Annotated in this window: 81 protein-coding genes and 11 pseudogenes (2 of these 92 running past the window's edge); 52 read left to right on the forward strand and 40 right to left on the reverse strand. The window is 59.5% G+C overall.

Features of this window, described 5'->3' with window-relative positions; all coding sequences use genetic code 11:
- The 3 genes in view from sctP to sctU are tightly spaced (at most 44 nt apart) and all read right to left on the reverse strand, a layout consistent with a single transcriptional unit that may run on beyond the window.
- Nucleotides 1–328, reverse strand: the 5' portion of a protein-coding gene (gene sctP, locus KQH60_RS10195) for a type III secretion system protein SctP (protein WP_237576340.1). 293 nt of this gene lie to the left of the window's left edge; 328 of the gene's 621 nt are visible here — the first part of the coding sequence; the start codon lies at nucleotides 326–328; its stop codon lies beyond the left edge, outside the window.
- A 9-nt stretch (nucleotides 329–337) separates the two neighbouring features.
- Entirely contained in the window at nucleotides 338–2,422 is a 2,085-nt protein-coding gene (gene sctV / locus KQH60_RS10200; protein ID WP_237576341.1) for a type III secretion system export apparatus subunit SctV, read from the reverse strand.
- A gap of 44 nt (nucleotides 2,423–2,466) precedes the next feature.
- The gene (gene sctU, locus KQH60_RS10205; protein ID WP_237576342.1) at nucleotides 2,467–3,522 is read right to left on the reverse strand and encodes a type III secretion system export apparatus subunit SctU; all 1,056 of its coding nucleotides are present in this window, start codon (nucleotides 3,520–3,522) and stop codon (nucleotides 2,467–2,469) included.
- A 303-nt stretch (nucleotides 3,523–3,825) separates the two neighbouring features.
- Here sctU and KQH60_RS10210 point away from each other — a divergent pair, with 303 nt between their 5' ends.
- The 9 genes and pseudogenes from KQH60_RS10210 to KQH60_RS10250 form a co-directional block, all read left to right on the forward strand.
- Complete coding sequence (locus KQH60_RS10210; RefSeq protein WP_237576343.1) at nucleotides 3,826–4,365, forward strand: HrpB1 family type III secretion system apparatus protein; 540 nt, start codon at nucleotides 3,826–3,828, stop codon at nucleotides 4,363–4,365.
- Nucleotides 4,366–4,390: 25 nt separating this feature from the next.
- A complete protein-coding gene (locus KQH60_RS10215; RefSeq protein WP_237576344.1) occupies nucleotides 4,391–4,777 on the forward strand; it encodes a hypothetical protein in 387 nt (128 codons plus the stop codon).
- A 3-nt stretch (nucleotides 4,778–4,780) separates the two neighbouring features.
- A complete protein-coding gene (gene sctJ / locus KQH60_RS10220; protein ID WP_237576345.1) occupies nucleotides 4,781–5,578 on the forward strand; it encodes a type III secretion system inner membrane ring lipoprotein SctJ in 798 nt (265 codons plus the stop codon).
- Nucleotides 5,579–5,593: 15 nt separating this feature from the next.
- Complete coding sequence (locus KQH60_RS10225; protein ID WP_237576346.1) at nucleotides 5,594–6,289, forward strand: type III secretion protein HrpB4; 696 nt, start codon at nucleotides 5,594–5,596, stop codon at nucleotides 6,287–6,289.
- On the forward strand, nucleotides 6,274–7,494 hold the full coding sequence (gene sctL / locus KQH60_RS10230) for a type III secretion system stator protein SctL (protein ID WP_237576347.1): 1,221 nt from the start codon (nucleotides 6,274–6,276) through the stop codon (nucleotides 7,492–7,494). The genes KQH60_RS10225 and sctL overlap by 16 nt, the downstream gene beginning before the upstream one ends.
- A 23-nt stretch (nucleotides 7,495–7,517) precedes the next feature.
- A complete protein-coding gene (gene sctN / locus KQH60_RS10235) occupies nucleotides 7,518–8,873 on the forward strand; it encodes a type III secretion system ATPase SctN (RefSeq protein ID WP_237576435.1) in 1,356 nt (451 codons plus the stop codon).
- Between the two features lie 10 nt (nucleotides 8,874–8,883).
- The gene (locus KQH60_RS10240) at nucleotides 8,884–9,402 is read left to right on the forward strand and encodes a type III secretion protein SctO (protein WP_237576348.1); all 519 of its coding nucleotides are present in this window, start codon (nucleotides 8,884–8,886) and stop codon (nucleotides 9,400–9,402) included.
- The gene (sctT, locus tag KQH60_RS10245) at nucleotides 9,399–10,214 is read left to right on the forward strand and encodes a type III secretion system export apparatus subunit SctT (RefSeq protein ID WP_237576349.1); all 816 of its coding nucleotides are present in this window, start codon (nucleotides 9,399–9,401) and stop codon (nucleotides 10,212–10,214) included. Before KQH60_RS10240 ends, sctT begins: the two co-directional genes overlap by 4 nt.
- An 84-nt stretch (nucleotides 10,215–10,298) precedes the next feature.
- Nucleotides 10,299–11,193 (forward strand): annotated as a pseudogene (locus KQH60_RS10250) (ISL3 family transposase); the annotation flags it as partial.
- A 279-nt stretch (nucleotides 11,194–11,472) separates the two neighbouring features.
- Here the strand turns inward: KQH60_RS10250 and KQH60_RS10255 are convergent.
- The gene (locus KQH60_RS10255; protein WP_237576350.1) at nucleotides 11,473–12,078 is read right to left on the reverse strand and encodes a DUF3455 domain-containing protein; all 606 of its coding nucleotides are present in this window, start codon (nucleotides 12,076–12,078) and stop codon (nucleotides 11,473–11,475) included.
- Nucleotides 12,079–12,529: 451 nt separating this feature from the next.
- Between KQH60_RS10255 and KQH60_RS10260 the strand changes: the two genes are divergently transcribed.
- Nucleotides 12,530–13,984: a helix-turn-helix transcriptional regulator gene (locus KQH60_RS10260; RefSeq protein WP_237576351.1), complete on the forward strand. Its 1,455-nt coding sequence runs from the start codon at nucleotides 12,530–12,532 to the stop codon at nucleotides 13,982–13,984.
- A gap of 134 nt (nucleotides 13,985–14,118) precedes the next feature.
- Nucleotides 14,119–15,978 (forward strand): type III secretion system outer membrane ring subunit SctC, encoded by a 1,860-nt coding sequence (gene sctC, locus KQH60_RS10265; RefSeq protein WP_237576352.1) that lies wholly within the window; start codon nucleotides 14,119–14,121, stop codon nucleotides 15,976–15,978.
- Here the strand turns inward: sctC and KQH60_RS10270 are convergent.
- The 3 genes from KQH60_RS10270 to KQH60_RS10280 all read right to left on the reverse strand — a co-directional run bounded on the left by KQH60_RS10270 (nucleotide 15,955) and on the right by KQH60_RS10280 (nucleotide 18,739).
- Entirely contained in the window at nucleotides 15,955–16,845 is an 891-nt protein-coding gene (locus KQH60_RS10270; RefSeq protein WP_237576353.1) for a response regulator transcription factor, read from the reverse strand. The two genes, sctC and KQH60_RS10270, sit on opposite strands and share 24 nt — an antisense overlap.
- 1,277 nt (nucleotides 16,846–18,122) lie before the next feature.
- On the reverse strand, nucleotides 18,123–18,263 hold the full coding sequence (locus tag KQH60_RS10275) for a hypothetical protein (protein ID WP_237576354.1): 141 nt from the start codon (nucleotides 18,261–18,263) through the stop codon (nucleotides 18,123–18,125).
- On the reverse strand, nucleotides 18,251–18,739 hold the full coding sequence (locus KQH60_RS10280) for an HrpB1 family type III secretion system apparatus protein (protein WP_237576355.1): 489 nt from the start codon (nucleotides 18,737–18,739) through the stop codon (nucleotides 18,251–18,253). The genes KQH60_RS10275 and KQH60_RS10280 overlap by 13 nt, the downstream gene beginning before the upstream one ends.
- A 1,152-nt stretch (nucleotides 18,740–19,891) precedes the next feature.
- Here KQH60_RS10280 and KQH60_RS10285 point away from each other — a divergent pair.
- The 5 genes from KQH60_RS10285 to KQH60_RS10305 all read left to right on the forward strand — a co-directional run bounded on the left by KQH60_RS10285 (nucleotide 19,892) and on the right by KQH60_RS10305 (nucleotide 27,000).
- Nucleotides 19,892–21,289, forward strand: a complete 1,398-nt coding sequence (locus tag KQH60_RS10285) for a YadA family autotransporter adhesin (RefSeq protein ID WP_237576356.1) — start codon at nucleotides 19,892–19,894, stop codon at nucleotides 21,287–21,289.
- Nucleotides 21,290–21,692: 403 nt separating this feature from the next.
- Nucleotides 21,693–22,616, forward strand: coding sequence for a helix-turn-helix domain-containing protein (locus KQH60_RS10290; RefSeq protein WP_237576357.1), 924 nt, complete (start codon nucleotides 21,693–21,695; stop codon nucleotides 22,614–22,616).
- Nucleotides 22,617–22,731: 115 nt separating this feature from the next.
- The gene (locus tag KQH60_RS10295; RefSeq protein WP_237576358.1) at nucleotides 22,732–23,559 is read left to right on the forward strand and encodes an EAL domain-containing protein; all 828 of its coding nucleotides are present in this window, start codon (nucleotides 22,732–22,734) and stop codon (nucleotides 23,557–23,559) included.
- A 22-nt stretch (nucleotides 23,560–23,581) separates the two neighbouring features.
- On the forward strand, nucleotides 23,582–25,636 hold the full coding sequence (locus KQH60_RS10300; RefSeq protein WP_237576359.1) for an LTA synthase family protein: 2,055 nt from the start codon (nucleotides 23,582–23,584) through the stop codon (nucleotides 25,634–25,636).
- Nucleotides 25,637–26,181: 545 nt separating this feature from the next.
- Nucleotides 26,182–27,000 carry a helix-turn-helix domain-containing protein gene (locus KQH60_RS10305; RefSeq protein WP_237576360.1) on the forward strand — a complete coding sequence of 273 codons (819 nt, stop codon included), beginning with the start codon at nucleotides 26,182–26,184 and terminating at the stop codon, nucleotides 26,998–27,000.
- 442 nt (nucleotides 27,001–27,442) lie between these two features.
- Here KQH60_RS10305 and KQH60_RS10310 read toward each other — a convergent pair whose 3' ends face one another.
- Nucleotides 27,443–27,649: a hypothetical protein gene (locus KQH60_RS10310; protein WP_237576361.1), complete on the reverse strand. Its 207-nt coding sequence runs from the start codon at nucleotides 27,647–27,649 to the stop codon at nucleotides 27,443–27,445.
- Nucleotides 27,650–28,381: 732 nt separating this feature from the next.
- Nucleotides 28,382–28,690: pseudogene (locus tag KQH60_RS10315) on the reverse strand (transposase); the annotation flags it as partial.
- A gap of 495 nt (nucleotides 28,691–29,185) precedes the next feature.
- On the opposite strand from KQH60_RS10315, the pseudogene KQH60_RS10320 reads away from it, so the two are divergent.
- Nucleotides 29,186–29,647 (forward strand): annotated as a pseudogene (locus KQH60_RS10320) (GNA1162 family protein); the annotation flags it as partial.
- Nucleotides 29,648–30,804: 1,157 nt separating this feature from the next.
- On the opposite strand, the pseudogene KQH60_RS10325 reads toward KQH60_RS10320, so the two are convergent.
- The 7 genes and pseudogenes from KQH60_RS10325 to KQH60_RS10355 form a co-directional block, all read right to left on the reverse strand.
- Nucleotides 30,805–31,258, reverse strand: a pseudogene (locus KQH60_RS10325) (transposase); the annotation flags it as partial.
- Nucleotides 31,259–31,554: 296 nt separating this feature from the next.
- A complete protein-coding gene (locus KQH60_RS10330; protein ID WP_237576362.1) occupies nucleotides 31,555–33,405 on the reverse strand; it encodes an alpha/beta hydrolase in 1,851 nt (616 codons plus the stop codon).
- A complete protein-coding gene (locus KQH60_RS10335) occupies nucleotides 33,402–35,912 on the reverse strand; it encodes a glycoside hydrolase family 2 protein (protein WP_237576363.1) in 2,511 nt (836 codons plus the stop codon). The genes KQH60_RS10330 and KQH60_RS10335 overlap by 4 nt, the downstream gene beginning before the upstream one ends.
- Before the next feature lie 71 nt (nucleotides 35,913–35,983).
- Nucleotides 35,984–37,087 carry a DUF1839 family protein gene (locus tag KQH60_RS10340; RefSeq protein WP_237576364.1) on the reverse strand — a complete coding sequence of 368 codons (1,104 nt, stop codon included), beginning with the start codon at nucleotides 37,085–37,087 and terminating at the stop codon, nucleotides 35,984–35,986.
- Nucleotides 37,087–38,052 carry an amino acid--[acyl-carrier-protein] ligase gene (locus KQH60_RS10345; RefSeq protein ID WP_237576365.1) on the reverse strand — a complete coding sequence of 322 codons (966 nt, stop codon included), beginning with the start codon at nucleotides 38,050–38,052 and terminating at the stop codon, nucleotides 37,087–37,089. The genes KQH60_RS10340 and KQH60_RS10345 overlap by 1 nt, the downstream gene beginning before the upstream one ends.
- On the reverse strand, nucleotides 38,052–39,305 hold the full coding sequence (locus KQH60_RS10350; RefSeq protein WP_237576366.1) for an acyl-CoA dehydrogenase family protein: 1,254 nt from the start codon (nucleotides 39,303–39,305) through the stop codon (nucleotides 38,052–38,054). The genes KQH60_RS10345 and KQH60_RS10350 overlap by 1 nt, the downstream gene beginning before the upstream one ends.
- Nucleotides 39,302–39,553 carry an acyl carrier protein gene (locus KQH60_RS10355; RefSeq protein ID WP_041754897.1) on the reverse strand — a complete coding sequence of 84 codons (252 nt, stop codon included), beginning with the start codon at nucleotides 39,551–39,553 and terminating at the stop codon, nucleotides 39,302–39,304. The genes KQH60_RS10350 and KQH60_RS10355 overlap by 4 nt, the downstream gene beginning before the upstream one ends.
- A 154-nt stretch (nucleotides 39,554–39,707) precedes the next feature.
- Here KQH60_RS10355 and KQH60_RS10360 point away from each other — a divergent pair, with 154 nt between their 5' ends.
- Nucleotides 39,708–39,869 (forward strand): hypothetical protein, encoded by a 162-nt coding sequence (locus KQH60_RS10360; RefSeq protein ID WP_237576367.1) that lies wholly within the window; start codon nucleotides 39,708–39,710, stop codon nucleotides 39,867–39,869.
- Between the two features lie 380 nt (nucleotides 39,870–40,249).
- On the opposite strand, the gene KQH60_RS10365 is transcribed toward KQH60_RS10360, so the two are convergent.
- Both KQH60_RS10365 and KQH60_RS10370 read right to left on the reverse strand, forming a co-directional pair.
- The gene (locus KQH60_RS10365; RefSeq protein ID WP_237576368.1) at nucleotides 40,250–40,429 is read right to left on the reverse strand and encodes a hypothetical protein; all 180 of its coding nucleotides are present in this window, start codon (nucleotides 40,427–40,429) and stop codon (nucleotides 40,250–40,252) included.
- 188 nt (nucleotides 40,430–40,617) lie between these two features.
- The gene (locus KQH60_RS10370; protein WP_237576369.1) at nucleotides 40,618–42,372 is read right to left on the reverse strand and encodes a hydrogenase maturation protein; all 1,755 of its coding nucleotides are present in this window, start codon (nucleotides 42,370–42,372) and stop codon (nucleotides 40,618–40,620) included.
- Nucleotides 42,373–43,099: 727 nt separating this feature from the next.
- Here KQH60_RS10370 and KQH60_RS10375 point away from each other — a divergent pair.
- The gene (locus KQH60_RS10375) at nucleotides 43,100–44,893 is read left to right on the forward strand and encodes an acetoin dehydrogenase E1 component beta-subunit (protein ID WP_237576370.1); all 1,794 of its coding nucleotides are present in this window, start codon (nucleotides 43,100–43,102) and stop codon (nucleotides 44,891–44,893) included.
- 234 nt (nucleotides 44,894–45,127) lie between these two features.
- Here the strand turns inward: KQH60_RS10375 and KQH60_RS10380 are convergent, their stop codons facing one another.
- Nucleotides 45,128–45,421: a hypothetical protein gene (locus KQH60_RS10380; RefSeq protein WP_237576371.1), complete on the reverse strand. Its 294-nt coding sequence runs from the start codon at nucleotides 45,419–45,421 to the stop codon at nucleotides 45,128–45,130.
- 66 nt (nucleotides 45,422–45,487) lie between these two features.
- Nucleotides 45,488–47,461: a glycosyltransferase family 39 protein gene (locus KQH60_RS10385; protein ID WP_237576372.1), complete on the reverse strand. Its 1,974-nt coding sequence runs from the start codon at nucleotides 47,459–47,461 to the stop codon at nucleotides 45,488–45,490.
- 50 nt (nucleotides 47,462–47,511) lie between these two features.
- Here KQH60_RS10385 and KQH60_RS10390 point away from each other — a divergent pair, with 50 nt between their 5' ends.
- The 3 genes and pseudogenes from KQH60_RS10390 to KQH60_RS10400 all read left to right on the forward strand — a co-directional run.
- The gene (locus KQH60_RS10390) at nucleotides 47,512–47,856 is read left to right on the forward strand and encodes a superinfection immunity protein (RefSeq protein WP_237576373.1); all 345 of its coding nucleotides are present in this window, start codon (nucleotides 47,512–47,514) and stop codon (nucleotides 47,854–47,856) included.
- Between the two features lie 5 nt (nucleotides 47,857–47,861).
- On the forward strand, nucleotides 47,862–48,113 hold the full coding sequence (locus KQH60_RS10395; protein ID WP_237576374.1) for a hypothetical protein: 252 nt from the start codon (nucleotides 47,862–47,864) through the stop codon (nucleotides 48,111–48,113).
- Nucleotides 48,114–48,383: 270 nt separating this feature from the next.
- Nucleotides 48,384–48,531: pseudogene (locus tag KQH60_RS10400) on the forward strand (chromate transporter); the annotation flags it as partial.
- 156 nt (nucleotides 48,532–48,687) lie between these two features.
- Here the strand turns inward: KQH60_RS10400 and KQH60_RS10405 are convergent.
- Entirely contained in the window at nucleotides 48,688–48,921 is a 234-nt protein-coding gene (locus KQH60_RS10405) for a hypothetical protein (protein WP_237576375.1), read from the reverse strand.
- A gap of 67 nt (nucleotides 48,922–48,988) precedes the next feature.
- On the opposite strand from KQH60_RS10405, the gene KQH60_RS10410 reads away from it, so the two are divergent.
- Complete coding sequence (locus KQH60_RS10410) at nucleotides 48,989–49,603, forward strand: alpha-ketoglutarate-dependent dioxygenase AlkB (protein WP_237576376.1); 615 nt, start codon at nucleotides 48,989–48,991, stop codon at nucleotides 49,601–49,603.
- Between the two features lie 257 nt (nucleotides 49,604–49,860).
- Here the strand turns inward: KQH60_RS10410 and KQH60_RS10415 are convergent, their stop codons facing one another.
- Nucleotides 49,861–51,255, reverse strand: coding sequence for a GntP family permease (locus KQH60_RS10415; RefSeq protein WP_237576377.1), 1,395 nt, complete (start codon nucleotides 51,253–51,255; stop codon nucleotides 49,861–49,863).
- 458 nt (nucleotides 51,256–51,713) lie between these two features.
- Between KQH60_RS10415 and KQH60_RS10420 the strand changes: the two genes are divergently transcribed.
- Nucleotides 51,714–52,211: a hypothetical protein gene (locus KQH60_RS10420; protein WP_237576378.1), complete on the forward strand. Its 498-nt coding sequence runs from the start codon at nucleotides 51,714–51,716 to the stop codon at nucleotides 52,209–52,211.
- 107 nt (nucleotides 52,212–52,318) lie between these two features.
- On the opposite strand, the gene KQH60_RS10425 is transcribed toward KQH60_RS10420, so the two are convergent.
- Nucleotides 52,319–53,167, reverse strand: a complete 849-nt coding sequence (locus tag KQH60_RS10425; protein ID WP_237576379.1) for a hypothetical protein — start codon at nucleotides 53,165–53,167, stop codon at nucleotides 52,319–52,321.
- A gap of 78 nt (nucleotides 53,168–53,245) precedes the next feature.
- On the opposite strand from KQH60_RS10425, the gene KQH60_RS10430 reads away from it, so the two are divergent.
- Nucleotides 53,246–53,431 carry a portal protein gene (locus KQH60_RS10430; RefSeq protein ID WP_237576380.1) on the forward strand — a complete coding sequence of 62 codons (186 nt, stop codon included), beginning with the start codon at nucleotides 53,246–53,248 and terminating at the stop codon, nucleotides 53,429–53,431.
- On the opposite strand, the gene KQH60_RS10435 is transcribed toward KQH60_RS10430, so the two are convergent.
- The 6 genes from KQH60_RS10435 to KQH60_RS10460 form a co-directional block, all read right to left on the reverse strand.
- Nucleotides 53,428–53,733, reverse strand: a complete 306-nt coding sequence (locus KQH60_RS10435; RefSeq protein ID WP_237576381.1) for a BrnA antitoxin family protein — start codon at nucleotides 53,731–53,733, stop codon at nucleotides 53,428–53,430. The genes KQH60_RS10430 and KQH60_RS10435 overlap by 4 nt on opposite strands.
- A 46-nt stretch (nucleotides 53,734–53,779) precedes the next feature.
- A complete protein-coding gene (locus tag KQH60_RS10440) occupies nucleotides 53,780–53,965 on the reverse strand; it encodes a BrnT family toxin (protein ID WP_368669338.1) in 186 nt (61 codons plus the stop codon).
- A 639-nt stretch (nucleotides 53,966–54,604) separates the two neighbouring features.
- Nucleotides 54,605–55,396 carry a hypothetical protein gene (locus KQH60_RS10445; protein ID WP_237576382.1) on the reverse strand — a complete coding sequence of 264 codons (792 nt, stop codon included), beginning with the start codon at nucleotides 55,394–55,396 and terminating at the stop codon, nucleotides 54,605–54,607.
- Between the two features lie 227 nt (nucleotides 55,397–55,623).
- Nucleotides 55,624–56,655 (reverse strand): hypothetical protein, encoded by a 1,032-nt coding sequence (locus tag KQH60_RS10450; protein ID WP_368669339.1) that lies wholly within the window; start codon nucleotides 56,653–56,655, stop codon nucleotides 55,624–55,626.
- A gap of 566 nt (nucleotides 56,656–57,221) precedes the next feature.
- A complete protein-coding gene (epsC, locus tag KQH60_RS10455) occupies nucleotides 57,222–58,181 on the reverse strand; it encodes a serine O-acetyltransferase EpsC (protein WP_237576384.1) in 960 nt (319 codons plus the stop codon).
- Nucleotides 58,182–58,219: 38 nt separating this feature from the next.
- Nucleotides 58,220–58,453: a hypothetical protein gene (locus KQH60_RS10460; protein ID WP_237576385.1), complete on the reverse strand. Its 234-nt coding sequence runs from the start codon at nucleotides 58,451–58,453 to the stop codon at nucleotides 58,220–58,222.
- Between the two features lie 498 nt (nucleotides 58,454–58,951).
- Here KQH60_RS10460 and KQH60_RS10465 point away from each other — a divergent pair, with 498 nt between their 5' ends.
- From KQH60_RS10465 to KQH60_RS10490, 6 genes are all read left to right on the forward strand, one after another.
- Nucleotides 58,952–60,133: an isovaleryl-CoA dehydrogenase gene (locus tag KQH60_RS10465; RefSeq protein ID WP_237576386.1), complete on the forward strand. Its 1,182-nt coding sequence runs from the start codon at nucleotides 58,952–58,954 to the stop codon at nucleotides 60,131–60,133.
- A gap of 11 nt (nucleotides 60,134–60,144) precedes the next feature.
- The gene (locus KQH60_RS10470) at nucleotides 60,145–61,752 is read left to right on the forward strand and encodes a carboxyl transferase domain-containing protein (protein ID WP_237576387.1); all 1,608 of its coding nucleotides are present in this window, start codon (nucleotides 60,145–60,147) and stop codon (nucleotides 61,750–61,752) included.
- A gap of 44 nt (nucleotides 61,753–61,796) precedes the next feature.
- Complete coding sequence (locus KQH60_RS10475; protein WP_237576388.1) at nucleotides 61,797–62,582, forward strand: enoyl-CoA hydratase/isomerase family protein; 786 nt, start codon at nucleotides 61,797–61,799, stop codon at nucleotides 62,580–62,582.
- A 72-nt stretch (nucleotides 62,583–62,654) separates the two neighbouring features.
- Nucleotides 62,655–64,673, forward strand: coding sequence for an acetyl/propionyl/methylcrotonyl-CoA carboxylase subunit alpha (locus KQH60_RS10480; protein WP_237576389.1), 2,019 nt, complete (start codon nucleotides 62,655–62,657; stop codon nucleotides 64,671–64,673).
- Nucleotides 64,670–65,623, forward strand: a complete 954-nt coding sequence (locus tag KQH60_RS10485; protein WP_237576390.1) for a hydroxymethylglutaryl-CoA lyase — start codon at nucleotides 64,670–64,672, stop codon at nucleotides 65,621–65,623. The genes KQH60_RS10480 and KQH60_RS10485 overlap by 4 nt, the downstream gene beginning before the upstream one ends.
- 174 nt (nucleotides 65,624–65,797) lie before the next feature.
- Nucleotides 65,798–66,556, forward strand: a complete 759-nt coding sequence (locus KQH60_RS10490; protein WP_237576391.1) for a 4'-phosphopantetheinyl transferase superfamily protein — start codon at nucleotides 65,798–65,800, stop codon at nucleotides 66,554–66,556.
- 17 nt (nucleotides 66,557–66,573) lie between these two features.
- Here KQH60_RS10490 and KQH60_RS10495 read toward each other — a convergent pair whose 3' ends face one another.
- Nucleotides 66,574–66,726 carry a hypothetical protein gene (locus KQH60_RS10495; protein WP_237576392.1) on the reverse strand — a complete coding sequence of 51 codons (153 nt, stop codon included), beginning with the start codon at nucleotides 66,724–66,726 and terminating at the stop codon, nucleotides 66,574–66,576.
- A gap of 83 nt (nucleotides 66,727–66,809) precedes the next feature.
- Here KQH60_RS10495 and KQH60_RS10500 point away from each other — a divergent pair, with 83 nt between their 5' ends.
- On the forward strand, nucleotides 66,810–67,517 hold the full coding sequence (locus tag KQH60_RS10500; protein WP_237576393.1) for a succinate dehydrogenase/fumarate reductase iron-sulfur subunit: 708 nt from the start codon (nucleotides 66,810–66,812) through the stop codon (nucleotides 67,515–67,517).
- 191 nt (nucleotides 67,518–67,708) lie between these two features.
- Here the strand turns inward: KQH60_RS10500 and KQH60_RS10505 are convergent, their stop codons facing one another.
- Together KQH60_RS10505 and KQH60_RS10510 are read right to left on the reverse strand one after the other, a co-directional pair.
- Nucleotides 67,709–68,533, reverse strand: coding sequence for an endonuclease/exonuclease/phosphatase family protein (locus KQH60_RS10505; protein ID WP_237576394.1), 825 nt, complete (start codon nucleotides 68,531–68,533; stop codon nucleotides 67,709–67,711).
- A gap of 5 nt (nucleotides 68,534–68,538) precedes the next feature.
- Nucleotides 68,539–70,665 (reverse strand): VTT domain-containing protein, encoded by a 2,127-nt coding sequence (locus KQH60_RS10510; RefSeq protein WP_237576395.1) that lies wholly within the window; start codon nucleotides 70,663–70,665, stop codon nucleotides 68,539–68,541.
- Between the two features lie 160 nt (nucleotides 70,666–70,825).
- Between KQH60_RS10510 and KQH60_RS10515 the strand changes: the two are divergent.
- From KQH60_RS10515 to KQH60_RS10525, 3 genes and pseudogenes are all read left to right on the forward strand, one after another.
- Nucleotides 70,826–71,138: pseudogene (locus KQH60_RS10515) on the forward strand (IS3 family transposase); the annotation flags it as partial.
- A gap of 731 nt (nucleotides 71,139–71,869) precedes the next feature.
- The gene (locus tag KQH60_RS10520) at nucleotides 71,870–94,240 is read left to right on the forward strand and encodes a non-ribosomal peptide synthase/polyketide synthase (protein WP_237576396.1); all 22,371 of its coding nucleotides are present in this window, start codon (nucleotides 71,870–71,872) and stop codon (nucleotides 94,238–94,240) included.
- A gap of 121 nt (nucleotides 94,241–94,361) precedes the next feature.
- Nucleotides 94,362–95,951 carry a phenylalanine aminomutase (D-beta-phenylalanine forming) gene (locus KQH60_RS10525; RefSeq protein WP_237576397.1) on the forward strand — a complete coding sequence of 530 codons (1,590 nt, stop codon included), beginning with the start codon at nucleotides 94,362–94,364 and terminating at the stop codon, nucleotides 95,949–95,951.
- Between the two features lie 203 nt (nucleotides 95,952–96,154).
- On the opposite strand, the pseudogene KQH60_RS15070 reads toward KQH60_RS10525, so the two are convergent.
- Nucleotides 96,155–96,251 (reverse strand): annotated as a pseudogene (locus KQH60_RS15070) (transposase); the annotation flags it as partial.
- A 139-nt stretch (nucleotides 96,252–96,390) separates the two neighbouring features.
- Here KQH60_RS15070 and KQH60_RS10530 point away from each other — a divergent pair.
- The 5 genes and pseudogenes from KQH60_RS10530 to KQH60_RS10550 all read left to right on the forward strand — a co-directional run.
- Nucleotides 96,391–96,456, forward strand: coding sequence for a hypothetical protein (locus KQH60_RS10530; RefSeq protein ID WP_237576436.1), 66 nt, complete (start codon nucleotides 96,391–96,393; stop codon nucleotides 96,454–96,456).
- 376 nt (nucleotides 96,457–96,832) lie between these two features.
- Nucleotides 96,833–97,084, forward strand: coding sequence for a type II toxin-antitoxin system Phd/YefM family antitoxin (locus KQH60_RS10535; protein WP_235090419.1), 252 nt, complete (start codon nucleotides 96,833–96,835; stop codon nucleotides 97,082–97,084).
- On the forward strand, nucleotides 97,081–97,467 hold the full coding sequence (locus tag KQH60_RS10540; RefSeq protein WP_237576398.1) for a type II toxin-antitoxin system VapC family toxin: 387 nt from the start codon (nucleotides 97,081–97,083) through the stop codon (nucleotides 97,465–97,467). The genes KQH60_RS10535 and KQH60_RS10540 overlap by 4 nt, the downstream gene beginning before the upstream one ends.
- Before the next feature lie 22 nt (nucleotides 97,468–97,489).
- Nucleotides 97,490–97,873, forward strand: a pseudogene (locus KQH60_RS10545) (transposase); the annotation flags it as partial.
- A 109-nt stretch (nucleotides 97,874–97,982) separates the two neighbouring features.
- Nucleotides 97,983–98,425 (forward strand): annotated as a pseudogene (locus tag KQH60_RS10550) (integrase core domain-containing protein); the annotation flags it as partial.
- A gap of 121 nt (nucleotides 98,426–98,546) precedes the next feature.
- Here KQH60_RS10550 and KQH60_RS10555 read toward each other — a convergent pair.
- Nucleotides 98,547–98,654 (reverse strand): annotated as a pseudogene (locus KQH60_RS10555) (IS6 family transposase); the annotation flags it as partial.
- Nucleotides 98,655–98,744: 90 nt separating this feature from the next.
- Between KQH60_RS10555 and KQH60_RS10560 the strand changes: the two are divergent.
- Together KQH60_RS10560 and KQH60_RS10565 are read left to right on the forward strand one after the other, a co-directional pair.
- A pseudogene (locus KQH60_RS10560) lies at nucleotides 98,745–98,858 on the forward strand (ATP-binding protein); the annotation flags it as partial.
- A 171-nt stretch (nucleotides 98,859–99,029) separates the two neighbouring features.
- A complete protein-coding gene (locus tag KQH60_RS10565) occupies nucleotides 99,030–100,820 on the forward strand; it encodes a cholesterol oxidase substrate-binding domain-containing protein (protein WP_237576399.1) in 1,791 nt (596 codons plus the stop codon).
- Nucleotides 100,821–100,917: 97 nt separating this feature from the next.
- Here the strand turns inward: KQH60_RS10565 and KQH60_RS10570 are convergent, their stop codons facing one another.
- Complete coding sequence (locus KQH60_RS10570; RefSeq protein ID WP_237576400.1) at nucleotides 100,918–101,568, reverse strand: UdgX family uracil-DNA binding protein; 651 nt, start codon at nucleotides 101,566–101,568, stop codon at nucleotides 100,918–100,920.
- A gap of 229 nt (nucleotides 101,569–101,797) precedes the next feature.
- Between KQH60_RS10570 and KQH60_RS10575 the strand changes: the two genes are divergently transcribed.
- Nucleotides 101,798–102,229, forward strand: a complete 432-nt coding sequence (locus KQH60_RS10575; RefSeq protein ID WP_237576401.1) for a CBS domain-containing protein — start codon at nucleotides 101,798–101,800, stop codon at nucleotides 102,227–102,229.
- A 114-nt stretch (nucleotides 102,230–102,343) separates the two neighbouring features.
- Here the strand turns inward: KQH60_RS10575 and KQH60_RS10580 are convergent, their stop codons facing one another.
- Entirely contained in the window at nucleotides 102,344–102,535 is a 192-nt protein-coding gene (locus KQH60_RS10580) for a hypothetical protein (RefSeq protein WP_237576402.1), read from the reverse strand.
- A gap of 197 nt (nucleotides 102,536–102,732) precedes the next feature.
- Entirely contained in the window at nucleotides 102,733–102,978 is a 246-nt protein-coding gene (locus tag KQH60_RS10585; RefSeq protein WP_237576403.1) for a hypothetical protein, read from the reverse strand.
- A 217-nt stretch (nucleotides 102,979–103,195) separates the two neighbouring features.
- On the opposite strand from KQH60_RS10585, the gene KQH60_RS10590 reads away from it, so the two are divergent.
- The 9 genes from KQH60_RS10590 (at nucleotide 103,196) to KQH60_RS10630 (ending at nucleotide 113,423) form a co-directional block, all read left to right on the forward strand.
- The gene (locus tag KQH60_RS10590; protein WP_237576404.1) at nucleotides 103,196–103,387 is read left to right on the forward strand and encodes a hypothetical protein; all 192 of its coding nucleotides are present in this window, start codon (nucleotides 103,196–103,198) and stop codon (nucleotides 103,385–103,387) included.
- Between the two features lie 404 nt (nucleotides 103,388–103,791).
- On the forward strand, nucleotides 103,792–103,896 hold the full coding sequence (locus KQH60_RS10595; RefSeq protein WP_237576405.1) for a potassium ABC transporter ATPase: 105 nt from the start codon (nucleotides 103,792–103,794) through the stop codon (nucleotides 103,894–103,896).
- A complete protein-coding gene (locus KQH60_RS10600; protein WP_237576406.1) occupies nucleotides 103,896–103,988 on the forward strand; it encodes a potassium-transporting ATPase subunit F in 93 nt (30 codons plus the stop codon). Before KQH60_RS10595 ends, KQH60_RS10600 begins: the two co-directional genes overlap by 1 nt.
- Complete coding sequence (gene kdpA, locus KQH60_RS10605; protein ID WP_237576407.1) at nucleotides 103,985–105,793, forward strand: potassium-transporting ATPase subunit KdpA; 1,809 nt, start codon at nucleotides 103,985–103,987, stop codon at nucleotides 105,791–105,793. The genes KQH60_RS10600 and kdpA overlap by 4 nt, the downstream gene beginning before the upstream one ends.
- An 85-nt stretch (nucleotides 105,794–105,878) precedes the next feature.
- Nucleotides 105,879–107,945, forward strand: a complete 2,067-nt coding sequence (kdpB, locus tag KQH60_RS10610; RefSeq protein ID WP_237576437.1) for a potassium-transporting ATPase subunit KdpB — start codon at nucleotides 105,879–105,881, stop codon at nucleotides 107,943–107,945.
- A gap of 100 nt (nucleotides 107,946–108,045) precedes the next feature.
- The gene (kdpC, locus tag KQH60_RS10615; RefSeq protein ID WP_237576408.1) at nucleotides 108,046–108,627 is read left to right on the forward strand and encodes a potassium-transporting ATPase subunit KdpC; all 582 of its coding nucleotides are present in this window, start codon (nucleotides 108,046–108,048) and stop codon (nucleotides 108,625–108,627) included.
- Nucleotides 108,628–108,994: 367 nt separating this feature from the next.
- Nucleotides 108,995–110,161 carry a porin gene (locus KQH60_RS10620; RefSeq protein WP_237576409.1) on the forward strand — a complete coding sequence of 389 codons (1,167 nt, stop codon included), beginning with the start codon at nucleotides 108,995–108,997 and terminating at the stop codon, nucleotides 110,159–110,161.
- Between the two features lie 488 nt (nucleotides 110,162–110,649).
- On the forward strand, nucleotides 110,650–112,908 hold the full coding sequence (locus tag KQH60_RS10625) for an amylo-alpha-1,6-glucosidase (RefSeq protein WP_237576410.1): 2,259 nt from the start codon (nucleotides 110,650–110,652) through the stop codon (nucleotides 112,906–112,908).
- A 53-nt stretch (nucleotides 112,909–112,961) separates the two neighbouring features.
- On the forward strand, nucleotides 112,962–113,423 hold the full coding sequence (locus KQH60_RS10630; protein WP_237576411.1) for an NUDIX hydrolase: 462 nt from the start codon (nucleotides 112,962–112,964) through the stop codon (nucleotides 113,421–113,423).
- A gap of 6 nt (nucleotides 113,424–113,429) precedes the next feature.
- On the opposite strand, the gene KQH60_RS10635 is transcribed toward KQH60_RS10630, so the two are convergent.
- The 3 genes from KQH60_RS10635 to KQH60_RS10645 all read right to left on the reverse strand — a co-directional run.
- The gene (locus KQH60_RS10635; protein ID WP_237576412.1) at nucleotides 113,430–113,729 is read right to left on the reverse strand and encodes an H-NS family nucleoid-associated regulatory protein; all 300 of its coding nucleotides are present in this window, start codon (nucleotides 113,727–113,729) and stop codon (nucleotides 113,430–113,432) included.
- Between the two features lie 208 nt (nucleotides 113,730–113,937).
- Nucleotides 113,938–114,156, reverse strand: coding sequence for a hypothetical protein (locus KQH60_RS10640; protein WP_237576413.1), 219 nt, complete (start codon nucleotides 114,154–114,156; stop codon nucleotides 113,938–113,940).
- A 746-nt stretch (nucleotides 114,157–114,902) separates the two neighbouring features.
- Nucleotides 114,903–115,343: the end of an ABC transporter ATP-binding protein gene (locus KQH60_RS10645; RefSeq protein ID WP_237576414.1), read on the reverse strand. 708 nt of this gene lie beyond the right edge of the window; only the last 441 of its 1,149 coding nucleotides appear in the window; the start codon falls outside the window, past its right edge; the stop codon is at nucleotides 114,903–114,905.

The following is a 115,343-nucleotide window of genomic DNA, read 5'->3' on the forward strand; positions in this document are numbered from 1 at the left end:
AACCTTGTTCGAGCAGTATTTTTTCTACAACGGGCTGAACCGCTGAACGGAGCCGCCGGCGCACTGCGCGCGACGCCCGGTCGGCATTTTCATCGGACGGCGATTCGTCGTCACTATCTGCATCCGGGTCAATCGCAAGGACGAATCCAGAGGCAATGCGATTCGGGTTGTATTTATCAACTGGCGGTTTGGTGTTTGGTAGTGGCTTGGCGCGGCGCGCGAGTGACGCATAGTCGAGCCGCAGCCGGCGATTATGTACCGGGGAGTTGTCGTGCCTGTCATGATGGCGGGGAATGATCCGCACTGGACGATTGCGAATGGACGTCATGGATAGAGGTTATGCTGTTACGCGGCCCAGCGGGCGTAGCTCGACGTGCTCCCCGAGCTCCTGGTAGGAGTAAACCGGGAGCCAGCCTAGTCGTCCCTCGATGATTCGACGCACATATCGACGAATATCCATTGAGGTAACGAGAGCGACACCTTCCCGTGGTTCGGTGCCGGCAAAGGATTTAACTTTTTCAACCAAGAAGTTGACCTCGTCGGGCGGAAGTGCCAGGTAGTTTCCTGTTGGCGTCTGCTTGATTGCCTGTCGAATATGCTGCTCGACAGGCAGATCGAGCAGCACGGCGTCGAGTTGACGTGCGCCGCCGGTGGCCCGATGTGCGAGAAATCGTGCCAGGTCGCCGCGTACGTATTCGGTGAGCATCAGCATGTCTTTCTCCTTCGTACCCCAAGCAAGCAGGCTCTCGAGAATGGTGCGCATGTTGCGGATCGGCACCTGCTCTTCAAGTAACCGCCTGAGTACATCCGCGATGCGTTGCGGCGGAACGGCCTTCTGGACCTCGGCAACAAGCCCTGGATAGTCTGTGCCCTGCTGCTCAAGGATCCACTGTACTTCCTGGATACCGAGAAACGATGACGCATGACGCCGCAACAACATGATCGTCGTGCGGGCGATGATCTCTTCCGCTTTCCAGGCGGAGGCTTTGGGCGGCAGCGCCTTTTCGTCGATCCACCACGTTGGGCCGGGTCCACCGTCCAGTCCGCCGCGGGGTTCGGCGCGTGCGCGCAGTACGTTGACCCCAGAATCGGGCGCATCGGCGCCAGATGTGGACGATTCCAGTGGCAGCATCACTTTACCGGGCGGCAGTTCGAGCGCGATATAGGGCACGTCATGTATCAGTACTTCGAAGCTGGCGCTGGCGGTTGTGTCGCTAGCCCACATCGTAATGCCAGGAAACGGCAACCCGAGCTCCTCCTGCAGCGCGTAGCGCTCTTTTGCAAATGACTTGTCCAGCGCGGGCGCCGATAAACGTGGCATCAAATCAGTGGCGATCCGGACGCCGACCGGCGGTGTAAACTGAGGCGCGCGCGGGAGAATTCCACCGGCTTCGCCTTTGCCGCCCGCTCGCTGCATCGAACTGACCGCCTCACTGCGTTGATCACCCGAAGATGGGCGCTTCTGGCCCAGCCTATAGCCGCAAAATGCTAGCGTGGCTGACAGCAGAAAGAACAGGGGCGCCGGGAATCCGGGGACAGCCGAAAACCCGATCAACAGCACGGCCGCGAAATACAGTGCGCGCGTGCTGGAACTGAGTTGTCGGCCCATTTCGCTACCGAGCGATTGGGGGTTTGCATCACGCTCGTCCGCGACTCTTGTAATCATGACGCCGGCCGCGACGGAAAGGAGCAGTGAAGGAATCTGTGAAACCATTGCATCGCCGACCGACAGGATCGCAAATCGGTTGGCCGCGTCCGCTGCGCTCATCCCATGATACGCAACGCCAACTGCGATGCCTGCAATGATATTGATCCCTGTGATGATCAGCCCGGCGATTGCGTCGCCTTTGACGAACTTCATTGCGCCGTCCATCCCGCCGTGCAGCTGGCTTTCAACAGCCAACGTCGCACGTTTGCGGCGTGCTTCGTCTGCGGTCAACAAATTGGCGCGCAAGTCGGCGTCGATACTCATCTGTTTGCCAGGGAGCGCGTCCAGCGTGAATCGGGCCCCGACTTCTGCGACTCGTTCCGAGCCTTTGGCGATGACGATGAATTGAACGGTCGTGATGATAATGAAGACGACGAGTCCGACCACCAGATTGCCGCCGACGACAAGCTGACCGAATGCTTCGATGATATGACCGGCATCGGCGTGCAATAAAATGGATTTTGTTGACGCGATATTGAGCGACAGGCGGTATAGCGTGGTAAAGAGAAGCAGGGACGGAAAGACAGACAACGCGACGATGTCGGGCACATACATCGTGATCATCAGCAATGTGACACTGATTGCGATATTGCAGGCCAGCAGCACGTCAATCAAAAGCGTCGGCAGCGGCAGAATCATCAGCGAAATAATCGCAACGACCACGAGCGCAACGCCAATCTCACCGGCTGCAGGCAATTTGAGGGCTTTCGACATGATAGTTCTTTATTCGCGATTCAATACGGTAATGCGGCAGTCAACTATGATGTGCTTTTAGGCCCGAGAGAATCGACCCACCGGAGAATGGCCACCACGGCTTCAAACAACTCTTCCGGGATGGGTTCATCGATCTCGACGCGGTGTAATGCACGTGCAACTGGAGGGTTACCAATGATCGGTACGCGTGCCTGCACGGCCGCACGCCGGAGTTCGGCAGCGCTTTCGTCCTGGCCCTTTGCAATGACGAGCGGCAGTGGGTACTCGGACGGTGCGTATCGTATCGCGACTGCATAGTGTGTCGGATTGACGATCAGCGCGTTGGCGAGTCCAACACGCAGGCGAGGCGGCGCTTCCTGTGCCCACTGACGTGCGATGCGTTTGCGTTCGCCTTTGAGTTGTGGATCGCCCTCCTGCTGTTTATATTCTCGCTTGATTTCGTCCTTGCTCATTCGCATCTGCCGGATAAACAACATATGTTGCAACCTGAAGTCGAACGCACCGATGATGACAAAAACGAGCGCGGCGACAGCCAGCAGTTTGAGAAAGACCGACCACAGCAGCCGGCATAACTCCGGCAAAGGCTGATACAACGATGTGGCGATCAGCGGGATCAACCCGCGAATCGTGACCCACATCACGCACATGACCAGCGTCGCTTTTAACAGCGACTTGCCAAGGTCGACCAACGTCCGAAGGGAGAATATTCGCTTGAGTCCGCTGGCGGGACTAACAGCCATCGGATTGGGGGTGACAGGCTTTGTACTGATTTGGAAGCCAACTTGGCCAAACAGCGCGGCGAACGCGGACAGTGCCGCAGCGAAGACGCATGGCACGATAACGATCAACGATTCCTGGCCAAGTTTGACCAGCCAGGCGACGAGCGTATCCAACGAACGGTCAGTCGTGACAAAATCCAGTGCCGTATGAATCAAACTGCGGAACGCGTCGGAAAATGTGGTTGCGGCTGCAACGACCGTCGCAATAACCGAACATAAAACCACAGCGTCTGTCAAGTCAGTGCTTTTCGCTACTTGGCCGTCACGCCGGGCGTCTCGAAGCCGCTTCTCAGTGGGTTGTTCGGTTTTTTCATCGCTCATCGGCATTCTCCGTCGATCTACGGCGGGCAGTGGCGCGAGAGCCTCTGGCGCCAGGTCACGATACCGTTCATGCGCGAATCGGTTTGCATACGCGCGAAGCGCAGGCGCCTAATCCGAACTCAGTTAAATCTTCGCGTATGTGGTGCACGCTTCGCTGCTGCGCCTTCCCGTCTTTTAGGTAACGCTATTGTTTGATAGACGACTCGGTTTGCGAATATACCGATCCGGACAAGCATGCAACGGGAGAAGTCCGTTGCGATATATCAGGAGCTTTGCGTAATGACTATCTCGTCTCAGCAATATATGAAGATCGACAAGCTTGTTATCGGCGGCTTAATCGAAGTCGTATCGCTTTCCCAGCAAGGCGATTTTAAGTCTGGCACAATCGACTTTGACGACGTGGAGATGGTAATCAATGCATTACGCGTGGTGTGTCCCAAGGCGCAAGAAATCGATGCGCTTGAGGGCATGCTCTGGATGTCTCGCGGTAAATGGGACGAGGCAATATTGACACTACAGTCGCTAGTCGACAAAAAACCGGACTTTTCTTACGCCAAAGGGCTGCTTGCGCTGGCCTTATTTTCAAAGGGGGATATGTCATGGCGCCAAACCGCGGCTGACCTCGAAGCGTCCAATCCAACGGAAGATACAAAAAGGCTGATTCGTTCGATTGAGGCCCGTGCGGACCTACGCGACGCCATAAAAACATATGAAAAAACCGGGCAATTTGTTCTTCCCGAATCATGTGAGGAACAGATGCGTGAATTTGAGCAAGCCAAGCAGACGGAGCAACCTGGTGCGAACCTCTCCTTTGCCGAGCACGCAAATCTCATTCGCTTATGACGCGATTGTAACCTGGAGCAGCGATATGACACAGGCACTTAACTTAATGGTCATGCCAATGGCGCCCGATACTGGATTGGAAGGCGGTAAGGCCGCGCCGTCCGCAGAGACAATCGGAAAATTTCAGGCGTTAATGGAACGAGCCGATATGGTAGAGCCGTCCAGCGGTGCAGATAATGGGCCATCGACGTTGGGCCGCATACTTGGCGCCCAAGATGTGCAAATGCAGCAGTTATTCAATGATATGAACGCGCTGCCGCAGCAGGCAATGAGCATGTCTATGCCGGAGATGACGATGGCAACGTGCCGGATACTGTCCGAATCGACCATGGTGCATGCGAATATCTCTATGAGTCAGGCGATAACCATGGCGCCGAAAAATTCAATAGATACGTTACTTAAAAACCAATAAATTATGCTTGCCCAACGACGCGACACCGCGCACCGGGCCGGGCGGCTCGCCATAATGCTCGTCCTTTGCATCTCGCTGTGGGGATGCCAGAAGGAACTATACAATAATCTTTCCGAGCAAGACGCCAATGAAATGATGGTTGCACTGCTCGAGCATGGCGTCAACGCGTCCAAGACCACGGCGGACAATGGCAAAACGTGGTCGCTGGATGTTGAGGAAGCAGAAATAGTACGCGCGATGGAGGTGCTGCGCTCCCGCGGGCTGCCTCATACAAAATACGACGACCTCGGTAATCTGTTTAAGAAAGATGGGCTGGTTTCCACGCCGACCGAGGAACGAGTACGCTTTATATACGGGTTGTCGCAGGAGTTGTCGGATACGCTATCTAAAATAGATGGTGTTGTCGTTGCGCGGGTGCAAATCGTATTGCCGAACAACGACCCTCTGGCGTCGCAAACAAAGCCATCGTCGGCATCCGTGTTTATCAAATATCGACCCGATTCGGACGCGGCCGCACTGGTTCCGCAAATTAAGACGCTTGTCATGCACAGTGTCGAGGGCCTGACGTACGACGCGGTGAGTGTCACGGCGGTACCGGCAGATCCACTGGATTTGTCTCGCATGCAAAACAGGCAATCCTATACACTTCCGTTAATTGCAGTGCTCCTGTGTGCGATATTGATTCCATTGGCGTGGTGGCTGGGCCGGAACGGAGCGAGAAACGGCCGAACACTGGTCGCTCAACTGGCTAAGCGGATCGGTATTCGACCCAAGCAGGATAGTTCGGCTTCGGCATCGTAACCTACGGGAGCCGAAATGACACCATTCGAGCGTGCCGCCGCAGCGTTGCGCGCGTATGAGCGCAACGCGCGCAATGCGATCGAATGGGCGGATGCATCGTGGCTTGCCGCTGCGCTCGGCACCACCACGGCAGTGGTTCAAAGCTTGCAGGTTGCGTGGCGTAACGCCCAGCGCATCCAAATGGATTTGGCCTCTTACGCGCTGCTAAGTATGAACAGCGTAACGGCGCCGACGGTAAAATCGCTGATTGCCGGCCATGCCGCGATGTTCGATATGCTGCCTGTCGATCAAGGCCTGCGCATGCTACGGGTACGCGCGTTGTTGTTCCGTGGCGCGCAGGTGCGACGCGTCATTGACAATGCGAGCCGCAGGCGGCTTACCGATTGGGTTGGCGTTTCGTTGGATCTCATCAGTCAGGCCGCGACTGGCGCGCCTGACATTGCCGCGCTGCCAATGGCGCCCCTCATGACGCCACTTGACGAGATCGACGCGCAGACGCTAGCGCAAGAAGGCTACTGGCTGATAGTTCGAGACGAGCGTGATGCCGCGCGTTCGATACCGTGCACGCTGTTGCGCCTTGCGTTGCCGCGAGAAGCAAATCCGCCTCGGTGGCTGAACGCCAAAGTCAGCCACCTTGATAAAGACGGCACGCAAAACCTTGTTAATCATATACCTGCCTGGCTGCCGGAGTGGAAATGGCTATTTGGCTGAAGTCGCCATATCAAATCCCGCACACGGACGGCGTACACGTTGGCGCGAGCCGTGACGTGATCCCGGCCGCGGAGTTTGGAGCGCTATTGACGATTGAACAGGCGTACGAACAACTCGAAGCTGACAGGCAGGAGACACTCGAGCGCGCACGCAACGAGTCCAACAAAATAGTCGAGGCCGCACGTCAGTCCGCGCAGCAGATACTCGACGATGCGACGCGCGAATACGAGACGGCCGCGGAGCGCGGCTATCGCGATGGCGAGCAGCGCGCGCTGTCCAATTGGATGGAACGGCTGGCGGAGCTTGCCGACAGCGAACGGCGAATGCAGGTACGTATGCGGGAGCGGCTTGCTCAGATCGTCACGACTGGGGTCGAGCAAATCGTGCATGTGCAGCACACCGACGCGCTCTTTGAGCGTGCGCTGAATGTTGTTGACCGGATTGTCGAGGGCGCGGCATATGTCCGAATTTTCGTAAGCGAGTCCGATCATGATCACGCATGTGTGGCTTTTGAACGTCTGGCGGCGCGGTGGCGCGAGATGGGACGTCCATTTCCACTGACTGTTATCGCTGATAAGAAGCTGCCTCCCGGAAGCTGTATTTGCGAGTCGGATTTTGGTTCGGTTGACGCGAGTCTTGCCACTCAGCTAAGGGCGATGCGCACTGCAATCACGCGTGCACTCAAGCACTCGTTGATCGAATGCGATAACTGCGAACAATTGCATGACGATGGCAGGCATGAATCTCCGTCCCACGCGGTCGATGACGAAAGCGATCCAACAGATGCTCCGATAAATGAACATGGCATCAACGACGCTAACGATGACGATAGCGACGACGAGGACATGATGGATGGCGATTTTTGGGACGACGATGAACTGGATGCGACGGCTGATGAGGAAGCGCTTGACGATATTGCATCCGATGATGAAGCTTTCGGCATGGAAGAGTTTGATCAGGGGGAACTCGATGAAAACGAGTTTAACGACGACGAATTCCTCAGTGAGGGAGATGACGAGAGCGTTAACGACGAAGACCTAGTTGACGAAGTTTCGGGCGATAAAGTTTTTGGAGAAGAGCGTTCTGACCTTGCGCAGCGCAATGAGGTTCAGAACGACGAAGCTCGCGAAGCGCCGCTCGATCTCGATGCTTTCGATCGTGAGCAACCGCACGATTCCGGCAGCGCGAAACGGGATCGCACTTAATGAATCGTACGGACGGGGTTGAGATGCACAGCGACGACGATTGTCCATCCGCGCTGGAGTGCGATGCATTGCGCGTTACCGACGTAATCGAGCGCGCCATCCTATCTACCTCTGGTATTGCGCATCACGGCAAGGTGCTCGAGGTCATTGGCACGCTGGTCAAGGTCAGCGGGCTTGACGTTTCTCTTGGCGAGCTGTGCGAACTGAGGGCTCCGGATGGCGCCGTGCTGCAGCACGCGGAGGTGATAGGATTTACGCGTGACGTCGCGCTGTTGTCGCCATTCTCGCGATTAGAGAACGTGTCGAGGTCGACGCGCGTGGTTGGACTGGGCCGGCCGCTGTCGGTGCCGGTTGGAGATGTCTTGCTGGGGCGGGTGATTGATAGCCTAGGGCAGCCGATCGATGGCTTGGGTCCCATCGATACCGAGGAATTGCGCCCGATTTTTGCTTCGCCTCCGGACCCAATGAGCCGGAAAATGATTGAGTATCCGCTGCCCACTGGCGTGCGCGTCGTCGATAGCATGATGACACTGGCCGAGGGGCAACGGATGGGGATTTTTGCTCCAGCGGGCGTCGGCAAAAGTACGTTACTGGGCATGTTCGCACGTGGTGCGCAATGTGATGTCACAGTGATTGCGCTAATCGGCGAGCGGGGACGTGAGGTGCGCGAGTTCATCGAGCTCATCCTTGGCGAGGAGGGAATGGCGCGATCCGTGGTGGTTTGCGCGACATCGGATCGATCGTCCATTGAAAGGGCGAAGGCTGCATATGTCGCGACGACCATCGCTGAATATTTTCGGGATCGTGGGCAGCGTGTGCTGCTGATGATGGACTCGTTGACGCGCTTTGCACGCGCGCAACGCGAAATTGGCCTGGCCGCCGGCGAGCCGCCGGCACGACGTGGCTTTCCTCCGTCAATTTTTGCCGAATTGCCACGGCTTCTGGAACGTGCCGGCATGGGCGCCACGGGCTCGATCACTGCACTGTACACTGTGCTTGCGGAAGACGAGAGCGGCAGCGACCCAATCGCCGAAGAAGTCCGGGGTATTCTGGATGGCCATATGATCCTGTCTCGCGAGATTGCGGCGAAGAACCAGTACCCGGCCATCGACGTGCTTGGCAGCTTGTCTCGCGTAATGTCGCAGGTCATGCCCCGCGAGTATGTAGACGCGGCCGCCCGTGTGCGCGAATTGATGGCGAAGCATCGGGAAGTGGAGATGCTGCTGCAGATCGGCGAGTATCAGCCGGGCGGCAATCCATTGGCGGACGAGGCTATCGACAAAATTGATGCTATTCGGGCGTTTCTGAGCCAGCGTACCGACGAGCGCGCAGACCCGGACGATACCCAGGCGCGTCTGTTTGAACTGGCTCACGGCTAATGGGTGCGTAATGGCGGTATCGGATCGCAGGATCGTCGCGTTGCGCAGAGCGGTGGCGCGCCGCTCGCGCATGGAAGATGAACTGCGCGCGGTGCTCTCAAAGCAGCGAACGGAGCAGGCCGACCTCAGGGAAAAGTGCGACAATAAAAAAGCTCAGATCGATCAGGAGCGCAGTGTATTGGAAGCCAGCGAAGTCCGCATTACGGAGATGATGACCGGCAGCAGCTGCTTTTCCATTGTCGAAATGCAGGGCACAATGCGCTATATGGATGTGGTGATGGACCGCATCCGTGTACTTGAAAGAGAGCTTGATAAGTTAGAGCAGCAATATCGGTCAAAGACCGATGAAATATCGCGCACCGCGCAAGCGATCGCAAGAAATCGCGGGCGTATCGAAGCATGCGACAACCGTATCGGCACGCTGATGCGCAAGCTTGACGAAGCGGAAAGCGACATTGCCGACGACGAAGCTGAAGAAGCGGCGTTGGCACGTATCAGATCCCGCGGTTGTCAGAGGCTGACCCGATGATAATTGAGCTACTCAAAGTCTTCGGCGAATGGCACGAAGCGATTGGCGGGTATGTTGCGATGTTGGGGCTGTGCTCGGCACGTGCCTTTATCCTGTTTCTCATGTTTCCCCCTACTGCCGATGGAGTGCTGCAGGGGATCGCCCGTAACGGCGTGGTGCTGCTGTTCAGTTCGTTCATTGCATATGGCCAGCCGGTATCGTTCTTCGAGTCCATGACGGGCGTGATGCTGGTTGAGATTTGCATTCGCGAGGCACTTATCGGACTGACGCTCGGTTTCGCAGCGTCGACGGTATTTTGGGTTGCGGAAAGCGCCGGTACCTACATTGACGACTTGACTGGCTATAACAACATACAGATTACCAATCCGGTCCGCTCCGAGCAAAACACGCCTACCGGCACGCTGTTGCTGCAAATCGCGACAGTGGCATTCTGGACGCTTGGCGGCATGCCCATTCTGCTGGGCGTGCTATATGATTCGTACAACTGGTGGCCGATCACTTCCCGCACTCCAGTTGTGGAGAATATTCTGGAAAGCTTTGTATTGCACCAGACTGACACGTTGATGCAAATGACGGCAAAGCTTGCTGCACCAATCATGTTCATGCTGCTGCTGGTCGATTTGGCGGTCGGCTTTGCCGCGAAATCGGCACAAAAGCTGGAGCTGACGCAACTGAGCCAACCCGTCAAAGGTGCATTGACCGTCCTGATCCTCGCGCTATTCGTCGGTATCTTTGTCGAGCAAGTCCGGGGTCAACTCGTGCTAGCAGGACTGTCGGACTATATGCGGGAGCTGGCGCACGGACCGCGGTAAAAAAGGTTCTTCGTAGGAAACCGTGAAGCGATTTTTGCCGATTGCGTAACCTGGCGGCTGAGTTTAAAGACGTTGTTGGACAAAGTGCTCGATCTCAAGACACTGCAGGCGCTGGGTTGCTGGAAGGGCTATCAGCTTGACCGTCTGTAGTGGCCGCAGGGCGAAAACCGCACGCTGTCGCTGTGTCTAAAGCCTGTGAGCGAGGTGATGCTTTCCGAGCAATGCGGCACGCGTTGCTCGCAGCTTCATGAAACTACTGTTAGAAGGGTGCGCGATCTGCCGCTGTTTGAGTACCGGGTGGTGCTGCCTGTGCCTCGCCGGCGGCTCTGGTGCGGGCGCTGCGGTGGGCCGCGACTGGAGAAGCTCGACTGGCTGGACCGTTACCAGAGGGTGACTGATCGCTTTGCCAAGGCCTGCGAGAAGCTGCTGCAGGCGGCCAGTGTGTAGGTGGTCGCCGCCTTTTATGACCTGGGGTGGCATACGGTCAAATCAATCGACAAGATGCGCTTGCGCACACGCGTGCTCGAGCCGAACTGCTCGAACATCCGCTACCTTGCGATGGATGAGTTTGCGCTCCATAAGGGCCATCGCTACGCTACTGTAGTGGTCGATCCGATCGGCCGGCAGGTGCTGTGGATCGAGCCGAAACGCTCGCGCGGGACGGCCCGGGCTTTCTTCGAGCAGCTTCCTGAGGGGGGCGCATCGAGGTAGTCGCGATCGACATGACAACGGCCTATGAGTTGGAGATCAACGTCCATTGCCCGCAGGCCGAGATTGTCTACGATCTTTTCCACGTTGTCGCCAAATACGGACGCGAGGTAATTGATCGTGTACGTGTCGATCAGGCCAACCAGCTTTGCTATGACAGGCCAGCGCGCACGGTTCGAAGTCTAGCCGCTGGCTGCTACTGCGCAACCGCCAGAATCTGAAGCCCGACCAGTCGGTGAACTTGAAGGAACTGCTGGCCGCCAACCAGAACCCTCTCAGCGGCAGCATCGCAAAACCCGCCGAATGAGCAATGCTATTGAAGGATTAAGCTGCATGGATCGAACGTGCCGTTACAATGGCAAGCCAGCACCGGCATTGATCCTGGCATTGATCCTACTGCCGGCGTGCGGCGATTAGCACCACCATCGCATCGCCATCGTGCACAGTGCGACAGCGACATGGATACGCATACGTACTGTGCATTTTAACGACAAAGCCAGCCGGCGGCCCATCATGGTCGAAGCAAGGGCACGCGCGGCCCAGCGGCGAACTATTTCACCTCACACGCAGGCATCTCGGACTTGCAATTCGCCTCGACTGCCTGCTGCGTGACATCGATCGTGGCGCCATCCGGCGTGAAGGGCTGGCCACGCCGATAAAACAAATAGGTTGCCGAGTACGGGACATAAAGCGCCGTGCGTTCAACCGTGCAGACGGGATCGGGAGGCAACCCGCCGGACGTTTGCACGCGCTGTATCGACGTGATGTTGGCAAACCTGCCGGCTTCTCCAGGTTCCGCAGAAGAATGGACGGCGGTCAGCCGTTGCCACGGCAGTGTCGATGCGCTGATTATCTCTTGCGCAAGCAACCTGGTCACGACGTAGCTGCCGTCGGTTGCTATGAAATATCCGCCCGGTGATATAACTCCCGCGCTGTGGCGCGACGCATCGACCAATGTCGCCAACGTTCCGGTGGCATGCCAACTCAATTGGTTACCGTTGCGTTGGCATACATACGTTTCATTCCCGTGTACGCGGAACACTTCCTGCAATACCTCGACTGGCTTGGCTTGGAGCGAGGCGGGCAGCGTGCTGTTCGACGGCGGCACATCGGGCGTCGCACAAGCTGCCAGCCCTAGCGCGCAAGCGCCCGACACCACTATGGCGGCGCGTTGGCCATGCGCGGCCGGCCAGCGCGCTGGACGCCTGTCGTTACCGCCTGGCAGGGCTCGATGTGCCCGCGCCCAGTTTAAAAGACATGTAAGAGGATTCACCGTGCGGCATCCGTCAAGATCGGCTGGTCAAAACCGAAGTACAACCCTATCGGGCCACGGCCGATGAACGCCAAGCGAAACGATGAATGACTAGGCGTAGTAACGGACTGCTGTCTACATCCCGCTGGCGACGGTTCCGATATGCTCTGTGCCAGTGTCGCGCTCCTGATTGCGCGGAAGAATTTCAACAGTCCTCAAAATATAGCAGTTTGGTCAGATTTGTTGAAAATGTCGCAGGATGGTTCGATTAGATTCCGATATGTCAGACCCGCAAGGGCGCTTGTAATGACGTCGTGCGTCAGGCCATGAGGCGCGCGCATATTGGAGTCTCACGATGCTCATAACACCGTATTTCCCGTTGGCTGCAGCCCTGTCGTTGAAAAACGTGCCAGCCGAGTTCATGAACAAGTTGATCGAAGCAAATCTCACCGCCGCAGGTGGTCAAGCAAGCCGGTGGGGCGAGGATGAGCGCGAAGACCAACAGGTCGCTGGGCTGCTGCAACTGCACGCCGATATGCAAATGACGCTGGGTATCGATGACGAGGCAGAAACGTCGTATCGGCGCGCGCAGCGCGCGGTGCGGGAGTGTGCTCATGCAGTGCGGGCCGCCTCTTGTCGCAATGCCGGCTGGCAGGCGCTATTCCGCTGCCGGCTGGCGACGGCGCTGTCCTGCTTTGTCCGCTTGATCGACGACGCGGAGTTGGATCCGTTGCAGCGCCTGGAGGCTCAATTCGGCCTGGTGTGCGCATTGCACGAACTCGGACAGGGCCGCTTCCTGCGCGATGCGATCAAACAGTTAATCGAGTTGACCGAGGGGGCGCCGCCCGAGGTGGCGGAGCGCTGGCAGGAGGTTGTGCTGACGCTGCGTCTAGATATCGCGGTGCAGCGCGAGTTAAGACTATCGTCCCAGCTTGGTGACCACGCCTACTGGCTGTCTGGCGCTGGCGACGAACGAACGCTTGGCAGCCGTGATTCCGGTGCGCTGATTGAAGCCCTCGAGACCGATGCGCAGCGTGTCCAGATGCCGTTGCTCAAGCAACGAATCACGTACTTGCGCCACTTGCGGCTGTTGTCGCAAGGCGTGCGCGACGCGATGATGAATATCCAGCAACACTTGGACTGGGCGTCGCGTAACGGATTGTCCGAGTATGGGCGATCAACTCGAATCGAGATCGGATTGGCGGCGTTGCACGCAGGCGCGCCCCAGCTTGCCGAGTCGGTGGTGGAGTCGCTGAACCGCGTCGATTACGTCTCCAGCACCGGACGCCGGCAAATCGATTACCTCTATTGTCTTGCCAAGATTAGACAAAGCCAGGGTAAGGTCAACGAGTCGATGCAGTACTACACGCGCTATGCGGTTGTTTCAACGCAATGCCTGCGGGACGACTCCCAGGCGTTGGTGTCGTTCTCCAGCCGTGCGACGCCCCAGACGGGCCAACTGGACGACATCAGCGCGCGGCTGCCGGCCAAGTACCGACGGGCGTACCGATACATGCAGGAGAACCTGAACCGGCATGACCTGTCGGTGCGCGAGATCGCCGCGGAGGTCGGCGTGACTGAGCGGGCCTTGCAAAGTGCTTTCAAGAACTTTCTCGGATTGTCTCCAACCGAATTGATTCGCCGCCAGCGCATGGAGCGCATTCGAGCGGAGCTGTTGAGCGACTCGCTGGAGAGCGAACGCAGCGTGCTGCGCATCGCGAACAAGTGGGGCGTGCAGAACCGATCGACGCTGGTGAGCGGGTATCGGAAGGAGTTTCAGGAAGCGCCGTCGGAGACGCTCGACCGGTAGACGGATCCCGTCGATCGCCGTGCGTGTCCGACCGTGGGTGAAGGATCCATGCAACCTTGACAACGCGTAAATCGATGACAACAATGAACTGGATGCAGTCAACCCGGGGGGTGGTTTCAGCAGGCGCGGTCACCATGCGCAAGAAGCTGGTCTGTGCGGCATGCATTGCGTCGCTTGCTTTGGCCGCCACGCCGGCCTTTGCCGATGACATACCAATACGCTGGCACAGCCGAATGGTCCATGTGTCCGTGGAGGGCAAGGATATCAAGGACGTCTTGCGAGACTTGGCGTCCAGCCAGGGTGTGCCCGCGACGATATCCGGCGATGTTCACGGTAAGGTCACGGGCCGTTTTGACATGCCACCGCAACGATTCCTCGAAACCTTGGCATCGACCTTCGGCTTCGTCTGGTTCTACGACGGAACGGTGTTGTCGATCAGCGACGCGAGCGGCGTGACACGGCAGGTCGTTCAGTTGCAGCACGCGAGCGTTGACGACTTGAAGGCGGCACTCGATCGACTGCGAATCACCAATCCAGCCTTCCCGTTGTCCTACGACGATACCCGCAATACGGTACTCGTCAACGGGCCGCCGCAGTACGTACAGCTGATCGCCGAGGTGGCGCGGCGAGTCGACGCGGCGGTGGCCCGGCAAGCCGGCTCGCAGGTACGTGTTTTTTCACTCAAGCACGCCTGGGCCGCTGACCATAATGTCGACGTCGATGGACAGCGCTATGTCGTTGCAGGTGTGGCCAGTGTCTTGTCGGCGCTATACCATCCTGAGAGCAAGGCGGGGCCGGGCGGATCGGAAAACGGCTCGCAGAGCGGCTTCGCGAAGGCTTACATGCGGCGCGTCGATCCAATGGCTGACGCTGGTGGCAATCTCGGCGGTATGGCAGCCGGCGGCGGACCGAACGGTTCCACGGTGTTGATGCCTCCCTTGCCGGACAACATGCCCGCGGGTACTGTGTCGCCAGGCCTGGCTGGGCTGTTGGGCGGGATCGGCTCAGGCGGCCGTACCGCGGGCGGGGGCATGACTGGGCTGCCGGGGCAAGGTGCAGGCGACTATGGTGGTGGCGCCGCGCGCTACACGGCTGGCTTCTCTGGTGACCTGGGTCCGGCCGCCGATACCGCGTCACTGCCCGTCATCCAGGCGGACGAACGCACCAATTCTGTGTTGATCCGCGATTTACCGGAGCGCCTGGCACAATACCAGTCTCTGATTGACGCGCTTGATGTCAAGCCACGGCTGGTGGAAATCGAGGCTCACATCATCGAGGTTGACGATGATGCGCTCAAGCAGATTGGGGTGGACTGGCGGGCACACAACAGTCATGTCGATTTGCAGACCGGCAATGGCTTGCACAGCCCCTCTTCATACAACGGCACCCTCAATCCCACATTTACGTCCAATAGCAGTGACGGCACGACCGTCATCAGTACCGCGCCTCTTGGCGCGTCCCTGACGGCCGTGCTGGGCAACGCCGGGCGCTACCTGCTGGCGCGGGTGGACGCGCTGCAAAGTGCCAATCTCGCGCGTATCGACGCAAGTCCGAAGGTCGCGACATTGAGCAACGCGGAAGCCGTCATGGATCACAAGACACGCTTTTTCGTCCGCGTGGCCGGCTACACGTCGGCAGACCTGTACAGTGTGTCCACGGGCGTGTCATTGCGTGTTCGGCCCTTGGTCGTGGAGGAGGATGGGCGCACGCAGATTAAGCTGGAAGTTCACATCGAGGACGGGCAAGTGACTAATCAGTTGGTCGATAATATCCCTGTTGTCACGACTAGTACGATCAATACCGAAGCGTTTGTAGGCCAGAACGAAAGTTTACTGATAGCGGGATACCGAACAGACTCCTCGTCCAACCTCGAAACGGGGATACCGTTGTTGTCGAAGATTCCGCTGATCGGCGGCTTGTTCAGGTACCGTAGCGACCAGCGCAGTCATATGGAAAGGATCTTCTTGTTATCACCGCGCATCATTGAGTTCTAGGATCGGCGCCACGGACGCCGGGCACTGCCATTCGTGCCTGGCGTCGAGCACGCATTCCACCGTCGGATTGACGTCGTCGTGGCGACGTAAAACGTTTTTGTCACCGAGCGACATGTGGGCCGTGGCAAGCGGCGCCTCAAGGGGGCTATCCATCATCGCAGACGTCGCGGTATCGGCCTCGATAGATTCAATCCGATAGCCATGTGCATACATGGTGCGTAGACGCAGGCCATGCGTGCCATGCAGTTCCAGTTTTTTGCGCAGCTTGTAAATATGTTGCTCCAATGTCCGGCCCACGATGTCCTCGGAGCTGCTCCATACCGCGCCGGCGATTTGCCGACGGCTGACATATTCTCCGTAGTGTGAAAACAGCAGCCAGGCAATCGCGAACTCTCGCGGCGTCAGCCGCACCGCGTCGCCGTTGACGCGGACAATGCACGTATTCGGATCGAGACGATAAGGGCCGCACTCGATCACGCCGGCATGGTCTGTACGACGGGCGACATTGAAGCGCCGGATCGCCAGATGCACCCGCAGCAATAATTCTCGTGGATCGATGGGTGTGAGCACAACATCATCTGCGCCAGCATCCAACACGTGCACGATACTCGCTCGGTCCTCGAGCGCCCCGATGACGATCAAGGGCGCGCGACGGTCCGCATAGCAGGCTCGGCGCGCGAGGAATGGCCGCAAAGGGTTAATTCCAATGGCTGAGTCGACCAAGATGGCTTGAAATTCCTCACGATAGGCTGCACGGGCGAGCGCCACATCGTCGACGAACTGTTGGCATGGTTCATCGTCGGCCTTGAAGCATGCTTCGATGAATTGGAATAAACCTCTATTTCCGGTAAGAATGGCAATTCCCATTTCTTCTCCAGTAGATTCTTAATTGAACCGCTTTTCGCGACTGGCGCTATGTCAGGGAGCGGGCAGGGATGCGACATCCCGACTGTACGGCAATATGAGTGCCAACTATGTAACGCGTTGTTTCAAACAAGCGAACGCGCATTGCTTTATCCGCACTGTAGGTGAGTTGTCGAAATCGCTGTCCAAAATTTGTCTTATGAGCCAGGATTAGATTTTTGAGATTTGGAGAGTCGGTGCGGCCGTTTGTGTTGTGTTGTCGGATACCGCTGTGCAGGCCGTCTCCGACTCACGCAGCGGGCAAGCCCCGCGTAGCGATAGTGGGATGGCTGCTAGAGCGGACGGCTGTTTCCGGGCAGCCTGCGCTAAATTGATGTGTATGAATTTTGAAAGGAAATTGTGATACTTCAGCTGGCGGTATATTGCTGTTACCTCAAATTTGCCGCCTACCGCAGGCACGGCATCGACATAGGTATCGTGCCATTGGAACCCTTACCCTTTATTGCAACGCGTGTAAAACTGATATTCTGATATTGAAATACAAGCTGATTTGGCATTGGGCTTATACTATGTGGCGCGGCTGGCGTAACGGGGTCGATTACTCGAAGAATGATAACGGGAGAGCCGGGATAACTTGACCGGCCGAAGCTGAGTTCGAGTTGTAGAACCAGCCCTATTTTAAAGTTACTAGCTAGCGCAGTCAGTCAGCCCAGCCCGGCCCAATCAGCCTAGAAAGCTAGCCGGCACGGTTGCGCCGTTAAAATCGGTTAGCCGGCTAGGCGGCATACGCCATTATGGTGCTCGGAAATTCTGGCGCGATAACGGCGCAGCCGGTACCAGGTGCGCCGTTGAGATGCGCGTTGCCATGGCGGCGTACCGGCGCGTGGTCTGCCGCCGTGACTGTCAAGTCTTACTGAGAAGAAAAACCACTCAGGATTCGTCGTCTCGATGGTGACTAGGATGCCGCGTACGTGAGCACGCCGCTGCTTTGCTGGTTCGTTGCTAGGGGAGCCGCGTCTTTGAGGCGGTAGCCGCAGCGATACAAGGTTCGAAGCTGCACACCATGTGTACTGTTCAATTCCAGTTTTTTTCTGAGCCGTAACGTGAAACAGCGGCTAGGCACACGCGAACTCCCGCGGCGTGAGGCTTAGCGGGCGTTCGCTGAGCCTCACCAAACTAGGAGCGATGATCCAGCCGATAGGGCGGATACGCGAGAATTTCGCTGTCTTGTGTGCGGTGCTGGCGCCTCAGTCCTTGATTGGCAAACTGGATTATGAGTATCAGTACGCGAAAATACAGGGTGCGAACACGACATCGTCGGCGCCCGCGTCCAGTAGCTCGTCAACCGTGTTGCCCAGGTAGGCGGCAGGTTGGCGGCGTTGCGCCGCGCCAGTACGGTAACCGGCATTCAGCGTGCACACGCCACGGCATGCTCAATCTGTGCGCGTATGTGCTCGCGACCGTCGCTGTCCATGCCCGAGGTTTCGCCGCCTGGGTGCATATTGAGCTTCAGAAAGGTGGCGACCACGGACAAGGCGACCGGATTGCCGTCTCCTAACACCAACTCGACGTAGCGCCGCCACTCGGTATCCCGCAGGTGATAAAGGCAGCACGCGATCAGTGCAGCACAAGCCGCGCTGCCTTGATGACGTGCTTCTATCGGCTTGAGCACGCGTAGCGCACCGATCCAGTCCGACTGTCGCACACGCAGATTCGCTTCGCTGAAGTCGACTTGTGTTGACGATGGCCTGAGCACGCGCAACGCTAGCAGCAGGTCGTCGAGATCTTCGGTTGGCACACTGGCCATGCCCAAGGCGAAGAGCCGCAGCAGCGCGCCAACTGTCTTGTCGCTGCAGTTTAGGTAGGAAGCGCGGCGAACGGACGATAGCGCATTCATGACGATGTCGCAGTGTGTGATCGGATTTGACGTGTCGCCGGCTACGTGCCGACGACCCTGTCGATCGTATGTCGAAAGGGTCAGCGCTTAGGTCATGCGCGCGAACTCGTGTATGGATATCGGAAATAGGGACCCGCGCTGGGCCGACTTCGCGTCTGGCGGCGTGCGCAATGGATTGCACGTAGTGGGGTTGAGCTGATTGCCGAGCACTTCATGCTGATAGTCGTGTGGTCCGATAACCGCGGGTCATCCGTTGGCTTGATACCTTCGTCGATTGGTCATGTGTCGCATTGGTCCTCCAAATATATATAGGCAGTGCTAAAAATAGTAGTATTGTTAAGGATAACAATAGATTAGGGTAGGGGTAAGAAGTGGGATCATGGTGCGACTTCAGCGGCGATGCGTCCTCCGGCGATTGCGCGAGTCACTCTTTGACGATGCCGATGGATGTCCGGTTTGCGTGCTGATAGAGGCTAGCTCAATGCTATCCGTACCCAATCCGCGTATCAGGGTTCACATTTATCGCATGACATATCGATTTTGTTTGCTCCGATTGTGACGAGCGTCGGTAACGAGCATGGGCCGTCACGCGGTTCGTTGACTGAGGCGACGGCTTCGCATAATCGCCATGGTGGCTCACGATTGTCGAATAAGCTTCTGCTCCTCGACACTGACACTGTCATCGTGGCGATTGCATTCTTCGCCTGCAGACGCGTTCCAACTGCATCGTCAGCGCGGAGCGCGAATGCGCCAACGCGTGGCTCGGCCACCGCGACCACGTGGCTTTCGCGTAACCGCGCCTTCCCATGGGACGTGTTGAGCCGCGAGACTCCAGATATGCGTCAGCCGCCGTGATACACCGGTCGGTCCGTGCCTTAACCGTCGATATCTAACCGCATTCGCCTGGCGTGGCATTGGCGATATGTTGACGCTTGGATGCGACTTATATGGCCTTTGTGAGTGGAATAATTTAATGAGCGTGCCCGATTTATTGGCGAATTTTGAAATTGCTCAACGAGTTGCATATGGCCCAGCAGACATATCCCTGTTACTTTCCGCACGAATATTCTTGTCCGATTGCATTCGGAAGTGCGTAGACATACATTCCGCTTACATCCCGTTCCAAAGGCAAGCGCCTACAAGGGGAGTCGAATGAGAGGATTCAGTTATGCAAGGCCAACGTTGATGCAACAGATCGCGTTCGGGCGCCGCTCGAGTTTCCTCATATTTAGAGTGTCAGATAATTTGCGCATGCTTGGCATCGTTGCGGGAATAGCGCTTTCAGGAGCGGTAGCGGCCGCGGATAATGTTTATGTTAAGAATAATGGTGTCGGCCCGCTCGATCCTGCCTTTTTAAGTGCTGCGAAAGACGCCGTGGACCATTACAACGTTGACCAGCTATCTCCAATGGTGTCGCCGATTCCACGGCGCTTGGGTTCCAGTAGCCAGCGTGACTTGACCAACCCCGGCATTGAAGGCAACAATGAAATTAGGGCACGCCTTGTTATCCAAAGCAATTCGCGAAGTCCGCATCACGTCAGCTCCGAAACTAAACTTGAACCGGATCCGAGCGTGGACCGGATGATTCTTCAAATTAAGGAGATGAAGGGAAAAGCTGAGATAGCCCTCAAAACGGCTGTCCCTAAGAGAACGGAGTCGAATTCCCCTTCGTCCCTGAGTGATAATTCTGTGCCGCTGTCCGACTTCATGAAGCAGGCATCCGTGTTGGAGCGGGCGCATACGTCCATGTTGGAGGAGGCGCGTAAAACGGTCGTTGAGGCGATATCGGAGTGGCAAGCGGCCACCAAAGAGGGGGAAGCGGCCAACAAAAACTTGTCGAAGATCAGCGAACAGTGCGCCGCTGTAATGCACATGAACAACGTCTACGTGCGCTTGCTTGCGAAAGCAAGGGCGGAGAAAGCAAAGGCCGAGGAAGCAACGGCGCACATTGCTGTTGCACGGCCGGCCCCTGATGAAGACAGCAACGTTGTCAATACATCTTTCCCTGCAGGTTCAATCGAGGCTGGGCATCCAGACTCGGACCGGCATCTAGAGTCAGCCCAGCCTGCACCAAGCGGATCGACATCTGACAGTGAACCTCCTAATTATGCACTACATCGTGAATGGCTGCATTCGGTGATCGCCGAGATCTCAACGACGCCGTTGAGGTTACCCCCGGGCATTAGCATCGATGACGCTCGCGTGTCCGTCGGGGCGCCAGGTAGCGAACGCAAAATCGTCAACGTCGCGCGTGGCACCCACTTCACCGACGCAGTCAATAAGGGGCAGTTGGATGAGGCTGTCGCCCGCGTTGATGGCGACGCGTCCGCCGGCATCGCGTCGGCGATGGCCGTCGCCGGATTGCCGCAGCCCACTTCTGCTGGACGAAGCATCGTGACAGCATCCAGTGCGTCGTACCGCGGTAGGCCGGGCATGGCATTGGGCGTATCGCACGTGACGCCGGATAACCGTTGGGTAATGAAACTTGCCGCAAGTGCCAATGGACGAGGCTACTTCGGGGCGGTCGCGGCAGGCGGTTTCCAATGGTAACGGAGCGGTCGATGGCTTGCAACACGACGTCGCGCGTGGTTTGTATCGATGAGGCTTACCCCATTTGGCGTGTGATTGGCGTGACGGAGCCGAATCGTAGCACAGGCGGCCGGGCGGCCCTGGGTCTGTGGGCATGTCGTGGCAGCCCGCTGTGGCGCCGACCCAATGCCATGGATGCTTACGGAAAGATGAAAGCAAACCAGCGGATACCCGCCATTAGTTTTCGCCCATCCGACGCGCAGTGTTCGAAAACCGGCAATGAAGCTTACGATGCATGTTGATGCATTGGCTCTTGCCAAAGATAGTTTTGACAGGCCATATGGGATACTTAAGACATACAGAGTTATTGGAGGAAGTCAGGGGCGAGGTCGGGGTAACCAAAGCTTCAACTGACCGGGTCGTCGTGATCTTTCTCTACGAGTCGTTCTCGCTGGCGGACGTCGCTGCGGTGGCCGATGTGCTTAGCGTCGCAAATCGGGTGCTGGAGCGCAGCAGCGAATGGCGCAATCGCTACGTGGTCAGGCTGATGTCCACGCGTGGCGGCGTGATGGCGTCAACTTCGGGCATTCGCGTATGGACAGATGGACTCGACGCCCGCTATTTCGGCGCTTCCACGGATACGGTGCTCATCGCCGGTGGTCCAGGTGCCCGCGCGGCTTCCGAGGATTTCGGGCTGGTCGGCTGGTTGCGTAAAATCGGTCCGTCCACGCGGACGGTGTGCGCGGTAGGTGAGGGCTCGATGGTGCTGGAAGCAGCCGGCGTGCCTGCTTGGCCTGAGCAAAGCCTGCGACGCATCCGCTCGTCGCCAAAGCCGGGGCCCGCTTCCGGTTGTGTCTCGGACTGCTATCGATCTAACGATGGCTTTTTTACTGCGATGTCGCTGGTTTCGCGCGATTACAGCCAAGAGGTTGTTCGGGACGTGGCTGAGTTTCTCATGCCCCGTTGCGCACGCCGCGTCATCGAATGGATGGGGCATCCGACCGCGGCAGTCAGCGACACGATTCGCGCTGCAGCGCGTCGGTTGCAGTCTGGATGCGAGCGTGCGTTATCGATTTCGGATGCGGCACGGGCAGCTGCCATGAGCGAGCGTAACTTCCTGCGCCGTTTCAAGTTGGAAATGGGTATTACGCCATCGGAGTTTCTGCTCCGGTGCCGCTTGGAAAAGGCATGCGAACTGCTGGTCCGCTCAGACTTGCCGGTCGATAAAATTGCTCGCCGGACTGGCTTGGGCAGCGGTGTTCGACTGGCGACATTGTTCCGCAAGCGCATGTTCACGTCGCCGACGTCTTACCGCAACGCCGCCCGGCGACGCATGGATCAACCCTGATTGTCTCACGTGCAGCCAATACGCGGCGCGACGCAACCATCGGATGAGTGCGGCCGCCACGTGCGACGCCGTGTCATGGCGGCGGCTTACCCGAGTGACGGGTGAACGTATGATCATGGATATGCAAGACAGCCTGCGCAGGGAACTGGATATCTACACCAGACGTTCCAAGGCGTTGGCTGAAGCAGCATGGATCGACGCCAGCCGCGTGATTGATCTCATCGCCCGGGAGGGCTTGGAGGTGCGCTATGTACCCAAGATCGCCGCGTCGGACTTGCAGTGTGTTGGATTCAAGGCTCAGGCCCGTCTCAAAGGGACATCGGGGCGTGCCGGAACGGACAGCTTCCTCGGTTGCCTAGAGCGTACCGGCATCGTCAGCCCAGTCGATGTGTGGCTCTGTGAGGAGGTTGAGCAGGCCATTGGCCAGTGGGCGCAGCGAGAGATGTACCCGGCTGTTTCGATTAAGCTTCATCCGGATACGATGGCATGTGGTCCGGCATTTGACGAAGTGATCAAGGCGTTGCGCTACTTGAATGTCGAGATAGAACTTGGCGCGGGTGTGTCGCTTGCCAAGGACAGCACGCTAAGTTGTGTTGGGCGTTTGCGTGACAGCGGCGCAAAAATAATTATTGACGACTTCGGCGCTGGCTACACAAATTATCAGCGACTTATCGGTGCGCATTTTGACTCGGTCAAACTGGATAAAAACCTTATTTGCGGATCGGATTGTGCCCGAGGGCGCGTCGTTCTCGCCGGCGCATGCGACCTGTGCCGCAAACTTGGTTTGAATGTTATCGCGGCAGGCATTCAGACGCGAGAACAGTTGGAAATCGCCAGAACGCTGGATATCGATTTTTTCGAGGGGCCCTATTTCGGACTGGAGTTGTCGTGGGACGAGGCAAGCGAGTATCTTGCCATGCAGCGCCTGCGTCACACGGCCTGAACGACCAAGCTGAGCGAACATCATGCGCTCGTTGAGATTTGCCAGGTCCGCGCTCCTCGTGCTGATGGTGGGAAGTATCAGCTTCGAGGCGTTTCGCATTGCTTATTTGCTGTATTACGGCGGCGCGGCACAAGTGCTCGACAACGTCGCCGAGACGTTGCACGCGCTTTGGATCGGTTGGCGATTTGACTTGAGGGTGCTGTCGATCGCGATCCTAGGGGGGCTGCTGCCCGTCTTCGTGGTAACGAAGTGGCGCCCGCTCAAGCGTGCCGCCGGGTTGCTGCAGCGCCTGTCGATCGCAGCGATACTGCTGTGCGTCAACCTGGGCTCCGCTTGCCAATTCTATTACTACGATTTCTATGGCAGCCCGTTCAATCCGATGGTGTTTGGGTTGCTGGGCGCCGATCCGTGGGGGACGCTGGCGGCGGCGCGTAGTCAGTATCCGGTCGTGCGATGTGCGCTACTGATGGCGCTCGTCACCGCTGTGCAGATGTGGGTCATCCTGCGGCTTTCCGGGAGCGCGCGTATCGATCGAAATGAGCAAGCGCGGCCTCGCGAACGCATGCGTTGCGTGCTGGACGGCGCAGTGCTGGTCGTGTTGCTGCTCGGCTTGGCCCGTGGTGGCCTGGGCGAGTCCGCGCTCGACTCACACGATGCGCAGATTTCTTCGCGCGGATGGGTCAATGACTCGGTGCGCAACGCTGCACAGGCGCTTTACGACGCCTATGTCGACCGGCGCAGCCAGGCCAGGATCGACGAGGATCCCGCATGTCAATTGGCGCGCTACGGGTTCCGCTCCACCGATGAACTGGCTCGCGCCGTCGGCGCCGCCTCCGGTGCGCCGCCGGACCTGGAAAGCGTGGTGTTCCGCCGCACCCCGGAGAACCGATTTCTGGCTGCGCATCCACCCCATGTGGTTTTTGCGCTGATGGAGTCCTGGGGCGCGCATCCGCTCGAATTCAGCACGGCCTCCATCGACGTGGCGGGCGTGATGGCAGAGCACTTGCAAAGCGATTACCTGTTCCACAACGTTTTCCCAGCACGGCTCGGCGGCCACGCGGCGCTCGAGGCGCTATTGCTGAACTCGCCGGTTTCGCCGCTGACGCAAGGTGACCAGGGATTCGTCACCTATTCGACATCGGCCGCGCTGCCGTTTAAGACTAAAGGCTATCGAACTGTATTCGTCTATGGCGGCATCGGTGCGTGGCGGTCTGTGGCGCGTACGATGCGGCGTCAGAACTTCGACGAAGTGTACGACATGGCAGCCATCATCGGCAGGTACCCGGACGCAAAACGCACGATTTGGGGCGTGTACGATGAGTACCTGTTTCGATTCGCGTTCGATTTGCTGGCTACTCGCGACGCGCTAGGCCAAAAGATCTTTCTGTTCGTCATGAGTACAACGAACCGTCCCCCTCACACCGTGCCGAGTCATTATTTACCTCCACCGCTGGACTTGAGCGACATGCGCCGGCATTTTGCAGCCGATTTCGACAAGGGCAGCCGCATGATGCAAACGTATCAGTATGCCACTCACCAGCTGGGGATGTTCATCAGTCGGGTCGAGGCCGCGCCATTCGGCAGCAAGACCATTGTCGCGGCAACCGGCGATCACCCCATGCGTGGGTTGTTCCGGTACCAGCGGCCGGAGCAGAGCCGAGAGCTGTATCGTGTACCGGGCTTCTTCCGTGTGCCGCCGCGGTACCGTCCTAGTTTTGTGCCGGATTTGCAACGCTACGCCGGGCACGCAGATTTCTTTCCGACGCTGTACCATCTCGCGCTGTCTGATGCGCGTTATCCGGCGTTCGGGCACAGCCTGTTCGCGCCCGCTGCGCAGGCCGAGCAATTTGCCGTGATCAACTTCAAGACGATGTTCAGCCGCGACGGCGCGATGATGCCGCTGGTCGGCGAGCCAGCTGCATTCCGCTGGCAGCAGCCTACGTACGCGCTCGTGCCGGATGATGCGCCCTCAGCGCTGCTTAGCGAGCAGGCCGCACGGGCGCGGGCGCGGATTGCGCTGGCGGACTGGTATGTGCGCTACCAGGTCATTCGTGCGCGCACAGGCGAAGGATACTGACCGACATCGGCCGATGCGCAACGCAGACCGATCGGGCGGCCTCGGCTCCACGATGGCACTGGCATGACCGCCGCATTGGACGCCTAGTCTGCTGATCCGAGACCCGATCGCGAGACTTCGATGACCGTGCGCTGTCTGGACGCCTTGTTCGATTTCGCGGTCATCCTGACGCTGCTGGTGTCGTCGCCGCGGCTTCCTGGGACGAAGCTGGGCCGGCGGCGGAACGCCGCCATGCCGATGCAAGCGCGCGCATCTGGACATTGGCCGTGGTGTGCCAAGGCCCAACGCAATCGCCGTCGACCATCGCGCAACGGGGCCGCTAGGGTGCGAGTGTGCACTTGGTTGATGAGGGTAGCGTTTCATCCATTAGCACAGTGATACGATGGCCACCACCTTGACTGCCGCGCGTGCGGCGACGTGGCGCGTATTGGGCCCGGGCGGTGCAGGTTTGGCGTTGCCGTGAGCCGGCCTGTATTATGCGTCACACGGTCGCATCCACGGTGCGGGACGCAATCCATGCCGCAGGCGCCGGTATAATTTGCGCCATGACTCTTTCCATTGCCGAACATCATGCCGGGCCGCATGCCGATGCCGCGCATCGCGCAAACGCGGCGAACTGTCACAGCCTGCATCATGTCGACGAGCGTGTCGCGGTTGACAGCGGCGAGTCGAAGCGGCGTGACGTGTCGCGCTGTTCGGGCTGCGCGTTGCGCAACCTATGCTTGCCGCCGGAATTGTCGAGCGACGACATCGAGCAGTTTCATCAGGTCGTCAGCATGAAGCGTCTGGTGCGCCGTGGCGACGTGCTGCATCGTTGCGATGATCCGTTTCGCAATATCTTTGCCATCAAGACCGGCTCGTTCAAGACAGTCATGGTGCTGCGCGATGGCCGCGAGCAGGTTACCGGCTTTTACTTGCCGGGTGACGCGCTGGGCCTCGATGGCGTGTGCTCGGACCGCCATCGCTGGGATGCCGTCGCGCTCGAAGACAGCTTGGTGTGCATGGTGTCGTTTGCGCGGCTCGAGGCGTTCTGTCATCGGCAGCCAGCGATGCAGCGGCATCTGCACCGGATGCTCAGTGGAGAGATCGTGCGCGAATCCGGGCTTAGCGTATGGCTGGGCACGATGAATGCCGCGGAACGCGTGGCGGCGTTCTTGCTGAACCTATCAAAGCGCTTTGCCGTGCGGGGTTATTCGCCGAACGAGTTCCAGTTGAGGATGACCCGGGCGGAGATGGGCAGTTATCTGGGCTTGAAGCTCGAAACCGTGAGCCGGATATTGTCCGGCTTCAACCGAGCAGGGCTGGTCGACACGCAGGGCAGGAACATCCGGATTCTCGATGCGGCTGCGCTTGCCGCCGTCTAGGTGCGCCGGCGCCCGCCTGAACGGGGGCGCTGCCTGGCGTGCCGTGCGTCACTGCAGCGGTTGCCTGCCGTTAATTGGCGATATTCGCGCTGACCAGGAAGCTTGCTTCCGCTAACACGAGATAAGCCACCGTTCCGCTACTTGTTGCGGCTGCCCAAACCCACCGACCGGGCTTCGCGGGATGAGCGCGATCCATTCGCTTACGTCGGTGACGGACCACGCCTGCAGCGTGGCTTGCTGGGCTGGACGCAGCGTCGTACGCTAAGCCTGCGAGTTCAATGGCGTCGCCTTTTCGACACCACCGAAAACTTTGCTGACCAACCCGAACAATGTATCGATATCGGATTTTTGCGGGGCGGCAAGTTGTCCCGTGGTCACGACGCACGGATAGACTCCTTGGACGTGAGAGACGGACGCAGGCTCGGATGACTTGGCCGCGGAACTAGGCGGAAAATCGTACGCGCGAGCATGCGTCGAGGATCGACTGGCCAACCCGCGTCAGCCTCGGCGAGCGGCCGCCGCAGGCCTGGTCGTGTAATACGACGAGTTGGCGCTCGAGCAGCGTGCCAAGCTCGGCGCGACTCAAATCGATCTGGTCTGGCGAGTGCTTAATGAGCATGAGGGTCGCGAATTCGTGTGGACTCAACATTCTCGGCTCCTGACTAACAACCCCGGTTCTGTAGAAATGACTTGGGCTCGCAAAAAATCCGGTTAAATATGCCAATTCCCTCCGGCGACTGGAGAACAATTCGTTCCCCTACCATTGAACGGCATTTTTGACTGTGTCCAATGGATTAAGCGTGGTGGGTAGGTATTAATTGCAGCCTGGACAGAATAATGTGCCGGCTCGAATTGCGTTGCACCACAAACGTTTTTCGAGGCCAGGAGCGAATATTAATCTGCTCTAAATCGCGCTGCAATAGCCTGCAAAAAATTATATGTTTGCTTACACCACGATACGATGAGCGGGCAAGCGCACGGGCATTTGATTAACGTGAATGAGTAGCGGTAAACCGTGGACTGGGGGCTCTGCGGGCACCTCGACATACATTAGGTATTTGAAACAACCGTCCTATTGTCATTCCATTATCACGAAAATGCGGCACGATGGATGTCGCGTGGCTGCGGCATATTGAATTTTGAAATAATTCAACGTAACTAATTAGTTCGTTCTGAACAATTCGCTTTGCTCTGCGGCAAGTTCATGCCGCTGGCACCATGTGAGCCTCGCGATCGAGCAGAGCAGCCCGGATCAGGGCGTAAAAAAGCCGCAGCTTCCTGAGCATCATGCGCAGGTTGTGGCCGGCACCGCATAGCACCACATGGATGGCATCGCCTAGCGCCCCTTTGAGCCAGTTGCGATCGAGCTTGCCGTCTGCTTTATCGGCGCCCGGGTCTGCAAGTACGTCTCACCCGTAAAAACTTGCCAGTACGGGTTCTTCAGCCACTGCCAGACCACGTCCTCGTCCGACAGGTCGAAGGCGTGCTGCAAGTACAGCAACCCCGCGATCAAACGCGGCGACGTTGCCGGCCGGCCGCGGTGCGACACGAAGCTCGCGCTCATCGCCGTGCTCAATCGGTCCCAGTCGATCAGATCAGCCAATTGCACCAACGGATGCTTCAAGTTGATTTGCTCGCGCAGCGGCTGGCGGAATACATCCCCCTCTGGCACCGGCGTCTTCGGACCCATTCAACCCTCGTCGAGATTTGCAGGAAATTCACGCCAATATGCCTGCCTCTTGCAATTCCCACCATACCATTTCAGCTTCCCAGTCTTGCTGCATAGGCCTGGACGGATTGTTCAGGTCCGACTAGCTAGGATTGCTTGCATGGCGATGAATTAAAGCACCCTGACGTGGACGCCGCGCTTCTATTCACGGCACTGCGGCAGCCGGGATCCAGTCATTCAGAGGGGCTGGGTCTTGTATTTTCAGCGACCGCGCATCGGTGCGCCCGTCACGCCGCAGCATACCTTGATGGCGAAGCGCTTCGACCAGCTTCATACGCGCAGTGACGACCACGGATTTTTGCAGGCGGAGCACCGTGGAGGTTTGCCGTTCCTGCCGCCGAGTATTCGGCGCACACGAGCAAGCGCGATTTCAGTTGGGCGTTGACATCGCACGACCCAGCCGAGAAAATCTCGTTGTTTAGTAGCACGTCGTAAATACTTTTTCCATTGCTCATCGGATACTATGTGGTACCGGTGACGCCCATGGAGGAAACGTTCAAGTACAACGGGCCGACCACGCCGACGGATATTCAAGGTGTCACGCCCGCGAAGCTTCGCGACATCTTCGGTGCTGACGCAGCGCTCTATACGAAGGTCAAGCGATATGGCTGCGTCTACACCGTGCTCGACAGTAAGACGGTCGTGGCAGCATCGGCCTAGCTTGTTAATCTGAAAACCGGCGATGTGCTGTGGCAGGGCGAGGGGCGTGCTACCGGTGACGAGGAGGGCGCCAACGTCAACGTCGGTGCATTCGGATTGATCGACATATTGGCACAGGCCGCGATCAAGCAGGTTGCGCATACGCTGTCCGACGACAGCGTTGACGTCGCGAATCTGGCGAGCCGGCGCCTGTTGTCGGCCGGGCCGCCGGCTGGCTTGCTTTACGGGCCGCGCTCGCCGAAGTACGGAACCGATTGACAGCCGCCCCTCGCTGCGTTTGCCGCACGAAGCGCGGTGTCGCGGTTGAGATGCGCAGCGGACTATTTTCGGGCGCCCAGCCATCGGTGCGGCGGTATCGCTACTTGACTTCGTGCGGTGGCTATATTGCTCCTTCGATCCACTTTCGGAGTCTTTTCGATGGGGCAATTCATGAGCAGCCTGACACGGGGCAATGGGGCGTCGCTGGAAAACCAGCATGCAAGGACTGCGGAATCGACGCAACAACAGCGCACGTCGGCTCCGGTTCCAAGCCAAGCTAGTACAATGGAATCTCTGCGGGGGCTGCCGAGCCAAGCGGAACAGCGGCCCAATTTGGCGAGCCGGCGTGGCCGTCCTCTTGGGCCAATCGATACCGGGAGAGCCAATGCGTTATGGCGAAATGCACGGGATCGACATAATGCCCCCAGCATCCCAGAGACCGTGGAAACGCCGGGCGACGGCGTTTCGCCTATGCTATGGGAGCGGTCCAGGCGCGACGGCTACGGGGCACCCGGCTCATCGTCGCCGGATATGCCGCCACTCACTCACGCCTCCACCCCCGAGTTTTCGATCAATGCTGCGTTTCAGCACCCGCCGGCGGCTCAGCCCGTGAGCACGCCGCCGGTGTCGCCGTCTCTGACCCAAGGCACGCCGCTGTTTAATGACCAGCAGCGTCGAGAACTGGAAGATTTCTTCCGGAGTATCGAATAGCGGCCTATCCGACGCCCAACGATTCCAAGCAGCGATATTGTTCAACTGAAGCAATCGAGACCGTTCTCCGAAATGGAAACGGTCCGAAAAATCAGACAGGTCAGAATCACCTGTCCGAGCGGCGAGACTTGGTTATGTCCACATCCTTGCGGGGATTGGCCTAGGAGTGCACAAGCAACTGGATTGCTGGTGGTCGTGTGCCCTACCATCTGGCCGGCCGGGTTTCGCCGGCGTTCGGCGACCGTGGCGATCGCACGACGTGCACGACGCCGACGATGAGGCAGCCATTCTGGCCGCCCTGCAGCTCAACGCGGAGAAGTGGAGGGCATTCAAGTAACCGGCAGCAGGGCTTACAAGGACTGCTGTGCCCGCCGGCCGTCGTGATGGCTCGCGTGGACAGTGAGGGTGAGCAAACTATAGTATCGCTAGGTACCACTCATTGATATCACTGTCGTCTCGACAATCATTCGCTTTAGGCTCGAGGTCTTGATGATGTGGGCCCGCTTAGCCGCCTCGATTGTCTCGGCTAGCAGTTCTTCAATGCCCGCTTCGCCCAGCCGCTTGCGCCAGCGCGTCAGGCTCGACGCATCGATCGGCGCCCGAGTCTGCATGTACGTCTCGCCCGTAAAAACTTGCCAGTACGGGTTCTTCAGCCACTGCCAGACCACGTCCTCGTCCGATAGATCGAAGTCGTGCTGCAAGTACAGCAACCCCGCGATCAAACGCGGCGACGTTGCCGGCCGGCCGCGGTGCGACACGAAGCTCGCGCTCATCGCCGTGCTCAATCGGTCCCAGTCAATCAGATCGGCCAGACGAACCAACGGATGCTTCAAGTTGAACTGCTCGCGCAGCGGCTGGCGGAATAAATCCCTCCTCTGGCACCGGCGTCTTCGGACCCATTCAACCCTCGTCGAAATTTGCAGCAAAGTCGCCTCAATATGCCTGTCTCTTGCAATTCCCACCATACCGTTCCAGCTTCCCAGCCTTGCTGCGTCAGCCTACACGGATTGTTCAGGTCCGGCTAATTAACTTGCTCTTAGTTGACGCGACAAATTCTGCTAGGATCCGCTAATCGGTCGGCGCTGATTGAGTTGTGAGGCAAATGGTAGATAGCTGACGCCGGCGCGCGGCCGACGTGGCAGCCGCAACGGGTCGTGGCGTCAGGCCCACGCATGGCAATACATTCGCAAAGGTAGCTATTGGACATGCATCGAGGCGGTCGCCGAACGGGGGCCGGTAGCGGGTGCTGGTCTAGGCAAGCCGCTCATGCTGCTAGGTTCGGTGCTCCAGTGCATCAACGTGTGTATGCATAATTCAATGACCGCATCGGCGCCTTGTACCCCGTACACCGAATGATCGAGTTGCGCGATGGTTTGCACGTCGATCTGCCTTTGCCTGCGGAACGCCCGGTGAGCAGGCCCGAAGTGGCGCGATAGCTCGTCCAATCCCGGGTCGAACTCGCCATAGATCAAGAGTGTTTTCACTCCACGGCGTGCCAACGCGTGTATCATCCCGCGCTCGGAGTGAGCCGGTGGGCGCCAACCCGCCCGTTCGAGCAGCTGCATTGCCGGCACGCGTAGCTTGGCGGTCGCCAGCCGCACGAGCGCCTTGACAACGGGACGCAGGTCACGCCGGCGTCGCAATAGGCTTTTCCACTTCCGCAAGTCGCGTGCTGACGCGAGGTAGCCGCGTGCCGAATTGGTCTGCTGAGCCATCGCGTCCGCGAGCGTCAAGCCGGCCGGCCAGATGAACCGGGGCAAGTTGATCCCGATCATCCCGGTTACGGCCGTCGAACGCAACGCGGCTTGAAGCGACGCATACGCACCCGAGCAGATACCGAGCGCCACGACATCGCGGTATCCCTGCTCCGCGAGCCAGTCCGCGGACGCGACCACGTCCGCCACGGCTTGTTCGGAGTACGGGACGACGGATTGATCGTCCAGCGCGCGGGCGCCACTGTCGCCGACGCCGCTCACGTCCACGCGCAACGAGGCGATGCCGTGGGCTGCGAGTTGCCGCGCGATACGCACCGCAAGTCGTGCATCGGCACTGCGGGGATTAGAAGCTGTCGTGGCGAACAGCAACGCCGGCATGCCCGAGCGGCCAGGCGTCGGGGTGGCCGGTCGGCACAGCGTTCCAATCAGCGGCGCGGCGCCGATCTGCACGGTGCTCTCGGTGGCATCGGGCAGCACTAGGTGCGCGCCCGCCGTACGCAACGAAGCGGCCGGTTCCGGCATGGGCTGCGCCACGGGGGCATCGGGCCTTTGCCGTGTGGCGATCCATGCGACGCCCGCTTCTATGGTGGCGAGCGGCAGTCGGGAGCGGATGCCTTCGATCCATGTCGTGGCGGATTCGGGAAACGACTGTACGGTGGCCTGGACGCCGCGGGCCTGCAACGCCTTTTGCAGCACGGCACTGTCACCACGATCGGTATCGATGAGCAGCACGGAGTGTGGTAGCGAAGCCGCACTCCCGACGGTGGCGCACAGGTCAATGGCCCGCAACGCGGCGACGAAGTCAGCGGGATAGCGATGCCCGAGCACGCTCAGACATGGCTCTCCAGCATGGGCCTGCTGCACCGCGGGGGGCGTCGTGTCCAGCCATTGACGCTCGACCATGGCCGCTTCGCGCATATAGAGGCGCCCTCGCACGACGGGCGACAGTGCGACAAGTGCATCGACCCGCGCGGCGGCAGGTGTATCCATCGTGCAAGCCAATAGCGCCATGGCGGCACCGGCGCGCAGGCCGACCAGCGTGACATCGGTCAGTTGCGCATGGGCGCGCAGCGCGTGCACGGCCCGGCCGATACTGGCAATGCTTTTGTCAAACCGGTCGCTGTCCAAGTCGTCGCCCGCCGAGTCGCCGCAGCAGGGGTAGTCAAACCGCAGTGCCCAGATGCCCTCGTGCGCTAGCCGCTCTGCCAGCGCACGCATCAGCTTGTGGGTCCACAGGCCTTCGTGGCCGACGGCAGCGCACAGCACGACACCCCGCGGCGAGCGTCCTTCGTGCAGCCATCCGACGCAATCATCGAATGTAATCGGTATCACGATGGTTTCCTCAAGCGAATGATTTTATTGGAATTGACTGCACGTATTTCGATCATCCCCGGGCCGTCGTGCGTGCCCGAATGCGAGGCCCCCGAGTGAGATGACACAAGAGGAGGGTGCAAGGGTGTCGATTCCGGCAGCAACGGGATAGACACGTTCGCGCCGGGCGCCAGATGGAACCAGTCGTCCTTCGGCAGCAGGCCCGACGCGGTGATCTGCACGTAGCGCGCGCTCGCGCGCGTGCCGACGTTGACCCACCATTGGCCGTCACGCTGTTCCAGCGACGCGTTCAGACCGATATCGGCGCGCTCGAAGACGGCCGGCGCGGTACGTTCCGGGAAATAAAATGACTGCGCGAGCAACCGGTCTTCGTGGTCGTACAGCGACGCGATGACCGTGTCGTGTTCGCGTGGACCAAACCGGTACGCGTAGGTGAAGTCGAAGAAGCGCCCCAGGCACTGCGCCGAGCTAATCTGGAGCGTACCGTGTGGTTCGATATGAAGATCGCAACGCGCCCGTGTGACCGGCACGGCGGCATCACGCAACGCGACCAGTTCCAGCCGTCCCTGCAACGGGGCGGCGCCGTCGTTGAACACGTGCACGTCCAGTCCATTCAACCCTTCGTCACACAGGCACACCTGTTGCGGCTGAAGCACATGCTTAAGTGCATACCAAGCCGACTTGGGACGCCGGAACGCATCCACGATGCCCCATCCAGCGCCTGGCATCACGTCCTGAAATTGCCAGAGTAGTGCGCCCGTGCAGCTGGATGCAGCGCGGCGCCATTCCACCAGTGTCTCGGATACGACGTCAGCGAGCACGGCTCGCGATAGTTCGAGGTAGCGTGACGGGTCCTGTCCTCTAAGCCGCGCCGGGTCTTGCCCATACAATTCGCGCAAGTAATGATCGCGCACGTCGTCGAAATCCCATGGCGCGCCGGGATCGCGCGGCACAGCCGTTTTCCATGCAGGTTCGTGCACCGACGGCGAACCCATTGCGGCGAGCGTTGCATCCGCGGGAACGTGTGCAAACGCCAGGCATTCGCTGGCGAAGCGGACCGCGGCGCGGCGCGCATCGTCTAAGGGCCGTAGATAGGCGCCGACACCATAGTAATGCGAGATGCCCGTGCGGGGATAAAATGGCAGTATCTGCCCGGACGGCGTGTCCAATATGTACGGTACGTCGCGCCGATGTGTCGCGGCAAGCTCGGCGAGCAAGCTGTTGGTCAACGGCATATCGCGCTGCTCGTCACTCAAGCCAACCATTGACGCCTGCTGCGCGATTTCGCTGCCTCCGCATAGCACGGCCAACGAAGGGTTGCCCGCCGTGCGCGCGAGAAACTGGCTGGCTTCCAGCGTCACCGAGGTGACGAAATCAGGCGCAGTGCACGGATAGTCGAAATTGGCGAACATGAAGTCTTGCCAGACCAGCAGGCCCAGTTCGTCGCACGACGCATAGAATGCGTCGTCTTCGTAAGTCATGGTGCCCCCGACGCGAATCATGTTGAAGCCCGCGTCTCGGGCCAGCGTCAACCACGTGCGATAGTCGTGCGCCGACACGCGCAACCCCAGCGGATCAGCGGTGCTCCAGCACGCGCCCCGCACGAAAATTGGCAGCGCGTTGACGGACAATGCGAAGCCTTGGCCGTCGTGGCCGCGCGTGGCCTCGAGGGTGCGGAATCCGACGTATCCCAGTGCCACGGTCGTGTCGTCCAGGTGCAGCGAGACAGCGTAGCGCGTCGGCTCGCCATGCGTGTGCGGCCACCATCGCCTGGCGTTTGGCACGGTGAGCCGCGCGCGCAGCGTGAACCGGTCGTGGCGTCGTAGACGTACATGATGGCCCCCGCAGTCCAGGACCGCGTCCAGATGGCTGGAAACCGGTGAGGCGAATGTGATGGTCGCGTCCACGATCCCATCGCGGTCTTCGATCGAGGCGCTCAGCTTGTGGTGCACGATTTGCGCGGCCGTATCGGCGTCAGCGTCGATGATGGTCACAGCGCCCCATGGGCCGATTGGCTCGATGCGCGGGAACCAGCCTGGCATGTGGCCAAACAGCGAGATTCGTACCGCCCGCAGCGCCGGCGCATCGACCAGACGCGTGCGCCAGCGGGCACGGCGGGGCGCGGGCATGGTATCAAGGTGGCGGGCCAGTGACCGAAAACAGAGGTACAACGCGCTGTCCTCGGGCAGCGGATCGATGCGCACCTGTTGCGAGACGAACATGTTCGTCGACTGCCGCAGCAACGTGTCGTTCAGCCAGACCTGCGCGATGCCCGCCAACCCGTCAAACCGGATCAGGCGGGCGCCGCCGCGTCGCAGCGGTAGCCGGTACCAGTGGTCGTATTCCCCCAGCCGGCTCGCATCCAGCGGGGTGAGCCGGTTCGCGGCCGCGAGTGCCTGGCCTACGGTTCCAGGCACGGGTGCGTCGATCCACTCCGATGCATCCGCCGATGGCAAATCGCGTGGCCGGGTGGCGGCGTTGGCCGGGGTAGTGTACAAGCGCCACATGGGCGAAGCCGCGCGCCCATGAGCAGGCCCGGGACCGGCGGTGCCGCGTCCGGCGGGGGCAGGCTGCAGGCTCATTGCAGCGGTGGCCTGGCATCGGGGCAGGCCGCGTTCGCGCGTTGCAGCCGTGGCGGTGCGTCGTTGCCGCCCAATTGCGCACCCAGTTCGTCAATCAACGACCCGTACGCGTGCTCGATGATTTCCAGCGTACTTTCGCAACGGTCTTCGTTGCGTCGCGCGCAAGCCCGGGCGAGCCGGAATTCGAGCACCATCGCCTCGGAGGCGATCGTGTCGCAGGCGGTCACGCAAGCGGAAAAGGCCCCGGTGCCGTCGGTACCGTTCGCATTGGGCGCATCCAGCCATCGCAGGCAGCGGCCCAGTAGCTCGAAGTTTGCACCGAGTTGACGCAACGTGTTGAACGAATACGAATGGAAGTACGAAATCGGGCGCGATGCGATGACTGCAACGTCCTTGGCCAGCGCGGCCCGGAACGCGGCGATCGGGCTACTGGCGGGACGGCGCTTGAAGTGTCGCGCCAGTAGTGAAAGTGCGGCTTCATGCAGCGCCGGGCCGCGCAACGGCTCGAAGCGCCGCTTCGCGCATTCGACGTAGGGCACCAGCGACGCACTGGAGTCGATGCCGAACAGCCCCCGATAGTCGTCGCCTGTGGCCCGATAATATCCGGCGTTATGGAAATAGCCGATTTCGCCGGCTTGCAAGTCGATCGCGTCGATGCCGATGGTCGTCTTCGTGTGCTCGCGTTGATAACTGATGCCACGGGTGTCGGGCAGATGCCACGCGTCGACCTCGACCAGCATCACGTTGCCGCGCCGGACCTGCTGCTCGATATGGTATGGCAGTGGCTCGAAGATGGCGTGTTCTTGCACGACAATTCCGTACAGTCGCTCCAAGTCTTCCAACGGCACCTTGAAAAAGGTGAATTGGTCTCCTTCGAAGTCCTGCGTGACGGTGAACGGCAGCATGGCATGGGGCTCGAAACCCCATTGCGATAGCAGCTCGATCCACAGGTCGACGTAGCAGTTGGTCTGCTTCCAGACCATGGTCGAGCCATGCAGCGCGTGCGGGTGATAGCCCGCCAGGTCGCGCGACAACTTCATCGGCGGCGCCAGTCGTGTGCGTGTGTCCGGCGCGGCCATGGGCGAGACGACGTCACTCATTAGCGCCCCCACAGCGCGTTGCGTACGGATTCCGGCCACCCCTGCACATCGAACCCGTGATGCTTGAACAGTCCGAGCGCGAGGCGTTCCATGCCGAAACCCACGCAACCGGTATGCGCGACGTCGGCCTCGTTTGTCTTGATACCCCACAGCAGGCCGAAGTGGTCCATGTGGTAGTTGAAGCTCAAGCAGGCAGTGAGCCGGGTGTCGCGCTCGATCGGCACCAGCATTTCGAATTTCAAGTTCTGCTCACGCTGGCTCGACGCAGCAATGCGGCCGCCGCGGCCAAAAAAGGGGTCGTTGGCCAGGTCGACTTCGTGTGGCAGCGCCAGCCTCGCCATCATCCGCTTGCCGCGCTCGATCCACTCAGTGCGAAATGCCAGGATCTGCTCTGGCGTACCCAGGCGCACATACTCGCGCATGCGAAACAACTGCATCCGGGTTGCGTCCAGCGACGGCTCGTGGCGGAAGCAATACGAGAACAGATCCAGCGTCTTGCCCTGCGGTGGCAGCGCGCCGCGCCGCGCGATGACCGGATAGGCGGGATAGCATGCCGCCGGTGTCATGACCACGTAGGTCGGCTTTTGGAACTCGGTCCAGTCCTCGCCCCGGTCCAGGCATTGCAGTACACGTTGATGCTCGTGCTCCGAGCCGCAGAAGCTATGGATCGTCCCGGCGAGCTGCGGAAATCCCTTCAGGTATTCGCTGTGCTCAAAATCGGTACGGTTCATCGCGGGCGGAAAGCGCAGTACCTCGGCGTGCTGATCGGCACCCAGGCGCGTGACCAGTGCATCAATGGCCTCGACCACATTCTCGAACACTTCGCTTCTGCCATACAGACCTTGCACGCCCATCGGGATTAGCAGGCCCGTGTCCACGAGTGCATCGCGTAGTGCGTTCACGCCGTGCCGGTCATCGATGTCGGACGCGTGCGAGGGTGGGTTTTGCAACGAGATATCGCCCATTATTCCCTCTCCAGCGAAGCGGGCCGTTGCGCCAGCAACAGGCTGGCCGTATTGGCATCGATACGGTCGTTATTGATCATAAGGGGTGCAGAATACAGATCGCGAATGTGCCGGCTCAGTGTGAACGGCGTGCCGTTCTTGTACGCCGCCATGCCGCAGATCATCACCGAGTGCATCACGACCTGTAGCGCGGTGGTGGACACGTAAGTCTTGAGCGTGTTGATCTGAGCCGCGTCGGCCATTGTTTCGGACCACGAGCGCGTGGCCGAGGCGCCAGCGCGCGCGTAGATGCGCAGTGCGCTGTCGATGCGTCCCTGCATGGCTTGCAGCAGGCCGAGGGCTTCGGCAATTCGGCTACCGGCGGGTGATGTGCCGGTCGGCTTGTCTTGTGCCTGCGTGCGGAAGTAGCGATGCGCGCGAGCAAAAGCGTCGCTGGCGATGCCGGTCCACAGCGACGACCACAGAATGTGGGAAGCCGGCACCATCGTGTGCTCGGCGATCTCGCCGAACGGGACGGGGAAGACCTGTTCCTGGCGGCCGCGCGACTCGAGCACGAAACCTTCGCTGCACGTGCCCCGCATGCCAAACGTATCCCATCCGCTGCGGTGAGTCAGAGTTGTGTCGTCTTTCAGGAGCGTCACGAGCACTTGCTCCACGGCCGGCGCGTCCGGCGAGCGCCGGGCGGTCGTCAGGATGGCGTCGGCATAGGCGCCGTAGGAGATCGTCGGCGTGAGCTTGTGCAATGTGAACGCGCCGTTGCTGTCGGGTTCGATCGCGCAGCGGCTGTTGCGCAGATTGCCGCCCACGCCATCTTCGGACGTCGCGGATGCCAGCAGCCACTCATGCTTGGCAACCTGTCGGAGAAACCCGCGATGCCACGGTACCGACATCGCGTGTTCCAGTACGCAAATCACTTCGATCTGGTGCATCGCATAGATCATTGCGGCGGACGAGCACGCGTGGCCGAGGATGCGGCACGCTGAAGCGACGGCCTCTAGCGACGCGCCCATGCCGCCCAACTCGACGGGTACCATCGCGCCGAGCAGCCCATGCTCGCGCATGGCGTCGATGGCTTCGCTCGGGAACCTGGCTTCGCGGTCTACGGCATCGGCGAAACGCGCTGCGATTTGCGCCACCGCGAGCGCGGCTTTGTCCAACGCGCGCTCGCCGGCGCCCGACGGGCGCGCGTCAGGCTTGGGCAATGCAATCGCATACACCGGCTCACCACCGTTGGCGGATTGGATCGCGCTCATGCGGATTGCACGTCGCGCTGCAATTGCGAGACGGCCTCAGCCAGTGAATCGATGCTCTGGAACAGATGGCGATTCAGCATGCGGTCGGGAATTTCGATGTTGAAGTGCTTTTCAATCGCAAGCATTAATTGAATCGTATTCAGCGACGACAAACCTGCTTCGTAGAGGTCATCACTGTCGGAAAGACGGTCAACGGATAATTCCAGATGAGCGACTTCCTGGATAATCTGTCTTAATTCATTTTTCATCGGATGCTCCGGTATCAATCATTTTCTGGCTCGGGTGGTTCAAATCCCGGCGGCGGCACTCCCCGTGCGCGAAGCTAGTAGACCAGTCCGTACTTGCGAGATCTGTGCGGCACCCGACAAAACGCCGGTGCTTCCACCAGCGCGAAGAAAGTGCGTGACAAACGCCGTGCCTGCCGCGCAAAGAAGCACCGTGCAACGCGATTTGGATGCACTGCACACCACGGTGGAGCGCCCATCGGCGGCTTTGAACAATAAAAAACGGTGGCAGCAGGTGCAATGGGTGGAAAAGAGACGGTATATCGACTTAATGGTGTGAATAGTGAAGCGGGCGGGAAAGTCCGCTCGAGCGCGGGTTATTGTTGGGTGATGATTGCGGCGTTCGACAGGAGTATTGAGCGTAGTATTGACGGGTGCGGCGTATGCCGGCGCAGCACGTGCCTCGTCATGGTCCCGCAGCCTAGCCTGAGGACAGCACATGGGGGCGATACCGGTAAGCCGTAGACGCATATCACGGCCAGGTTTAGCGCAAGCGAGCGTATAGATGACCGTGGCCACGGCATTGGCCGTGTCATGGAAGCCGTTGCCAACCGCGAAGCCAGCGCGATCGTCGATCGTGCAGTGCTTGGATGTCGGAATCGTGACACCCGCCGCCTGGCCTGGCTTGCCGCGCAGACGGCGGGATGCGAGCGGGATGGATTACCCGGCTTGCCCGCCACCGGTGGCGCGACGCTGAAGTGGCTTGCACGACAGCCGGCTGCGTAATGCGTCGCGCACCGCCGGCGTCGCGCTGGGCGTGAGCTCGAACGCGTACGCGATGCCATGCAATGACATCAGCACGGCCAACAAGATGGCCAACGGACGAAACAGGTTACGCATGCTTGCAGCTTACGGGCTGGACAAACTTCGGCCTGTACGCCAAGCCACAATGCAGCATGCTGCGATGCTTGCGTGCGGTATTACCTGGGCTGCGTCGCTGGTCGTCACGCGCGGGGCGCTGATCGTTGCGCAGTGTTTTGCAGTGTTGGCCGCCGCTGCGGCGCCGATGGCTCCGTGTCGTCCCGCCGTTATGCTTGAATGGGCGACGGCTCCTGCCGGCGCTGTGTATCGTGCGGCTGCCGCCTGCCGAAGTCGCCGAGCAGGTGTGGCGGCGTGGCCGCACACGAGATTTTGTGAACGAATTGGTAGCGCAGTGCGTGGTAGCTGGCACTCGGATCGTCGAATGTTGCCTTCATCCGCTGCAATTCTTCATCCCGATAGGCTTGCAGCGGTTTGCGCCGTTCGTCCATGCTTCGCACGCGTGCCTTGATGTTCAGGTACGTTGAGAACCGTTCGTCTTGCGCGATCGCCTGGCAATGGCGCACCAGTAAAGCATGATATTCGCTCCAATCCTCTGGCAGCACGTGGTCGACGAGGTTCATGCCCAGCGCTTCATCCGCCATCACCGGCAAGCGTGCGTCGACTAGGGCCTTTGCTCGCTCGGCGCCGGTGCGACGCGGCAATAGATAAGTCCAGTACTCGGAGCCGTACAAGCCCATCGTTTGGTAGTGTGGATTGAGCACGACGCCGCGGCGGGCCAGCACGAAGTCGCATGCCAGCGGCATGATGGCGCCGCCGGCGCCGGCGTTGTTGCGCAGCGCGGCGATCGTGATCTTGCGTTCGGTGAGCAGGATGGTGCGCACCAAGTCGTTTATCGCATGGATGTTACGCCACGACTCGCCGGCTGGGTCCGGCGAGGCCTCGATGCAATGCAAATGGATGCCGTTGCTCCAAAAATCGTCGCCACCCATCAATACAATCACGCGCACGTCGTGGCGCCGACTGAGCGTGTCAAGCGCATGAGTCAGACGCGTGCATTGGCTGGTGCTCATCGCGCCGTTGTGGAAGTCGAATTCGACGTATGCCACCCGATGTTCGACGTGGATGCGGATATCCTCGATGGCAGGCGAATCTAGGTCGGGCAACTGCTCGAGCCAGGCTGCGTTGCCGAACGCGGCGTGCAGCGCTAGCATCGCCGGAAGCTTGATGCCGGAGCCTGGGCCGCGGCTTCCCGCCTTCATCTGCTTGATCCATACGGCACCGTCCCGCGTGGCGCGGCACACCGCGCCGTACCGCTGACCTAGCCATGCGCCCGGCGTGGCATTATGGGCGATGTCCCTATCTGCCACCGCACCGAACAGATACACCGGCTGGCCATGGATCTCGTCCCGCACGCCGGGGAAGCCGTCGGCCGCATGAATGCGGTTGATAATCGTATCGGTGCTGTCCGTGCTCCAATCAATGCGGCGTGCATCCTGTCGCATCAGCACGTGGGGACGGCCCTTGACCGACGGGCGAGCGTAGTCTTGCGGACGCGGTCGGAACCTTGGATCCGCAAAATCGGCCAAAGCCTGCCGGATAAGCTTCACCGCGCCGGGTATGACATCACGTCGATAGATGCTGCCTTTGCTGGCCGTGCGCATCGCAAACCGGTGCGTTCCCCACACATCGCCGCCGTCCATTTCGGCGTTGGCTTGCAGCAGGGTAACGCCCCATTCGGATTGCCGGTGAGTAATTGCCCAATCCAATGCGCACGGTCCCCGATCGCCCTCGATGCCCGGGTGGACGACCAGGCACGGCCACGCGCGCCATACCGTGTCGGGAATGCGATGCTTCAAGAATGGACAGATGATCAAAGCCGGATCGACCTGTGCGGCGCGAGCCAGCATCGTGTCTGGGTCCGGCGACAATTCAATGCAGACGCGATGCTCCAGTGCAATGAGTTCACGATGAACACGCTGGACCATGCCGTTATAGGCTGAGGCAAACAGCAGAATATCCAAGCGTCCCCCAGTTGATGTTGCGATATCGAGCAATCAGAAACGCGAATACAACGTCAAGCGTAGCAATCCCACCTCGCGCGACGACGGGGATGCCGAAGAAAGCGACTGGAATGCGAACGGATGGGCGTTGAAACGGCGTTGTGTGGCGCCTGAACAAATAAAAGATCCGCTTTCGGAATTATCGACCGGCAATGCTCGGATGTCCGGAAAAATATGCCGGGCCAAGCTCAACTGAACTGCCGAAACCTCAGTGCAATGGATGTGGAGCAGGCACACCATGCCGACTACCGTGATGTCGCGGTAAATTAGTCAGTATCGCCTGATGATTTAGCAATCCAAAATAGACTAACCCAATTTGTACTATACCAATAAAATCGGCGTGCGTGACTTCATTAGTTCACATATTTCGCCCAAATCGTTATATAAGCAACGATTGTTTCCTTATTGATCTTTACTTGGCGCTTCGCGCATGATACGTTTCGCGCCTCAATACTTTCAATTGCATTACATGCAGTTCAGCCAGCAAATGAGTTGACGTGCACACCGGTGCCGAGGCAGCTATTGCTCCGCGTCTAACATTTAATCGAAGACCATTGGTCTTTTTTAAAGGTTATCCGATTCGTCGGAGGGCTGCTTTTATCCACTTAAAATGGTGACCATCATGAAAATGAAATTAAATAAATGTCTTAGCCGGTTGATTAAGCCAGGCCGCGTATCCTCCCGCGCCATGGCGATCGCTGTTATGCTGTCTATGAATGCGTGTGGCGGAGGGGGCGGCGAGTCCGGTGTCGGCGACGCCATGGTTGCCGGTCAATCCGAGACGTGGACCGCGACCGCCCATGCTTCGGTGCTGTCCAAGAAGCCGGTTTTAGTGCCGCCCAAAAAGCCGGTTTCGGCGCTGTTTGAGGAGCCGGTTGCAGTGCCGTCTGAAAAACCGGTTTCGACGCCGTACGTGGAGCCCGTCACGACATATCATCCAATGCAGCACGGTGACGAAACACTGGCTTTAGCGGCCACCGCCGGCATGGTTCCTGTGGAGGGCGCATCCGAAGACGCCCGGATCGTCTACGTAGCCTATACCCAACGCGATGCGGAGCCCTCGTCCCGTCCCATCACATTCTTTCTTGGTGACAGCGTTCGAGATGATCCGCTGCGTTCCGCCGGCTATCTGTTACTGGCGTCGGTCGGTCCTATCGTCGGGGGCCTTTCGGGCCAAGAAAATTGGGATCGATATGACAACCTTTCTACGTTGCTCGACACGTCCGATCTGGTTTTTGTCCATCCCATCGAATCGGGCTCTCATGGGGATTTTTGGGGCAACCTTCATGCGGGTAGGGCGGCAATGCGTTTCATCGATACCTACCTAGATACGAATCACAGGCGTGGCTCGCCCGTGTACCTTGTTACCCACGGTGCACGCGTGGCCGGTCATGCGCTCGATTTATTGAAGACAAGGCCTCACGGGTTCGCCGGCATGGCATTTATCTCGCCTGTTTTGGGGCCAGATGGGCGTGCCGAACATCGGGAACCGCCTGCCGAGATATCCTGGGAACTAGGCGTGCAATGGCTTGTACATTTGGACGGCGACCTTGACTTTGACGTCGCGCGTTATTTGTCTGCCGAGTTCGATCGCCTCAGGCAACCGCCGTACGGTGGTGCCGGCGATGTCCAGCGTTACGCCCATGAACCGTTCTTCGTCCAAGGTAGTGAGGCACCGCCATGGTCGGCAAACCGGCTGGTCGATGCGTTGCCGGTAGCCGACGCGCCTCGTCTATTCATCGCCTACGGTTCGGACGTCCAGAAACAGGCGTTTTCGTCTGAACTGAGTAGCCTGAATGCGCATCCCGCACAGGCCAATCGGATCAAGGTGGAAAGCTATCGCGGTTTTCCGGAAGGTGATTCACGGCGAGACTTGTTTTATTTGGACGAAGTATCGCGGATGCGACTCCGAATAGGCCTCCAGTGGCTTTATGCGTCGCGTGACGAGGCGTCGGTTGACGATTTGTCACACAACGAGAAGCCAAGTCGAACGACCGAGCGATCCGATGCATTGCCGCAAGAACGCGATGGCGGCCTGGAGCTGGGCAAGGTAAGTGATACGACGCGCGACCCACTGGCGGACAGCGTACTCGAGCAGCAGGAGAGCGGGATATCAACGCCGCACCAATCGGACCGCGATTGGCTTGACCCGCTAAGCAATCCGTTCTTGGAAGGTCTGTCAGAGGACGAGTGCCTCGAACGCGCGTGCAAGTTGTCCTCTGCACTGCTGCAGGAAGCCGAAAATTGTTTGCAGACGGGCACGACAAGCGACCCAAAAAGACGACAGTCGACCGACAGTGTTTTTGCGCAGGACGACGGCGCGTCCAATTTGTTGCGGACCAGCGTATCGGAGTCGACGGCGTGCGCTCAAGGCGATACGCGCAGACGGGGCTCACGGCTAACGCCGATTCGTGTCGTGCCAGAAGCCACATCGTCGCTTTGGCATAACCTACCGACGCCGCCAGCCTCGCCCGAGAAATAACCGCCCAACGGCGTGCGTAGGCAGCGTGCGCAGGAACGCGCACGCTGCCATACAGCGAAGCGCTGGCGACACGCCCCCATGCCACTGGCGGCCGGTAAACCGGCCGGGATTCAACCCAAGCCTGCTCGTGGGGGGGAACCCGCTGTCGAGCCAGGCTTCAAGGCATCAGCCGCTGCGGCTTCCGTCGCCGTTGCATCGGGGCGGCCAACGCGCGCGCGCCGCGTATGGCGCGCGTTACAGCGGCGTCGACACGCATTCGGGCAGCGTCTCGGCGCTCGCCGACACGCGCGAGCGACGGGTAAGCGGTCGCGTCGAACTAGGGTCGGTGCGCAGGCTGGGCTCGAACTGGATATCCTGCGTTTCGTCGAGCAACTGTTGCAGCGACGCGAGATCCACGACCGTGTCGGCCCGTCGGCAGCCGCGCCATGCCCGTCGTCGTTCGTGCAGGATCCGATAGGAGCGTTGGTTCAGCGCGGAAAACTGTGCGATATCGTCGCCCGACAGGTGCGACGCGATTGGCTGGATCACCTCCGGCGGCAGGTCGTCATAGGTGGTCCGGCTGGTCCGCTCGTGCCTGTGCCGCGGCTTGTGTGCCTACGAGCGCGTGTCGTCGCGCACGAACATGCGCAGGCGCTCATGCGTATCGCCTTGGCGGGCGCCTTGCCACACGCGCTTCCAGCCGTCGTAACCTGTGTCCTGCATCGACATGTCATCCTGCACGATCAGCCAGCGGCAGGCGCTCGATGTGGCCATGTCGGGCGGCACGGGCTGATGCACGATGCCGGTCACGTATTCGAGCATCGGCGCTTCCGATTCGCCGAGGCCAATGCTGGCCATGCAGTCGCCGCTGCGCCAGTTGGCATGGAGCGACGCGGCCAGTTGCTCGAACACCGGCGTATAGCTCTTTGCGCGGTCCAGCCACGGCAGCAGCAGCGTGAAGACAAGCCCCCAGGCAAGCGTCACGCCGGCGCACCAAACAAATGGCGCCTGGGCGGGTCCGAGCCGTCGTGCATATCGGCATGCGGCGAACCAGGCGATGCACAATGCAAGGGCCAGCGCCACCGCTGGCGGCTGGAACGGAACCACGTAGTCCAGCGGCAGCCACTTTTGCAACCACCGGGCGGCGCCGTGCGCCGCGATCGGTCGCATCATCACCGCCCAAACGAACCAAGCCAACGCGCCGAACGCGGTAAACAGCACGAGGCTCAGCGCGCTCCATCCGCGTCGCAGCGCAGCGGGCAATTGGGTCACGCCATCCGCGCCGAGCACGGCGAGTGGGGCCACGAACGGCAACAGATACAGCACCCGTGCGGTCGCCGACAGGCTCAGCAGTCCGATGCCGAACACGCAGAAAATGAGCGCAATGCCGGTCGCCGGCTCAGTGATCTTGCGCCAGCCGCCGCGCGCGAGCGCATACAGAGCCAGCGGACCACTCGGAATCGCGCCGATCAGCAGCGCGCGCAGCACCACCGCATGATCGTTGTCGGAGCCCAGCCGATCCACCGAAAAACCTAGAAAGCGGCCCACGTTGTTGTCCCAGAACCAGTCGACAAACAGCTCAGGCGAGCGATGGGCGAGCAGTGCCGGCCAGACGAGAAAAAACGGCATGCTGAGCCCCACCGCGACCACGACCGCCGCGCCGTAGCGGCGCGAGCGGCACGCGGGCATGAGCGCCGGTAACGCGGTGGCGGTCAGCGCCAGCACGCCGGGGATGAACAATCCCTTGGTCATCTGCGCGATGCCGGTGCCGACGCCGAACCATGCCACGTCGGCGAGCGTTGCGCCGTGACCGGCCTGCATGCGCAGCACGATCCGGTACAAGCCGTACAGTGCGCAGACGGTCCCGGTCACCAGTGCGACGTCCGTGAACAGGTCGTGTGCGTGCTTGACCATGATCAAGGTGCCGCTAAACAGCGATAGTGTGATAAGCGTCGCTTGCCATGGATCACGGCACTCATGCGCCGCCGCGCCGCCGGTATGACCCTTGTCGCGCGCGCACAGGCGGCTCCACGCCGCCAACACCAGCAGCGTGACGGCGCCGCATAGCACCGTCGTGAGCCGGGCGCCGTCGTGCAGCGGCAACCATCGCGACAGGCTCCCGGCTATTAGCGCCGCGACCCAGTAGTACAGCGGTGGCTTCTCCATGAACGGCTGCCCGGCGTTGATGGGGACGATCCAGTCCTTGCCGTGCAGGAACGATTGAATCACGCCGAATGAATAGGTCTCGTCTTGCTTCCACGGCGCGTGGCCGAGTATGCCGGGCAGCAGGTACAGCAGGGCGGCGAGCACGATAAACGCGGTGCGGCGCGGCGAGCGGTGCGGCGCGGTCCATGGGCCGGTGGCCGACAGCGCATCCGGCGTTGGCGCGCCTGGATGCGCGCCGAGAGCCGCCTGCTGCGGCGTGCGAGTGTGTTTGAACTTCATAAAGCGTTGTGAGATGGCACTGCCGGTTTTGACGTCCAGGTCGAGCGGCGGGAGCGCCGAGCATACAGCAAGTCGCTCTGCCCGTTGGTCGAATTGCGGTTCGCGCGCCTGTGCGTCGCGGCTTCGGCGTTCGGCGCCGGGCATGGCCAGTCCTCGTGCTGCGACATGGGGCCGGCTCGACTATAGTGTCGGACATGAGGATCACAATCATTCAACTGGTCCAGGCACTGGCGACATTGCTACTGTATTTTGCACCGTCGATCGTGGCCGACCGGCGCCAGCGGCCGGACACGTTGATGCTGGCGCTGTTCAATTTCTGCCTGGGGTGGACGGTTCTCGGATGGCTGCTTGCGCTGCACTGGGCGCTTGGGCCGGTCACGCGTGCAGTCGATGTCGGCGAGTTGACGGCGCGGCGACGCACGTCAACCATGCGCATGTTGTCGAGCAGCCTGACGCAGCGCGCTCGGCGCACGGATGCGCGCGACGCCCAGCGGGACGCGGACGTCAAGGCGGCGCGGGCGCGCCGCGGTGAATTCTGAACCGTATGTTTACCGTATGGTTGTCCGAGGGAAACCATGGCTACGACGCGCAGCGCAAAAAGCACGCTAATAACGACTCGCGGCGACACGTCGGCGGTCTCGCACGAGACCGTCAAGCCGGCGCGGTGCGTAATGGAGAGACGCCACGGCCGGCCACACCCTCCGGCGCGCAGCCGCTGGAGCCGCACGGCAAGCCGGCGCAGCACCGGGATGGTAGGCGCGCCGTGAAGCAAGAGGACAAGGGCGCAAGGAAGTAAAAGGCCCAGAAGGTGGCTCGCGACGGCTTCACGATGTCCGAGGCTTGACTAAGAGCACATCGCGTAACTCAAGCAGGTGTGTCTCAGCGAAGGCGTGCAAATCAGGCAAAGCGAATTGCTGCACGCGGGCCTTGATGCGTGGCAGGCGCCGCCACTGACCAATGTGCTTTCGGCCTCGACTTCGATCGAGACGGTGAAGACTGCCCGCGTGGCAAAGGCTGACGGCATGACACGGCGAGCCGTGGGGCCGGGTCAGCGAGTAGGGATTCTGCCGACATCGTGGCGCTGTGCCAGTTCATGCCCGGCTCATCGAGCAGCCAGGTGAGTATCGCGGTCGGGTGGTGTCGGGGTGGACTAGCGGGCGCTGGCTGCCTGGCGCGGGTTGACGCTGCCGTGCGCGTTTGCGATGGCGATGTTCGGTTGGCTGGTCCAGCGCTATGGACAGATGCTTGGATGGGGGCGGCTGCCCTCGGGCTGTCGCCGACTACCTGCTGCGCGGGCGGTTGCCGCAGTGCGAGCCCCCGCGAGATGCGCCGCATTCACCCCATAGCGTCGTGCACGCTGACTGCGGCGCTTAGCCCAGGCCGTCGAGCATTGAGTTGAGCGCTTCGTCGAACGCTTGTTGGGCGTTCTCTAGTTCCTGCAATGCCGCGTCAAAGGCATTGAGCGCGAAACCCGATGGGCGGCCGTCGCCTTCAGGCGGGAATTGTTTCTGCAGCGCGGCGAACGCACTTTGCACGCCAAGGGTCGCGGTCACTACGCGCTGCATGGCACGCGTTTCCGCTGCCCGGATCTCTTCTACCGACATGGTGTGCATCCTGAATGGTTGAATCAAAAGCGATACTATCAGGGCTCATGCGTTGTTTCGTCATTCTATGCTGCTGGATCTTTTTGATGACGTTCCGAAACCGGACATAAACTGGTATCCAAATTGCCTCACGCCTGCCATGGCGGCGGACTCGCTGCGCCAGCTCACGGACGAAGTCGCGTGGCGGCAGGACTGGATCAACACGCCGCGCGGCCGCATCCCGCTGCCGCGGTTGACCGCGTGGCAGGGCGATCCCGATGCCATCTATGAGTATTCTGGCATTCTGAACGTGCCGGCACGATGGACGCCCACGGTGCTGGCGCTGCGTCGAATCGTGGAGCGCGTGGCCGCCACGCGATTCAATAGTGTATTGCTCAATCGCTACCGTCACGGCAAGGATGGCATGGGTTGGCACGCCGATGATGAAGCGTCGCTGGGCCAGCAGCCTGTCATTGGATCACTCAGTCTCGGGGCGGCGCGCACCTTCGAGTTGCGCCATAACGCGACCGGGGCCGTGCATGCGCTCAGACTCACCAGCGGCAGCTTGCTCGTGATGCGAGGCCGGACACAGGCTGAATGGAAGCACCGCGTGCCCAAGGCTGCCGGACTGGCTGCTGAACGGATCAACTTGACTTTCCGTTGGTTCAAACCCACGCATCGCACGGCGGCCGGGCGGGCGTGAACACGGTGTGGGCGCCCACGCCAGACGCACATAAAAAAAGCGCGGCGATCAAGCCGCGCCAAAGATGAAAAAGACTTGGATTCCGCTCGTAAAGCGGTAATGCGTAGTCTAGACGAAAAAGTGCGCGAGATAAGCGAACACATTCAAAAAACTATGCTGGAAGTCCGCTGGGCTTCCAGGTTGGAACCCGTTGGACAACCGATGCGGACTTTCAATCCGGCCGTATCGGTCACCGAACGTGACGTCGCGAAACTGCGCTAGCGGATCGCATAGAACACCGCGATCACGAAGAACACGGCAAGCGTCTTGATGACGGTGACCGCGAAGATGTCGCGGTAGGATTCGCGGTGGGTCAGGCCGGTGACGGCCAGCAGCGTGATCACCGCGCCGTTGTGCGGCAGTGTGTCCATGCCGCCGCTGGCCATGGACACGACCCGATGCAACACGTCCAGCGGAATCTGGGCAGCCTGTGCGGCCTCCACAAACGTGTCGGACAATGCAGCCAGCGCGATGCTCATGCCACCGGAGGCCGAGCCGGTGATGCCGGCGAGCGAGGACACCGAGATCGCGGCGTTGACCAGCGGATTGGGAATGCTGCGCAGTGCGTCGCTGACCACCAGGAAGCCGGGCAGTACCGCGATCACGCCACCGAAGCCGTACTCCGATGCGGTATTGAGCGAGGCGAGCAGCGCACCGGCCACCGCGGCCTGGGTGCCGCTGGCAAAACGCTCGCGAACGCGAGTGAACGCGCTGAGCAGCACCAGCACGATGCCCAGCAGCAGCGCGCCCTCCACTGCCCAAATCGCAATCACTCCCTTGGTGGTGATACTCAGCGGTGCGTGCACGCCGGGCAGCACGTTGGGCGCTACCGTATATTCGGCGCCATACCATTGGGGGAGCAGTTCGGTTAGCGCGAAGTTGGCTACTCCCACTAGCACTAGCGGCGCGATGGCCAGCGCGGGATGGGGCAGGCTTGCCGATTCGACGCGCTCGGGCTCGTTGAGCAGCGAGGTGCCGTAGCCTTCGCCGCGCTTGAGGGCGGCGTGCCGGCGCCATTCGAGATAGGCCAGCCCCATGACGAGGATGAATGCTGCGCCAATCAGACTCAGCGCCGGTGCAGCCCAGGCGGTGGTCTTGAAGAAGGTGGTCGGGATGATGTTCGGGAGCTGTGGCGTGCCGGGCAATGCATCCATCGTGAATGAAAACGCGCCTAGCGCGATTGCGCCGGGCATCAGTCGTTTCGGGATGTTGCTTTGCCGGTACAACTCAGCGGCGAATGGATACACGGCGAACACCACCACGAACAGCGACACGCCGCCGTAAGTGAGCAGCGCGCAGACGGCGACGATGACGGCGTTGGCGCGCGAGCGGCCGATGTACTGGATGGCCGCGGCTACGATCGACTCGGAGAAGCCGGACAACTCAATGACCTTGCCGAACACGGCGCCGAGCAGGAACACGGGGAAGTAGAGCTTGATGAAGCCGACCAATTTCTCCATGAAGATGCCGGAGAATACCGGGGCGACCGCGGCCGGGTCGGTGAGCAGTACCGCGCCCAATGCGGCCACGGGGGCGAATAGAATTACGCTATAGCCGCGGTAGGCGGCAAACATCAGAAACGCCAATGAGGCGATCACGATCAAGAACGACATGTCGACTTCCGCTCCATGATGGCCTTCGAAGGCCACTTGTATGATTTCCCTTGTAGCACCCGTGGCGCGGTGCAACGCTGGCTTAAGCACGACCGTGCCGTTGCGCCGCAAGCCGCATTGCACCGGTGGCAACGGGCACCCCAAGGCCAGTTGTATCGATAATCGACTGGTGATGATGCCGCAAAGCGGCAATATTGTCTCACGATGCCTGTATGACGGAGTCGGGAACGCGGGTTTCGACAGGCACTTAACATCGCTCGGGTATCTGATATCTAATATCCGGCGTTGATACTGGCACCGGCACCGGCATCGGCACCGGCACCGGCACCGGTATTGGTATCGGACGGTGGAAGCCGTGCCGATTGCTGATAAAGTTTCGGATCCTGGTTTGATGAAGTCGTGAGGTGAATGTGGCAGTGTTGCAGATTTCCCGGCATAGGCGGCCGATCGCGGCCATAATGATCGCCGTTGCGGCATTGGCGTGGCTCGGCGCGTGTGCGCCGATCGCCGGCCAGAGCGGTGCAGGTCTCGCAGGCACGGCGGCGCCGACTCTCGCGGCGGCACCTGGCACCGATGCCGCGTCGTCGCATGCCGCAAAAGGACAGAATGCCCTGGCACGGGATATCGTGGTAGGCGGTGATTTGGGCTATCACGTCACGTTGAAAATGACTCCCCCGGCGCAGGTGTGCGATGCTGATGCGTTCGTCGATGGCGTGCGAACAGGGTATATCACCACCTGGAACGGCCTGGTTGCTGCCTCCAGCGGCGCGCCCAACAACGGCGTATCGCACCGGCCGGTGTTCGACCCGGCACCCGTCGCGCCGGCGGAGGCGCGTTACCGATTACAGTGGAAAGGCGGCCCTGAGCCGGCCAATGCCTGTGCGGCGTACGGCTACCAGATCGGCAAAGTCATGGGTACCCGCCAAGCGTATATCGACGCGCGCGGCGCTTCTTGATCGTAGCGCTTGCGGCCATTTCCCAACGTGGTAAGGCAAGCGTCGCCAAGCGTGCATAAGGCGGGCGACAGGTGCTGCCTCAAGGCGCCGCCGTTGAGCCGTCATCGTCAACGATGGCCAACGATGCGGTCCCAGCCGTGCCGGATCGACGCCTTCAGGCGGTGCCACCCGTCGCTCGCAGGGGCAACCCATGATGCACCGCGCGTGGCGCATGCGCTGCCGGCCTGTGCGGCTGGGCGATTCAGTGACTGGCGACAGTGGCTTACCAGCGGGTCGGTGAGCCCCAGTTCGTCGGTCAGAGAGCGCACGACGTTGTTGTCGCCGGTCTTGTCCGGATCGCGTGGCGACGTGGGCTCGGCACATGATGCATCCGCACGCGCCACATTTGACGCGGCCGGGTGTGCGGTGTGGCCCGTGAGTACCTTGTCATTTTGTGGGGGGATGATGTGGCTGCCGACGTACCGTGCGCCGGCGAACAGCAACGTGTCTCGCGCCATCGGCACCTGCAGGTGCGCGTAGACGTCCACGCTGACTAGTGCTGATCCATCATGCAACGCTTGCCGATACCGGGCAGCCTGAAATGGAAAGCGTTGGTGGTGGAACACGGCCGCAAGCCATTGCTCGATCGACTCCCACGGAAGATGGACTGGCCACTCGTTAGCGCTTGCCGGCGTCTGGGCATCACGCGTGACCGGTGCCGACTGTCTGTTGCCGCGCGGCGATGGCGCGTCGCGCGCAGTGTGCGCGGCGGCCATCCCATTGCGCGACGCAGCGGGGGGCGGCTCGGGGTGCGTCGCCGTTTCGACCTGTTGCCAATTCCCGCCGAGTGGGCGCGCGCTGCCACTCGCGTCATGGATTGTGATGTCTGGACGTGGGAAGCCGGCTTCGGCCAATGCGTGTTCGGCCCGCATCGCATCGTTGCGGTTGTCGAACACGCCGATCAATGTGTGCTTCATTTCACTACTCCATTGGGCGGATGTCCGTTTATGCAACGAGCGCGCAATTTTCAGGCCCAGTAAAACCTATTACAAATATTGCAATATGGCGCAGCGGACACCGCCGCGAAGGTGTTCGGGCGCAATGAGATTGCGCCGCTGCAAGCGCAGTTCCTTGCATTCAACGGATGGGCCGATGATGAGATCGTGCGGTTTGTGCCGTATGTTATCGATATGCCTGCCGCGAGTGGCGCCGCGTCAGCCATCAGCGCCGCATCGGCCTAACGCATCATCCCGTGGCTCTTCGCCCAGTCTCGCAGGGCCTCATTCATGCGGGTCTGCCAGCCTTCGCCCTGTGCCTTGTAGGCCTCGATCACGTCTAGATCGATGCGCAGGTTCATCTGCTGCTTCTTTGATCCTGCTGGCCGGCCTCGACCACGTTTCATGAGCATGCCTGCGCGGTGTTCGTCCGCTTGCTCGAAGAACTCGTCACCGAGTTCTGGGATTTCCTCATAATCGGCTGGCTTGACGCCGCGCGCGTCAGCCTTTGCCAAGTCGCTGCTCAAAGCGCTTTTTTTCGCGTTCATTTGCCTTTCTCATCGATATAACGTGCCGGGCACTGCCCTGCGCTGTTCACACTACGATCATTATCCGACCATCGAGATGGCCAACCGTGACGATTCGTTCTTCGCCATAGTCAAACCGGTCATCGACCATATCAAGCGTTCTGCCCTCAAAGATGACTGCCGCGTCTTCGAAGGCGAGCCCCCGCTCAGCAAGCGTGGCGTCCCGCTTCAGCTGGTCAAAGATTATTTTCATCGGAATTGTTGTATCCCCGGAAAATATGTGTCGCAACGATTTTTTGTATCATCAAAAATTTGAGTGCTCGGTGCTGGCGGCTGTTTAAGCGCCAGGCAGCGTTGGGAGGTAGTTTCACGAGCTGCTGTGCCATTGCGGCACGCGAGGTTCTCCCCGGACCCTACCCATATGGATCGAAGGCCATGTAGGCTCTTTCTGGTCATGCCAGGACCACTTGGCGAAGCCCCCAGGGGGCAAGTGCGTCCGTCGCGGCCGCCGTTGCGGTCCCCCTCCTCGCCTGCCCGCTTCGCTTAATTAGGTAATTTGGTGCACCATGCCGCTTAGCTCACCCGCCCTTGTGGCGTGGGGTGCTGGGGTCTGCATTAAACTTGTCCGCTCCCGCTTCGATTGAATGGTAGTTTGCAAATTAAAGCTTCGGTGGAATCCGACAACGCGGGCTGTGATTTAGCGCGGAGTGACCGAGCTCCTGGGCGATCGTGAAGCGTCCACGCAGCGCCGGTTCGCTTGCGTTGAATTCGATTAACGGCTCCAATTTGATCGTTGAAGCTGAAACAGCTGGCTAAGCCGTCAAGGGATTGATCGGCGCGTAAGCGTTACGCCCAACAACCGCCGTCCACTCGCTGAATGTTACTTCTGCTCCTAGTTGGGCGCTCGACCGATGTCGCTAATTGGCCGATAGGTGAGTACGAGCGGCTTGTATTCGGGTTCACCGCTCTGCAGATTACGGCCCACCGGAGCGAGCACGTGGCCGTCACCATTCCATTTTAGTTTGTCTAAGTCCAGCTCTTCCCAGCCGACCGGATTGCCAATGCCAACATAGTCATTTTTGTTTCCGGCAGCTTTGCCTTCAGTGGTGGTGAGCATCACGTGCCAGGTTGTGTCGCTGTCGAAAAAGCCGAGGGTGCGCCCAGGCGGCATGTTTCTCAGCTCGCCGGCATTGTGTATCCGTGTGTCGGATGATGTGACTAAATCGGTTTTGCCGCTCATCGACTCATACTGATTCTCCGTGATGATTCTCGCTTTGAGTGCACAGTACTTGACTGCATCCCAGCACATTTTGCCCGACAAAGCACTGTGTTCCTTTTTATTCAGCGCTCTATTGTCCAGGCCAAGTTCTGCGGATTCCGCTGCGTAGTTGACCACCTTGTCACAAAGCTGCTCGGGCGTCAGCTTGGGTTTAAGATATGGCAGGCAACTTTGCAACGGCGAGAGTATCGAGGTACAGGATATTTCCGCTGAATCGGATTCGTTGCTTTGGACGCTGGCGCGGCTATTGCGGCGGCGCAACCCCGCAAGCGGCGAAGATGTGGAAGACGGATTTGCCTGTACCAACGCAGTATTCGAATGTTGCGAAATGCTGGGTGACGTGGTCGATATACTGGGCGTGCTCGTATTAATCGAGGAAGGGCGAGACGCCGAGTTTGGGTTCATGGGAAAATCCTCTTCGCGGTGTCTAACGACTCGAATGTATCCACACAGCCTGTTAACAAGTTTGGCATCGCGAAAGACCGCTCGGGTAAACGAAGCACTGGCGTGAGCCGCGCTATCCGATGGCATCGGAACGAGGGCCGTGATCCGCAGGCGGCCCAAGCCGTGGTGCTAAACAAGCGCGTCAGACAACTCTGCGGCCGCGGTTGGCACGCTCTTGGCGAAGGTCGTTAAGAGGGGCGGCTTTTCAGCCATGCAGAACTATCCTGGATTTTTTTCCGGAAGGATTTGGAAAATCCATTGATTCTCATGAATCGATTGATTTCTTTAACTGCTATGTGCCAGTGGTCAGGCTCTAGCATAACTAGCACCCACTTCTTGCGAAGCTCGCTCAGTACATCCCATAATGTGATTTCGTCTGTGCCATTCAGTAAGTTCAGCGCTTGCCGCCAAACCCGTTTGGACAGCGCTTTGTCCATAAAGGCGATGCATTGGAGTAATCCAACCGCCACGTGTGTACGCTGTGCTTCAGGTACGCGCGCTAAGTGCCCCTCGAGCAACGCGAGCTCCCGCGCTTGCTGCTTGGGCAGCAGCTCATCGAGTCCTTTAGGTAAATATCGCAGTGCGGTGGCCCACTGCTCGTCGGGCAATGCCAACGCCCGATCGCGCATCTGGATGTATTGCGCGTGCCGCTCTGCCTTCGGCAAAACCCACGTGTCGCCTGCCAACGCACCGACTGGAGCACCCTGATGAGATGGGGGCAGCCGCAAGGCGTGTTCGCGTAAAATCGCATACAGTCCAGAGATGCGTGGATCTGCCTCATTAAAGTTAAATAGTAACCCAGACAATTCTGGAATCAACTCCGCTTGCTCGGCCATGCTTAATAACGGCAGCCGAGCCAAAAGCTCTTGATAACGCTCGACGAACTGAGGGGTGCCGAACGGCAAGGCCCACAACCCGGACGCCAGGTTCGTCCAAATATTGTCCGGACCGGGCGAGCGCCGTTCCGCCATTGCGTACGCGAAGTCGAATAACTCAAAACGCCGGTGCCACGGAAAATCTCGAAGCGTGAGTAACATCGCTTTTTGTATGCGTACGCCATCTTGCGGGATACGCTGGGCAGCTGCGAACACGCGCTTAAAAGCGTCGACTTGTTCGTTTTCCGGTAATGCTTGCAGCCGCTGACACAGTGCGTCGATGGGTGCAGTTTGCTGCGTTGGATTTTTAAGCGTGCCGTCCATCTCGTCCAGCAGTTGATTCATCGACTCGAGACTCACGGCTTGCTTGGCCTGTTGCCAATAGCGATAGATTTGCCGCTCAACCTGCATCGCACGATATGTGCGCCAATCGACTGTAGAGAACGGCATCACGTCCTGAATGGGCAGGTACTTGCCAATGCGCGCAATCAACTCGGGCGGCAGATCGTGATACGTCGTAGGTTGTCTAGCCGGCAGATTCGCCAACGCACCGCTGGGCGGTGGTGGCGGTGCCGATGCGGCGGATTTTGGGCGAGTATCTACCGTGTATGCATAGTTCTGAAAGGGATTCAAAAGCGCATTCAAATCAAAGTCCACACGCCAGCTCGAAAGAAGAGAAATAGATGTCGCGCAATGCGATGTTGCGCGGCAGGGTAACTGAAGGCGTGCGCATGGATACAGCCGTGAGCAATGGTTGGCTATATTTTTGGCGAATGATGGATTACTTACAGTGGCACCACAATCGCTAAAACCTAAATAAAGGGGGCAGAATGTGTCACGAACGCGCATTGAACTGCGGAATGCACGCAAGGTCCTGTCGGGTCGAGGCAATCTGGAGCGGGGCGACGTCGTTACGCTCCCAGCGCATCGCCCGCGTCGGACACGTCGGTGTCGCCATGCCGCACGCGGCCTTGCGAGATCGCGCTGCCCGGCGGCACGCTGTGCGTGAGCCACACGTTGCCGCCGATCACCGAGCCGCGGCCGATCGTGATGCGACCCAGGATGGTGGTCCCCGCGTAGATCACCACATCATCCTCGACGATGGGATGCCGTGCATTGCCCTTGATTAGCGTTCCATCTGCGCAGGCCTCGAAGCGCTTTGCGCCGAGCGTGACCGCCTGGTACAGCCGCACGCGATCGCCAATGATCGCGGTCTCGCCGATCACCACGCCGGTGCCATGGTCGATGAAGAAACTGCTGCCAATTTGGGCGCCAGGATGGATGTCGATGCCAGTCGCCGAATGGCCGATCTCCGAGATGAAGCGCGGTAGCAGTGGCACGTCGGCGCGATACAACGTATGGGCGAGCCGGTGGTTGACGATGGCTTCGACGCCGGGATAGGACAGCATCACTTCACTAGTGTTTTGGGCTGCCGGATCGCCGGTGTAGGCTGCATGGATGTCGCTGACCAGCAGCGCGCGCGTGGCTGGCAGCGACGCGGCGAAGTCCCGTGTGATCGTCTCGGCGAGCACGCGTAGCGCGTCCTCGGACAGGTCTTCCTTGTCCGGGGCAAAACGCAGTGCGCGACGCAACTGCTCGTACAGCACGCGCAGCGTTTCGTTCAGCGTGTTGCCGACGAAGAAATCAATGCTCTCGTCAGTCAGATCGGGCGCGCCGAAGTGCGTCGGAAACAGCACCGCGCGCAGGTTCGCGAGCACATGCGCCATCGCCGTGCGCGAGGGCAACTCACGCAGCCCTTTCGGGTGCCGGGTGCGGTGCTTGCCTTCACGCGACGCGCGAAGCTCGGCGATGACACGATCAAGGTTCCAGTGCGGGTGTGTCGGGTCGTAGTGGGGTGTGATATCGGCCATGTTGCTCGGGCGGTCAGGGCGCAGGGCCGGCCAGGCCGCTACACCGCCGATCCGCGGCGGTTGATCCAATCCATCGCCCATTGTCGCGCATGTTCGATCGCGGCGTCTCGAGTGGGGAAGCGTACGGTAGGCGGAAAAAACTGGTTGACCAGCAATGCCCCGTCGCTGCAGCGGGCGATGACGACATACGGTTGGTAGGTCCCATCCGGCTTGCGCGCGGGTGAGCAGTTGGCAAGATAGCCTCGATGGGAAAACGCATCGCTCATTGTCATGCTCCTTATCGAGCGGCCACTTAGCACGCGCCGATGACCGACACGGCGCGACCTCATCCTGCATGGGTGTGGCGGGTACGGTCAATGCAATGCGTTTTCCGCTCACGAATATATTGGGACGTTAGCATGCCGGCAGGCGTCTCAGCGTCTGTTCGACATCGTCGTGCCCACGCTTAGGATCTGTTTGACGCGCTGCTGTGACTTCGCGCCTGCCGGCACCCGGCGTGTGGCGGTGCCCAGGGGCGATGGGGAATGTCAGAAGCGGGGGCTAGGGATGCAGCAATCGAGTCGTTCATGACAGTGTTGAAATCGATTTTGATGTGAGCATCACTCAAAAAAGTCTGCGTCCAGCTCCGAAGTGTATAAGAATTGCATCATATACTCGCTAGAAGCCGGATTTTTTGGTAAGTGGGCGTCACTCAATTGATATGCCAGGTTGCCGTCAACGGCGCACGGGCGGATGTCACTGGCACGTCGTGCGCCGTTCGGAGGAGAGCGATGAGTCACATTCCCGGATTGCAATTTCCGCTCGGCGAGGACATCGCGATGCTCCGCGAGAGCGTCGCCCATTTCGCCGCGAAGGAAATCGCGCCGCGCGCGGCCGACGTCGATCGCACCGACCAGTTCCCGATGGACCTGTGGAAAAAGTTCGGCGACCTCGGGGTGCTGGGCATGACAGTTTCGGACGAATATGGGGGTGCCAACATGGGCTACCTCGCTCATATGGTCGCGATGGAGGAAATTTCGCGCGCGTCCGCGTCGATCGGCCTGTCGTATGGCGCGCACTCGAACCTATGTGTGAACCAGATCCACCGCAATGGCAATGAAGCGCAGAAGCGCAAGTACTTGCCCAAGCTGGTGTCCGGCGAGCATGTGGGGGCACTGGCGATGAGCGAGCCGAATGCCGGCTCGGACGTGGTCAGCATGCGCCTGCGCGCCGACAAGAAGGGTGACCGATACGTGCTCAACGGCACCAAGATGTGGATTACGAATGGTCCGGACTGCGACACGCTGGTAGTGTACGGCAAGACTGACCTGGAGGCGGGTGTGCGCGGGATGACCGCGTTCATCGTCGAAAAAGGCATGAAGGGCTTCTCGGTCGCGCAAAAGCTGGACAAGCTTGGCATGCGTGGCTCTCACACCGGGGAACTTGTGTTCGAGGACGTCGAGGTACCGCACGAGAACGTGCTGGGCCAGGTCAACGGCGGCGTGAAGGTGCTGATGAGCGGGCTCGACTATGAGCGAGCCGTGCTCGCCGGTGGGCCAACCGGCATCATGCTCGCCTGTATGGATGCGGTCGTGCCGTACATCCATGATCGCAAGCAGTTTGGCCAATCGATCGGCGAGTTTCAACTGATCCAAAGCAAGGTCGCGGACATGTACACGACGTTGCAGGCTTGTCGCGCTTACCTGTACGCGATCGGTGGCCAGTTGGACCAGCTCGGTAGCGAGCACGTGCGCCAGATGCGCAAGGATTGCGCCGGTGTGATCTTGTATGCGGCGGAGAAGGCGACGTGGATGGCTGGCGAAGCGATCCAGATTCTGGGCGGCAACGGCTACATCAACGCGTTCCCGGTTGGCCGCCTGTGGCGCGACGCGAAACTGTATGAGATCGGCGCCGGCACCAGCGAGATCCGCCGGATGCTGATTGGCGGGGAGCTGTTTGCCGAGACGATGTGAGGGAGGCCACGATGCCCGTACTCGAAACCCAGCTAAATCCGCGTTCCGACGCATTCCGTGCGAACGAGGCGGCGCAGCAGGCGCTGGTCGCCGCCCTGCGCGAGAAGATCGCTGCGCTCGCGCAGGGCGGCGACCAAGCGGCCCGGGACAAGCACCTGGCCCGCGGCAAGCTGTTGCCGCGCGAGCGGATCGCGCAATTGCTCGATCTCGGCACGCCTTTTTTGGAGTTGTCGCAGCTGGCCGCATACGGCATGTACGGTGGCGATGCGCCGGGCGCGGGCATCATCACCGGCATCGGCCGCATTACCGCACAGGAGTGCGTGATCGTGTGCAACGACCCGACGGTCAAGGGCGGCACCTACTACCCGATGACCGTGAAGAAGCACATACGCGCGCAGGAGATCGCTCAGGAAAACCGGTTGCCGTGTGTCTACCTGGTCGACTCAGGCGGGGCCAACCTGCCGAACCAAGACGAGGTATTCCCGGATCGGGATCACTTCGGCCGCATCTTCTACAACCAGGCGAACCTGTCGGCGCAAGGCATCGCGCAGATTGCCGTGGTGATGGGGTCGTGTACTGCCGGCGGCGCCTATGTGCCCGCCATGAGCGACGAGTCGATCATCGTCAAGGACCAAGGCACCATTTTTCTCGGTGGCCCGCCGCTAGTGAGGGCGGCGACCGGCGAGCTCGTCACAGCCGAGGACCTAGGCGGCGGTGACGTGCACACCCGGCTGTCCGGCGTCGCCGATCATCTTGCGCAAAACGATGCGCATGCGCTCGCGATTGCGCGGCGCATCGTGGGCAACCTGAACCGGGTCAAACTGCAGCCGCTTGCACTGCGTGAGCCGAAGCCGCCTCGCTACGACGCGCGCGAGTTATACGGTGTGATCCCGACCGACACCCGCAAGCCGTTCGACGTGCGCGAGGTGATCGCGCGCCTTGTGGATGATTCGGCGTTCGATGAGTTCAAGGCGCGCTACGGCACGACACTGGTGACCGGGTTCGCGCACCTGTGGGGTCATCCTGTTGGCATCGTCGCCAACAACGGTATTTTGTTGTCTGAATCGGCGCTCAAGGGTGCGCACTTCATCGAATTGTGCTGCCAGCGCAAGATTCCGCTGATTTTCCTGCAGAACATCACCGGCTTCATGGTCGGACGCAAATACGAGAACGAAGGCATTGCCCGTCACGGTGCAAAGATGGTCACCGCGGTCGCGACCGCGCAGGTGCCCAAGTTCACGGTGATCATTGGCGGCTCGTTTGGTGCCGGTAACTACGGGATGTGCGGCCGCGCGTACTCGCCGCGGATGCTATGGATGTGGCCGAATGCGCGAATCTCCGTGATGGGCGGTGAGCAGGCAGCCTCCGTGCTGGCCACGGTGCGTCGCGACGGTATCGAGGCGAAGGGCGGGACCTGGTCCGCCGAGGACGAAGAGGCTTTCAAAGCACCAATCCGTGAGCAATACGAGCATCAGGGCCACCCGTACTACGCGAGCGCTCGCCTGTGGGATGATGGCGTCATCGATCCGGTGCAGACCCGCGATGTGCTCGGTCTAGCCTTGTCGGCCGCGATGAATGCGCCGATCGGCGAGACGCGCTTCGGCGTGTTCCGCATGTAGGCGCTGGTGGCACCCATGTTCAGTGGATGCGAGGAGACGAAGCCATGCAATACGACACCTTGACGCTCGATTGCGAGGATACGCTGGCGACCGTGACGTTGAACCGGCCGCAGGTGCGCAATGCATTCAACGAAACGATGATTGCCGAGCTGACGTCGGTATTCAACATGCTGGGCCAACGCGGCGAAATCCGCGCGATCGTGCTCGCTGCCAATGGGCTAGCGTTCTGTGCGGGCGCTGACTTGAACTGGATGCGCAAGATGGCCGGCTACTCGGACGACGAGAACCGTGCGCACGCGCGTATGCTCGCGCGAATGTTGGCAACGATTGACCGCTGTCCCAAGCCTGTGGTGGCATGCGTCAACGGCGATGTCTACGCCGGCGGAATGGGATTGATATCGGCCGCGGACATCGTTGTCGCGCGGGAAGACGCACGTTTTTGCCTGTCCGAGGCGCGGCTTGGTCTGATCCCGGCGACGATTGCGCCCTACGTGATACGCGCGATGGGCGAGCGTGCAGCCCGGCGCTATTTTATGACCGCCGAGCCGTTTGATGGCGCGAGCGCGTTGCGGCTTGGGCTGGTCAGCGAACTGGTGCCGCAAGTCGCGCTGGATGAGGCGGTGCGCCGTCTGGCCGATGCGCTTGTGGCCAACGGTCCCGGTGCGGTCGCTGAATCCAAGCGGCTGGTGCGGGACATCGCCGGCAGACCATTGACCGACGAGTTAATTGACGAGACCGTCGAGCGGATCGCACGCGTGCGGGCCTCGGCGGAGGGACGCGAAGGGGTGGCGTCGTTTCTCGAGAAGCGCGCGCCGGGATGGCGCATCTGAAACGCGTTGCGCGTTGGCCTGGCCACGCATATCGTGGCGTGTCGCCGGCGCGGTTCAACAGGATAGTCTTCCATGTTCAAGAAGATACTGATCGCCAATCGTGGCGAAATTGCCTGCCGCGTGGCTGCGACGTGCCGCCGTCTGGGTATTCACAGCGTGGCGATCTATTCGGATGCCGATGCGAACGCCAAACACGTCGGTGCTTGTGACGAGGCAGTCCATATCGGCGCAGCGCCGACGGCGGAAAGCTATCTACGCGTCGAGCGGATCATCGATGCTGCGCAACGCACCGGCGCGCAGGCGGTCCACCCAGGCTATGGCTTTCTGTCGGAAAACGCAGCATTTGCACAGGCTTGTACGGCGGCCGGCATCGAATTGATCGGACCGCCGGTCGGCGCGATCGCCGCGATGGGCTCGAAGGCGGCTGCCAAGGCGCTGATGCAGGCCGCTGCTGTGCCGCTGGTGCCGGGCTACCATGGGGAAGACCAGGACCCGGCGCGATTGCAGCGCGAAGCGGATGCGATTGGCTATCCGGTATTGCTTAAGGCCAGCGCGGGCGGTGGCGGAAAGGGAATGCGGGTTGTCGAGCGGCGCGAGGACTTCGCCGCCGCGCTGACCTCGTGCCAGCGCGAGGCGGCAAGCAGTTTCGGCAACGATCGGGTGCTGATCGAAAAGTATCTGGTGCGCCCGCGCCATGTCGAAGTGCAAGTCTTCGCCGACAAGCATCACAACGCCGTGTACTTGTTTGATCGCGACTGCTCGGTGCAGCGGCGTCACCAGAAGGTGCTCGAAGAGGCGCCGGCGCCCGGCTTGTCGGACGACACGCGCCGCGCTATGGGGGAGGCAGCGGTTGCCGCAGCCCACGCGGTCGACTATGTCGGTGCCGGTACCGTCGAGTTCATCATGGCGCTGGACGGCGAGTTCTATTTCATGGAGATGAACACGCGGCTGCAAGTCGAGCATCCCGTCACCGAGATGGTGACGGGACTGGACCTGGTCGAGTGGCAACTGCGCGTGGCCGTCGGCGAAAAGCTGCCGTTGCAACAACATGCGCTGCGCGTGAGCGGCCATGCGATCGAGGCGCGGATCTACGCGGAGAACCCGGCGCGTGGCTTCCTGCCGTCGACCGGTACCTTGCTGCACCTGCGGATGCCAGACGCCGTCGAGTTCAGTCTTGGCGGACTGGGCAGCCCGGCATCGCGTGCGCCGGTGCGCATCGACAGTGGCGTGCGGCAGGGCGATACGATCACGCCGTACTATGATCCGATGATCGCCAAACTGATCGTGTACGGCGCGGACCGCGGCGACGCGCTGGCGCGGTTGTCACGCGCGCTGCGCGAGATCGAGATCGTCGGTCCGCATACGAATGTCCAATTCCTGCATCGGATCTCGACCAGCGAGCCGTTCACACACGCTGATCTCGACACGGGCCTGATCGAGCGTCATCGTGCGGCATTGTTTGAGCGTCGCGAAAAGCCGGTAGGCGAAGCACTTGCGTTGGCCACTGCCGCGCTGCTGGCGCGTGATCGGGGTACGTCGCCTTGGACCGCGCTGTCGCACTGGCGCTTGAATGGTCACTACACGCAGGTCATCGAATGGCGTGACGTCGAACGCGCAGACGATGCGACGATCGCGGTGCGCTTACAGTGCGATGCGAATGGCGCGGTGCTGGAGCTGAACGGCGAAGCCTTGCCGTTCGCGTGGTGGGGCGGCGACGGCGCGCATGAATTAGGTATCACCCTGGGGGTGCGGCGCATCACCGCACGCGTATTCGTTGATCACAATATCTTTTACGTTTTCTCGCGCGGCGACGCGTTTGCGTTCGAATGGCAAAATGTATTGGCACACGCGGTGGCTGCTGAGCACGGCGAAGGGCGGCTGAGCGCGCCGATGCCCGGCAAGGTCATTGCGGTGCTGGCCGAGCCCGGCGTGCGGGTCGACAAAGGTACGCCACTGATCGTGATGGAGGCGATGAAGATGGAGCACACGCTCGAGGCGCCGGCTGCCGGCAAGGTCGAGCAGGTCTTGTGTGCGGTCGGCGACCAGGTAGCCGACGGCGCACAGCTATTGACCCTAGAGGTGACATCATGACGGAGGAGCGGAGCGACTTGGCGGCCGCGCGCCGCAGCAACGTGCCGGGGTTGCCCGGCCGGGTGAAGATCGTCGAGGTGGGGCCCCGCGATGGCCTGCAAGCGGAAAAGGCACAGGTGCCGACCGACGTTAAGGTGGAACTGGTCAACCGGTTAAGCGCGGCCGGCTTCGCAAACATCGAGGCGGCGTCATTCGTGTCACCGAAATGGGTGCCGCAAATGGCCGATGGCGCCGACGTGATGGCCCGCATCCAGCGACGGGCGGGCACGTTGTATTCGGCGTTGACGCCCAACATGAAAGGTCTTGAGGCGGCGCTGGTCGCGCGCGTGGACGAGGTGGTGATTTTTGGCGCGGCGAGCGAAGCGTTTTCGCAACGCAATATCCATTGCTCGATCGCTGAATCCCTTGAGCGGTTTGCCCCTGTCGCGAAGGCCGCCAAAGAGGCCGGACTGCGGTTGCGAGGCAGTATCTCGTGCTCGTTTGGCTGCCCGTACCAAGGAGACGTCGCGGTCGTTGCCGTGGTCGACGTGGTGACTCGAATGCGCGATCTCGGATGTGACGAGATCGACATCGCTGACACCATCGGCGTAGGTACTGCGAACCGTGTGCTAGAGGTGGCCGAAGCCGTGTCACACGTCTTTCCGCTCGAGCGTATTGCCGGCCACTTCCACGATACCTATGGACAAGCACTGGCGAACATCTATGTGGGGCTGCAGGCTGGTATCGCCATCTTTCATTCATCGGTCGCGGGCCTTGGGGGCTGCCCCTACGCGAAAGGCGCGACGGGCAACGTGGCCACTGAAGATGTGCTGTACCTGCTCCATGGACTTGGGATCAAGACAGGTGTCGATCTGAACGCAGTTGTCGCGGCGGGCGACTTTATCAGTCGCGCGATTGGCCAGCCCAACGGCGCGCGCGCGGGCAGGGCGCTGCTCGCTAACACAGCGTAGATCAGCCTCAGGGCGGCGTAGACGACGCAGCCAGTCTGCGCGCGCCGGGGAACGCGCGGGCTTACATCAGCATGTGCACGAAGGCGGGCCGCATCGCTTACAATTGGGGCACAAGCGAAAAGTGCCCGTCGCAGCGCTGCGACGGGCCATGACTTTCTCTGCCGCACACGAGCGATGAACGAGGACGCGACACACGTTACAACGACAACCCTGCTGCGCTCCGGCGGACGCTGGCCTGATGACGTGATGTTGTGGCATGTGCGGGTTCCGTTCGCTGCCACTACGTGGAACCGGCTGCAGGCGTGGTTGTCCGACGATGAACAGCAGCAGGCATTGCGCTATCGGCGTGACGAGGATCGGCTACGCTTTGCCGCGACGCGTGCTGTACTGCGAACGTTGCTCGCCAGGCATACCGGTGGTGCGCCGCTGTCGCTGCGCTTTTTGGCAGGGCCGTTTGGACGGCCGGAACTCGACGGTTACGGCGACACGTTGTCGTTTAACGTCACGCATGCAGGCGAGCATGCGCTGATTGCGCTATCGGACAGGCGCCGCGTGGGCGTGGACATCGAGTGCATCGAGCGTGCGATCGACTGGCAGGCGTTGCTCGGCACGGTATGCACGGACGCCGAGCAGCGTGCGCTGCGCGAGAGCGGCCCTATGCTGGGCGCTCAGGGGTTTTTCCGCTGCTGGACGGCCAAGGAGGCCGTGCTCAAGGCGCTGGGCGTCGGTATCGGGTATGGCTTGCAGCAGGTCTCGGTGGATCCGTTTGCCCAGGGCATGCGCGTTGACGCGCCGGCGAGTGGCAAATGGGGTGATATCGCGGCGCTGCAACTGCACTGGCTCGACGAGGTTGCCAGCTATGTCGGCTGTATCGCATTCGGGCCGCCCGGCAGCGTCAGCGCACGTGAGCGCCAAGCCCCCACTTCTGGCTGATGCCGCTATACCCGCCGTCATCGAGCATCGCGTCGAGCACGGTGTTGATTGCCCCGCAGCTTCAGGCCGTCTCCGCGCACCGCGAACCCCATTCTTTCCGGATACAGTAGCGCGCCGACGACCTTGCCGTTGAACTGCGCGCATTCGAGATCGAATGAGCCGGCCGTCATGGGTTGGCGGCGCCGCGCCGCCACGGGAATGGTTGTTGCGCACAGTCATTTTCCTGTTGCTCGACTTTCCGGAGCGTGTTGCCATGACCCAGCGACGCATTATCGATGTCTTTCGTTACGATCCCGACCGGGACGAGCGCCCCCGCATGCAACGCTACGAGATCGAGCCGCAGCCCGAGGACCGCATGCTGCTCGACGTGCTGGGACGGCTCAAGGCGTTCGATGAGACGCTCGCCTACCGTCGCTCATGCCGCGAGGGGATCTGTGGCTCGGATGCGATGAACATTAATGGCGTGAACGGATTGGCTTGCCTGACGAACATGCAATTGCTACCGGCGCACATTGAGCTCAGGCCATTGCCGGGCCTGCCCGTTGTGCGTGATCTGATCGTGGACATGACCAGCTTTTTCAACCAGTACCATTCGGTTAGGCCGTATCTGATCAATGATACGCCGCCGCCGGAGCGCGAGCGGTTGCAGACGCCGCAGGAGCGTGACCAGCTCGACGGGTTGTATGAGTGCATCCTTTGTGCGTGCTGCTCGACCGCGTGCCCGTCGTACTGGTGGAATCCGGACAAATTCGTTGGCCCTGCCGGCCTCTTGCAAGCGTACCGGTTCATTGTGGACTCGCGCGACGAAGCCACCGGCGAGCGCCTAGACAATCTGGAGGATCCGTATCGACTGTTCCGCTGCCGCACGATCATGAACTGTGCGGATGTATGTCCAAAGGGCTTAAATCCCGCTGCTGCTATCGGGCATATTCGCTCCATGCTGGCGCGCCGCGCGCTTTGAATAAAACAGGATTGGACGTTTCGCCCGCCTGGGATGCGCTTGCATGACTATATCGATACCCTTTGTCGTCGCTATTGACGCTTGGCGAGTTGGCCGACGTCGCCTGCTTGTCTGGATACCCTTTTGCGCGCATGTTCGTTCTCGTTCGGCATGCTAGAGCGCTGCACCAGGGATCGGGTTCCATGCCCACGCTATCGCGGCAGCGAACGGATGTCTCCGGTGGGATCCTCGCCAGGGTGCGGTGTGCTGCCGTGCAGCCCTGTGGACGCGGCGACGCCGGTGTCCCCGGGAGGAGCGCTATTGCCGCTTGCGCGGATGCGCGCAATCAACGGCAGATGATCGGACGCGACGCGCGCAAGCGCGCTACGATGCACTTGGACGTCGACCAGCCATTCCCCGGGATGGACCCAGATGCGGTCTAGCGAGAGGATCGGCCAACGTGCCGGAAACGTGCGTGGCGCCGGCGCCCGTCGAAAATGCCCGACCAGTGTGCGCAATGCACGGCCGTGTACGAACCATTCGTTGATGTCGCCCAGCAGGATCACCGGCATTTCGCTGCTGTCGAATGCAGCAAGCAGCGTGCGGACCTGTGCGCTGCGCTCGATCGCCGAGAGCCCTAGGTGCGTCGCCACTACGCGCAGCACGCCGTCCGCATATTCGATGTCCGCATCGAGCGCGCCGCGCGGTTCGCGCCGCTTGAACGATAAGTCTAGCGTGCGTGTCGCGCGAATCGGGAGCCGCGACAGCACCGCATTGCCGTAGGCGCCACGCTCGGTCTGCAGGGTTGGCCCGGCAACGGCCTCCATGCCGGTGGCATGCCGCAAATCGTCTAGCACGTCGGGCGCGTTGGCAGCGCCGGTCAGCGGGACCTCTTGAAGGGCGACGATGTCGGCATCCAGCTCGGCGACAACGTCAGCGATGCGTTGCATGGAGAGGGGTTGTATTGAGCGTTGCCACCATCGGCTGGCAGCGCCATGGATGTTGTAGGTCGCAATACGCAGTTCTGAGTAAGCCATGGTGGTCAACGTTTTTTCAGCAGCTTGTGCAATAGCATCGATAGCCCCACCAGCGCGGCGCCGGTGCCCACGAGCAGGGCAAGTGAGCCCACGTCTGGGTGCCGGATCGCCGCGATCAGTTGGTGTGCGAACGTCACGGTTAGCACCGCACCTGGGGCCATGCCAAGCAGCGTGCCGAGCAGGAAGTCGCGTATCCCGATATGGGATGCGCCGGCCACCAGGTTGACGATCGAGAACGGCGCGATCGGCACCAGCCGCAGCACTATGATGGTCAGCAAACCACGCTTGCCGATGCGCTCGCTCAAGCGATTCGCGCGGGAGCCGGCGAGCCGGCGTACCGTGTCGCGGCCCAGCCCGACGCCGACGTAGTAGGTGGCCGCCGCAGCCAGCAGCGTGCCGACCAGCGCGTATGCCGCGCCCGGCCATGCGCCGAAGACCAGTCCAGTGGCGGCGATAATCAGTGTGATCGGCACGACGGCCAGCGAAGCGACGACGTAGCCAAGCAGCACGATCGCCGGCGCCAGCGGCAACGCGGCCAATTGTTCACCCCAATGCGCGACATTGGCCACGCTCAATGCCTGGCCGGCGGGGGTGAAGCGCCACAGGGCGGCTAGCGTGGCTAATGCGAGTGCGACGGCCCCGAGGACCAGCAACCGGGCCGCAGGGCGCGCGCCCTGACCATCGTCGAGGAACTGCCGGACCAGCGCGTCCGGCTCTACCGGGACTTCCGGGTCCACCCACGCGCTGACCGGCACCAACGCCTCGAGTTCAGGCGGGATGGTGGGGTCCAGTGGCGTGAGCGTGCGTGCGTCGTGCCGCAGCGCGTCGATCGCACCGTTCAAGCGACCATGATGCTGTAGCGCGGCAGCCACTGCGTCGGGCGAGACATCCAGGTGTTCGGCTAGCAACCGGTCTCGGACCGACGCGATCGCCGCACGCACGCGGTCGCTGCCATTGGCGTCCAATACCACGTTACATTCCGTGTCGAGTACCATCGAGCGGTTGTTCAGGTTCGCGCTGCCGACGCAAAGCCGCTCGTTGTCGCTGATCATCAGCTTGCTGTGCACGTTGAGGCAACCCGTGCGCAGTCCGTCGATGTGTGGGCACCAGAGCCGGTAGTGTCCGTGGCGGTCGGCCCGTGTGAGCACACGGTGCAGTCGCGCACGCAGCGCGCCCATCGTGGCTTCCTGCAGCCAGCCGCTATGGTTGCGCGGCACGACCGCCGCGACGTCGGGCGCGTGCGGGTTCTCAAGCCGTCGGCTCAGTGCGTCGCGCACGACAGCGGCGGTCAAGTACTGATTCTCGATGTAGAGATTGTGCTGCGTGGCCTCGATCATATCGACGGTGAGCGTACGGATGTGCTGCACGCCAGGCTCGTTGCGGTAAGGGGGCGCGGTCAACGCAATGCCGAGTACGACGTCGTGCACGTCCACCGGCACGCTCGACGGCCATGGGTCGGTGCCGCCTAGGTTGCGGCCGGCGCGGATCGCCAGCGGCTTGCCACACGCGCGGCGCCAGCGGCTTCGCGCCAATTGACCGATCGCGCGTGCGGCTTCGCCATCGAAGACCGTGTGGACATCGTGGAATGGGTTGTACGGCGAGCCGTCGGGGTTGCGGCGCCAAGGATCGTTTGCAGCGTGAGCCGGCGTGTCCCAGCGCGCGCGGGTCAAGTCTAGCCCGCCGACGAACGCGAGCCGGTCGTCGACGACCACGAACTTTTGGTGATGCGAAGCGCCGCGTGGGTGGGTGTTATCCATTCGGAACAGGATTCGTCGATGCGAACGCCAGCCGGTCGGATAGACGGGCATCCATTCTCGCTCGAACGCGTAGATCATCGCGAAATCCCATGCCAACACGTAGATCCGTAGCCGCCGGTTGGCGCTGGCTACGGCTTGCAGGAAAGCGCCGAGCGGCTCCGGGAAGCCGTCCGCCGCGCCCTGCGGTACCAGCTTCATTCGACTGTTGATGTCCCAGCCGACGATGAAAACGGTATGCTGCGCGCCGCGGATAGCTTCGCGCAATGCGGAGAAATACACGGCGGCGTCGATTAGCACGCTGAAGCGATCGGCATGGCACAGCGAATCGCAGTTGCGGCCGACTTTCAGCAGCCCATGGGTCGAGCGGATGTGCAACGTTACTCCTGTGAACGCGGGATATGACGCAGGCGGGCACCCCTATCTTAGTCTACTTAGCAAGCTGCGTGCCGGGGAGGTATAAGCCATATATCGGTGGGGCGTGGAGACGCGACAATATGTCGGCAATCCCGGTGATGGCAATGGCTGTGACGCAGCGGCAGAAATCGAGTGGCTTACGGATAAAGGGTCGGGCGACACGGTGGATAAGGCACGGGCATTCACTTCGTCCATCAGATTCAAGCCATTGACCACGCCGGTGTACGGCCCGAAAAGTAACGGGATGGCCAAGCGCTTAGTGAAGACGATGAAGTGCGACTACGTGGCTTTCATTGCCAAACCCGACGCGGCTACGTTGTCGCCCTCTCGCCATTGCCTTCGAGCGCTACAACGAAAAGCATCCGCGTAGCGTGTTGAAGTTTCGTTTGCCACGCGAGTTCCGACGCAGTACCGATCTATCCATTTTAGTGTGAACTGTGTTCGGGAGTACGGAGGAAATCCAATGATGGTTGCTCAGTAAGCGTGGCAACTTTTTAATTGTTTATCAAAACATCATATAAGGTCAATTTTGGGGTTAATTATTTTATTGAACTTATTCAAGTGTCATCTCATCAATATGAATAACATAAATTCCTTTGTATTCTCGCTCGCCGCCATATGCAAGTTGTCCTGATGCGGTATGCCCACTTCTCCCCTATCCTTCTTGCCTCGTCGAACTCACTTTGCGAGAGGCGACGTGGTGGTGTTTGAAGTGTGGACAATAGCCCGCATGGGTGCGGAGATCATTGAATTGTCGACGTTTTGGTTGTTAGTCTGTAATGTTGTATCGTTCCATTGGGGCGGCGTTTTGCCGAGTCCAGTTGATTTCCTAAGCGGGGAAGCGGTTTTGCGGATTCCATGCGAATGGATGGACAGGAAAACAGCAGGTATGACCGCTCACTTTTAAGATAAATCGTTAGGCTTGATTCCGCATGCATATGGAATGTCATATTTGTCAACGATTGCGTCTGATCTTTCGTGGTGGCACGGTAACTGCTAATGTCTACAAAGCTATTTCCTGAAAGACCGCCAATTGGTACAAGCAGAAGCGGGCAAGATGATTGTTCAGAAATTTGTACTGCCAAAAATTGCAAAGTAACAGATGGTTAGCTAGCTGATTCGACTATGTGAGCGGACTGCTTTCCGTCTAGATTGGAGCTCAATTATGTCTATTAGCGTCACGCCGCTTACGTATCCGTTATCTACAGCCCAAACGGAAGTCTGGCTTGCCCAGCAGCTCTACCCAGACAGTTGTGCCTATACCATTGGTCAGTACACAGTCATCGAAGGCGTCGTTGATCCAGCCTTGTTTGAAGCGGCGTTGCGGCAGGTAATCAATGAAGCGGATAGCCTGCGTTTGCATTTTGTTCAGACCGATGAAGGAATTCAACAATATGTGGGCTCACCAGCATGGTCGCTATCGCGGGTTGACCTCAGTGCGGAAGCGGACTCGCAAGCTGCCGCTCAAGCATGGATGCGCGCTGATTATGAGCAGCCATTGAATCTTTTACAAGGACCGCTGTTCCATTATGCATTGCTGAAAACCGCTTCGGACCAGACGCTGTGGTACCAACGCTATCACGCTATCGTGATGGACGGCATGGGTATGCACCTTATCACGCAACGCATTGCACATGTATATAGCGCGATGTGTGAGGGTCACAAGCCTGCTCCTTGCCCGTTCAGGTCTGTATCTCAGCTGTTAGAGAAGCATGCCCAATATCGCAATTCGGCACAATGGGCGCGTGATGAAACGTATTGGCTCAAGCGTTGCGCTAATTGGCCTGAGCCGATGGTATATGCAAGCCAGCTTGCGAGCCCGTTTCATCATCCATTACGCCATGTTACTGATCTTGCTCAATCCGATAGCCAGGGGATGGACACATTTGAGTCTTCTGCAACGGATTTAATCCAACTCGTTACTGCCGCAATGGCGGCATACCTGCATCGGCTAACCGGGGCACAGGACGTGGTACTCGGCGTCCCGGTTGCTGTTTGCTTGAATAGGGATCGATGCGTCCCTGGCAAGGTATCCAACGTACTGCCGATACGGCTGACTGTTCAACCAAGCACAAGCCTCTCGTCACTGAAAGACCAAGTAGCGCAAAAAATCCATCAGGGACTGCGGCATCAACGCTATCCGATTGATGCGTTACGCCAAGTATTGGGATTGACGCCCACTCAACGGTTGTTTGGCTCCTTATTGGACGTCGGGGTGGTGGATAACCATCTGTTATGGGATGCGTGTCCGTCAACAAGCTATCTTTTAACCACTGGCTCTATCGAGAGCCTCCTTGTCGTGGCCCATGCTCAGCCCGATAGCCCTAGGCTGCGGTTTGCTCTTGATGCAAACCGCGTATTCGACACGGCAAATGAATTCGCCTCATCTCAACATGGTTTTTTAGCATTCCTGAAAGCGCTTCATGCCGAGCCGACTCGGCCTATCAGCGACGTCGACTGGCTCAATGCAGCGCAGCAGCAGCGCATGCTTGTCGAATGGAACACCACCGCGCAACCGGTGCCTGACGCGACGCTGCCCGAGTTGTTTGAAAAACAAGTCGAGCGTACCCCCGGTGCCACTGCGCTGGTGTGCGTAGATCAGACGCTCAGTTACGCGGCACTCAACGCTCAGGCGAACCGTCTGGCCCATTGGCTGATTCGGCTTGGGGTGGTGACGGAGACGCCCGTGGCTGTGCTAATGCAGCGCTCGGCCGAGCGCGTGGTGGCAGCGCTGGCCGTCATTAAAGCCGGTGGCGTTTATATGCCACTGAACGAGCAATGGCCCGACAGCCGGCTGCACACTTTATTGAGTGAAACGCAAGCGCCTGTCGTGCTGACGGATCGCGCATTACAAGCGCGCTGCGATGCGCTCAGCACCCATGTCATGGTCGTTGATGCCGATGCGTCACTCACTCAGGAGTCAAGCGATAACCCTGCACTGTCTTGCTCGTCCGAACAACTGGCGTATTTGATGTACACGTCGGGCTCGACTGGCCAGCCTAAAGGCGTGGGCATTGTGCATCGCACGGTGCGCTATATGGCCTTAGACCGGCGTTTGTCAGCCGCGCGCGATCGCGTGCTGCTGCATTCGTCGCACGCCTTTGACGTGTCCACGTATGAGCTGTGGACGCCGCTGTTGTGCGGTGGCCAGGCAGTCATTGTGCCGCCGGGTGAGTTGGACGTGCACGTGCTGCAAGAGACCATCCGAGCGCATCAGGTGAGCGCGCTATGGTTGAGCGCAGGGCTGTTTCAAGTGATGGCCGAAGGTGATTTGAGCTATTTACGCAGTGTGCGTCAGCTGACGGTGGGCGGCGATGTTGTCTCATCCGCGGCGGCGCAGCGCGTGCTTGAGTACTGCCCAACCCTGCGGTTTATCAACGGGTATGGACCGACCGAGACGACCATTGCCACTTGCCATCTGATCGAGGCGCCGTATCAAGCGCAAGCGTCTATTCCGATCGGTACGCCACTGGATAACGCCACGGCCTACGTTTTGGACGCGTGCTTGCGTCCGGTGCCGGTTGGCGTCGTGGGGGAATTGTATATAGCTGGTGAGGGCGTGGCCAGGGGTTACTTCAACCGACCGGGATTGACCGCCGAGCGTTTCATTGCTCACCCGTTCGATGGGAGCGGTGCACGGTTGTATCGGACGGGTGATCTTGCGTATTGGCGCTCGGATGGCGCGCTGGAGTTTGTCGGCCGGGCGGACCAGCAAGTCAAGGTCCGGGGCTTCCGGGTTGAGTTGGGCGAGGTTGAGGCGGTGCTCCAGGCTCACCCGGGCGTGGCGCAAGCTGCGGTAATCGCGCGAGAGGACCAAGCTGGAAGCCAACAACTGGTTGGCTATATCGTGCTTGATGAAGCGCCTGCCGAGCGAGATCTCGCGACGGAGGCGAACCAAGTCGAAGAGTGGCAGAAGGTCTACGATACGTACTATCAAGACGACGGGGACGATCCATTTGGTGAAAACTTCAACATTTGGAAGAGCAGCTACGATGGTCAACCGATTCTATTGGCGGATATGCGAGCATGGCGCGCCGATGCGGTGGAGCGCATCCGTAAGCTGCAACCGAGGCGCGTGCTGGAGATTGGCGTAGGCACGGGGCTGCTGCTCGCACACTTAGCGCCCCATTGTGAAGCGTATTGGGGCACAGATATTTCCGCTCCCGTTATTGAAACGCTTAAAGCCCAAGTGGCGCAGCAGGCTGAGTTGACGGCACGCATTGAGTTGCGCACGCAGCCCGCACATATTACCGATGGTTTGCCGCAAGGCTACTTTGACACCATCGTCATTAATTCTGTGGTCCTTCATTTTCCGAACGCGGACTATTTAATTGATGTATTACGCCAGGCCATGGCGCTACTTGCGCCGGGAGGCGCGCTTTTCATCGGGGATGTGCCTGATTTGAGATTGTTTGGGTGTTTTGTGAGTGCCGTCCAATTGCACCAGGCGGACCCCACGACGGATGACCGCGCCAGTGTGTGCCGACGGATCGAGCAAACCCAACTGGCCAGGAAGGAATTGCGTTTGGCACCGGCTTTCTTCAGCACGCTGCCCCACACTATTGACGAGATTGCGGCAATCGATATTCAGCTTAAACAGGGGGATTACCATAATGAATTGAGCCGTTACCGCTACGATGTGGTGCTGCGCAAAGGGCCAGTCAACACGCTCTCGCTGGTGCATGCACCGCAGCTGCATTGGGCAGCAGAGTCCACCACACTTGAAGCGGTGCAGACGCATTTAGCCGCTGAACGTCCCGCCTGTCTGCGTATTGTCGGTGTGCCCAATATGCGCTTGGCGTGCGAATTGGAAGCCATGCAGGCGCTTGATAACGACGATTGTGATCTTAAACAGATCCAGCATCGGCTCAAAACGGGTTATACACAAGCCATGGCGCCCGCTGTCGAAGATTTCTACGCATTGGGCGAATCGTTGGGTTATTGGGTCGGTGTCACATGGTCGGAACAGGCCGCTCCAGCATGCATCGATATTGTGCTGGTGCAGACAGGCGACATGGCTTGTGTGATCCCTACGGATCTCTACCTGCCGCCTTCCGCTAGTAGTGGACAATCCCCTCATGCTTATGCAAATAACCCGACAAGCTTAGATCAGTTCGCGGATATTCGTCAGTATGTAGCAGCACGACTACCCGAATACATGGTGCCGGCCGCTTTTATGCGCCTGGATGCGTTGCCGCTTACGCCGAACGGCAAGCTTGATCGTCGTGCCTTGCCCGCTCCAAGCAGCGCGCTGTCTGAGCAGAGGTATGAAGCGCCGCAAGGGGAATTTGAGACCACGCTCGCGGCAATCTGGCGTGAACTGCTTGGCGTTGAGCGTATTGGCCGTCAAGACAGCTTTTTTTCACTGGGTGGTCATTCGTTGCTTGCGGTACGCATGATTGAACGCTTGCGCCGTCTTGGGTTGACGGTCTCGGTACGCACGTTGTTCGAATCGCCTACTCTGGCTGCCTTGGCTCAATCGCTTGGCCAGCACCGTGAAGTGACGGTGCCGCCCAACGTGATCGCGCCCGACACTACCGCAATCACGCCGCAGATGTTGTCGCTCATCGATTTGACCCAAGCGGACATTGATCGAATTGTTGAGCAGGTGCCGGGCGGAGTAGCGAACATTCAAGATATTTATGCGCTTTCTCCGCTGCAGGACGGAATTTTATTTCACCATTTGCTGGCCACTGACGGCGACCCGTATCTGCGGATGGTGCAAAAATCATTTGATGACCGAAAGGGGCTCGATCACTACCTCAATGCAGTCCGGCAGGTCGTTGATCGCCACGATATTTTGCGCACGGCCTTTATGTGGGACGGATTGTCTACACCTGCTCAGGTTGTCTGGCGTCATGCTGCGCTATCGGTTACTGAGCTTGTTTTGGACCCGGCTCAGGGGCCGGCCGTCGAGCAACTAAACCATCGCTTCAATCCTCGTCGTCACCGCATCGATTTAACTCAAGCCCCGTTGATGCATTTCGTCATTGCGCGAGACAGTGATGACAGCTGGCTGCTATTTGAGTGGGTGCACCATCTAATCGACGATCACGCGACACTGGAAGCCATGCATACTGAAGTGCAGGTTTTCCTTGATGGCCGGGGCGATACCCTGCCACCGGCTCAACCCTTCCGTAACTTGGTCGCGCAGGCACGCCTGGGTGTCAGTCAAGAGGCACATGAACGCTTCTTTACCGACATGCTCGCTGACGTGCAAGAGCCGACACTGCCGTTTGGACTCGTCGACGTGCATCGTGACGGCACGGAAGTGACCGAAGCGCAGCACGCGTTGCCACAGGCATTGAACGATCAATTGCGCGCGCAGGCCAAACGTCTGGGCGTGAGCGTGGCCAGCTTATTTCATCTGGCGTGGGCGCAGGTGCTCGCGCGTGCGAGTGGCCAGCAGCGGGTGGTGTTCGGCACGGTATTGTTCGGGCGAATGCAAGGGGGCGATGGCGCGGGCAGCGCGATGGGGCCGTTTATCAATACACTGCCGCTGCGAGTGGAACTAAACCGTAGCGTTGAGCATAGCGTGCGGGATACACAAGCACGCTTGGCCGCATTGCTTGAACACGAACATGCGTCGCTGGCACTTGCGCAGCGTTGCAGTGGCGTGCCGGCGGGCACGCCACTCTTTAGCGCGCTGCTTAATTATCGGCGCAATGTGGTGCGGCTGGGTGATAAACAATCGGGGGAGGGCGCGGGTTTTCTAGATGTAGAAGGGCGTACCAACTACCCACTGACGCTGTCGGTGGATGATGCCGATCGAGCGTTAAGGCTCAGCGTTCAAGTGGCAAGGCCGTTTGACGCAGACCGTGTGTGTGGTTATATGCAGCAGGTGCTGGGGAGCCTAGCGCAAGCGCTCGAATATACGCCAAATTTGCCGGTTTGGCACTTAGAAGTGCTGCCTGGCGAAGAGCGTGCACTGTTGCTTCAGACATGGAACGCGACGCAGCGTGAGTATCCGTCACATCGGTGTGTGCAGCAATTGTTCGAAGATCAGGTGGCGCGCACACCCGAGGCGACGGCGTTGGTGGATAAGGACCAGGTGCTCAGCTATGCGCAGCTCAATGCACGGGCCAACCGCCTCGCGCATCGGCTCATTGATCTGGGCATTCAACCTGGACACGCTGTTGCCACGCTGCTTGAGCGCTCGATTGATTTGGTGGTGGCCCAGTTGGCAATCCTCAAGGCAGGGGCCGCTTACGTACCGATTGATCCGCGCGCGCCCACAGAGCGGCAAAGCTGGATCGTGAGCGATTGCGCAGCGCAGTTGTTGCTCACCGATGTATACACCGACGTTGCGGCTGCTGTGTCCACAGCGCTATTGCGTCTGGATTGGTCAGACAACGACGAAACGGAGCACACCCCAACGACGTGCCCGCAACCGGCCTGCTGCAGTGCTGATACTGCCTATGTGATGTACACGTCGGGCTCCACCGGCATGCCCAAGGGTGTGCGGGTGCCACATCGCGCAATCGCGCGGCTCGTGATCAACAATGGCTATGTTGACGTTGGAGCGGATGATCGCGTCGCACTGGCGGCCAACCCGGCTTTTGACGCAAGCACCTTTGAGGTCTGGGCCCCGTTATTAAATGGCGCGGCGGTTGTCGTGATTGATCATGACACGGTGCTGACTCCAGCGCTGTTTGAGCAAACGTTGCGCGAACAGCGCATCAGTGTTTTGTGGTTGACCGTGGGTTTGTTCAATCAAATGGCTGTGGAATTGGGCCCAGTCTTTCCCCAACTCAAGGCCTTGATTGTCGGCGGTGACGCACTAGATGCGAGCGTGGTTGGACAAGTGCTGCGGCAGACGCCGCCTCAACAGCTGATCAACGGTTATGGTCCGACCGAGAGCACTACATTCGCGACGACTTATAGGATCACTGCGGTGCCCAAGGGCAACGTCAACATCCCGATTGGTCGGCCAATTGCGAATACTCAAGTTTATCTGCTCGATATGTACGGCCAGCCGGTGCCGCTTGGCGCGGTCGGCGAGCTGTACATTGGTGGTGCGGGGGTCGCGCATGGCTACCTGAACCGCCCGGAGTTGACTGCCGAGTGCTTTGTGCGTGATCCGTTCTCGGGTGAACCGGATGCGCGAATGTATAAGACGGGCGATTTAGCTCGCTATTTGCCCGATGGGAACCTAGAGTTTGTCGGGCGCAACGATGAGCAGGTCAAGATTCGCGGCTTTCGCATTGAGCCCGGTGAGATCGAGGCGTGCCTGGCGCAACACCCACAGGTGCGTGATGCGGTGGTGCTCGTGCGGGGTGAGGGCTCGGATAAGCGGCTTGTCGCGTACATGGTGGCTGAGGCCGATGAGCAGCTGGTCAGCGAGCTGCGCACGCATGTGGCCGCTCGCTTGCCCGAGTATATGGTGCCGGCTGCATTTGTGCGGCTCGATGCGTTGCCCTTGACACCCAACGGCAAGCTGGACCGGCGTGCGCTACCCGAGCCAGATGCTGGTGCACTCGCGCATCATGTCTATGAAGCGCCGCAAGGCGAATTGGAGACCATGCTGGCTCAAATCTGGGCCGAATTGCTTGAGGTGGAGCGTGTGGGTCGGCACGACAGCTTTTTTGCACTCGGGGGCCATTCGCTGTTGGCGGTGCGCTTGATGAACCGAGTCGGTGCGCTGGGTGCCGACGTGCCGCTTGCAGCCCTATTTGCATCACCGACGCTGGCCGCGTTCGCGGCGGTAGTGAGTGCGCAACTGAACCAGCAAACCACTGCGCTGCCTGAGATCACGCCGGTCTCGCGCGAAGGCGGCTTGCCGCTGTCGTTCGCGCAGCAGCGGCTATGGTTTCTTGCACAACTTGATGAGGCTAGCGCTAACTATCATATTCCGCTTGTCCTGCATGTGCGTGGGTCGTTAAACCGAGCCGCATGGCAACAGGCATTGGATGCGCTCCTTGCCCGCCATGAAGCATTGCGCTCGACGTTTGTGAGCGTCGAGGGTCAGCCGCAGGTGCGGTTGTTGCCGGCCGACACAGGCGTGCTGCTGCACTGGCATGATCTGCGTGGGGTGCCTGATGCCGACGCGCAGCTGTCGCGTTTGACCGCCGATGAAGTGCACGCGCCGTTCGATCTGGCGCGCGGACCGCTGATGCGCGCATGCGTCATTCAGCTCTCCGATGACAATTATCAGTGCGTGCTCACACAGCATCATATTGTGTCGGACGGCTGGTCGCTTGATGTGCTGATAAGAGAACTCAGTGCGTTGTACGCGGCAAGCGTAGCCGGCCAAGTCGATCCACTGCCGGCGCTGGCGATCCAATATCCGGATTATGCGGCCTGGCAGCGTCAGTGGCTCTCGGGTGAGCGACTTCAAACGCAGAGCGACTACTGGCGCGCGACGCTGGCCGACGCGCCGGTGCTGCTGGAGCTACCGACGGACCGGCCGCGCCCGGCGCAACAGTCGTTTGCCGGCGCGCATGTGCCGGTGCAGATCGATGCGCGAACCACGCGTGCATTGAAGCGCTTGAGCGGTGAGCACGGCACGACGCTATTTATGACGGTGCTTGCCGCGTGGAGCGCGGTACTCGCGCGCCTGTCAGGCCAGGACGATTTGGTCATTGGTACGCCCAGCGCCAACCGGGGGCATGCTGCGATCGAGCCGTTGATTGGCTTTTTTGTCAATATGTTGGCGTTACGCGTGAATTTGGAGGGCGAGCCGACGACAACGCAGTTACTTGAGCGCGTGCGGCGCACGACGTTGGAGGCGCAGGCGCATCAAGATCTGCCGTTCGAGCAAGTGGTCGAGATTGTACAGCCGCCGCGTCGCTTAAATCATACGCCGCTATTTCAGGTGATGTTCGCGTGGCAGAGCAATGAGACAGGGCAATGGCGCTTACCCGAGCTAGAAGTCAAGCCTGGTGAGCTTAATTACGACATGGTCAGGTTTGACCTGGAAATGCACCTGTATGAAGCAGGTGAGGAAATCACCGGGTCATTGCATTACGCGAGTGCGCTATTTGACTCCGCAACAATCGAGCGGCATGTGGAGTATCTGACGACGCTGTTGCAGGCGATGGTGGCCTGCCCACAGCAACCGGTGGCAACACTTCAGATGCTGGGGCCGGACGAGCGCCAGTTGCTGCTTCAGACATGGAATGCGACGGCGGCCCCTTACCCAGTCCACCCGTGCATTCATCAATTGTTCGAGGCGCAGGTGCAGCGCAGCCCTAATGCCACTGCGCTGGTTTATGAAGAGCAGACACTCAGCTATGCGCAATTGAACGCACGGGCCAACCGCCTCGCGCATCGGCTCATTGAACTGGGTGTCAAGCCGGACGCTCGAGTGGTGCTCTGTATCGAGCGCTCGCCGGCGATGGTTGTGGGGTTATTGGCGATTCTGAAAGCCGGTGGTGCCTATGTGCCGCTTGACCCCGCGTATTCGTCCGAGCGCCTCGCGCATATTCTCGCCGATACCGCACCTACGATCGTGTTAGCGGATGCGGCTGGGCGTGCTGCGCTCGGTGATGCGGTACTGACCTCGTGCACGGTGCTTGATCCCAATAGGCTGCCGGAGGCAGCGGATACCAATCCGTCAGTGTCAGGCCTGACGGCGCACGATCTCGCGTATGTGATTTATACATCCGGCTCGACAGGTATGCCTAAGGGCGTGATGGTTGAGCATGCGCAGGTGGTGCGGCTGTTTGACGCGACCCACTCCTGGTATGGGTTCAATGAGCACGATACCTGGTGCCTGTTTCACTCGTTTGCGTTTGATTTTTCCGTGTGGGAACTATGGGGCGCACTGCGTTACGGCGGCAAACTGGTCATTGTGCCGCATCATATTGCCCGCTCTGCCCAAGCGTTTCACCAATTGGTCTGTGAGCAAGGCATCACCGTATTAAACCAAACACCTAGTGCGTTTAAGGCCTTTATTGCTAGCCAAACACAAAGCGCCTTATCAGATCAATTACGCTATGTGATCTTTGGTGGAGAGGCGCTGGAGCCTGCCATCTTGCAGGCATGGTATGCCACGCGCGATGAACGCCGTCCGCAATTGGTCAACATGTATGGGATTACCGAAACCACCGTGCATGTGACTTACCGGCCGCTTCTGCAACAGGACAGTAAGCAAGTGGGTAATCCCATTGGCGTACGGATCCCAGACTTGAAGATTTATCTGCTCGATGCGCACGGCCAGCCGGTGCCGCTAGGCGCAGTGGGGGAACTGTACATTGGCGGGGGCGGTGTGGCACGTGGCTACCTGAACCGTCCAGAGTTGACCGCCGAGCGCTTTGTGCGTGATCCGTTCTCGGATGCACCGGATGCGCGGATGTACAAGACGGGCGATTTGGCGCGCTATGTGTCCGACGGCAATCTAGCGTACGTGGGCCGCAACGATGACCAAATCAAGATTCGCGGCTTTCGCATTGAGCCCGGTGAGATTGAGGCGTGCCTGGTGCAACACGCGCAGGTGCGCGATGCGGTGGTGCTCGTGCGGGGCGAAGGCATGGATAAGCGGCTTGTCGCGTACGTGGTGGCCGAGCCGGATGACGCGCTGGCTAGCACGTTGCGCACGCATATGGTCGCTCGCTTGCCCGAGTATATGGTGCCGGCCGCGTTTGTGCGGCTCGATGCGTTGCCGTTGACGCCCAACGGCAAGCTGGATCGGCGTGCGCTACCCGAACCAGACGCCGACGCGCTGGCGCATCAAGCGTATGAAGCGCCGCAAGGCGAGCTCGAAGCCACGTTGGCGGCCATCTGGACGCAGCTATTGGGCGTCGAGCGTGTCGGCCGGCATGACAGCTTCTTTGCACTCGGGGGACATTCGCTGCTTGCGGTGCGTTTGATGAACCGAGTCGGTGCGCTGGGTGCCGACGTACCGCTTGCAGCCCTCTTTGCATCGCCGACGCTGGCCGCGTTCGCGGCGGTAGTGAGTGCGCAACTGAACCAGTCAGTCAATGCATTACCGGAGATCACACCGGTCTCACGCGAAGGCAGTTTGCCGCTGTCGTTCGCGCAGCAACGGCTATGGTTTCTCACGCAACTCGATGAGGTCAATGGTACCTATCACATCCCGCTTGTGCTGCGTGTGCGCGGGCCTTTTGATCGGGCTGCATGGCAACAAGCGCTGGATGCCTTGTTTGCGCGCCATGAGGCGCTGCGCTCGACGTTTGTGAGTATCGACGGTCAGCCGCAGGTGCGGCTGCTGCCGGCCGACACAGGTGTGCCGCTGCATTGGCATGATCTGCGGGGCGTGCCGGATGCCGACGCGCAACGGGTGCGTTTGACCGCCGATGAAGTGCACGCGCCGTTCGATCTGACGCGCGGACCGCTGATGCGCGCATGCGTCATTCAACTCGCCGATGACAATTATCAGTGCGTGCTCACACAGCATCATATTGTGTCGGACGGCTGGTCGCTTGATGTGCTGATAAGAGAGCTCAGTGCATTGTACGCGGCAAGCGTAGCCGGCCAAGTCGATCCGCTGCCAGCGCTGGCGATCCAATATCCGGATTACGCGGCCTGGCAGCGTCAGTGGCTGTCGGGCGAGCGGCTTCAAACGCAGAGCGACTATTGGCGCACGACGCTGGCCGATGCACCGGTGCTGCTGGAGCTACCGACGGACCGGCCGCGCCCCGCGCAACAGTCGTTTGCCGGCGCGCATGTGCCGGTGCAGATCGATGCACAAACCACGCGTGCGTTGAAGCGTTTGAGCGGTGAGCACGGCACGACGTTATTTATGACGGTGCTCGCGGCGTGGAGCGCGGTACTCGCGCGACTGTCAGGCCAGCACGACGTGGTCATCGGCACGCCGAGTGCCAACCGGGGGCATGCTGCGATCGAGCCGTTGATTGGCTTTTTTGTCAATACGTTGGCGTTGCGCGTGGATCTGTCGGGCGAACCTGATACTGCACAACTGCTCGCGCGCGTGCGGCGCACGACGCTAGACGCACAAGCGCATCAAGATCTGCCGTTCGAGCAAGTAGTCGAGATCGTACAGCCGCCGCGCCGGCTCAATCACACGCCGTTGTTTCAGGTGTTGTTCGCGTGGCAGAGCAATGAGACAGGGCAGTGGCGCCTACCCGAGCTGGAAGTCACGCCTGACGAACTCGATTACGACATCGCTAGGTTCGACTTGGAAATGCACCTGTATGAAGCAGGTGAGGAGATCACCGGGTCGTTGCATTACGCGAGTGCGCTATTTGACTCCGCGACAATCGAGCGGCACGTGGGGTATTTGACGACGATGTTGCAGGCGATGGTGGCCTGTCCACAGCAACCGGTGGCAACGCTTCAGATGCTGGGAGCGGATGAGCGTCAGTGGCTGCTTCAGACGTGGAACGCAACGACGGCCTCCCACTCAGCCCACCCGTGCATTCATCAATTGTTCGAGGCGCAGGTGGCGCGCAGCCCGCAAGCCATTGCGCTGGTGTATGAAGAGCAGACACTGAGTTATGAGCAACTCAATGCACAGGCTAATCGCCTTGCGCATCAGCTCATTGAACTGGGCGTCAAGCCGGATGCTCGAGTGGCGATCTGTGTCGAGCGCTCGCCGGCGATGGTCGTGGGGCTATTGGCGATCATGAAAGCGGGCGGTGCCTATGTGCCGCTTGATCCCGCGTATCCGTCCGAGCGCCTCGCGCATATTCTCGCCGATACCGCGCCGACAATCGCGTTAGCGGATACGGCTGGCCAGTCTGCGCTGGGCGACACGGTTCTGGCTTCATTAACTGTATTGGATCCCAACGTACTGCCAGAAGGCGCGACCACCAATCCACAGGTACCTGAGCTGACCGCTCGCCATCTTGCGTATGTGATTTATACGTCCGGCTCGACCGGCACGCCCAAGGGCGTGATGGTCGAACATGCTCAAATTGCCCATCTATTTGATGTCACTCAACTCGACGACGCGCAGCAGAAAAATCAAGCGTCGATGAAGCATCCCGTTTGGATGCGACAAGCGTATGGACTGACGCCTGACGATCGTGTATTGCAAAAGGCGCCCTTTACTTTCGATGTCTCGGTCTGGGAGTGCTTTTGCACATTGCTCAATGGCGCGACCCTCGTTGTGGCAGCGCCCGGTGTCCATAGGGATCCGTCTGCTTTAATGGAGTTGATGATCCGGCAGCGCATCACGACGGTTCATTTTGTGCCCTCCATGCTCAGCATGTTCCTCGCCACTGACGGAGTTCAGCGCTGCACGGCGGTGAAGCGCCTACTTTGCACGGGAGAAGCCCTCGCTAGTACGCATGTCCGGCTTTGTCAGCGTCTTTTACCCCACGCCCAACTGCATAACTTGTATGGCCCCACCGAAGCAACGATTGGCGTGGCGGCTTGGACTTGTCCAGCGGAATATACGGAGGACAATATTCCGATTGGTCGGCCCATTGCCAATAACCGACTTTACCTACTGGACAGACACGGTCAGCCGGTGCCGCTGGGTGCGACTGGCGAGTTGTACATTAGCGGCGCAAGTGTCGTGCGTGGTTATTTGAATGAATCTGGCCTGACCGCCGAGCGCTTCTTGCTCGATCCGTTTAGCGAGCTTGAGGGCGCGCGCATGTATAAAACGGGTGACTTAGCGCGTTATCGACCTGACGGGAATTTGGAGTTTCTGGGACGCAATGATCACCAGGTCAAGATTCGAGGTCTTCGAATCGAGTTGGGCGAGATTAAAACATGCCTGGTTAGACATCCGCAGGTACAAGAAGCTGTAGTGCTTGCGCTGGGTGAGGGAATTGACAAGCGGCTCGTCGCTTACGTCGTGGCCGAGCCGGATCTGGCCGAGCCGGATCAACAGCTTGCCCATACGTTGCGCGCGTATCTTACGGCCAGACTGCCTGAATACATGGTGCCGGCCGCCTTTGTGCGGCTCGATGTGTTGCCGTTGACGCCCAATGGCAAGCTCGATCGGCGCGCGCTACCCGAGCCGGACGCCGACGCGCTGGCGCATCAAGCGTATGAAGCGCCGCAAGGTGAGCTAGAGACGACGCTGGCGACGATCTGGGCGCAGCTATTGGGCGTCGAGCGTGTCGGCCGGCATGACAGCTTCTTTGCGCTCGGTGGCCATTCGCTGCTTGCGGTGCGTTTGATGAACCGAGTCGGCGCGCTGCTAGGTGCTGACGTGCCGCTGACGGCCATCTTTGCAGCGCCGACGCTGGCCGCGTTCGCGGCGGTGGTGAGTGCGCAATTGAACCAGCCAGTCAATGCATTGCCTGAAATCACACCGGTCTCGCGCGAAGGCAGCTTGCCGCTGTCGTTCGCGCAGCAACGACTATGGTTCCTCGCGCAACTCGATGGAGTCAGTGGTACCTATCACATCCCGCTTATGCTGCGTGTGCGCGGGCCTTTCGATCAGGCAGCATGGCAACAAGCGCTGAATGCCCTGTTTGCGCGCCACGAAGCGCTGCGCTCGACGTTTGTCAGTGTCAACGGTCAGCCGCGGGTGCAGCTGCTGCCGGCCGACACGGGCGTGCCGCTGCACTGGCATGATCTGCGCGGCGTGCCGGATGCCGACGTGCAGCTGACACGTTTAAGTCGCGATGCAGCGCACGCACCGTTTGATCTGGTGCAGGGGCCGCTGATCCGCGCGTGTGGTATCCAATTGGCCGATAACGAGTACAGATTGGTGCTCACGATGCACCATATCGTGTCGGACGGCTGGTCGTTTGGCGTGCTAGTGCGCGAGTTAAGCGCGCTGTACGCGGCTAGCGTTGGAGCCCAAGCTGATTCCTTGCCAGCGCTGACGATCCAGTATCCGGATTACGCGGCCTGGCAGCGTCAGTGGCTGTCGGGTGAGCGACTTCAAACGCAGAGCGACTATTGGCGCACGACGCTGGCCGATGCGCCGGTGCTGCTGGAGCTACCGACGGACCGGCCGCGCCCGGTGCAACCATCATTTGCCGGTGCACACGTGCCGGTGCAGATCGATGCGCGAACCACGTGTGCACTGAAGCGTTTGAGCGGTGAGCACGGCACGACCCTGTTTATGACGGTGCTTGCCGCGTGGAGCGCGGTGCTCGCGCGCTTGTCGGGCCAGGATGATTTGGTCATTGGTACGCCCAGCGCGAATCGGGGGCATGCTGCGATCGAGCCGTTGATTGGCTTTTTTGTCAATACGTTGGCGTTACGCGTGAATTTGGAGGGCGAGCCGACGACAACGCAGTTACTTGAGCGCGTGCGGCGCACGACGTTGGACGCGCAGGCGCATCAAGATCTGCCGTTTGAACAAGTGGTCGAGATCGTGCAGCCGACGCGCCGGCTCAATCACACGCCGCTGTTTCAGGTGATGTTTGCGTGGCAGAGTGATGAGATCGAACAATGGCGACTGCCGGATCTGGGCGTCACGCTTGACGATCTTGATTACGACATCGCTAGGTTCGACCTGGAAATGCACCTGTATGAAGCAGGTGAGCAGATCACCGGGTCGTTGCATTATGCGAGTGCGTTGTTTGACCCCGCGACGATTGAACGGCACGTGGGGTATTTAACGACGCTGTTGCAGGCGATGGTGGCCTGCCCACAGCAACCGGTGGCAACACTTCAGATGCTGGGAGCGGATGAGCGTCAGTTGCTGCTTCAGACATGGAACGCGACGGCGGCGCCCTACCCAGCCCACCAGTGTATTCATCAGTTGTTCGAGGCGCAGGTGGCGCGCAGCCCGGAAGCCACTGCGCTGGTGTATGAAGAGCAGACACTGAGCTATGAGCAGCTCAATGCACAAGCTAATCGCCTCGCGCATCGGCTCATTGAACTGGGCGTTAAGCCGGACGCTCGAGTGGCAATCTGTGTCGAGCGCTCGCCGGCGATGGTTGTGGGACTATTGGCGATCTTGAAGGCTGGTGGTGCGTATGTGCCGCTCGATCCCGCGTATCCGTCCGAGCGCCTCGCACATATTCTTCATGATGCGGCGCCGGCAATCGTGTTAGCCGATGCAGCTGGCCAGGCTGTACTGGGCGATGCGGCACTCGCTTTACAGACCGTACTCGATCCCAATGAGTTGCCGTCGCTGGCGAATACCAATCCGTCGGTGTTGGACCTCACCGCCCGCAACCTTGCGTACGTGATTTATACGTCGGGCTCTACTGGCACCCCGAAGGGTGTAATGATCGAACATGCACAAGCGAGCAATTTCTTGTGCTGGGCAATAAAAACGTTTAGTCCAGCAGAAACGCGGCACACGCTATTTGCGACCTCAATCAATTTCGATCTTTCTGTCTATGAATGCTTTGTGCCGCTGGTGCAAGGCTCGACTTTTCACTTAGTCGATGACGCATTGGCTTTGCTCAATTATTCTCGGCCGGTATCGCTGATCAATACTGTATCTTCTGCGGTGCAGTCTTTGTTAGAGCACCGAGCGAGCCTATCGTCGGTAGCCACAATTAATTTGGCTGGCGAGCCGTTGACAGCGCCCTTAATCGAGCGGATTTTTGAACAGTCATCGGTTCAGCGGCTGTGCAACCTCTATGGACCTTCAGAAAGCACGACTTATTCGACCTGGCTGTCGATTCAGCGTGGCGAACCACTGATCGAGAGCATCGGCCGACCGATTGCAAACACGCAAGTTTATCTGCTCGATACGTACGGTCAGCCGGTGCCGCTAGGCGCGGTCGGTGAGCTTTACATCGGCGGAGCCGGTGTTGCCCGTGGCTACCTGAACCGTCCCGAGTTGACAGCTGAGCGTTTTGTGCGTAATCCGTTCTCAGATGCACCCGACGCACGCATGTACAAGACGGGCGACCTAGCTCGCTATCAACCCGATGGCAATTTGATATTTGTTGGCCGCAGTGACCAACAGATCAAGATTCGCGGTTACCGGATTGAGCCGGGTGAGATTGAGGCTGTACTTCAAAGGCACCCCGCCGTGGCACAGGCTGCTGTGATCGCACAAGAGAATCGTTTTGGCGATAAACGGTTGGTCGGCTATGTGGCGCTTGCCAATCCATCTATTGAATCTAATTCCGCAGCCGAGACAGACCAAGTCGAAGAATGGCAAAGTGTCTATGATGCCTATTACAGTAACGAACAAGATTATCCTTTCGGTGAGGATTTCAGTGTCTGGAAGAGCAGCTACGACGGCCACCCAATCCCGTTGACGGATATGCAGGCATGGCGCGCGGATGCGGTGGAGCGCATCCGTGAACTGCAACCGCGGCGAGTGCTGGAGATTGGCGTAGGCACGGGACTGCTGCTCGCGCACTTAGCGCCCCATTGTGACGCGTATTGGGGCACGGACTTTTCCGCGCCTTCCATTGAGACATTACGCGCTCAGTTGGCGCAGCAACCGGAACTGGCCTCACGTGTTCAATTGCGCACGCAGGCTGCACATGTCACCGAGGGCTTACCGTCAGGGTATTTCGATACCATCGTGATCAACTCGGTGGTGCAATATTTCCCCAGTGCCAGCTATCTAATGGATGTGGTCCGTCAAGCGATGGATCTGCTGGTGCCCGGTGGACGTGTTTTCATCGGTGACGTGCGCAACCTTAACCTGCTGAACTGTTTCACCACCGCGGTGCAGTTGCACCAAGCCGACCCTGCGACCGATGACAGGGCTAGCTTAAACCGGCGTATCCAGCAAACGCTGCTTGCCGAGAAAGAGCTGCTGCTAGCACCAGCCTTCTTCAGCGCACTGCCAGACAAGGTTGACACGATTGCGGCGGTCGATATTGAGCTCAAGCGCCGTGACTACCATAATGAATTGAGCCGCTATCGCTACGACGTGGTGTTGCGCAAAGGACCGGTGAACACATTGTCGCTGGCTCAAGCGTCCCAGTTGCGTTGGGGACGAGGCATAGTTGAAATCGACGCGCTACAGACATTGCTTGCGACGGAGCGTCCCGCTCAGCTGCGCATCACGGGTGTGCCGAATGCAAGGCTAGCGCTGGAGATAGAAGCAATGCAGGCGCTTGAGCATAGCGATGATATCGGCCTGATTCAGCGTCAATTCTTCACCCGCGATGCGCAAGCGGTCGGATTGGAGCCTGAGGCGTTTTACGCGCTGGGGGAGTCACTCGGATACTGGGTTGGCATCACTTGGTCAGAGCATGATGCCCATGCTTGCATGGACGTTGTGTTCGTCCAAGCCAGTGAGATGGCCCAAGCCGCGCCCACCGATGTGTACCTTGAGCTCACCAACAATGACGAGTTGTCACCGTTCAGCTACGCGAATCAACCGGCCAGCTTCGATCCATTCGTAGACATTCGCCGCTATGTGGCGACACATCTGCCTGACTACATGGTGCCGGCCGCGTTCGTGCGACTGGATGCGTTGCCCTTGACGCCCAACGGCAAGCTCGATCGGCGTGCGCTACCCGCGCCGGATGACGACGCGCTCGCGCATCAGGCGTATGAAGCGCCACAAGGCGAGCTAGAAGCCACGCTGGCGACGATCTGGGCGCAGCTACTTGGCGTGGAGCGCGTTGGCCGGCACGACAGTTTCTTTGCGCTGGGTGGCCATTCGCTGCTTGCGGTGCGTTTGATGAACCGGGTCAGAGCGCTGGGTGCTGAGATGCCGTTGACAAGCTTATTCGCGTCGCCGACGCTGGCGGCGTTCGCGGCGGCAGTGAGCGCGCAGCTGAACCAGCCAGTCAACGCATTGCCTGAGATCACGCCGATCTCACGCGAAGGCAGCTTGCCGCTGTCGTTCGCGCAGCAACGGCTGTGGTTCCTCGCGCAGCTCGATGGCGTCAGTGGTACCTATCACATGCCGCTTGCGTTGCGTGTGCAGGGGATGTTCAATCGGGCCGCATGGCAACAAGCGCTGGATGCGTTGTTCGCGCGCCACGAGGCGCTGCGCTCGACGTTCGTGAGCGTCGAGGGTCAGCCGCAGGTGCAGCTGCTGCCGGCTGACACGGGCGTGCCGTTGCGTTGGCATGATCTGCGCGGCGTGCACGATGCCCACGCGCAGCTGGCGCGTTTGAGCGCCGATGAAGCGCGCGCGCCGTTTGATCTGGCGCGTGGTCCGCTAATGCGTGCATGCGTGATCCAATTGGCCGACGATGAGCACGTACTGGTGCTGACAAAGCACCATATTGTGTCGGACGGCTGGTCGATTGGCGTGCTGGTGAGAGAACTCAGTGCATTGTACGAGGCAAGCGCAGCCGGCCAAGTCGATCCGCTGCCAGCGCTGGCGATCCAGTATCCGGACTATGCGGCCTGGCAGCGTCAGTGGCTGTCGGGCGAGCGGCTTCAAACGCAGAGCGACTACTGGCGCACGACGCTAGCCGATGCGCCGGTGCTGCTGGAACTACCGACGGACCGGCCGCGCCCGCCGCAGCAATCGTTTGCCGGCGCATACGTGCCGGTGCAGATCGATGCGCGAACTACGCGTGCACTGAAGCGCTTGAGCGGTGAGCATGGCACGACACTGTTTATGACGGTGCTTGCCGCATGGAGCGCGGTGCTCGCGCGCTTGTCGGGCCAGCAGGATTTGGTCATCGGTACGCCCAGCGCGAACCGGGGGCATGCCGCGATCGAGCCGTTAATTGGCTTTTTTGTCAATACGCTGGCGTTGCGTGTCGACTTATCCGGCGAGCCCAATACGAATGAACTGCTTAAGCGCGTGCGGCGCACGACGCTGGACGCGCAAGCGCACCAAGATCTGCCGTTCGAGCAAGTGGTCGAGATTGTGCAGCCGCCGCGCCGGCTCAATCATACGCCGCTGTTTCAGGTGTTGTTCGCGTGGCAGAGTAATGAAACAGGGCAGTGGCGTCTACCCGGACTGGAGATCATGCCGACCGGGCTCGATTACGACATGGTCAGGTTTGACCTGGAAATGCACCTGTATGAAGCAGGCGAGGAGATTGTTGGAGCATTGTGCTATGCGAGCGCGTTGTTTGACTCCGCGACGATCGAGCGGCACGTTGGGTATCTGACGACGATGTTGCAGACGATGGCGGCCTGCCCACAGCAACCGGTGGCAACACTTCAGATGCTGGGGCTGGATGAACGTCAGTTGCTGCTTCAGACATGGAACGCGACGGCGGCCCCCTACCCAGCCCACCAGTGCGTTCATCAGTTGTTCGAGGCGCAGGTGGAGCGCAGCCCGCAAGCCACTGCGCTGGTATATGAAGAGCAGACACTGAGCTATGCGCAATTGAATGCACGGGCTAACCGCCTCGCACATCGGCTCATTGAATTGGGCGTCAAGCCGGATGCCCGAGTGGCGATCTGTGTCGAGCGCTCGCCGGCAATGGTCGTGGGGCTATTGGCGATCATGAAGGCTGGCGGCGCTTGTGTGCCACTTGATCCTGCGTATCCGTCCGAGCGCCTCGCGCATATTCTTCATGATGCGGCGCCAACGATCGTATTAGCGGATGCAACGGGCAGGGCCACGTTGGGGGAAGCGGCACTTGCGTGCCGAACCGTACTGGAGCTGGATGTACTGCTCGATCAAGCTGCATCCAACCCACAGGTAGCCGAACTTACCTCTCGCCATCTTGCCTATGTCATCTACACGTCTGGCTCCACCGGCACGCCCAAGGGCGTGATGATCGAACATGTTCAAATTGCACGCTTATTCGAGGTTACAAACCCTAACGAGACCTTAAATGAAGACCAGGCGCTGATCGACCGACAACGAGGTTATAGTCTGACGCCTGCTGATCGCGTTCTCCAAAAAGCACCCTTTAACTTCGATGTCTCAATTTGGGAGCTTTTTTGGACGTTGCTCAATGGCGCAACCCTTGTTGTCGCAGACTCCGACGCTCATAAAGATCCTGTTGCCTTAAAGGATCTTATGGTCCAGCAGCGCATCACGACTGTTCACTTTGTGCCATCCATGCTCAGTATTTTCTTGGATACGGAAGGTGTTCAGCGCTGCACATCGGTGAAGCATTTGATTTGCGGTGGTGAAGCACTGCCCGGTGCGATTGTTCAGCGGTGTCAGACGCTGCTGCCTGACGCGCAAGTTCACAACTTGTATGGCCCCGCTGAAAATCCCATTGGTACAACGTTTTGGACCTGCCCCGTGGCATGTACAGAGGGCAATATTCCGATTGGGCGGCCAATCACGAACACGCAGGTCTACTTGCTTGATACATGCGGCCAGCCGGTGCCGCTGGGTGCGGTCGGGGAGCTGTATATCGGTGGTGACGGTGTGGCGCGCGGCTATTTGAACCGTCCTGAGCTGACCGCCGAGCGTTTTGTGCTCAATTCGTTCTCGGCAGAGCCCGGTGCGCGAATGTACAAAACTGGCGATTTGGCACGTTACCGACCCGATGGCAATCTGGAGTATGTGGGCCGCAACGATGACCAGGTCAAGATACGCGGCTTTCGCATTGAGCTGGGTGAAGTCAAGGCACGCCTTGTTCAACACCCGCAGGTGCGTGATGTGGTGGTGCTTGCGCGTGGTGAGGGCCACGACAAGCGGCTTATCGCGTATGTGGTGGCCGAAGCCGAGGAGCAGTTGGCTAGTACGTTGCGCACACATGTGGCCGCTCGCTTGCCCGACTATATGGTGCCGGCTGCGTTCGTGCGTTTGGATGCGTTACCACTGACGCCCAACGGTAAACTGGATCAACGCGCGCTGCCTGAACCGGATTTGACACCAGTTCAATATCGTATCCCTCGTACGCCGCACGAACAGACATTAGCGGAGCTTTTCGCAGAAGTGCTGAATTTGCCTCGTGTCGGCATTGATGACAGTTTCTTCGATCTGGGTGGTCATTCTTTGTTGGCTATGCGTTTAATTGATCGTATCCGCAAGGCGCTGAAGGTTGACCCTAGCATTCGTATGTTATTTGAAGCACCCACTGTCGCTGGTTTGGCACAACGCTTGACCCAACTCAATGGTGTTCAAGAAAGTTCGTTTTCTGTTTTGCTTCCTCTTAAACCTAAAGGAAGTCGTCCTCCTCTTTTCTGTATGCATCCAGGATTCGGTTTAAGTTGGAGTTACATTAGCCTGTCAAGTTTTTTAGACACCGATCAACCCCTCTATGGGTTGCAAGCTCGTGGGTTTGACGGGGCAAGGCCACTTCCGTCTACCATTGATGACATGGTGTCAGATTACCTAGAGCAAATTCGCCACATTCAGCCAGAAGGACCTTACTACCTGTTAGGGTGGAGCCTAGGGGGCATAGTTGCTCACAGCATGGCCGTCCGACTTGAACAGCAAGGTGAAAAGGTGGCGTTGCTAGCTTTACTGGATAGTCTTCCAGGATCGTATTTGGTGGACAGCAAAGGCGAAGTCGACCAAGCGATGGTTAATGCTGCGCTCGCCGATCATTATGGTGATGAATTTATTGGCGCCATGAGTAGTGATTTCTTAAAAAATGCTCTTGAAATTGCGAAAAACAATCCACGTCTTTTAAATGACTTTTCTCCGTCAACGTATAGCGGTAATGCGCTATTTTTTCGGGCTACTCTGACAGAACCCGAAGTGGACGTGCTGATCTCGCCTGATGTGTGGAGGTCTTACATACTTGGAAATATCGAAGTTTATGATGTCCACTGCAGCCATGGAGAAATGCTAAGGCAGGAGCCTGCGAAACTAATTGGCGAAATCTTAGCCCGAAAGTTGGATGAGATAGAGAATAGGCAGATCCAAGGGGAAATTGATGCGACGCAGTAAAGTTTTGTGGGGCGCTTTGCGCAAGCTAAGGTCAGGAACTCTGGAGCTGGGTGCCCCAAAAGTAAGGAATTTTGATAACTTGTAGAAAATTAATGGGTAATATTTTAAAAGGGATTAAATTATGGATAATATATTAGAAATTTCGGGCGCCGGTTTGAGAGCGGTTGACATTGCCAGGGCGGCGTATGATTTCAATATCAACGTTCGCCTTAGCCAAGAAGCATGTGCATCTATTATGCAATCGCGAAAGTTGCTTGACGATCTTATTTTGCACGGAAAGGTAATTTATGGCGTAAATACAAGTATGGGGGGATTTGTCAAATATCTTATCCCAGATAAGTATGCTGCAAAAATGCAGGAAAATCTCATTGCAGCAGTCGCAACGAATGTTGGATCATACTTTGATGACCATGTAGTTCGAGCGACAATGTTAGCGCGTATTAATTCACTGACCCGCGGCGTATCTGCTATTTCTTTAGAGAACATGCAGAAATTTGTTGACATTTTTAACAAAGGAATATGCCCTTGCATTCCTCAAAAAGGGTCTCTTGGTACTAGCGGAGATTTAGGTCCGCTTGCTGCTATAGCATTGGCGCTAACCGGAAAATGGAAGGTTAGATATCGTGGGGAAATTATGGACGCATTAGATGCGCTCCATGATGCGGATATTGAGCCACTTAAACTGAGTTATAAAGAAGGGTTGGCGTTAATTAATGGTACGTCAGCCATGACGGGGCTTGCGTGTCTGTTAGTGAATGATGCTGAAAAGCTGATCGAATCGTATGAATCAATAACAGCCTTAACTTTGGAGGCGTTAAAAGGAAAGCGTAAGGTATTTTCACCATTGGTGCATGAAGAAAAGTTGCATCAAGGTCAGAGGGTGTCTGCAACGAATATATATAATATGCTTTCTGACAGTGGTATGGTCGGTAATGAAGATGATGTTTCGAAAGAACTTCGATCGCAACTTTCCGATGATGTAATCGATGGTGTTGATAATCAAATTGAAGACGCTTATTCTTTGCGGTGTACTCCGCAGATACTTGGCCCGATCAAGGATGCTGTTAATTACGTTAAATCTGTGGTGGAAAATGAATTGAATTCTAGTAGTGATAATCCATTGATTATTCCGAAATGCGGTGATGTTTATCATAATGGTCATTTTCATGGTCAATATATATCTATGGCAATGGATCATTTGTCTATTGCCTTAGTTACGTTGAGTAATTTATCGGACCGGCGTATTGATCGATTCATGGATAAAAATAATAGCAATGGATTGCCGCCATTTCTTTGCGAAAATGATCAGGGGATTCGGTTGGGGTTGATGGGTGGTCAATTTATGAGTGCTTCCCTTGCTTCTGAAAATCGATCATTGTGTGTGCCAGTTTCCATTCAGTCGCTACCCTCAACAGCTGATTTTCAAGATATCGTCTCACTTGGTCTTGTGGCTGCTCGGCGTGCACGGGAAATATTGGATAATACTGTGTATGTTATAAGCTTTGAGCTTTTGTGTGCGTGCCAGGCAGCCGACATTCGAGGTGCTGAAAAATTGGGCACTCATACTGCCACGATTTATAATGCGTTACGGTCTTTTCTGCCGTTTTTTGATAAAGATGAACCGCTTACGTCGTATCTGGAGGACGTGGCTAATTTCATTCGGAATGGAATGGTTTGTCCTTCGGGGATGACTAATGAGCATGTTATATAAAAATCAGGGCGGTAGTGGAGCGGTGGCACAGGTTGGATAAGTAGTCGGACCTGAACAATCCGTCCAGGCTGATGCAATAAGGCAGGGAAGCTAAAAAGGTATGGTGGGAGTTGCAAGAGGCAGGCCTATTGGCGTGAATTTGCTGCAAATTTCGACGAGGGTTGAATGGGTCCGAGGACGCCGGTGCCAGAGGGGGATTGATTCCGCCAGCCGTAGTACGTCGCTTCTGAGCATGCCATGCTTGCGGCAAAGCTCCGCTGGCTTCAGGCTTGCCTCGCCTTCCTTCAGCACGCCAATAATCTGTTCTTTGGTGAATCGTTTCTTTACGACCGATCCTCTTCAGAACGGACTCTACATCGTCAGCGTACTAATCTCGGGGAGCAGGTCAGGTGTGAAACCGGATGAACGGGTGGCGATCTGTGTAGAACGGAGTTCTGCGATGGAGGTGGGGCTGTTGGCAATCCTGAAGGCGGGCGGGGTGTATGTGCCGCTGGGCCCGGCGTAGCAGGGCGAGCAGCTCGCGCATATCCTCATAGATGCGGCGCCAGAGATTGTGTTGGCCGATGCAGCGGGGCGCGCCGCGCTGGGTGAGGCGGTCTTGGCTGGTTGCACGGCGCGGACCCGAACACGCTGCTGGAGCGAGTCGAGACGAATCCGTCGGTGCCAAATGCCCGTTTAAGCACGCCCTCAATAGCAAATGGCTCGAAAGCGCTGCGGAGGTAATGCGTGGCCGGCGCCGACCGAAACGCACAGGACAGGCCCAATTAGCCCTGGACGACGTGAGGCGCCTTCGCACTGTGCATAGTGATCCCCTGTTTATTTGACACCACTTAATCGCCTGATTAAACTAAATTCATTGAACTTAGTTTAATCAGGCGATTATGCACACCTACAACATCCACGACGCCAAGACACATCTGTCGCGACTCATTGACCAAGCAGTGCACGGCGGCGAACCGTTTGTGATCGCCAAAGCCGGCAAGCCGCTGGTCAAAGTCGTGCCGCTTGAGTTCCCGGCACCTGTTCGATGCAGTCGAATCGGCTTCCTGAAGGGACAGATTAGTGTGCCGGCTGACTTCGACACAATGGGTGCCGCAGACATTGAACAGTGGTTTGACGGTAACGCTGAATGAAGGTGCTGTTGGATACCCACCTAATCCTGTGGGCGGCCGCCGACGCACCCGAACTGCCGGCCGCAGCGCGCGCGCTGCTCGATGATCCGGCTTGCACGCCGCTTTTTAGCGTCGCGAGCCTGTGGGAGATCGTGGTCAAACGCGGTCTGGCCCGCGCCGATTTTCAGGTCGAGCCGCGCGTGCTGCGTCGCAGTCTGCTTGACGTTGGCTACGAGGAACTGCCGCTCGTGACTGCGCACGCGTTGGAACTCGAACATCTACCGCTCATCCACCGCGATCCGTTCGATCGGATTTTGATCGCGCAGGCCGTTGCCGAAGGCATACCGCTTGTAACGCACGATGCAACGATTGCAAAGTATCCTAGCCCGATTCGACTTGTCTGAGGGTAGACCGTTAAGGGTTGCCCCCTTAGCTATCACAGTCACGGGTGCCAACCGGCATGATTCGATGGCATTCGAGCGCACCCTCGATACCCTCCCAGCCGTGCCGGGCTTGAGCGGTTCGCCGCGCAAACGCCCGGGCAAACTGCATGCGGACAAGGGCTATGACTTTGCCTGCTGCCGACGCTATCTGAAGCAACGTGCAATCACTGCACGCATCGCCCGTCGCGGCGTAGAAAAGCGCGAGTGGCTCGGACGACATCGCTGGGTAGTCGAGCGCCCACACGCCTGGTTTGCCGGTTTGGGTAAGCGGCGCATCCGCTTTGAGCGGCGTCTGGACATTCATCTCGCCTTGCTCTGCTTGGCCGCTGCCGTTATCTATGCGCGCTTCGTGGACGACTTGTGTTAGCGACTCTTAGTGCCAAAATTAAAAGAAGTGATGGCGGGGCTGGAGCGCCGTCGGCGGTCAGCGTAGGAGAAGCTGGCAGTGGTGCGAGAGAGTTTTGACGCGGGCAAGACGGTCTCAAGGGTGGCTGTAGCGTAGAGAGCCTCCGCTACGTCCTGCACGACGGCATGACGGTAGGTTGCCGTGGTGAAGCGCAACCAGCGTTGGCGTTTGGATGGCGTTGAGTTTCGTTGCGACAATGGCGAGCCGCTACGTATTACGTTCGCGTTGGATTGCTGCGATCGCGAAGCGATGAGTTGGCTAGGCGGTAACAACCGGTGGCCATAGCGGCGACGTGGTGCGTGCTGTCATGCTGGGACTGTAGAGAATCGGTGTGCAGCCCCGCAAAGTAATGGGATGGCTGAGCGCTTGATGAAGACGAGGAAGCGCGACTCCGTGGCTTTCATGCTCAACCCGCCGTGGCTATGTTGCGCGCCCTCTGGCCATTGCTTTCAAGCATTACAATGAAAAGCATCGCATAGCGCGTTGAAATATTGCTCGCCACGCGAGTTCTGACGCAGGACCCATTCATCCATTTTAGGGTGAGGCCGTGTCCGGAAGTAGGGCGGGCACATTCAGCTAAGGGCTAAAAAGCCGGCCGCTGATCGCTCGACGGTGATACAGAGGCTGCTCCGGGCTCGATATCGCGCAGGCTCAGATTGAAGCGAAAGTACCACCGGCCTGCGCAGCGGATGATCGACGACGGAAAACGATATCCATGATAGACAGATTTGGGCTTCTTCATCCCACAATCCTACCCGATCGTCTTCACAACACAACGTGACAAAGCGGATGGTTTCCACGTCTAAGCAATTTGCGTGATGAATAGCGAGACCAGGACTGGGGTGCTTACTTCGGCAGCAACACAATGAGTATCACGATCCCGGACCGGCTCATGCATCACTGCTATCTGCTCGAATTCGACGGACACAGTTACCGACTCAAATAGGCAAAAAAACTCTTGCACAAAAGATCAAAAAGCGTTAAATAACAACCTCGTTCTGTTCCACAATGTAGAGGAATCTGCACGACCGAACGTGGAAGGGTTTTAGCTGGCCGTCCGGACGGACTCATTCCTTCATTTCTTCATTTTTTATTAATTAAAAAATAGGAGTTAAAAATGGAAAGGAATTATAAAAAGAAGGGCTTTGTGAGTTCCCGCCGGAAGTTTATTTCTGATATGGTCATGTTGTCTACTTCGGGTATCGTTGCTGGAGGATGGACGCCAATTTATCAAATATCAGCCAACGCAAGTGAAACATTGGGGAATTTCCCGGTAGGAATATCAATTTATCGGCAGGCTTACGAGAACTGGAGCAAGGAAATATTTGTAGATAACGTATGGACGGCGGTGCCTAAAACCCCTGACGACATCGTTTCCATCGTAAACTGGGCGAGATCAAACGATTATAAGATTCGTCCACGTGGATATATGCATAACTGGTCTCCATTAACAATGGACTCGGATAGCAAGGCTTCTTCAGTTGTTTTGCTTGACATGACGAAGAACCTAACTGCCGTATCAATTGACACGACATCAAAGCCAGCTCGAGTAACTGTGCAAACAGGCGTATCGATGGGGGCTTTGCTCGAAAAACTGGAAGCAAAAGGCCTGGGAATGACAGCCGTACCTGCTCCCAGCGACATTACGTTGGGAGGTGCATTAGCGATTGGTGCGCATGGCACTGCTGTGCCAGCGAAAGGGGAGAAATTATTACCAGGACATACCTATGGCTCTTTAAGCAATCTTATTCTATCGTTAACTGCGGTAGTGTATGATGAAGCAAATAAAGAATATATATTGAAGACGTTTTCCCGTGAAGATGCGGATATTAGTGCATTCCTTACGCATGTCGGACGAGCTTGCATTGTCGAGGTAACGATGCAAGTTGGAGTAAATCAGCGCTTACGCTGTCGGAGCTACGTTAATATTTCTGCCGGGGAATTATTTGCAAAACCTGGGACATCCAGGAGAGCTATTGAATCGTTTCGAATATCCAAGAAAACCATTGAATCGTTTCTTGATAAATCTGGCAGAATAGAGGTAATATGGTTCCCATTTACAAGCAATCCATGGCTGAAAGTGTGGAGTATAAAGCCAAATAAGCCATTATTTTCACGCATTGTCGCGAAGACGAATAATTATCCATTTTCAGACTCAATTCCTATAGAATTGTCTGATCTGATCAGGCGTATTGTTATCGACAACGAGGTAACTATTACCCCACTTTTTGGCCGAAAGCAGTTGGCAATTACAACCGCAGGCTTGGTTGCCACACATAGCCTGGATATCTGGGGATGGTCAAGAAACGTACTACAATACGTTCGACCCAGTACACTGCGGGTTATTGCAAATGGCTATGCAGTCATTACCAGCCGGGCTAACGTCCAGCGCGTCATTAGCGAGTTCATTGAGAACTATCAGGAGCGCATTAATGCGTATCAGAAGCAAAACCAATACCCAATCAATGGCCCGCTCGAAATTCGGGTGTCAGGGCTGGATAACCCGAATGATGTGAGCCCTAGTAGTGTCACTGCTGCGCTATCTGTGATTAAGCCACGCTTGGATAGACCAGATTGGGATATTGCGGTTTGGTTCGACATTTTGACTTTGCCTGGAACACCTCACGCGAATAAATTTTATCACGAAACAGAACAGTGGATGTTTTCACATTATGCAGGCTCCTATGCGACAATGCGACCAGAATGGTCTAAGGGTTGGGCATATACAGATTCGGCAGCCTGGGAAGATTACACGACGATTAGCACAACGATCCCGAATATTTATAGGGAGGGTCAAATCAGCCAGGAAAAAGATTGGGATAAAGCTATCAAGACACTCAATCAATACGATCCTAACCGTATCTTCTCATCTGCGTTGCTCGACAAGCTATTGCCTTCAGGCGTATAAGGAATAGAGTTTTTGGAAATATAACGGGTGTGCCGCGAGGCGCGCCCGTCGATCGCGCTGCCGCCTCGGTGCATATCGTTGCGCGCGACATGCGGCGTTACCCCCCCTGCTGCTCAAGTTGACGCGCCAGCTTCCCCGCCCGCCGCAGCGCGTCGACGATTTGCGCATAGGCGCGCTGTCGCGTCGACTCATCGGGCGCCCGTAGGGCGAACGATGGGTGATAAGTTGGGATGACAAAGTGCCCGCCGTGCTCAATCGTGTGGTCCAACAAACGCTGCAGTGTCACCGTTGGATCTTGCAGCACGGCTTTGAGCGCTATCGCGCCAAGGGCGACGACCACCGCGGGCGCGACCGTATCGAACTCGCGATCGAGCCAGTAATGGCACGCGTCGATTTCGCGCTGTGCGGGCGTTTTGTGCATGCGCCGCTTACCACGCGGTTCCCATTTGAAGTGCTTAACGGCATTCGTCACGTAGACGTCGTCACGGGCGACGCCGGCCTCCCGCAACGCGTCGTCCAGTAATACGCCAGCTGGACCAACAAATGGCCTGCCTTGTCGATCTTCCTGGTCGCCGGGCTGTTCGCCGACCATCATAATTGGCGCATGAGCGGGTCCCTCGCCCGGCACCGGCTGCGACGCGTCGTGCCACAACGCACAGCGTCGGCAATCGCCCAGGCCTTGCGGCTGCTGTTGCGGTTCGATTTCGATCTTTCCGTGTTCCTGCGTCGTCGGTTTGCGCGTGGTCATAATGAGACTCCTGGCAAACGGTGTTCGCACGACACGTGCCTGTGGCGCTGGCCGCGGTCTTCGGGCGTTGTACTCCAATCGCCGCATATACGCCGTGCATTTTTTCCGGTGAATTGTAAAGGTGGTTGCATCACGGCAATGCGGTGGCGGGGCCGTATGCGCGAGCATGCGGCACGTGCGTTGCTCGAGGGTAAAGGCATTGGTTCACTCATATTCACGGAGGTTATCTATGCATCACGTTCAGGAAATCATGTCTCGGGACGTCGTCCATATCAGTCCGTCCGACACGATTCGACATGCCGCCGAGTTAATGGACCAGTACGATATCGGCGTGCTGCCGGTATGTGAGAGCCGCAAGCTTACCGGCATGGTCACGGACCGCGATCTCGCGGTGCGCGCGCTGGCGGCCGGTAAGAACCCTGATAGTCCAGTGAGTGAGGTCTGTACGCCGCAGGTCGAATGGTGTATGGAAGACGACGATTTGGATGCCGTACAAAAGCGCATGGCCGACGCGCAACTGCGCCGCATGCCGGTGATCAATCATCAGAAGGAACTGGTGGGTGTGCTGTCGCTCGGAGATATCGCCACGCGTAGTGTTGGCGCGTCGCATGACGAGGTTGCCAATACGCTAGAGGGCGTGTCGCAGACGCGACGTCATTAATGCACGAGATGACGGCGCTTACCTAGCGTATATGGAGTCTAAGCATTGGACGTCGGCGTGGTGGCCACACCGGCCGCTACGCCGACGTTGCGACGTAGCGGTCCAGCAAAGCTGTCAGCTTTTGTCCGAAGGCTGCGAAGACGGGGGCTCGTTATCGTCGTGGCTGCCGTGCGACGGATGTTCATCGGGCACGATTTTCGTCACGCCGCCTGTCGCAGGGGGGTCACTGGCAGGAAAGGTGTCCTCGACCGACTTATCGATTGCTTCCTCTTTCTTGTCGCGCGAAATGTGTTCCTTGGTTGACATATTGGTCGTGGCTCCATAAAACAGACGACAATTGTCACCGCAAACCGCGTGCCCAGAGGGATTGACCAAGCGGCGGGTGTCCCTAGGCGCCGGCTCGGCAGGGGCCATCTTAGCGGCGACTGTCATTGTTAGCGGCTGCTGTCTCCGCTCCACCTTACTGTGGTGAGCGGGCTATCAGGAGGCCATGCCACGGTGGCTCAGCGCACTATCGTCTCGGAAATCGCAGTGAGCCGCTCGTTCAATGCGCGCTGCGTGTCGGCGTCTAAGCTGCCGTCGTGCTGGCCGGCGATGCGGGCAGCGTCCCGTTGCACGTCGTCGAGCTGGCGCTTCAAGTCGGCGCCCGCCGCAGCCGTGTAGTCGCCACGCTTCACGCGCACATCGATCAGCCGGCGTTCATTGACGATCCGAGCATTGACTTGCTCATACCGCTGGGTACCTTCCACGGCCGAATCCGGATGGACGCACGGGGGTGGAGGCGTCTGCGTGATACAGCCGCACAATAACAAACTGCTAATCAGGAGCGAGGCGAAGTGGTGCAATGGCATGGCAACTATGAAACGGGCTTGGGGCAGATGGCCCCCGATCAAGCGATGACGCAAGGGTGATGTTACCGTATTCGCGCATGCCCTTATAATATTTTTAATATATTGATTATTATGCGTGTTCGCGTTGTTATTGCAAGCCTTTTGTAAGAAGACGTTCGGCCTCTGCATGCGCTATGTCCGCTATTCAGCCGGTGCCACGGACAATTCGCTGCGCTTTGTCGGCTTCGTGTTCGTGCCGTTCGGTGATTTCATCAACGAAAGTAGTTTGGGCGCCGGCTTGGGGCGCTGGCCCGCGCCCCCTGATTGATAGTCACCGCCAATGATCTAATTGAGCCTCAAGTGAGCATCAAGGCGCTGCCTATCAGCGCGGTCATCATGTCGGTGAGCGGGATGCTGGCGCTGGCATGGGCACTGACGTCTAGCTACCCAACAACCGCCGGTCCAGAACCGGCAGACCCATCTTCGCTGCGCGCGGCAATGCATGCCGGCGAGGGTCCATGCGATTGCCGTGCACAACGGCGCGTTGACGGATTCTCCGGCACCCACGCGTGCAGTGGCTAATTAATGAGACCATGCGCGGCGGCGTCCGGGATGATGGGGGAGGGCGGCGTTTACGCGTTTTTTACGCTGCGCAGGTCACTCTTACCGTGCGATTTATGGCCGTGCGGATAGCCTATTAGATGCCTTGGTGCATTAACGGAGAACATAACAATGGACCTCGTCTACCTCGCCGGCATCGTCTTGTTCCTGGGACTGTGCATGGCGCTGGCGGCCGGCTGCGACAAGCTGCGCCGCACCCCTGGAGGCCGCTCATGATGGCGTGGATGACATGGCTGGCCGGCATCGCGACGCTGCTAGTGCTGGGGTACCTCGTGTATGCGCTGCTGCGCGCGGAGAATTTGGAATGAACGTCAATTCGTTTTTGCAAGCGGCGCTGTTCATCATCGTGCTGCTCGCATTGGCGCTGCCCCTTGGCCGCTATATGTGTGCAGTGCTGGATGGCTCGTCGGTGCTCGTGCGCAAGCTAGGCCGTCCGTTGGAGCACGGGCTGTATCGAGTCGCGGGCGTCGATCCGCAGGCCGAGATGTCGTGGAAGCACTATGCGCTCGCGGTGCTGCTGTTCAACGCGCTGGGTGCCATCGTGGTGTATGGCCTGCTGCGGCTGCAACACAATTTGCCGGCCAATCCGCAGGGGCTCGGCGCGATGACGCCCGATGCCGCATTCAACACGGCGGTTAGTTTCGTCACCAATACCAATTGGCAAAACTACTCACCGGAGTCGTCGGTCAGCTACTTGACCCAGTTGGCGGGCCTGGCCGTGCAGAACTTCTTGTCCGCGGCCACCGGCATCGCGGTAGTGGTCGCGCTGATCCGTGGGTTTGCGCGCCATACCGCACGCACCATCGGCAATTTCTGGGTCGATTTGACGCGCGTCACGCTCTACATTCTCGCGCCACTGGCGATCGTCGTGTCGCTGGTGCTGGTGAGCCAAGGCGTGCTGCAGAATCTGAAGCCGTACCAGGAGGTATCGACGCTGCAGGTGACGACCTATCCGGTGCCCAAGACCGACGCACAAGGTAATCCGGTCAAGGACGTGCACGGCAATGTGATGATGCAGGACGCGAAGGCGGACAAGCAGACCTTGGCCATGGGGCCGGTCGCATCGCAGGAAGCGATCAAGATGCTGGGCACCAATGGCGGTGGTTTCTTCAACGCGAACTCGGCCCACCCGTTCGAGAATCCGACGCCGCTGTCTAACTTTGTGCAGATCTTGTCGATCCTGATCATCCCGGCCGGATTGTGCGTCGTCTTCGGGCGCATGGTGGGCGACCGCCGACAGGGCTATGCGGTGCTTGCGGCGATGGCGATTGCATTCGCGGTGGCATGCTTTGCGGAAATTTCCGCAGAACAATCCGGCAATCCGCTGTTTGCGTCGCTGCATGTGGACCAGCAGGCGTCGGCGCTACAAGCGGGCGGCAACGCCGAAGGTAAGGAAGTGCGCTTGGGCATTGCGCAGTCCGGCATTTTCACGGTGGCGACCACGGCAGCATCGTGCGGCGCGGTAGATAACACGCACGATTCGCTCACGCCGATGGGCGGCCTCGTGCCGCTGCTGCTGATGCAACTGGGCGAAGTGATCTTTGGCGGCGTCGGCTCCGGGCTCTACGGCATGCTCGTGTTCGCGTTGCTCGCCGTGTTCGTCGCGGGGTTGATGATCGGGCGCACGCCGGAGTATGTCGGCAAGAAGATTGAGTCGTTCGAAATAAAGATGGTGGCGATTGTGGTGTTGCTCACACCGTTTCTGGTGCTGGTGGGCACGTCGATCGGGGTGCTCTCGCCGCTGGGCGTGGCCGGTATCGCCAATCCTGGGCCGCACGGCTTCTCCGAAGTGCTGTATGCGTTCAGCTCGGCGGCCAACAACAACGGCAGCGCGTTCGGCGGACTGTCAGTCAATACGCCGTTCTACAACGTATTGTTGGCGATCGTGATGTGGTTTGGCCGCTTCGGCACGATCGTGCCGGTGCTGGCGGTCGCGGGCTCGCTGGCAAATAAGAAGCGCATTGCCGCGACGCCGGGCACGCTGCCCACGCACGGACCGTTGTTCGTCGTGTTGCTGCTCGGCACGCTCGTGCTGGTCGGCGCGCTGACCTATGTGCCTTCGCTGGCGTTGGGGCCGATCGTTGAGCAGTTGATGATGATCGCCGGCCATTGATTTCGAGGAAAGCATGACTAACGTCAATCCATCGCCTGCCCATCGCGCGGACAACCTCGGGCAGGCCCGTACCGCGGTCCATTCGATGTTCGACCCGGCGCTGCTGAAGTCCGCTATCGTCGATGCGTTCAAAAAGCTTGCGCCGCGCACTCAACTGCGCAATCCGGTGATGTTCTGTGTGTACGTGGGCAGCATCCTGACGACGGTGTTGTGGATCGCGGCGCTTGCCGGGCAGGCCGACGCGCCGGCCGGCTTCATCCTGGCCATTGCGTTGTGGTTGTGGTTCACGGTGCTGTTCGCCAACTTTGCTGAGGCGCTGGCGGAAGGCCGCTCGAAGGCTCAGGCCGCGTCGCTGCGCAGCGCCAAGCATAATGTGATGGCTAAAAAGCTCAATGAGCCTCACCCGAAAGCGCCGATCCGTATGATGACGTCCACGGATTTGCGCCGCGGCGACGTGGTGTTGGTCGAAGCGGGCGACACGATTCCGGCGGACGGCGAGGTCATCGAAGGCGTCGCGTCGGTCGACGAGTCGGCGATCACCGGTGAATCGGCGCCCGTGATCCGCGAGTCCGGCGGAGACTTCTCGTCCGTCACGGGCGGCACACGGGTGCTGTCGGACTGGATCGTGGTGCGGGTCAGCGTGAACCCCGGCGAGGCCTTCTTAGACCGGATGATCGCGATGGTCGAGGGCGCGAAGCGGCAAAAGACGCCCAATGAGATCGCGTTGACCATCCTGCTGGTTGCGTTGACGCTCGTGCTGCTGTTCGCGACCGCGACGCTGTTGCCGTTCTCAATGTTCTCGGTCTCTGCGATGCAATCGGGCCAAGTCGTGACGATCACAGCGCTGGTCGCGTTACTGGTGTGCCTGATTCCGACCACGATCGGCGGATTGTTGTCGGCGATCGGGGTGGCCGGCATGAGCCGGATGATGCAGGCGAATGTGATTGCGACGTCCGGCCGCGCCGTCGAGGCCGCCGGCGACGTCGATGTGCTGTTGCTGGATAAAACCGGCACGATCACGCTTGGCAACCGGCAGGCGTCGGCGTTCTTGCCAGCGCCGGGCGTGTCCGAGCAGGACCTGGCCGATGCCGCGCAGTTGGCGTCGCTGGCCGACGAGACGCCGGAAGGCCGCAGCATCGTGGTCCTCGCCAAGCAGCGTTTCAACATTCGTGAGCGGGACATGGCCAGACTGCATGCGCAGTTCCTCGGTTTCACCGCCCAGACGAGGATGAGCGGCGTCGATTTGCCGGAGCGCGAGATCCGTAAGGGCGCCGCTGACGCGATCCAGCAGTATGTCCAAGCCCATGCAGGGCGCTTTCCTCAGGAAGTACGCGCAGCGGTCGATGACGTGGCGCGCCGCGGCAGCACGCCGCTGGTCGTCGCGCAGCGGCAGCCAGGCGCCGATGGCCAGGCCCGCGTGCTCGGCGTGATCGAGCTGAAGGACATCGTCAAGGGCGGGATCAAGGAGCGCTTTGCCGAGTTGCGCAAGATGGGTATCAAGACGGTGATGGTAACCGGCGATAACCGCCTCACCGCGGCAGCGATTGCCGCCGAGGCCGGCGTTGATGATTTTCTGGCCGAGGCCACGCCAGAGACCAAGCTTGCGACGATCCGCGCGCATCAAGCCGAAGGGCGGCTGGTGGCGATGACCGGCGACGGCACGAACGACGCCCCGGCGCTGGCGCAGGCCGACGTCGCGGTCGCGATGAACACCGGCACGCAGGCGGCGAAGGAAGCGGGCAACATGGTCGATCTCGACTCGAACCCGACCAAGCTGATCGAGATCGTGGAGATCGGCAAGCAAATGTTGATGACGCGCGGCTCGCTGACCACGTTCTCGATTGCCAACGATGTGGCGAAGTACTTCGCGATCATTCCGGCGGCTTTCGCGACCACCTATCCGCAGCTACACGTGCTCGACGTGATGCGACTCACTTCGCCTTCCTCCGCCATCTTGTCGGCGGTGGTGTTCAACGCGCTGATCATCATGTTTCTGATTCCGCTTGCGCTAAAGGGCGTTCAATACCGGCCGTTGGGTGCCGCTTCGCTGCTGCGACGCAACCTACTGATCTATGGGTTGGGTGGCATCGTGCTGCCGTTCCCGTTCATCAAGTTGATCGATATGGCAATCACGGCTCTGGGCTGGGCCTGATTTGCTCTGTGCAACCGTTGCCGGGTGGGGCGGTGTCTCTTCGTTTGTGTCCGTCCGGCCTTTTTCGGGGCAGCACGCTGCTCCACTGTGAACCATGATCATGAACACTTTACTGCGTCCCGTGCTGGTGCTGTTCGTCGCGCTGACGGTGATCACGGGCATCGTCTATCCCGCCGCGGTCACGGCGATCGCGCAGGCTGTTTTCCCGGCACAAGCCAACGGCAGCCTGATCGAAAAGAACGGCAAGCTGATCGGCTCGGCGCTGATCGGACAGCAGTTCGATAGAAACGACTACTTCTGGGGCCGGCTGTCGGCGACGACACCGAATCCGTACAACGCGCAAAGCTCGAGCGGATCGAACTTCGGCCCGACCAATCCGGCGCTGGCGGACGAGGTGAAGCGGCGGCTTGCCGCCTTGCATGAGGCCGATCCGGCCAACACGGCGCCGGTGCCGGTGGACTTGGTGACCTCGTCAGGCAGTGGCTTGGATCCGGACATCAGCCCCGCGGCGGCGGCTTACCAAGCCCCCCGCGTGGCGCGGGCACGAGGCCTTTCACAAGCGCAGGTCGACGAGCTGATTGCCCTCAATACGACCGGCCGGCAGTTTGGCTTGCTGGGCGAGCCGCGGGTGAACGTGCTCAAACTCAACCTGTTGCTAGATGAGTTTAAGCCGGTGCACTGAGGAAACGACGCGGCGATAATCTGCCTCTATAGGGTAGGCGCGTGGCATTGCCGGCTTTGCATCTATCGCGCCCGGGGGCAACGCGACAGCCTCGAGGCGGAACGCGACACATTGAAGTATTGCCCGTCCTCGCTGGACGGGGCGATGTCTTGTGCGGCGCGCGTGGTGGGCTGCAGTGCCTTATTCCCTACGGGAATCTGCATTGGCAGCGCGAGCTATCACACCATCTGCCAAAAATGGCGGTTGCAAATCCATACCGTCTGGATTTAGCAACGTTAGCCGGGCTTTTATTTCTTTTTTCTACAGGCGTCGAGGTATGCTGCGGCCGCAGCGAAAATTCAATGAACTACCGTTTGGAGAAGATTAGATGAAACGACTGGTACTCTCGGCCATCTCGCTCGGCGTACTCGCCGCTACCTCGGCAGCACATGCCCAAAGCTCGGTGACATTGTATGGCGTTATCGATGAAAGCATTACCTTCTTGCATAACCAAGGCGGCAAGAACCAGTGGTCCACGGTTTCCGGTAACCTGCAGGGGTCGCGCTGGGGCTTGAAGGGGACGGAAGATTTGGGCGGCGGCCTAAAGGCGATCTTCCAGTTGGAAAACGGCTTTAACCCAAACGATGGCCGTCTTGGCCAAGGTGGCCGCGAATTTAGCCGTCAAGCTTATGTAGGGTTGCAGAACGATGCATACGGCACGGTGACGCTGGGTCGTCAATACGTGCCGGATACGGACCTGGTACAAGGCATGACGGGCGACAACTACTTCGGCTCCGTGTTCGCAACGCCGGGTGACGTCGACAACTACGACAATAGCATCCGCGTCAACAATTCGGTCAAATACACGAGCCCGGTCTGGGCCGGCCTCCAGCTCGAGGGCTTGTACGCGTTCGGCAACCAGGCCGGCTCGTTCGGCGACCGCCGTGCGTGGGGCGCCGCGCTGGCGTACACGAACGGCCCGATCGCCGTGGCGGCGAGCTACCAGTACTACAACGGCGGCAAGGTTACCAACGGCGTGCGGGACTTCTCGGGTTCCACCACGACGGCGACCAACACGACGAGCGACTCAGTCTTCAACGGCCCGGTCAACGGTGCCTACACGTCGGCTGCGTCGCTCAAGATCGCCCGTGTCGCCGGCCAGTACGCCATCGGCCCGGTCAACGTCGGCGCATCGTACAGCAACGCGCAGTACACGGCGGATTCCGCTTCATCGTTCGGCCAGACGCAGAAGTACAACACCGGCAACGTGTTCGCGACCTACCAGGCTACGCCGGCACTGCTCACGGGCATGGGCTACAGCTACACGAAGGGTTCGGGCAACGCGTCGGCCAAGTACAGCCAGGTGAGCCTGGGCGCCGACTACAGCCTGTCTAAGCGCACCGACGTGTACCTGGTCGGCGCATGGCAAAAGGCCACCGGCCAGCAGGACGGCGCGGGCTCACAAGCTCAGGCTTCGATCAGCTCGTACGGTTTTGCAGGTGCGAACGGCGGCGCGCAAGAGTACATTGCGCTGGGCATGCGCCACAAGTTCTAAGCGGCACGCAATCTGCCCTTGCAGGGGAACCGGCGTGGCCGGTTCGACGCAGGGGGCAACAAAAGCGCAGGTCACGCCTGCGCTTTTTTCATTGGCGCTCGGCTGCCGCGGCCAGCGCGCGGCCAACTGCCGCCGCGTGGCCAACTGCCGCGTCACATGCACCCGGTTCTACCGCGCCGGGCCACGGTCACCCGTCATGGTCTCACGGCAAGCGAGCCGCCTTGGCATCACAGCAGCTTGCCCGGATATTGGCCGGATGAGATGGCGGCGATCAATTGCTCGATAACCTGTTCGGTCAACGTGCACGATCTGGCCGACATCGGCAAGGCCGAGTATTCAACGTATCAGGTTTGCCTGTTATATAAGAACCTGGGGACTGGGCGAACATCCTTGTACGAACGCACGATCGCGTTGTGTAATGGTCATACAATCGACAGCACGCGAGCGGTGCTGTGACAACGCAGGTGTTTTGAAAGGGAAGCCAACTCATGCAGGAGCCAGAACCGATCGCCGGCGGGCTCGCGAAGCTGCCGGAGCAGGGCGCCGAGACCGGCGACGACGACGGCGTGTTCATTGCGCCGGAGCACGCGAATGTCATCTCCGGCCGGCCGTATGTGCTGAAGTCGGACGACACGTTTGTCGTCAACCAGCCGAACGGCGATATTCTAGGCCATGACGATGGTCTGTTTGTCAACGACACGCGGGTGCTGTCGCAACTGCAGCTCACCTTTGGCGGCCGGGCGCCGCCGCTGCTGTCGGGCAGCGTGAGCAGCGATAATACGGCGTTCACCGCGCACTTGACCAACCGGCCGCTGCCGCCGTTGGGTGGCGAGCATACGCCGCAGGGTGTGATACATGTCGAGCGTTTGCGGGTGCTACGCGGTAATGTACTAAATGAGGCAATCGCGCTGACCCATTATGGCACCGAGCCAGCGGTCGTTCCGCTGTCAATTTCGTTTGCCAGCGATTTTCTAGACATATTCGAAGTGCGCGGCTCGCCGCGCGGCCGGCGCGGCACGCTGGTGCCGCCCTATGTCGACAATGACGCGGTCGTGTTCGGCTACCAGGGTTTGGACAATGTCGAGCGCATTGTGCGCATCGCGTTTTCTCCCGCTCCGGACAGGCTGCTGCCGGGGCACGCCGATTATACATTGACGCTGCCGCCTGACGCGTGTCTGTCGGTTTACCTGCAGGTCACGATCGTTACCCGACCCCTCAACGAGGCCGCCGCGCAATTGCCCGGTAGTCGGGTGTCGACGCCGCCAGCCGGCTTGAGCGGCGCGGGACGGGCGGCGGTACGCGCCGCGCTGGCCGAGTCGCGCCGGATGATGCGCGGTAGGCGTCGCGCCAGTGTACGGCTGCGCTCGAGCAATCCGTTGTTCAATGCTTGGATGGAACGTTCGTTTGCCGACTTGGGATTGTTGACCACGGATCGGGACACTGGACCCTATCCGTATGCGGGCATTCCGTGGTTTTCGACGCCATTCGGGCGGGACGCGGTGATGACGTCCTTGCAGACGCTGTGGGTGCAGCCGGCGCTGACTCGTGGCGTGCTACGTTTTCTCGCGGCCCACCAGGCGCGCGAGGATTCGGCGTTTCGCGATGCCGCGGTTGGCAAGATCATGCACGAAATGCGCAAGAGCGAGATGGCGGCGACCGGGGAAGTGCCGTTTGCGCTGTACTACGGCGGCGTGGACACGACGCCGCTGTTCATCGTGTTGGCCGGCGCCTATTTCGAGAGGACCGGCGATGCGGCATTGATCGACGAATTGTGGCTGGCGCTGGAGCGGGCCGCGCAATGGATTGCACGGGTGTGCGATCGCAACCCGTTCGGACTGCTCGACTATCAGCGCGCGGCGGACAGCGGCCTAGCCAACCAGGGCTGGAAGGACAGCCACGATTCGGTGTTCCACTCGGACGGGCGCATGCCGGACGGACCGATCGCACTAGTCGAGGTACAGGCATACACGTGTGCGGCGTTCGAGACAATGGCGCGGTTGGCGCGGCATCGTGGCGCCGCCACGCTCGCCGCCCACTACACGACGCGTGCCGAAGCGCTGCGCGAACGGGTCGAGGCGATGTTCTGGATGCCGCAGGAAGGCTTCTATGGAATGGCATTGGACGGGCATGGTCAGTTATGCCGCGTGCTGGCCTCGAACGCCGGGCACCTGCTAGCGTTCGGGTTGCCGGACAAGGCGCGCGGCGAGCAGGTCGCGCGTACACTCGGGTCCGCGTTATTCCATACCGGATGGGGCCTGCGCACGCTGGCCGGCGGTCAGCCCCGGTTCAATCCGATGTCTTACCATAACGGTTCGGTGTGGCCGCACGATACCGCGCTGTGCGCGCGTGGCATGGCGCGCTACGGTGAAAAGGACGCGGCGGTGCGGTTGCTGCAGGCATTGTTCGAGGCGGCGGTCAACTTCGATATGCGGTTGCCTGAGCTGTTTTGTGGCTTCACGCGGCGGCGCGGCGAGCCGCCGACCGCCTATCCGGTCGCGTGCTTGCCACAGGCCTGGGCGGCAGGCTCGCCGTTCATGATGCTTGAGGCTTGCCTGGGGGTGACCGTGGACGCGCAGCGGGAAGAGGTCCGCATCGAGCGCCCGCGATTGCCGGAAGGCATCGATTGGCTGGAAGTCGGCGATCTCCGCGTGGGTCGCCGAACTGTATCGCTGACGTTCCGCCGCGTGGGGGAGCAGGTGGTGCCGGCCGTGGATCGCGGTGACGCGCGCGTGCTCGCGTTGCTTTAGCGCGGTATGGATCGGTGCATCGGAGCCGTACTGGAACGTGAAACTGGATCGTTATGCCAAAACAGACCTCGTGCGGCGTCGTGATACTCAATGAATTGGGTAGCCTATTGCTGTGTCACGCAACCGAGACGCGCCACTGGGACATCCCGAAGGGTCAGCCCAATCCGGACGAGGCGCCGATCGATGCCGCACTGCGCGAGACTCGCGAAGAGACCGGTTTGACGCTCGACGCAGCAGCGTTGGTCGAACTGGGGGTATTTCCTTATCGACCTGATAAGGAATTGCACTTGTTCGCGACCCGCGTCTCGACGTGCAATGTCGATATCCGCGAATGCGTATGCACGTGCCTGTTTCCGAGCTACCGGAATGGGAAAATGATTCCCGAAATGGACGCGTTCCAGTGGGTGCAACCGGCCGAAATCAGCCGCTACGCTAGCGCCAGCCTCACGAGATTGTTTGACACCCAACTTTCGCTGCTGGCGTTGCACCGCCAACTAAACGGTGCAGCACCGTAATCTGCGTTATTCCTTGATCAGGAACCGTTCGCGTTTCTTGCCGTGAATCCAGACCGGCGCCCGTCCCCGTCCGGACCACGTGGCCCCGCTGGCTGGATCCCGATACTTCGCCGTCACGCCGTCACGCTTTTCCTGCGCGCTGCTCGTCGCATGCCGTCGGCCAAAGATGTCTTGTGACGTTAATCCGTATTCGGCGACCTTTGCGCGGATGTCCGCGAGTACTGCGTCGAGCTCAGCCACGCGGGCCTCCTCGGCTTTTTGCTGCAACGCTTCGATTTGCTGCTGAAGTTGCTTGTAAGTTGCCATTCGTTTTTTCAGCTTGAGTAGAATAACGCGATGATAGCGTGCGCGGCACGCGTCGTGAATGCGTTGACGCAGAAAAGACGGCTTGCCCCGGTTATACGTCCGATACGTTTCGTTTCGGAACGAGCAAACCGGGCACGCCTGTGCCGGTGGCTTACACGGGTATGGCGGCCGACGCACAGGCCGCTGTGGCCCATGCACGGTCTTGTATTCAACCCCCGTCGGGTAGCCTCGCCGGACGGCGAGCCTTGCCGGCGGTGCGTGTGCGGGGCAGCGGGCCGTCTGGTTCGCCGTGGCCACCACTACTATCGCGGTCCGGACCCCACAATGCATCCGGGAGGTTACGCTCCATCTCGTCGCGGGTAATCTGTTCTGCCAATTGTCGAGATTTTGGGGTGGCGGGGCCTGCTGGCCGGTTCGCTCCTGACATAACGTACTCCTTGTGGTTGGACAAGTCAGCTTATATCTAAGCACATATCACGACTACGTCAAATCCGCATGCAAGGAGGCGCATCTTCCATTCCCGATAGGCCTTGTGATGTGGCCTGGCATTGCTGTGCGTTCAAGGTCCCGAATGGAAGCTCAGTCTATATGTCGTGCGCGTGCGTGCCTTTTCAATTGAGATGGACTTCTCGGCTTTCTTCGGAAATGCTTAGCCTGACTTTTTGATCTTCGCTAAGAGCGGCGCCTATCCGTGTGTGAAATATATGCAACGGTCCGTCGATATCGGCGATACGTGACCTTGACGGGTTAAGCCAGTGAAGCGCCGCGACGCACTCATGAGTGGCCGACGCAGCGCTTGGCCGGCAGATTTGCCAGTCGAACAGCGTTTCGCTACCTTTGGCCAAGTTCTGTGGAACCCCTATCCGGTCTCCTGCCGGCACCGGCCCATCGACGTCGATGGGGCGCTTCGATGTATCGCGCACACTCGGGAGTCGCCTGCTTGATCTCGGGAGCCCAACACCGGCAGTCGGGGCGCGCGCAGCATCTCCACACTCGGGACGCCCTTAATTGGTATTTGCCGTAGCAACGCTCGGCGTACAGTAGCGTGCCCGCAGTACCAAGCTCAAGCGCTCCCGCCATCGCGCCTCGCCCGGATCACCCCGGCGTGTCTGCCGAGAAAGTGTGCTTTGTCGGCCAGCTGTGGGCTTGGCTGGCCAGTCAGGCCGGCGGGGGCTACCTGCCAGCGGCGCTCGACACGCCGCGCGAGCGGCCCGAGCTCAGGTATTCGGCAATCGAGTCCTGCGTGATTTCGCCGAGGTAGCCGCCTTCCGGATCGACGACCGGCAACCACGGCGAGTTAACCTCGAACATTTTTGACAATACCACGCGTAGGTTGTCCTCCGCGTTCACGGTGGTCGCGAATTGACGCATTTTGTCGCCGCAACGTGCCGGGGTGGACGCGCCTTCGCGCGCGATACGACGCGATACGTAGCCCAGCGCGCGCTTTGCGTCGTCGGTGACCGTCACGTAGCGATTATCGGTGTCATCCATCACGCCGAGCGCTTGGGCAAGTGGGGTATCGACGTGCACGGTCTGGGTGTGGGCCGCCGCGTCGCTCGCCTTGACCAGCAACAGGCGCTTGAGTGTGCTGTCGTGGCCTACGAACGCGCTGAC

It is taken from the genome of Mycetohabitans sp. B8, from assembly GCF_021991875.1.
GTDB lineage: Bacteria > Pseudomonadota > Gammaproteobacteria > Burkholderiales > Burkholderiaceae > Mycetohabitans.

Excerpts from the sequence above, each read along its gene's own strand:
- sctV (WP_237576341.1), bottom strand. The coding sequence starts at position 2,422 with ATGTCGAAAGCCCTCAAATTGCCTGCAGCCGGTGAGATTGGCGTTGCG.
- sctU (WP_237576342.1), bottom strand. The coding sequence starts at position 3,522 with ATGAGCGATGAAAAAACCGAACAACCCACTGAGAAGCGGCTTCGAGAC.
- KQH60_RS10210 (WP_237576343.1), top strand. The coding sequence starts at position 3,826 with ATGAAGATCGACAAGCTTGTTATCGGCGGCTTAATCGAAGTCGTATCG.
- KQH60_RS10215 (WP_237576344.1), top strand. The coding sequence starts at position 4,391 with ATGACACAGGCACTTAACTTAATGGTCATGCCAATGGCGCCCGATACT.
- sctJ (WP_237576345.1), top strand. The coding sequence starts at position 4,781 with ATGCTTGCCCAACGACGCGACACCGCGCACCGGGCCGGGCGGCTCGCC.
- KQH60_RS10225 (WP_237576346.1), top strand. The coding sequence starts at position 5,594 with ATGACACCATTCGAGCGTGCCGCCGCAGCGTTGCGCGCGTATGAGCGC.
- sctL (WP_237576347.1), top strand. The coding sequence starts at position 6,274 with ATGGCTATTTGGCTGAAGTCGCCATATCAAATCCCGCACACGGACGGC.
- sctN (WP_237576435.1), top strand. The coding sequence starts at position 7,518 with ATGCACAGCGACGACGATTGTCCATCCGCGCTGGAGTGCGATGCATTG.
- KQH60_RS10240 (WP_237576348.1), top strand. The coding sequence starts at position 8,884 with ATGGCGGTATCGGATCGCAGGATCGTCGCGTTGCGCAGAGCGGTGGCG.
- sctT (WP_237576349.1), top strand. The coding sequence starts at position 9,399 with ATGATAATTGAGCTACTCAAAGTCTTCGGCGAATGGCACGAAGCGATT.
- KQH60_RS10260 (WP_237576351.1), top strand. The coding sequence starts at position 12,530 with ATGCTCATAACACCGTATTTCCCGTTGGCTGCAGCCCTGTCGTTGAAA.
- sctC (WP_237576352.1), top strand. The coding sequence starts at position 14,119 with ATGCGCAAGAAGCTGGTCTGTGCGGCATGCATTGCGTCGCTTGCTTTG.
- KQH60_RS10270 (WP_237576353.1), bottom strand. The coding sequence starts at position 16,845 with ATGGGAATTGCCATTCTTACCGGAAATAGAGGTTTATTCCAATTCATC.
- KQH60_RS10280 (WP_237576355.1), bottom strand. The coding sequence starts at position 18,739 with ATGAATGCGCTATCGTCCGTTCGCCGCGCTTCCTACCTAAACTGCAGC.
- KQH60_RS10285 (WP_237576356.1), top strand. The coding sequence starts at position 19,892 with ATGAGAGGATTCAGTTATGCAAGGCCAACGTTGATGCAACAGATCGCG.
- KQH60_RS10295 (WP_237576358.1), top strand. The coding sequence starts at position 22,732 with ATGGATATGCAAGACAGCCTGCGCAGGGAACTGGATATCTACACCAGA.
- KQH60_RS10300 (WP_237576359.1), top strand. The coding sequence starts at position 23,582 with ATGCGCTCGTTGAGATTTGCCAGGTCCGCGCTCCTCGTGCTGATGGTG.
- KQH60_RS10305 (WP_237576360.1), top strand. The coding sequence starts at position 26,182 with ATGACTCTTTCCATTGCCGAACATCATGCCGGGCCGCATGCCGATGCC.
- KQH60_RS10310 (WP_237576361.1), bottom strand. The coding sequence starts at position 27,649 with ATGTTGAGTCCACACGAATTCGCGACCCTCATGCTCATTAAGCACTCG.
- KQH60_RS10335 (WP_237576363.1), bottom strand. The coding sequence starts at position 35,912 with ATGTGGCGCTTGTACACTACCCCGGCCAACGCCGCCACCCGGCCACGC.
- KQH60_RS10340 (WP_237576364.1), bottom strand. The coding sequence starts at position 37,087 with ATGAGTGACGTCGTCTCGCCCATGGCCGCGCCGGACACACGCACACGA.
- KQH60_RS10345 (WP_237576365.1), bottom strand. The coding sequence starts at position 38,052 with ATGGGCGATATCTCGTTGCAAAACCCACCCTCGCACGCGTCCGACATC.
- KQH60_RS10350 (WP_237576366.1), bottom strand. The coding sequence starts at position 39,305 with ATGAGCGCGATCCAATCCGCCAACGGTGGTGAGCCGGTGTATGCGATT.
- KQH60_RS10355 (WP_041754897.1), bottom strand. The coding sequence starts at position 39,553 with ATGAAAAATGAATTAAGACAGATTATCCAGGAAGTCGCTCATCTGGAA.
- KQH60_RS10365 (WP_237576368.1), bottom strand. The coding sequence starts at position 40,429 with ATGCGTAACCTGTTTCGTCCGTTGGCCATCTTGTTGGCCGTGCTGATG.
- KQH60_RS10375 (WP_237576370.1), top strand. The coding sequence starts at position 43,100 with ATGGCGATCGCTGTTATGCTGTCTATGAATGCGTGTGGCGGAGGGGGC.
- KQH60_RS10385 (WP_237576372.1), bottom strand. The coding sequence starts at position 47,461 with ATGCCCGGCGCCGAACGCCGAAGCCGCGACGCACAGGCGCGCGAACCG.
- KQH60_RS10390 (WP_237576373.1), top strand. The coding sequence starts at position 47,512 with ATGAGGATCACAATCATTCAACTGGTCCAGGCACTGGCGACATTGCTA.
- KQH60_RS10395 (WP_237576374.1), top strand. The coding sequence starts at position 47,862 with ATGTTTACCGTATGGTTGTCCGAGGGAAACCATGGCTACGACGCGCAG.
- KQH60_RS10405 (WP_237576375.1), bottom strand. The coding sequence starts at position 48,921 with ATGTCGGTAGAAGAGATCCGGGCAGCGGAAACGCGTGCCATGCAGCGC.
- KQH60_RS10410 (WP_237576376.1), top strand. The coding sequence starts at position 48,989 with ATGCTGCTGGATCTTTTTGATGACGTTCCGAAACCGGACATAAACTGG.
- KQH60_RS10415 (WP_237576377.1), bottom strand. The coding sequence starts at position 51,255 with ATGTCGTTCTTGATCGTGATCGCCTCATTGGCGTTTCTGATGTTTGCC.
- KQH60_RS10420 (WP_237576378.1), top strand. The coding sequence starts at position 51,714 with ATGATCGCCGTTGCGGCATTGGCGTGGCTCGGCGCGTGTGCGCCGATC.
- KQH60_RS10425 (WP_237576379.1), bottom strand. The coding sequence starts at position 53,167 with ATGAAGCACACATTGATCGGCGTGTTCGACAACCGCAACGATGCGATG.
- KQH60_RS10435 (WP_237576381.1), bottom strand. The coding sequence starts at position 53,733 with ATGAACGCGAAAAAAAGCGCTTTGAGCAGCGACTTGGCAAAGGCTGAC.
- KQH60_RS10440 (WP_368669338.1), bottom strand. The coding sequence starts at position 53,965 with ATGAAAATAATCTTTGACCAGCTGAAGCGGGACGCCACGCTTGCTGAG.
- KQH60_RS10445 (WP_237576382.1), bottom strand. The coding sequence starts at position 55,396 with ATGAACCCAAACTCGGCGTCTCGCCCTTCCTCGATTAATACGAGCACG.
- KQH60_RS10450 (WP_368669339.1), bottom strand. The coding sequence starts at position 56,655 with ATGAATCAACTGCTGGACGAGATGGACGGCACGCTTAAAAATCCAACG.
- epsC (WP_237576384.1), bottom strand. The coding sequence starts at position 58,181 with ATGGCCGATATCACACCCCACTACGACCCGACACACCCGCACTGGAAC.
- KQH60_RS10460 (WP_237576385.1), bottom strand. The coding sequence starts at position 58,453 with ATGACAATGAGCGATGCGTTTTCCCATCGAGGCTATCTTGCCAACTGC.
- KQH60_RS10465 (WP_237576386.1), top strand. The coding sequence starts at position 58,952 with ATGAGTCACATTCCCGGATTGCAATTTCCGCTCGGCGAGGACATCGCG.
- KQH60_RS10470 (WP_237576387.1), top strand. The coding sequence starts at position 60,145 with ATGCCCGTACTCGAAACCCAGCTAAATCCGCGTTCCGACGCATTCCGT.
- KQH60_RS10475 (WP_237576388.1), top strand. The coding sequence starts at position 61,797 with ATGCAATACGACACCTTGACGCTCGATTGCGAGGATACGCTGGCGACC.
- KQH60_RS10480 (WP_237576389.1), top strand. The coding sequence starts at position 62,655 with ATGTTCAAGAAGATACTGATCGCCAATCGTGGCGAAATTGCCTGCCGC.
- KQH60_RS10485 (WP_237576390.1), top strand. The coding sequence starts at position 64,670 with ATGACGGAGGAGCGGAGCGACTTGGCGGCCGCGCGCCGCAGCAACGTG.
- KQH60_RS10490 (WP_237576391.1), top strand. The coding sequence starts at position 65,798 with ATGAACGAGGACGCGACACACGTTACAACGACAACCCTGCTGCGCTCC.
- KQH60_RS10495 (WP_237576392.1), bottom strand. The coding sequence starts at position 66,726 with ATGACGGCCGGCTCATTCGATCTCGAATGCGCGCAGTTCAACGGCAAG.
- KQH60_RS10500 (WP_237576393.1), top strand. The coding sequence starts at position 66,810 with ATGACCCAGCGACGCATTATCGATGTCTTTCGTTACGATCCCGACCGG.
- KQH60_RS10505 (WP_237576394.1), bottom strand. The coding sequence starts at position 68,533 with ATGGCTTACTCAGAACTGCGTATTGCGACCTACAACATCCATGGCGCT.
- KQH60_RS10520 (WP_237576396.1), top strand. The coding sequence starts at position 71,870 with ATGTCTATTAGCGTCACGCCGCTTACGTATCCGTTATCTACAGCCCAA.
- KQH60_RS10525 (WP_237576397.1), top strand. The coding sequence starts at position 94,362 with ATGGATAATATATTAGAAATTTCGGGCGCCGGTTTGAGAGCGGTTGAC.
- KQH60_RS10535 (WP_235090419.1), top strand. The coding sequence starts at position 96,833 with ATGCACACCTACAACATCCACGACGCCAAGACACATCTGTCGCGACTC.
- KQH60_RS10540 (WP_237576398.1), top strand. The coding sequence starts at position 97,081 with ATGAAGGTGCTGTTGGATACCCACCTAATCCTGTGGGCGGCCGCCGAC.
- KQH60_RS10565 (WP_237576399.1), top strand. The coding sequence starts at position 99,030 with ATGGAAAGGAATTATAAAAAGAAGGGCTTTGTGAGTTCCCGCCGGAAG.
- KQH60_RS10570 (WP_237576400.1), bottom strand. The coding sequence starts at position 101,568 with ATGACCACGCGCAAACCGACGACGCAGGAACACGGAAAGATCGAAATC.
- KQH60_RS10575 (WP_237576401.1), top strand. The coding sequence starts at position 101,798 with ATGCATCACGTTCAGGAAATCATGTCTCGGGACGTCGTCCATATCAGT.
- KQH60_RS10580 (WP_237576402.1), bottom strand. The coding sequence starts at position 102,535 with ATGTCAACCAAGGAACACATTTCGCGCGACAAGAAAGAGGAAGCAATC.
- KQH60_RS10595 (WP_237576405.1), top strand. The coding sequence starts at position 103,792 with ATGGACCTCGTCTACCTCGCCGGCATCGTCTTGTTCCTGGGACTGTGC.
- KQH60_RS10600 (WP_237576406.1), top strand. The coding sequence starts at position 103,896 with ATGGCGTGGATGACATGGCTGGCCGGCATCGCGACGCTGCTAGTGCTG.
- kdpA (WP_237576407.1), top strand. The coding sequence starts at position 103,985 with ATGAACGTCAATTCGTTTTTGCAAGCGGCGCTGTTCATCATCGTGCTG.
- kdpB (WP_237576437.1), top strand. The coding sequence starts at position 105,879 with ATGTTCGACCCGGCGCTGCTGAAGTCCGCTATCGTCGATGCGTTCAAA.
- kdpC (WP_237576408.1), top strand. The coding sequence starts at position 108,046 with ATGAACACTTTACTGCGTCCCGTGCTGGTGCTGTTCGTCGCGCTGACG.
- KQH60_RS10620 (WP_237576409.1), top strand. The coding sequence starts at position 108,995 with ATGAAACGACTGGTACTCTCGGCCATCTCGCTCGGCGTACTCGCCGCT.
- KQH60_RS10625 (WP_237576410.1), top strand. The coding sequence starts at position 110,650 with ATGCAGGAGCCAGAACCGATCGCCGGCGGGCTCGCGAAGCTGCCGGAG.
- KQH60_RS10630 (WP_237576411.1), top strand. The coding sequence starts at position 112,962 with ATGCCAAAACAGACCTCGTGCGGCGTCGTGATACTCAATGAATTGGGT.
- KQH60_RS10635 (WP_237576412.1), bottom strand. The coding sequence starts at position 113,729 with ATGGCAACTTACAAGCAACTTCAGCAGCAAATCGAAGCGTTGCAGCAA.
- KQH60_RS10640 (WP_237576413.1), bottom strand. The coding sequence starts at position 114,156 with ATGTCAGGAGCGAACCGGCCAGCAGGCCCCGCCACCCCAAAATCTCGA.